Below are 115343 nucleotides of genomic sequence, written 5' to 3'. Positions count from 1 at the left end.
CAAGCATCGCACCGTCGGGAAGACTGGCAAGTTCCTCGAGGGCCAGCATCGGTGGCTTGCCACCGGACGCCAGCCGCTCCTTGTGCAGCCGCTTGTCGACCTGCGGCGCGCGTGGCTCGGCAATGCCGAAGGCATGGCCGAAGCGGCCGACGAAATCCTTGGCCCGTTCGCGCTGGCAAAAGAAGCAGGGCCGATGCCCGGCCGCCAGCGCGGTCACCTCGTCGAGGAAGAACAGCTCGGTCCAGCCCGCTTTGCCACCCAAATGGTCGTCGCTCTTCCGGTTGCGGCCCATCGGTTCGCGCCGGACGTCGCGGAATTGGCAGACGCAGATGATCCAGGCCGGAAGCGCCCAGCGCTTTTTCAGCAGTGTCTTTGTCTCGGGATCGTGGATGATGCCGCGATTGCCGGTGAACAGCCCGCGCTCGGGCACGGCGTGGATGGCGCCGAACGGATCGACCCGGTTCTGCAGTGGCATAGTTTTCTCCCGCAACACGCATCTTGGCTGCAATGCTGGCGGCATGATATCGCTCCTCGCATCATTTTAATGTCAGCAGGGTTTCGCGATGCGGGTGCTGGTGGTCCAGAACTACGACAATACCGGTCTTGGCCAGGTAGGCGCGGCTCTGGCGGAAGCGGGCGCCGACCTCGATCTGCGTTTGCCCTACAAGGGCGATCCCCTGCCGGATGATGCTGGCGGGCACGATGCCATGGTGGTGCTCGGCGGAGGCCAGAATGCGCTGGACGACGACGATTATCCCTATTTCCCGGCTCTGCTCGAATTGACCCGCGATTTCGCCGACAAGGACCGTGCCGTGCTCGGCATCTGCCTCGGCAGCCAGCTCGTTGCCCGTGCCTTCGGTGGCGAGAACTGCATCGGCGGCGCCAACGAGTTCGGCTGGCACGGCGTGTCGCTGACGCCGGACGCCAAGGGCGATCCGGTGCTTGGCACGTTGCCGGAGAAATTCCCGATCTTCCAGTGGCACGACGACACATTCGTGCTGCCTGAGAACGCCGTGCGGCTCGCCGGCAATGATGTCGCCGAGAACCAGGCGTTTCGTGTTGGCCGCGCCGTCTACGGCTTCCAGTTCCATTTCGAGGCCGACCGACCGATGGTGCAGGACTGGAGCACGTCCTTTGCGCCGACCATCGCCGCGCGCCATCCCGACTGGGCCGGCAAGCTCGATGGCGAAATGGCCCGTAACGGGCCTGATGCCGACGCTGCCGGCCTGGCCATTGCCCGCGCCTGGGTGGCGACGATCTAGGGTGCGTTGATATTCAGGTGATGCCGGCCTGCAAACGCCGGCTTCCTGCGCTTCCGGTGCTCACGTACCCAAAAGTACGCTCCGCTCCGGTTCTCGGAACCCATCGTTTTCGGCTCGGCCTGATCTGAATCTCAACACACCCTAATTTGAGCACCCCAGTGTCCTGCCGCGTGACATAATTGGCACGCGGCGGTGAAACCGCCTGGGGAAAACCCTTTCATCCTTGGCTTGTGTCCGCCCGTCATCCTAGAAGGCGCGCGCTCTGCATCGGCTGTGCAACCGCGATGAACCTTTGGTGTGACCCGCGCGACACACCGTCGATACAGAGTGCGCCTAGAAGCGCGAAATCGTCGAAACTTTGAAGCGAATTCTCCGTTTCAACGCATTGGTAACCGCCTGGTGCACAGATGCAGCAAGCTCAACAAGAGATGACGTCCGTGAAAGCAGCGCTTCTGTCCTTTGCCATGTTGTCCGCCATCGTGCTGTGCGGCCTCGGCATCTATTCCGCCGACGCAGCCAACAACCACAACGCCGTCGACGGCTACGGCGTCACCGCCTCGCTTCGCTAAAGCCGGAGCGTTTTTCGCGTCTTTGGACGCGCCGCGCTCAAGCTCCCTTCGTCGTCCCAGCCTCCTTGATCGCGATCGTCAGGATGCGTTTGTCCGGGCCGTCGACGACGAGCGCGCTGAGCATGCCTGATTGCCAGGCAAGCGTGTCGACATTGACGCGGTTGGCCATCACTTCCGCTTCCGGCACCGGCGTGTGCCCGTGCACCACGATCTTCGGGAACAGGCCCTGGTAATTGTGGAAGATGTCGCGGATCCACATCAGATCCTGCGGGTTTTGCCTTGCCAGCGCGATGCCCGGCCTGATGCCCGCATGGCAGAAGAAGAAATCCCCGAGCGTCAGCGAAAGCCGCAGCGATCGCAAGAAATCGATATGGGTTTGCGGCACCGCCTCGACCAGGGATTCATGTCCTTTGCGCACGGCCGCCTCGGCTTTGCCGAACCACATGCTGGTGCCTTCACTGATCGCCACGCCGTAGGACAGTGCCGTCTGGATGCCGCCGAAACGGATGAAAAGCCCTTCCGGGTCGGGCTTCTTGAGAAAGTCGAGAAAGCCGACGTCGTGGTTGCCGGCCAGCATCACATGGCGCGGGTCGCGCTCTCGCGCCTCGATCAGGAAGTCTATGACGCCCTTTGAGTCCGGTCCACGGTCGACATAGTCGCCAAGATGGATGACGCGCCAGTCGGCAGGCGCATCCCGCTCGATCTCATCCTCGATGCGCTGATGCATGGCGGCCAGTAGGTCGAGCCGGCCATGCACGTCGCCGATCGCGTAAAGACGCACACCTTTCGGCCCATGAGCGTCGAGAAAATGGATGCCGGGTTCTGCCAACTCTGCGCCGTCTCCGTGGTCAGGCTGTCACGGACTTAGCGCCGGAGCTGGTCCTTGCCCATGTCGGTGACCAGACGCTTTCCGCACAGAGCCAGCGTGATGTCCATCTCCTTGCGGATGATTTCCAATGCCTTGGTAACTCCTTCCTTGCCGAGCGCACCCAGGCCGTAAAGAAATGGCCGGCCGATATAGGTGCCCTTGGCGCCGAGGCAGAGCGCCTTCAGCACATCCTGGCCGGAGCGGATGCCGCCATCCATGTGCACTTCGATCGTGTCGCCGACCGCGTCGGCAATCTCCTCCAGCGCCATGATCGAAGACGACGCGCCGTCGAGCTGCCGCCCGCCATGGTTGGAGACGATGATGGCGTCGGCGCCGGTCTTGGCCGCCATCAGTGCGTCTTCCTTGTCGAGAATGCCTTTGAGGATCAGCTTGCCGCCCCAGCGTTCCTTGATCCAAGCGACATCCTTCCATGACAGATGCGGATCGAACTGCTCCGTCGTCCAGGAGGACAACGAGGCGACGTCGCCGACGCCCTTGGCGTGGCCGACGATATTGCGGAAGGTGCGGCGCTTGGTGCCGGCCATGCCCATCCACCAGCGCGGGCGAATGGCGATGTCGGCGATGTTGGCCAGTGTCATCCTGGGCGGCGCCGAAAGTCCGTTGCGGACATCCTTGTGGCGTTGTCCGAGGATCTGCAGGTCGAGCGTCAGCACCAGCGCCGAGCACTTCGCCGCCTTTGCCCGGTCGATCAGGTCGAGCACGAAATCCTTGTCGCGCAGCACATAGAGCTGGAACCAGAATGGCTTCCTGGTCACCGAGGCGACATCCTCGATCGAGCAGATGCTCATCGTCGACAGGGTAAATGGCACGCCGAATTCCTCGGCCGCCTGCGCGGCCAGCATCTCGCCATCGGCATGCTGCATGCCGGTCAGGCCGGTCGGCGCCAGCGCCACCGGCATTGCCACCTTTTCACCGATCATGGTCGATTCCAGCGAGCGGTTGCTCATGTCGACCAGCACGCGCTGGCGGAATTTGATCTTGGCGAAATCCTCCTCGTTGGCCCGATAGGTGCTTTCAGTCCAGGCGCCGGAATCGGCGTATTCGAAGAACATTTTTGGTACGCGCCGGCGCGCGAGGTCCTTGAGATCGGCGATTGTAAGGATTTGGCTCATGAGGGTCCCCGCTTATCAGTCCTGGGAGCGTCTGCGTGTGAATTCATCTGGCCCCATCAGAACGTTGCCTGAGCCTCAGCCGCGAGACGCGTTGCCAGTCGCCGCTGCGCTCGGCCTCGGCCATCGACCGCTCGACATAGATCATGTGGTCCATCGCCGCTTGCCGCGCGGCCGCAGGGTCACCGGCCTTCACCGCGGCATGGATCGCCCGGTGCTGGGCAAGCAGCGCCTCGCGCGCGCCGGGCACGGTGAACACCAGCAGCCGGTTCTGGAACACGCCTTCCGACAGCAGCCGGTAGCAGGAGCGCAGCGTGTGCAAGAGCAGGATGTTGTGCGCGCACTCGCAGATCGCGTGGTGGAATTCGACATCGATTTCGGCTTCGTCGTCGAAATCGCCGGTCCGGTGCGCTTCGTCCATGCGCGCCATGATGCGGTCGAGCAGCGCCAGATCCTCCGGCGTGGCGCGTCGCGCCGCATACTCAGCCGCGACGCCCTCGATCTCGCGGCGGTATTCCAGGTAGTCGGCCACCGCCTTGCGATGCATCGAGATCAGGTCGGCCACCGGCTTGGTGAACAGCTGGCCAATGATGTCGGCGACATGCGTGCCGCCGCCGGCCTTGGTCGTCAAAAGGCCGCGCCCTTCGAGCGCCTTGAGAGCATCGCGCAGGATCGGCCGCGACACGTCGAACTGGCGTGCGAGCTCGCGCTCGCCAGGCAACCGGTCGCCGGTGCGCAGCACGCCTTCCAGGATGAGGCTCTCGATCTGCTGCACCACCTCGTCGGCGGTGCGCGAATGCTCGATCCTGGAAAAAATGTCGCTCAACAGAATGCCTGGAAGGTGAACCGCTGACGTGCAGGATAAAGCCTGCGTCGCCAACTGGTCAAATTATTTATCCAATTGGTCGAAGCGGGTCGGTATTGACGCCTGACGCCATATCGTCTTCGGCTAAACTTTGCTGTTTGCGTCATCTGGCCATTGGCCCTAGAGGGACGCAATGTAAGAGGGTCTAGAGAACCCCGGGGGACAAGCCGTGTCAGACGACCCGTCCAATCTCGAGTTCCAGCCGCGCGCCAAGGGCAGCGTCATGGGTTTTCCCGCGCACGAGGGCCGGCCCGGTGCGCTTGGCGAGGTCCATGCCCGGCCGCATCCGCTGATCGACAAGCCGCGTGTCCTGGTGCAACTCGCCTTCATGACCGAGGGCGGATCCGGTGTCGACCATGCGGTGCTGTCCGAACTGTCGCGGCGTCTGGGCATTGCCGCGCCCGACCGCCAGGCCCGCCACCACGCCATGAAGTGGGGCAAGGGCTCGCTGCGCTGGGAGCGGCACACGGAATTCTCGACCTATCTGTGGGAAGGCCCGCTCTCCGAAAGCGGCAGGGCGCTGGAGGACTCGCCGTTCGGCAACGGGTTTTCCCCGCCGGGAACCGTCATCTCGGGGATCAGGCTCGAAATCCGTAAGTGGACGCAAGCGAGTGAGCGGCTGATCGCCGGCTTCGACCCGACCAGCCTGTGCTATTCGCTGGTCGAACGCGGCAACGCCGCCATCGTCACCGATTTCCGCCAGGATGGCGACGGCATGACCCGCATGTTGGTGCTCGACCGCGGCCTGACGCCGGCGCGAACCGGGGCGCTGTCGCAACGGCTGATCGACATCGAAACCTACCGAACGCTGGCCATGCTTGGCCTGCCATTGGCGCTGACCTTGTCCGGCCGCGCCCGCCGCATCGAGGACAGGCTGGCGCAGACCACGCTGGAAATGAAGGTCGCCGAAACCCGCGACAGCCAGACGCTGCTGGCCGACCTGACCGAGCTTGCCGCCGAGTTGGAAGCGGACGCAGCATCGAGCCTCTACCGTTTCGGCGCCAGCCGCGCCTATGACGGCATCGTCGTCGAGCGGCTGGAAGCGCTTGAGGAAGAAGCCGTGCCCGGCTACGACACCTGGGGTGGGTTCCTGCAGCGCCGCGTCGCACCGGCCATGCGCACCTGCCGCTCTGTCGAGGAGCGCCAGGCCAATCTGTCGCGCAAGCTGACCCGCGCCACGACGCTGCTGCGCACCTGGGTCGATGTCGAGGTCGAGAAGCAGAATCGCGACCTGCTGGCGTCGATGAACAACCGCGCCCGCTTGCAACTGCGCCTGCAGCAGACCGTCGAAGGCCTGTCGGTCGCCGCCGTCTCCTATTATGTGGTCGGCCTCGTCGGCTATGTCGCCAAGGGCGCCTCGATCTTCGGCCATGCCTTCGCGCCGGAGGTCGTCACCGCGGCCTCGGTACCCGTCGCCATTCTGCTGGTCTGGTGGGGCGTGCGCCGCGTGCGCCGGTTGCATTCCGAACCCGGCAAGCCGGCGGGCGAATAGGGCTGTACCCGCAGCGGCAGATTGCCGCTGCGGAAGCCTGTCCGGCGGTGACTTTGGACTTTCCGCCAAAGCTGGATTTGCAACCGCCAGGCTTCACTGGTAAAAGATTTTGACCAGTCAAGCAAAACGAGGCTGCAGATGTCCGGCCTGGCCATGCCGAAACCAGACGACGCCACGATGCGCCGGCGCGACGAGATCGTCGCCGACATGCGCATCATCGTCCCGGGCGAGGGCGTCGTCGACGCCGCCAATTCCATGCGGGCCTTCGAGAGCGATGGCCTGACAGCCTATCGGCAGCTGCCGCTGGTCGTCGTGCTGCCACAGACGGTGGCGCAGGTTTCCCGCGTGCTGAAATACTGCAACGACCGCAACATCCGCGTCGTGCCGCGCGGCTCCGGCACCTCGCTGTCTGGCGGGTCATTGCCGCTCGAGGACGCGGTGCTGCTGGTCATGAGCCGCTTCAACCGCATCCTGGCGATCGATTTCTCCAACCGCGTCGTCGTCGCCCAGCCGGGCGTCACCAATCTCGGCATAACCACCGCCGTCGAGCAGGAGGGCTTCTACTACGCCCCCGATCCATCCTCCCAGATCGCCTGCTCGATCGGCGGCAATGTCGCGGAAAATTCCGGCGGCGTGCACTGCCTGAAATACGGCCTCACCGCCAACAATGTGCTCGGCATCGAGATGGTGCTGATGAATGGCGAGGTGGTGCGGCTCGGCGGCAGTCACCTCGATGCGGAAGGTTACGACCTGCTCGGTGTGATGACCGGCTCGGAAGGGCTGCTCGGAGTCGTCACCGAGGTCACCGTGCGCATCCTGAAAAAGCCGGAGACCGCACGCGCCCTGCTGATCGGCTTTCCGACCAGCGAGCAGGGCGGCCAGTGCGTCGCCGACATCATCGGCGCCGGCATCATTCCGGGCGGCATGGAAATGATGGACCGGCCGGCGATCCATGCCGCGGAAGATTTCGTCCATGCCGGCTATCCCCTGGATGTCGAGGCGCTGCTGATCGTCGAGCTCGACGGGCCGAGTGTCGAGGTCGATCACCTCATCACCGCCGTCGAGGCGATCGCCATCCGGAACGGTTCGACCACCTGCCGCATCTCGCAGTCGGAGCAGGAGCGGTTGAGCTTCTGGGCCGGCCGCAAGGCGGCCTTTCCGGCGGTTGGCCGCATCTCGCCCGACTATTACTGCATGGATGGCACCATCCCGCGCAAGGAACTGCCTCGCGTTCTGGCCGGCATGCGCGAGCTGTCGGAGACATACGGTCTCGGCGTCGCCAATGTCTTTCACGCCGGCGACGGCAATCTGCATCCGCTGATCCTTTACGACGCCAATGTGCCCGGCGAACTCGACAAGGCCGAAAGCTTCGGCGCCGACATATTGCGGCTCTGCGTCAAGGTCGGTGGCGTGCTTACCGGCGAACACGGCGTTGGCGTCGAGAAGCGCGACCTGATGCCGGAGATGTTCAACCAGATCGACCTCGACCAGCAGATGCGGGTCAAATGCGCCTTCGACCCCAACCATCTTTTGAATCCCGGCAAAGTCTTCCCGCAGCTTCGCCGCTGCGCCGAACTCGGCCGCATGCACATTTCCGGCGGCAAGCTGCCGTATCCGGACATTCCAAGGTTTTGAGGGGAAATGTCGGCGCTTGAACACCCCCCTCTGTCCTGCCGGACATCTCCCCTGCAAGGGGGGAGATTGGCTGGCCGCAATGCTGGTGCTTATCCTTCAACCAAAGGAATTTGCGAAAGCCGTGGTGACGATCTGATCTCCCCCCTTGCGGGGGAGATGTCCGGCAGGACAGAGGGGGGTGGGAAGGATCGCGGCATCTCCACACCTCTGTTTGGCGCAGGCTTCGCCCAATACCCGAGTGAGGTCTGAATTGCTGTTCAAACAATCCTCGCTGGACAAGATCGCGCGCAAGGAAGTGACGCTCGCGTTCCGCCGCTGGAAGCGGCCGGCGGTCAAGGCCGGCGGGCGGGTAAGGACGGCGTCGGGCGTCGTGGTGATCGGCGATATTGCGATCGTGGACATGTCCGCACTGACGGAAAAGGACGCAACCGCGGCCGACTTTCCGGCACTCGGAGCTCTTCAGGAGATGCTGGGCTCCCATGACGGCACCCCGGTCTACCGCATCGAACTCAAAGGTATCGAACCCGACGAACGCGTTGCCTTGCGTGGCGAGGCCTCGCTTTCCGATGCGGATTGGCACGCCCTGACCGCACGATTTGCGCGCTGGGACAAGACGGCACCGGGTTGCTTCCCGTCGACCCTGCGGACGATCGGCGCCCACCCGGAAGTGCGGGCGGCTGAGCTGGCTGCGATAGCCGGCGTCGAAACGCTGAAATTCAAGCAGGATGTCCGCAAGCTCAAGGAACTCGGCCTCACCGAGAGCCTCGAGATCGGTTACCGGCTGTCGCCAAGGGGCGAAGCCGTGCTCGAAAAGCTCCGGGAGCACAGGCTTTGACGTCTTTTACCCCGACCACATCGGACGAAGTCCTGTCCACCGTCGCATGGGCGGCGGCGGAGGAATCGCCACTCGAAATCCTTGGCCATGGCTCCAAGCGCGGCATTGGTCGTCCGCAACAGTGCGAACACACACTCGACCTGTCCAAGCTCACAGGCGTTACGCTCTATGAACCGGCCGAACTGGTGCTGTCGGCCAAGGCCGGCACGCCGCTGGCCGACATCGAAACACTGCTGGCGGAAAACGCCCAGCAGCTTGCCTTCGAGCCGATGGACTACGGCCCGCTGCTTGGTGGCGAGCCTGGCAAAGGCACCATCGGCGGTGTGCTTGCGGCGAACCTTTCTGGCCCGCGCCGGCTGAAGGCGGGCGCGGCGCGCGATCATATCCTGGGCATCAATGCCGTTTCCGGCCGTGGCGAGGCGTTCAAATCCGGCGGCCGCGTGGTCAAGAACGTCACCGGCTACGATCTGTCAAAACTGATGGCCAACAGCTGGGGCACGCTGGCCGCGTTCACGGATGTCACCTTCAAGGTGCTGCCCGCCGCCGAGACCGAGGTCACGCTCGCTGTCCGCGGCCTGCTCGACGATGCCGCCGCCGCCGCCATGGCGCTGGCGCTCGGCTCAAGCGCCGAAGTGTCGAGCGCTGCCCATCTGCCGGAGCGCATCGCCGCGCGCGTCGCCGGCGGCACGCTTGGCAGCGAGGCCGCGACGTTGTTGCGCGTCGAAGGTTTTGGCCCTTCCGTCGCCTATCGCATCGCCGCTCTGAAAACGCTGCTCGGCAAGGCTGGACCGCTGGAGGAGATTTCCGGCGAGGCTTCACGGCTGATCTGGCGAGATGTGCGCGATTGCAGGCCCTTCGCCGACGGCACCGAGAAGCCGGTCTGGCGTGTGTCGAAGACGCCGGGAGAGGGCCACCAGATGGTTCTGACGCTGCGCATGCAGGCCGCTGTCAGCGCGTTCTATGATTGGCAGGGCGGGCTGGTGTGGTTGCGCATGGAAGAGGGCGACCCGGAAGCCGCTTTGCTGCGTGGGCTGTTGAGAAAACATGGCGGCGGCCATGCGACGCTGGTGCGCGCCGCCCCTTCCCATCGCGCCGCCCTGCCGGTTTTCGAGCCGCAGGCGCCGGCGCTGGCCGCACTTAGCGCGCGGCTGAAGCAGGAATTCGACCCAAGAAACATCCTCAATCCCGGCCGCATGGCCTAGGACTAGAACGCGATGCAGACCAATTTTTCGCTTGCCCAGCTTGCCGATCCGCATGTCGCGGAATCGGAGAAGATCCTGCGCAAATGCGTGCATTGTGGCTTCTGCACCGCCACCTGCCCGACCTATGTCACGCTCGGCAACGAGCTCGATTCGCCGCGCGGGCGCATCTACCTGATCAAGCACATGCTGGAGAACGGCCGTCCCGCCGACAAGGAGATCGTCACCCATATCGACCGCTGCCTGTCCTGCCTTGCCTGCATGACCACTTGCCCCTCGGGCGTCAACTACATGCATCTGGTCGACCATGCCCGTGCCCATATCCAGGAGACCTACAAGCGGCCGCTGCTTGACCGCCTGACCCGCGCCATGCTGGCCTTCGTGCTGCCCCATCCCGCGCGCTTCCGCGCAGCGCTCAGGCTGGCGAGGCTGGGCAAGCCGTTCATTGGCCTGTTCGGGAAGGTCCAAGCGCTGAAGCCGCTCAGCGCGATGCTCAAGCTCGCCCCGGCATCGATCCCCGCAGTCTCACCGATGGCCTCGCCGGGTATCCACGCCGGGCAAGGGGCCAAAAAAGGCCGCGTCGCCATCCTCACCGGCTGCGCGCAATCCGTGCTTGATCCTGCCATCAATGAGACGACGATTTCGCTGCTGACGCGGCTCGGCGTCGAGGTCGTGGTGCCGCAGGGCGAGGGCTGCTGCGGCGCGCTGGTCCATCATATGGGGCGGGAACAGGCTGCGCTTGCCTCGGCGAGGCAAAATGTCGACGCCTGGACGCGCGACATCGAACAAGGCGGGCTCGATGCCATCGTCATCACCGCATCCGGCTGCGGTACGACGATCAAGGATTATGGCTTCATGCTCCGTCTTGATCCGGCCTATGCCGACAAGGCCGCGCGGGTGTCGGCGCTGGCCAAGGACATCACCGAGTATCTCTCAGGCATCGAGTTGCCCGAGCCGGTGCGCAAGCCGGGCACGGTCGTTGCCTATCATTCGGCCTGTTCGATGCAGCACGGCCAGAAGATCACCCGCCAGCCGAAGGAATTGCTGACCAAGGCCGGATTCATCGTGCGCGAGCCGCGCGAGGGCCATCTGTGCTGCGGTTCGGCCGGCACCTACAACATCCTGCAATCTGAGATTTCGGCCAAGCTGCGCGACCGCAAGGTGAAAAACATCGAGGCCACGGGGGCCTCGATCGTCGCCACCGGCAACATCGGTTGCATCACACAGATCGCGACCGCGGCGAAGATGCCGGTGGTGCACACGATCAAGCTGCTCGACTGGGCTTATGGCGGGCCGAAGCCGGAAGGCGTTGCGGAAGACAGCCTGATCGCCGCCGAGTAGGCCTCGTAGCCCGTCTCGGTGCTTACTCGGCCGCCAGCCTGTCGGCCGTGCCGTATGTCGCTTCATAGAGCGCGCGCTGCCTGCTGAGCGCCACCATCGTGTTGCGCAACAGGATCGCGACTGTGATCGGGCCGACGCCGCCCGGCACCGGCGTGATCCAGGAGGCGACTTCGCGCACACTTTCGGTGTCGACGTCGCCGACGATACGGCTGGACCCGTCAGGCCCGATCTCGGAATTGATGCCGATGTCGATGACCGCCGCACCCGGCTTGACCATGTCGGCCTTGATCAGCCGCGGCTTGCCGACGGCGACGAACAGCGCATCGGCGCGACGCGCATGCGCGGCAACCGATCGCGTCATGTGATGGCAGACCGTCACCGTCGCGCCTTCGCTCATCAGCAGGAAGGCGATCGGCTTGCCGACAATTTCGGAATGGCCGACGATGACGACTTCCAGCCCCTTGAGGTCGAGGCCGGTCTCCTTCAGCAGTTCGACCGAGGCGGCCGCGGTGCAGGGCGCGAGGTCGAGCTGGTTGTAGACGATATTGCCGATCGAAGCCGGATGCATACCCTCGACATCCTTGAGCGGATGCACCGCCGCCTGCAGCGTCCGGACCGGGATATGTGCCGGCACCGGCCGCTGGATGATGATGCCGGTGACGCGAGGGTCGGCGTTCAGGCCGTGGATGGCCGCTTCCAGTTCGCCTGATGTGATGGTGGCGGGAAAGCGCCGTTCCTCGAAATCGATGCCGGCCAGTTGCGCCTTGGCGCGCTGGTTGCGCACATAGACATCCACCGCCGCGGTGTCGCCGACGGTGATCGAGATCAGCTTGGGCGGAAACCCCTCGGCTTTGGCGATCGCTGCATCCTCGCGCACGGCGGCAATGATGCGCTGGGCAACCGGGCCGCCCTTGAGATAGCGGCTGTCGTCGGACAGGGACATGGGTGAACTCTTTTGCTTGGTTGCTGCCGACATAGCAAAAGAACATCGCCAAGGGCAGCGCGAAAGCGAACCGTCATGCTTTTTGCGCGACGTGCCCCCCAAGGGAGTGTCTCGCTGACCCTCAGGCTCCGGTCGAAACGGAAAGGGCAGCGCGGTTTCCCGTGCTGCCCTTCCTGACGGCCGCATCCCCATACGGCCCGTCCCCCGTATCTTCAGACTGGTCGCCAAAAGCGAGGTGCTTTGCCGGCCAAGTGATTCGTCGCCGGAACTATATCACCTCGACCGTGGTTCCGACATTGACCCGTTCATAGAGGTCGACGACGTCCTCGTTGCGCATGCGGATGCAACCTGACGACACCGCGCCGCCGATTGTCCATGGCTGGTTGGTGCCGTGGATGCGATATTCGGTCGTGCCGATATAGAGCGCGCGTGCGCCGAGCGGGTTCTCCATGCCGCCGGCCAGGTAGGTCGGCAGGTAGCGGCCCTTGGCGGCCTCGCGCTTGATCATCTGCGCCGGGGGGCGCCAGTCCGGCCACTCGCGCTTGTTGGTAATCTTGTGCGTGCCCGACCATTCGAAGCCGGGTTTGCCGGTGCCGACGCCGTAGCGCCGTGCCTTACCGTTCTTCTCGACCAGAAAGAGGAAATTCTGGGTCGTATCGATGACGATCGTGCCCGGCTTCTGCGGGCCGTCATAGGCGACTTCCTGCGGTAGGTAGATCGGGTTGATCTGCGGACGCATGACCATCCGCTTGGAAGGCGGCTGCACGGCCGCCGTCTGCACCCGGTCAGGCTGCCCCGGTTGAGCGTAGCGCAGGCGCGGCTGCTGCACGACCTGGCGGTTCTGGCGAACGATGCCGGGCGCATGGCCAAGCTGCAGCACCCAGGGGGCGGAAAGGTCGGGGCTTACCATCACCGGCGGCCTGTCGGCGTAGCGATCGCCGGCGGTTGAAGGCGTGACGCCTGCGGCAAACACAGCCACGGCGCCGAGCACGGGAAACAGAACTGTCTTCATCGGAACGCACCTTGATCGTCTGACACAACGGGGTGGAAACGCTCCCCGGTTCGGCGATCATTGGCGCGCAAGCAGCAACCGAAACATGAATCGGAATGCGTAAAATGCGCTGTTGTCAGTAAACCTTTTGGTGTGGTTACCGCTGGGTTCAGGAATCTGGTAAAGCCGCAGTAAATGCAGCGCAAAGGCGCATTAACGGACGGATCTTTGGCTATGGAAAAAGAAAACACCGGCTTGCGCGCCGGCCCCGACGGTGTCGCGCGTTGCTTCTGGCACGGCAATCTGCCCGACTATCTTCACTACCACGATGATGAATGGGGCCGGCCGGTGGCGGACGACCGCAGGCTGTTCGAAAAGATCTGCCTCGAGGGTTTCCAGTCGGGCCTGTCGTGGCTCACCATCCTGCGCAAGCGGGAGAATTTTCGCGAGGCCTTCGCCAATTTCGAATTCGACAAGGTAGCCGCTTTCACCGACAAGGATGTCGAGCGCCTGCTTGGCAATGCCGGCATCATCCGTCATCGCGGCAAGATCGTCTCGACCATCAACAACGCCAAGCGCGCCCGCGAAATGGCCAATGAATTCGGCTCGCTGGCGGCCTGGTTCTGGAAGTTCGAACCCGGCAAGGACGAGCGTCCCGAAATCGTCGACCTCGCCCATCTGCGCGGCAACCCGACCACCGCTGTCTCTGTTCGGATATCGAAGGAGCTGAAGAAGCGCGGCTGGAGCTTTGTCGGCCCGACCACGGTCTACGCCTTCATGCAGGCCATGGGCCTGGTCAACGACCATCTCGAGGGCTGCGTCTGCCGCAAGCAAGTCGAGAAAGAGCGAAAGGCTTTCAAGCGGCCGAAGTAGTGGCGCTTGCATCCCCTTGTGGGGAGCCGCCCGAAGGCGCGGGTGGGTACCTTCAGGTGCCGTTGGCACTGGCCAGGAAAAGCCCGGCGACAATCGCCACCACCGTGGCCACGGTCGGGTAGATCACCAGCAGGCCGGTCATCAATGCGTCGCGCATGGATGGTCCCTTGCCGGTGTCGGCCGGTATCTCGAACGGACCGGCGGCCTGGCTGACGATTTTCTGGTCGTGGATGTCGGCTGGACGCAGGCGCGCGGGCAAGTCGCCTGCGCTGCCGCCGATGGCATGGAATCTCGCTGTGCTGGTCATGGCCCGAACCCCTTCGTGTCGGCGCGACTTATCGGCTGCGATTGTGTCGGCACGATGCCGCACCCATGGCGGGATTGTTTCATTTTTGGTGCGTTTTTGTTTCGAGGGCGGTTCGGCTGTGCCTTCTCCCGGCGGGGAGAGGCAAGGCGGCAAACCCTTGCCGCACAAAGCTGCATCGGTTAGGACACGCGCGCTGCGGAAATAGGAAATTTCCTGCCGCACATCGCCACGAAACACCGAGTACCCATTCCATGGCCGATAAATCGGAAAAGACGAAAGCGCGGCTGCCGCGCGGTTTTGCCGACCGCAGCGCCGAAGACATCCGCGCCGTCGAGAAGATGATGGCGACGATCCGCTCGGTCTATGAGCTCTATGGTTTCGAACCGGCCGACCAGCCGCTGATCGAATACACCGATGCGCTGGGAAAGTTCCTGCCCGACCAGGACCGGCCGAACGAAGGCGTGTTCTCCTTTCAGGACGATGACGATCAGTGGCTGTCGCTGCGCTATGACCTGACCGCGCCGACGGCGCGCTTCGTCGCCGAGAACTACGAGCGGCTGCCAAAACCCTACCGCAGCTATCGCTCCGGCTGGGTGTTCCGCAACGAGAAGCCAGGCCCCGGCCGCTTCCGCCAGTTCATGCAGTTCGACGCCGACACGATTGGCACGCCGGGCGTGGCCGCCGACGCCGAGATGGCCATGATGATGGCCGACGTGATGGAAGCGCTCGGCATCAAGCGCGGTGACTATGTCATCCGCGTCAACAACCGCAAGGTGCTGGACGGCGTGCTGGAGGCGATCGGCCTTGGCGGCGTCGACAATGTCGGCCGCCGGCTGACGGTGCTGCGGGCGATCGACAAGCTGGACAAGCTAGGGCCGGAAGGCGTGAGACTTCTGCTTGGGCCGGGGCGTTGGGATGGCGGCAAGGAAGGCGAGGGCGACTTCGCCAAGGGCGCCGGGTTGAATGACGGACAAGTCGAGGCAGTTCTTCGCGCGACAGCGAGGAATGCACAGGCCGGCCAGGATTCCAGCGTCAGCACGAATGCGGTCTACCAGGAAGGCGTTGGCGAGCTCTCGACGATCGAAGCCCTGGTCCGGGCAGCGGGATACGCCGAAGACCGCATCGCCATGGACCGTTCCGTCGTGCGTGGCCTAGAATACTACACCGGCCCAGTCTTCGAGGCCGAACTGCTGGCCGAGATCCCCAATGAGGACGGCCAGATCGTCCGCTTCGGCTCGGTCGGTGGCGGCGGCCGTTATGATGGCCTCGTCTCGCGCTTTCGCGGCGAGCCGGTACCGGCGACCGGTTTCTCCATTGGCGTCTCCCGGCTGATGACCGCGCTGAAGAACCTCGGCAAGCTCGACAGCGCTGATGTGATCGCGCCGGTCGTCGTGCTGGTCATGGACAAGGACACCGACAGCCTCGGCCGCTACCAGAAGATGGTGGCGGCGCTGCGGGCTGCCGGCATCCGTTCCGAAATGTATCTCGGTGGCGCCGGCATGAAGGCGCAGCTCAAATATGCCGACCGTCGCGGCTGTCCGGTCGCAATCATCCAGGGCGGCGACGAGCGCGCCAAGGGCGAGCTGCAGATCAAGGATCTGATCGAGGGCGCTCGCATGTCGGCTGAAATCACGGACAACGCCGAATGGCGCGCTGCGCGCCCGGCCCAGGTGACGGTTGCGGAAGGCGAACTGGTCGCCGAGGTGAAGAAGATCTTGGCGGCACAGGCCGCCGATCGCGCCAAAGGTGGCGCTTGAACACCCCCCTCTGGCCTGCCGGCCATCTCCCCCGCAAGGGGGGAGATTGGATGTCGCGAGCGCTTTCGCCAATCTTCAACGTTGGAAAAAAGGCGCGGGGCTTGCAACTGCCGATCTCCACCCTTGCGGGGGAGATGGCCGGCAGGCCAGAGGGGGGTGCCTCGCGCCCATCCGATCAATGACCTCCCGCTACCCTGCCATATCAGTCGACATCATCAATCTCTTCGCCAAGCGCAACACGCATGCGGTCGAGGTTGCGGTGCTGCAGCCGGCCGATCCGTTCCTCGACATGGCCGGTGAAGACCTGCGCCGGCGTATTTTCCTCACCGAAAGCGAAACCGGCCAGGCGCTGTGCCTGCGGCCGGAATTCACCATTCCGGTCTGTCTCGACCACATAAGATCGCAGGCCGGCACGCCGCGCCGCTATTCCTATCTGGGCGAGGTGTTCCGCCAGCGCCGCGAAGGCGGTAACGAGTTCTTTCAGGCCGGCATCGAGGATTTGGGCGATCGTGACACCGCCGAAGCCGATGCCCGCTCGCTGGCCGACGCGCATGCGCTGCTTGCCCTGGTGCTGCCCCGCCAGGCGCTGGCTATCACACTCGGCGACCAGACCATTTTCGAGGCGGTGCTGGCCGCCCTTGGGCTGCCGCGCGGCTGGCGCATGCGTCTTGCCCGCGCCTTCGGCTCGGCGCCGATGCTGCAGGCAGCACTCGCCGATCTCGCCAACCCGCCACGCAACGGCCAACTCTCCCGTCCGGTCGCTTCCCTTGTCCTCGACGGCGATCTCGAAGGTCTGTCCGCGCACATCGCCAGTGGCATGGAAGAGGCCGGCCTGTCGGCCTCCGCTGGGCGCTCGCCAGCCGACATAGCGCGTCGACTGATCGAGAAAGCTGAGTTGCGCAGCGTACGGCTATCCAACGAGGCCTTCGCGGCACTAAAGAGTTTTCTGGCGATCGACGTGCCGCTCGATGGCGCGGCCCAGGCGTTGGCGACCTTCGCCGCCGGTGCCGGGCTCTCGCTGGGTGCGGCGCTGGAGAATTTCGCCGCCCGCGCCAAGGCGATCGAAGCGCATGGCTTGCCGACGGGAAGAATCCGCTACGACGCTGCCTTCGGCCGACCGCTCGACTATTACACCGGCCTGGTCTTCGAAATCGCGGCGCAAGATGGCGAACGGCCGCTGGTCGGTGGCGGTCGCTACGACCGGCTGCTGACGCTGCTTGGCGCCAAGACGCCGATCCCCGGCGTCGGCTTTTCTGTCTGGCTCGATCGCATCGACGCATTGCGGGAGACGGCGCCATGATCACCCTGGCAATCCCGTCGAAAGGCCGGCTCAAGGAGCAGGCGCTGGAGGTACTGGCCAAGGCTGGGCTCGCCGTCAGCCTGCCCGGCGACGAGCGCTCCTATCGCGCCCGCATCGAAGGCTCGGAAGGCATCGAAGTCGCCTTCCTGTCGGCTTCCGAGATTGCTGGCGAGATCGGCCAGGGCGCGGTCGATCTCGGCATCACCGGTGAAGACCTGGTGCGCGAGAACCTTGCCGACTGGGAAACCCGCGCCGAAATCGTCGCCCGTCTCGGCTTCGGCAATGCCGATGTCGTGGTCGCCGTGCCCGACATCTGGCTCGACGTCGACACCATGGCCGATCTTGACGATGTCGCCGCCGATTTTCGTCAGCGCCATGGCCGGCGGCTCAGGATCGCCACCAAATACTGGCGGCTGACGCAGCAGTTCTTCTCGCTAAAACACGGCATCCAGGTCTATCGCATCGTCGAGAGCCTCGGTGCGACCGAAGGGGCGCCGGCGGCGGGCCTGGCCGATGTCATCGTTGACATCACCACCACCGGCTCCACGCTGCGCGCCAATCATCTCAAGGTGCTCGGCGACGGCCTGGTTTTGCGCTCGCAGGCCTGTCTGGTGGCGTCAAAAAAGACGCGCGCGGCGGCGGATGAGGCGCTGCTGCGCGATGTGGCCGCGAAGATGGCGGCCATCGTCAGCTGAGGATGCCCTCCAGTACCATCGACGGGATTTCCACCATCCCGGCGGGCTGATAGGCTCGACCCGTCCTGGGAGGAGACAGCGATGCCGATCAATCTCGACGAGCTGAAGAATGCCACCAATTTGCGCGGGCGTGGATCGCGCAATGGCGATGTCTTCGTGGCACCCGTCGACGGCAAGGCGCATGTTTCCGGCGAGCGCTCGACGCCGCTGCTCAACAAGACCATACCCGCGCTGTTTTCCGACACCGCCAGCAGATACGCCACGCTCGATGCCGCGGTCTTCGTCGACCAGGACAAGCGCTTCACCTGGAGCGAACTGTCGGACACGGTCGATGCGTTGGCCGCCGGCTTCCTGGCGCTGGGCCTTGAAAAGGGCGATCGCGTCGGCATCTGGTCGCCCAACCGATGGGAATGGCTGGTGACGCAATTCGCCACCGCCCGCATCGGCCTGATCCTGGTCAACATCAATCCGGCCTACCGGCTGACCGAGCTCGACTATGCCTTGAACAAGGTCGGCTGCAAGGCGCTTGTGACCGCGGTCAAGTTCAAGACCTCCGACTATCTCGGCATGATCGAGACGCTGGCGCCGGAGCTCGCGACCGCCACCCCCGGCAAGCTCAAGGCAAAGCAGCTGCCGGCGCTGAAGATCGTCATCCGCATGGGTGAGGACAACTCACCCGGCATGTTCAATTTCGGTGATGTGCTGGCCATGGCCGGGCGCGACGAGCATGACAGCCTCGACCGCATCTCGGAGGGGCTGAAGCCCGGCGACGCCATCAACATCCAGTTCACGTCAGGCACGACAGGGGCACCCAAGGGCGCGACGCTGACCCACAACAACATCGTCAACAACGGCAATTTCGTCACCTCGGCGATTAAGCTGACCGTCGACGACCGGCTGTGCATCCCGGTGCCGCTCTATCACTGCTTCGGCATGTCGATGGGCACCATGGGCTGCGTGTCGAAGGGCGCGACCATGGTTTTCCCGGGCGAGGGATTCGACGCCGGCGCCACGCTGAAAGCGGTGGCGAATGAGCGCTGCACCGGGCTTTATGGCGTGCCGACCATGTTCGTAGCACTGCTCGATCATCCGGACTTCCAGTCCTTCGATCTCTCCAGCCTGCGCACCGGCATCATGGCCGGCTCGCCATGCCCGATCGAGGTGATGAAGAAAGTGGTGTCGCTGATGCATATGTCAGAAGTGACGATCGCCTACGGCATGACCGAGACCAGTCCGGTGTCGTTCCAGAGCGGCGTCGACGACCCGCTGGAAAAGCGTGTCTCGACGGTCGGACGCATCCACCCCCATGTCGAGGTCAAGGCAGTCGATGCCGACGGCGCCACCGTCGCCGTCGGCGCGCCGGGCGAGCTGTGCACGCGCGGTTATTCGGTGATGAAGGGCTATTGGGACGACGGCGACAAGACCCGCGAGGCGATCGACACCGATGGCTGGATGCACACCGGCGATCTCGCCACCATCGATGCCGAGGGCTATTGCAACATTGTCGGCCGGGTCAAAGACATGGTCATCCGCGGTGGCGAGAATGTCTATCCGCGCGAGGTCGAGGAATTCCTCTACCGCCATCCCAAGGTCAGGGAAGTGCAGGTGTTCGGCATTCCAGACCCAAAATATGGCGAGGAGCTGTGCGCCTGGATCGTGCTCAAGCCAGGCCAGATCGCCACCGAACAGGAGATCAAGGCCTTCTGCGCCGGCCAGATCGCCCATTACAAGATCCCGCGCCACATTCGCTTCCGCACCGAATTGCCGATGACGGTGACCGGCAAACCGCAGAAGTTTTTGATGCGCGAGGCGATGGTCAAGGAACTGGGGCTGGTGACGCAGAAGACGGCGTAAGGGGAGCAACGCTTCGATTTTGAATGCAGCCAATGTCGCGATCCCGCGGCATCGTTTGGAGCCGCGGGCTGACGTTGTTTGTGAGGGACGAATGGGGGGTCTTCCGGACATTGGCGAAGGTGCTTCCCATGGGTTTTCCGCAAGTTTTGCAAACGCATAGGGGCCTGAATGCGTGGTTTCGGACGATCGGTGATCTCTTATGCGATGCCCTTGGCCGCCTTGATGATGGCTGTCGCAGTCAGGGCAAGCGGGCTGTCGGTGGATGAAGGTTCACTGGGCGTCAGGATCCTTGTCGGAGGGCTTTCGAGTGCGATTATGTTCACCACCATTTTCGTGGTGCTCGACCATGCAGAGGCGGTGGCTCGGCGTGTAGGAGAACCCTACGGCACATTGGTGCTGACTTTTGCCGTGACGGCAATCGAAGTGTCGATCATCGTTTCCATGATGCTGCATGGAGAGAACAACCCCACGCTTGCACGTGAGTCCGTCTTTTCAACGATGATGATTACATCTACCGGCGTTGTCGGCATGTGTCTCGCGCTTGGCGGCTGGCGTCATCGCAAGCAGGCAATTGTTCGACAAGGAACCAGCGCATATTTGGCGGTTCTGGCCGCGCTGACCGTCATGACGCTTATTCTGCCAACCTACACACAAACTACGGGCCCTGGCACATTTTCAGCTGCTCAACTGGGCTTCGTAGCCGTGCTTTCAGTGATGCTCTATGCAAGTTTTGTGTTCGCTCAGACTGTCCGGCACAGAGACGACTTCGTCCAAGGACAAGAACACGACGTTTCGATGCGGACCGCCCCTCACGAAAGCGTCGCTGTCAGTACTTTGCTCCTGTTGATCGGGCTGATTGGAATTGTCATGCTCGCCGAGCAAGTCGCCGCAGGTGTTGAAGATACGCTCGTTGCCTACCAGGTGACCCAGTCCGACAGCATTGTGGGAGCATTGATCGCCGGGTTGGTTTTGATGCCGGAGGCCATTTCGGCGGTTCGCGCTTCACTTCACAATGAGCTGCAACGCGGCTTGAATGTTGCGATGGGTTCCGCATGCGCTACAATTGGCTTGACAATACCGGCGGTCGCAGCCGCCAGCCTGCTGACGGGGAGAGGCTTAACTCTTGGGCTTCCATCGACTGACGCAGTACTTCTAGTTCTAGCACTCTTCATATGCAATGTAAGTTTTAGTACCGAAAGAACAACGTTCCTGACTGGCATGGTCCATATCGTGGTATTTTTTACGTATATATTTCTTATATTTATACCATGACCGGTTTGCGCCCAGATCCGCGGTTGGCTGTGATTTAGGAATTCGGAATCGGAGGCCGCGCGCTGATGTTGGACAATTACGAGGTGGACGAGTTTGGCGTGATCCACCAGATCGACTTCACCCCGATCAAATACGACAAGCAATACATTTCCTATTACGAGGACCTGAGTGACCGGACCATCAAGCTCGGATATCAGCGACTTGGCTGGGTGCTTGGAATCACCGGCGAGATTCCCCGGTCCGTGCTGGAGATTGGATATGGCACGGGCACATTCGTCGAGGCCGCGAAAATAACCGGAGTCGCCGACTGCGCCGGCTGCGACATCGCCAGGTTTCCGCTGCCCAAGGGCGTCCGCTTTGTCGATTGGGATGAGGCGCTGGCAAGTTCGTGGGATCTTGTCGCCATGTTCGACGTGCTGGAGCACATCCCGGATCTGGGTTTCCTCGCCCGCCTTCAGGCCCGCTATCTGGCCGTCGCTGTCCCTTATTGCCGCTGGCGCGAGCTCGGGGCCGACGGCGACGCGTGGTTCCAGACGTGGCGCATGCGTCTCCCCAACGAGCACCTGCACCACTTCGACTGTGACTCGCTGGTGGCACTCCTCGCACACTGCGGCTTCGAGTGCGTGACACTGAACTGCTTCGAAGACGGAATCAGACTGCGGCCCGGCGAAGCGGGTCCGAATATTCTGTCCGGCTTCTTTAGAAAGCTATAGGCGAGTTCCCCCCGCGCGCTCGACCAAGCGTGCGAAAGCGGGCGAGTGAGGTATGGCCCTGTCGTTGGGACGTGGCAGGGTCGGCAAAAAAAGGCACGGGCCACGGCCCGCGCCTTTTTTTCGTATTCAAGCGTCCAAAACTCAGTCTTTCTCGAAGACGCGTGCCTTGGCGACGACGCCGGCAATGGCGCCGCCGATCAACGGTGCAACGATGAACAGCCAGAGCTGGCCGATCGCAGCACTGCCGGAAAACAGCGCCGGGCCGATCGAGCGGGCCGGATTGAGCGACGTACCGGTCACCGGGATGATGGCGAAGTGCAACCCTGCCAGCGTCAGGCCGATGACCAGCCCGGCGAACGCCGTCGAGTGCTTTTCAGCGGTGACACCGAGGATCACGGTGACGAAGGTGAAAGTGCCGATCAGTTCCCACAGGAACGCCGAGCTGACGCCCCATTTCGCCACGTCCCAACCATTGGCGCCGAAGCCGCCGGTGTGTCCGCCGACCTGGCCGGAGACGATGATCCACAATGCCAGCGAGGCCAGAATGGCGCCGATGATCTGCGCAATCCAGTAGGGGATGACGTCCTTGGCTGGCAGCCGGCCGGCAAGGAAGACACCGAGCGTCACCGCCGGATTGAGATGTGCGCCTGAAATCGGGCCGATCGCATAGGCCGCTGCAATGAGACCGATGCCGAATGCCAGTCCGATGCCTTCCTGGCCGAGCGGCAGCGCACCGCCGAAGCCGCCCGTCACCACCGAAGCCGTACCGATGAACACCAACAGAAATGTGCCTAGAACTTCCGCCAGATAAGTCTTCATTGCCCTCTCCTCGTCGCAATCCGCCGGTCCACGTTTTCCGTGCCGCGAATCATGGCGGCAAGAGTATTCGCAACCGAAAAACTTGGGAAGCAGAGCGATTGCGCCACAAGCCGTGCTTGCATTTGCGAACATTAGAGACCTTTCATCTATTGATCGATCCGTGCCGCGAGCCAAGGACATCTACTGGTCTTGTAGGTTTGGCGGCCGGGTTAGGATTGCGTCGGCTCGCGGGACGGAAGCGGGGGTTCATTCCGGACGTGAAAGGCTCTATGAGCAGGCCCGAAGACAATGTACTCGATTGGTGGAATGACGAATGCGACTGGGCGGACGGCTGGCGGCAGCCATCGAAGTGCTGGAAGACATCGGCCGGCGCCATCGGCCGGTTGCCGACGCGCTGAAGGATTGGGGCCTGTCGCACCGCTTCGCCGGCGGCGGCGACCGTGCCGCGATCGGCAACATCGTCTATGACGCCTTGCGCCGCAGGCGTTCCGCCGGCTGGCTGCTCGGCGAAGACACGCCGCGCGCCATCGGCTTCGGCGCGCTGCTGCTCGAATGGGGCCAGACGGCGCAGTCGCTCAACGAGGCGCTCGAGGGTGACAAATTCGCGCCACCGCTGCTGACCGCCGCCGAGCTGCAGGCCATTTCCGAACGCCGGCTCGCCGATGCGCCGGCCGCGGTGCGGGCTGACATACCGGATTGGTGCGTGCCACTTTTCGAGAAAACCTTCGGCGCCACCTGGGCCGATGAGGGTGCGGCGCTGGCGACGCGCCCGCCGCTCGACCTCAGGGTCAACACGTTGCAGGCCAACCGTGACAAGGTGCTGGCCGAACTGACGGGAACCGGCGCGAAACCAGCCGCCATCGCGCCGCAAGGCATCCGCATCCCGCCGATCGATGGCGACGGCAGGCACCCGAACGTGCAGGCCGAGCCGGCTTTCCAGAAAGGCTGGTTCGAGGTCCAGGACGAGGGCTCGCAGATCGTGGCCGCCCTTGCCGGCGCCGAAGCCGGCATGCAGGTGCTCGACTTCTGCGCCGGCGCCGGCGGCAAGACACTGGCGCTGTCGGCAGCGATGGGGAATACAGGCCAGATCTTCGCCCACGATGCCGAAAAGGCGCGGCTGGCGCCGATCTTCGACCGCATCCGTCGCTCGGGAAACCGCAATGTGCAGGTCGTCACCAAGCCGGCGGAACTCGCCCCGCTCGAGGGCCATATGGACATCGTGCTGGTCGACGCGCCTTGTACCGGCAGCGGCACCTGGCGGCGCCGTCCCGATGCCAAATGGCGGCTGACGCAAAGACAGCTCGACGCCCGCAAGGGCGAGCAGTCGGCGATCCTCGAAGCGGCCAAAGCCTATGTCAAACCCGGCGGCCTGCTGGTCTACATCACCTGCTCGGTGTTCGACGAGGAGAATGGCGAGCAGGTTGCAGCGTTCCGCGACTGCAACAGCGGCTTCGTCCCGGTCGATCACCGGGCGCTCCGGGACAGTCGTTTTCCCGGCCATAAGACGGCCGCGCGGATCGGTCCGTCCGGCGACATCTCGCTGTCGCCGGCGCTGAGCGGCACCGACGGATTTTACTTCTGTGCGTTGCGCAGGCCGGCCTGACCTCGTTGGATATTGCCAATCCTTGACGGATGCTTGCCCCCAGCCGGCGGACGATGCCGATTGCTGCAGTGCAGCAAAAGCATTTGCCTGCCGCCCGTGCCTCTGCAATAAGCTTATCCGCATAAAGGAAGGCAGCGGCCATGGCAGCAAAGATCGTACCCGCCCCGGACTATGAGGATCGCGTCAGAACCTCCTTCGCGCGCCAGCAGGCCATGGCCACGATCGGCGCCGAACTGACGCTGGTGACGCCGGGCATCATCGAGATCGAGATGCCCTATTCGGCGGCACTGACCCAGCAGCACGGTTTCCTGCATGCCGGCGTCATTTCGACAGCGCTGGACTCGGCCTGTGGCTATGCCGCGTTCTCGCTGATGCCGGAAAACTCCGGCGTGCTGACCATCGAATTCAAGGTCAATTTGCTCGCGCCGGGCAGGGGCGAACGCTTCCTGTTCCGCGGTTCGGTGACAAAACCCGGCCGCACCATCATCGTCGCCGACGGCCAGGCCTATGCCTTTGCCGCCGACGGTGAGGCCAAGCTGATCGCCACCATGACCGGAACGATGATGACGGTGGTCGGGCGTGATGGCATCGAAGGCTGATCCGATGGGTAAGATTGTGCGGCTTGGCGGCAAGGGCGTCCTCTTCGTGATGGCTGCCGAGGCCGAGTATGGCCCGCACCTTAAGCGGCTGTTCACGCCGCTGATGACCGGCGTTGGACCGGTCGAGGCCGGCGTCAGGCTGGGCGCCGAACTCTCGTTGCTGAAGTCTAGGAAGACCCTGCCGGACCTCGTCGTATCGCTCGGCTCGGCCGGCAGCCGGACGCTGGAGCAGACGGAAATCTACCAGGCCGTGTCGGTCAGCTACCGCGACATCGACGCCTCGCCGCTCGGCTTCGAAAAGGGCGCGACGCCTTTCCTTGACCTGCCGGTGACCGTGCCGCTGCCGTTCAGGATTCCTGACCTGAGGGAGGCAACGCTGTCCACCGGTGGCGCGATCGTCACCGGCGCCGCCTATGACGCAATTGCCGCCGACATGGTCGACATGGAGACTTTCGCTTGCCTGCGCGCCTGCCAGCTGTTCGACATCCCGCTGATCGGGCTGCGCGGCATTTCCGACGGCGCGGCGGATCTGCGGCACGTCGGCGACTGGACCGAATATCTGCACGTCATCGACGAAAAGCTGGCCGGAGCGGTCGGGCGGCTGGAACAGGCGATCGGCGATGGCTTGCTGAGCGCCTGACCGGAAATAGCATCAAGCCGCCAGGCTCTCCGGATCGCCGAAATCGATGCGCGAAATGCGGCCGCGTACGGCGCCGGCTGCATCGACATAGTCGATTGCTCCCGGCGAATGATCAAGTTTCCAGGAGCCGGTGGGGCCGTCTTTCCATTCGACCTTATAGCCGTCGTCGAGCAGCATCCAGATCCCATGGAAAAGGGTACCGTCGGGCAGCAGCATATGCACCCGGTTCTCGTTTTCGTAGTGGATGAAGGCATCCTTGCCGCCCATGTCGATGACATGCGTGGTGCCAACCATGATAACGGCCAGCATGTTCCTGTCGAGAATTGTCATGGTCCCTGTCCGGGCTTGAGTTCGAAAGAGCCTCGACGCAGTGATTATCGTCAAGTATCTTGACTATACGGAGCCGGGATAAAATGGTCAAGGAGCTTGACGAAAAAATCGAAACCCTGCCGGATCACGTCGGCTGGCGCCTATGGCAGGCAAGCCGTGCCTGGCAGGCCGAATTCGCCGCCGCGATGCGCGCCGCCGGTCACGGCTGGTTCACCGAAGCACGCGCCGGACTGCTTGGGCACATCACCAGGAACGGCATGCGCCAGTCGGCGTTGATCGAACGCTCGGCAATCTCCAAGCAGGCGATCCAGCAACTGCTCGACGGCCTCGAGGCGGAGGGGATCGTCGAGCGTCTACCCGATCCGCAAGATGGTCGCGGCAAGCTGGTGCGTTACACCAGCAAGGGGCTGGATGCCTTGCGCGACGGCGATCGGGTCAAGATGGAGATCGAGCGGCGCTATGTCAGTCGCATTGGAGAGGAGCGGTTCACGGCGCTGATGGGCGCTTTGCGGGCGCTCGCGGCCGGACAGGCTGCGGCGATGGATGAAGACACTGGCGCTCAAGGTGAAGTCGTGGAATCGAAGTGACAGCAAGACCTCGCAACCCATTGCGTCGACTCATTTCTTTCTCTAAACGCTCGCCATGAAAACAGCCAATCATCCCGACACCGTCCTGATTGTCGATTTCGGCAGCCAGTTTACGCAGCTCATCGCCCGCCGCATCCGCGAGGCCGGCGTGTTTTCCGAGATCGTGCCGTTCCAGTCGGCCGAGGCGGCGTTCAAGCGTATCAATCCGAAAGCCGTGATCCTGTCCGGTGGCCCCGCCTCGACGTCGGACATTGGCAGCCCGCGCGCGCCGCAAATCGTCTTCGATGCCGGCGTGCCGGTGCTTGGCATCTGCTATGGCCAGATGGCGATGTGCGTGCAGATGGGCGGCGTCGCCGAAAGCTCCGATCATCGCGAATTCGGCCGCGCCTTTGTCGAGATCGAGAAGGACAGCCCGCTGTTCGAGGGCCTGTGGGCGCCCGGCCAGCGCCACCAGGTGTGGATGAGCCACGGTGACCGCGTCATCTCCTTGCCCAAGGGCTTCGAAGTGTTCGGCAAGTCCGAAGGCTCGCCCTTCGCCATCTTCGGCAATGTCGAGCGCAAGATGTACGGCATCATGTTCCACCCCGAGGTGGTGCACACCCCGGACGGCGCAAGGCTGCTGCGCAACTTCGTCCACAACATCGCCGGCATCGAGGGCGACTGGACCATGCGCGCCTATCGCGAACACGCGGTCGCGGCGATCCGGAAGCAGGTCGGCAAAGGCAAGGTCATCTGCGCGCTGTCGGGCGGCGTCGATTCGTCGGTCGCCGCACTTCTGATCCACGAAGCGGTCGGCGACCAGCTGACCTGCATCCTCGTCGACCACGGGCTGATGCGCAAGGACGAGGCGGCGGGCGTGGTGGCGATGTTCCGCCAGCACTACAATCTGCCGCTGATCCTGGTCGATGCCGCGGACAAGTTCATCTCGGCGCTGGAAGGCGAGGCCGACCCGGAGAAGAAGCGCAAGACCATCGGCCGGCTGTTCATCGAGGTGTTCGAGGAGGAGGCGAAGAAGCTCGGCGGCGCCGACTTCCTGGCGCAAGGTACGCTCTATCCCGACGTCATCGAGAGCGTCTCCTTCACCGGCGGCCCGTCGGTGACCATCAAGTCGCACCACAATGTCGGCGGCCTGCCCGCGCGCATGAACATGCAGTTGGTCGAGCCGCTGCGCGAACTGTTCAAGGACGAGGTGAGGGCGCTCGGCAAGGAGCTCGGCCTGCCCGAAAGCTTCATCGGCCGGCATCCGTTCCCAGGCCCTGGCCTTGCCATCCGCTGCCCCGGCGGCATCACACGCGAAAAGCTGGAGATCCTGCGCGAGGCCGACGCCATCTATCTCGACGAGATCCGCAAGGCCGGCCTCTACGACGCCATCTGGCAGGCCTTCGCCGTGCTGCTGCCGGTGCAGACTGTCGGCGTGATGGGCGATGGCCGCACCTACGAGTTCGTCTGCGCGCTGCGCGCCGTCACCTCTGTCGATGGCATGACGGCGGATTTCTACCACTACGACATGGCGTTCCTGGGTGCCGCCGCCACCCGCATCATCAACGAAGTCCGCGGCATCAACCGCGTCGTCTACGACGTCACCTCGAAGCCGCCCGGCACAATAGAGTGGGAGTGACGGGTATTCGGCGGCAATAGCGGAGCTTCGGCAGCGATTTGCGCTGCCGTTCTGCCCGTTCCATACTCGCCCCAAGTGGCGTTTATCCACTTCTCAACACTAGCAAATCCAATCTGCATCCAAGTCCCGGCCTGTGTAAAGCCGCCTCAGAGGGCAAGAGAGTTCTAGCGTAAAATAGCGTACAATTAGGCGGGTTTGCTTTGTACCCGGCTCGACATAGCAGTCGCTGCAAGCGCAGCTAAGCCACGCCATGATCCTCGCAAATTCCGATCATAGATCGCCAGATGCGCTACCGTGCCAGAGATGGAGCGACAGGGCGAAGGCGATCCTCGCCGAAGTCGAAGCAGCGGTCGCCACGTGGCGTGAGGAGGGGCGGGCGCTTGGGATGAGCCCAGGAACTGGAGAGCTTCCCGACGCGTTCGAACACAGCGAAAGACAGGCCGCCCAAAGGCGCTGCAATGACGCCGGAAAGCTTGTAGTCCTGGTTGAGATGAAGTCGCGACCACGTCAGGTCGAAGGCTCTGCCGCACGGCTAGAACAGGTGAACGCCTCCGCTCATATTCTCCTCAAGCGCCGTCCGGAATTCCCGTTCGAACGCCTGTTGCAGCATGGACGAAACCTGCGCTCTGTTTCTGGTCATGTAGATGTCGCACATAAGATTCGGGCTGAAGGGGCGTATCGTCAATTTGCCTGCCCATCTGGCTGCGGAGAACGGGTCGACGATCGACACGCCCAGGCCTTGCGCGGCCAGAGCGCAAGCCATATCGGCGAACGGTGTTTCGAAACGATAGTCGACGGCAACGCCGGCGTGATCAAGCACGCGTTCAATATCCTGTCGTGTTCGATCTTCGCGGCCAAGCGCAATGAAGTTTTGTCCCTCCATCTGGGGCGCAACAATCAAGCTGTCATCGGCGAACGCATGGTCGAGCGGCGCCACGCAGACGCATTCCGTCTGGAAGATCAGATCGCAGGCGATGGCGGGATCCACGACCGGCATCTGAATGAGGCCGAGGTCGATCTCCTTGTTGGCCGTCAATTCCGCGATCCGCAAGGAGGCTGCCGGAAACAGGCTCATGCGAGCCTTGGGGTGGCGCCCGGCAAATGACTTCAAAAACCGCGGCAGCACGATGCTTGCCAGAGCCGGATACACGCCGATCATCAGGCGCCCGGCTTCCAGTTGCTGAATATCGCCAGCCAGGCGTCTTATCCTCGCCATTCCCTTGACGATCCGGCCGACCTCTTCATTGAGAAGCAAGGCTTCCGCCGTCGGAACCAGGCGCCCAGCCCGACGAATGAAGAGCGGGATCTTCAGCGCATGTTCCAGATTCGAAATATGCGCGCTGACCGAGGGCTGGGCGATATGCAGGAGGTCGCTCGCGCCCGTCACCGTGCCTGCCTCCATGACGGCCCGGAAGGCCTCAAGCTGCTTGTAGTTCATCACCATCCCTGCGCGGCTTCGCGTTCGCAAGACCATAGGAAAAAGCTATAATCTGCGCAAGATTTTATATTGGAATGCTTCGCAAGATTACGCTCTAATCGATCGCAGTAAGCCGTTTTTGGTCTGAATTGGATCGATAATCGTCACTGAGGGGGAACTGATGACCCACTCTGGCCCGAGTGAGATTATTGTTTTTTTCTATCGTTGGCGGCAGGCCGTAGCGGTTCATAAGAAGAGAGGGACTTTACGATGATCAGAAACACCATTCTCGCCACAGCGCTATCGCTGGCTGGGCTTTGTGGCGAGGCGTTGGCCCAGGACACGACCCACATCCGCATCGCAACGGAAGGCGCCTATGCGCCCTGGAACTATACGCTCCCGGACGGCACGCTTGCCGGCTACGAGATCGATCTGGCCCAGGAATTGTGCAAGCGCATGAAGGCGCAATGCGAGATCGTCGCGCAGAATTGGGACGGCATGCTGCCGGCACTGAACGCCGGAAAATTCGATGCGATCATCGCGTCGATGGGCGTCACTCCGGAAAGGGCGGAGGTGGCCGCGTTTTCGGATCCGTACTCCACCGCGCCCAACGCTTTCCTGGCGCTGAAGGGCAGCGGTCTGGCCGAAGCCTTGCCCTGGCATGACAAATTCGACCTTCGCGACAAAGCCGCCGGCTCAAAGGAGATTGTCGGCAAGCTCGACGCCGCACTCAAGGGCAAGGTCCTCGGCATCCAGGGATCGACGACCGCTGGCAAGTTTGTCGACGCGTATCTGAAGGACGCGGTCACCGTCAGATCGTACAAGACGCAGGACGAGGCCAATCTCGATCTGGTGGCGGGTCGCATAGATCTCACAATGGCCAACATCACGGTTCTTGCCGAGACTCTGAAAAGGCCTGACATGGCTGTGGCGGAGCTGGTGGGACCGACCTTTGTCCTGGCCAGTGGAACAAGTGTGGCCTTGCGCAAAAGCGACACCGCATTGAAGGACAAGTTCAACGCCGCGATCCACGACGTCAACGCCGACGGCTTCAACAAGGCGCTGACGGAGAGATGGTTCGGCGTCGATATCTCCGTGAAGAATTGAACCGAACGAGCGCGGGCCGCTTTTCAGCAATTTACCGCCTCCTGTCGCTGAAGAGCGGCCCCGCGCCGGGTCGGCACGCTTGCACCTTCATTTCACAGACGTCCGCGTCAGCCCTGCGCGACGAGATTCCGCAATGACAGCTTCCGATTTCGTTCTGGGATTTGGCAAGGCCGGCTGGGGAGCGGCCCTGCTTCAGGCCACGCTGATGACGCTGGTCGTGGCCTTGACCGGCTACGCGTTCGGCCTCCTGGTTGGGAGCCTGGGCGCGTGGGCAAAGATCAAAGGCGGCCCTCTTCTGCGCTCGATCGCTGATGCCTACACCACCGTCCTTCGCGGAATACCGGACATTCTCGTCATCTATCTCTTCTACTTCGGTTCAAGTGCTGTTCTGACACCGCTGGCCCGACTGTTCGGCATTTCGGGCTTTGTCAGCCTGCCTGGTTTCATGGCCGGTGCGCTGGCAATCGGGCTGGTGTCGGGCGCCTATCAGACCGAAGTCATGCGCGGTGCCTATCGCGCGGTATCAGTCGGAGAAATCGAAGCGGCGATCGCAGCCAGCATGTCCGGGAGCACGATGTTCCGCCGCATCATCGCGCCGCTGGTGTTGCGGCACGCCCTGCCGGGTCTCGGCAATGTGTGGCAGCTCGTGCTCAAGGAATCTGCCCTGGTCTCGGTCACCGGGCTCGTGGAAATCCTGCGACAGGCGCAGATCGGAGCGGGATCGACCGGCCAGCCATTCACATTCTTCTTCGCCGCCGGCGTCCTGTATCTGGCCATTTCATCACTCTCGACATGGCTTCTGCGGCGGACCGAGGCGCGGCTCCGGCTCGGCATGGGGCGGGCCTGATGGACATTCCGTTCCTGTACGAGACACTGCTGAAGCTTCTGACAGGGGTGCCGCTAACATTGCAGCTCGCGTCATCCTCAGTGGGGCTGGGTGCCATTCTGGCCGTCATGCTCGCTTTGGCGCGGCTGTCCGGTTTGCGGCTGCTCATCTGGCCCGCGTCCTTCTACGTCTTTATCTTCCGCTCCACGCCGCTGCTGGTGCAAATTTTTCTCATCTATCATGGCCTTGGCCAGTTCCATGCGGTGCGAGCCAGTTTTCTGTGGCCTATTCTGCGCGAACCTTATTGGTGCGCGCTCATCGCCTTGACCTTGAACACCGCCGCCTATGCCTGCGAAATCGTTCGCGGTGCATTGCTCTCGGTCCCTCCAGGCCAGATCGAGGCCGCGCGCGCCTGCGGCATGTCACCCTTCACGCTTTACCGTCGCATCGTCTTCCCGCTTGCCCTGCGCCATGCTTTGCCGGGATACGGTAACGAGTTCATCCTGATGATCAAGTCGACGGCGCTGGCCTCCATCATCACCCTGATGGAGGTGACCGGTCTCGCTGCCGAGCTCATTTCCGAATCCTTCCGCGCCATCGAAATCCTCATCGTGGCGGCCGCGACCTACCTCTTCATCAACTTCACCATCACGCGCCTCGTTCTGTGGGCCGAATACACGCTCAGCGCCGATCTAAGGCCGCCGCCCGTGACACAGAGGCAAGGAGGATCTCTATGACCGACCCGACCAAGCCGGCCGTGCGCCTGACGGAACTGCGCAAAAGCTTCGGCGCATTCGAGGTGCTCAAGGGCATCTCGCTCGAGGCGATGGAAGGCGATGTCGTCTCCATCCTTGGCGCCTCCGGGTCCGGCAAGTCGACGATGCTGCGCTGCATCAACATGCTGGAGATGCCCGATAGCGGACAGATTGAAGTCGGCGTGGAGGCCATCCGGCTGACGAAGGCAGGCGGCACGGACAAGCGCCAGTTGCAGCGTTTGCGCGCGAGCATAGGGATGGTGTTTCAGAACTTTAATCTCTGGTCGCATATGACGATCCTCGAGAACCTGATTGAGGCCCCGATCCATGTTCAGAAGCGCCCTCGCGCCGATTGCGTTGCGGAAGCCGAGGCGTTGTTGGAAAAGGTCGGCATTGCCGAAAAGCGCAATCACTATCCGGCCCATCTCTCCGGCGGTCAGCAGCAGCGTGCGGCCATCGCCCGTGCGCTGGCCCAGCACCCGAAGGTCATGCTGTTCGACGAGCCGACCTCGGCGCTCGACCCCGAACTTGTCGGCGAAGTCCTGCGTGTCATGCGCGCGCTCGCCGAGGAAGGCAGGACGATGCTCGTCGTTACCCATGAAATGAGCTTCGCCAGGGACGTCTCCAGCAAGATCGTGTTCCTGCACAAGGGCGCGATTGAGGTGGAGGGCTCTCCTCAAGACATGTTTGCCGCCGGCGGATCTGACTGCTTCCGGCAATTCCTGTCGGGCGGCAATGGCTTGAACTGAGCTGGCTGCGCTTCCCGCACAAGCGAAGTCACAACAAAAAAATCTGAGAAGGAACTGACCCCATGACCAAACAGGCCGCCGCGTCTGAAATCGTAATCGTTGGAGGCGGTATCTATGGGGCGAGCCTGGCCTACGAACTGGCGCAGGCCGGCAAGACCGTTACGCTGCTGGAAACCGACGACATCGCGGCCGGTGCATCGGGTGGCTCCGGCGAACGGGGCGTGCGCGCAAACAGCCGCGACTTGCGCGAACTGCCGATCGCGACTGCAAGCTTTCCGCTTTGGGCGAAGTATCAGGCGCAATTCGAAGGCGGCGTTGGCTACCGCCGGATCGGTGGGCTGCATCTCTTCAACATCCCCCACGGCGCTCACGAGCATGAAGTGCGCGGCACTATGGAAGCCATGGCGATGGTGCAGAACGCGCTTGGCATTCCCTCCGAGCTTCTCAACCGCGAACAAACGCTCGAACGTGAGCCGGAATTGTCGGGCGATCTGATCGGCTCGGTCTATTGCCCGAATGACGGCGTGTGCGATCACAGCTTCGCCACGCGAGCATTCGCCTCACAGGCACGCAAGGCTGGGGCAAACCTGCGGACCGGCGCGCGCGTCACGGAAATCCTGCATAACAAAGGCAGAGCGACCGGCGTGAAGTTGACGAGTGGCCAAATCGTGCCCGTTGGCGAGAAACTCGTTCTCCTGGCCAACACCGGCGTGCTGCCATTGCTGAAACCGGTTCTCCAGCCGCAGGAAATCATGCCCGTCATCATGCAGATACCGCAGATGATGTTTGTCACCAATCCACGCGGCAAAAAGATCAATCATCTTCTGGGTCATGCCCACCGAAAGCTGTCGGTGAAGCAGGTCAAGGATGGAACGTTGATGCTCTCAGGCGGCCAAAGTGTCGCCTATACGCCTGAGGGGCATTGGAAGGGATCACTGAGCTCGACAGCCCTCGGCCTGACCGATGCCATCGCGACATTGCCGTTCATCGACGAGTGCTCGTTCCTGAAGGTCGACGCTTCCCGTGTCGAGAGTTGCGCCGTTGACGGCATCCCGATCGTGGACACATTAGCTGCCCTGTCCAACACCATCTATGGATTTGCCTGGACAGGTCATGGCTTCGCCATCGCCCTTGGCTTTACCAAGTACCTGACCGACTGGATCGTCGGCGGTGAAAAACCGCAGGCACTCGACGTGTTTTCAGCAAAACGATTCCGTCAGGCTTCCCACTAGGCCGACAGGGGAGTGGGGGTTCGGCAGTGGGTCCGCCGACTCACGCTCGCGGCTTTATTGCATCCAGACGGAACTCGCTGTCAGACCGTTTGGAGATGCCGGGCATGTGCTCACAGCGCGTGCCCGGTGACCAAGATGCCCTCCTCCCGAAATCGACGGTCTGCTTTCGGCCCGACGGATCATTCGAGAAATCGATAGTTGATCGGCTGTGGCATTCAACGCTGTTCTAGCGGTCCGCAACCATCACCGCGCCTTCAGTTGCGATCAGAGGCAACCGCGCTTCCAACGTCAAAGGAACCAAACAGGATTGCATCGCAGATACTCTTGTTGTACGAACGTTCAACAAGGCGAATTAGCGAATGCCTGCTGTGGTACGAACCGAGTTTCCCTTTGCCGTCGAAACCATCGATCCGCTCTGGATCGTGCTGGCTGACGGCACGCGCATCGCTGTCACTTTGTGGCGCCCGCGCACCCAAGGCAAGGTGCCTGTCGTCGTCGAAATGGTGCCTTATCGCCGGCGTGACGGCACTGTCGCCCGCGACACTGATATCCATCCCTGGCTCGCCGGCCATGGCATTGCCTGCGCCCGCATCGACATAAGGGGTTCCGGCGATTCCGATGGCGACCTCGCCGACGAATATCTGCCGCGCGAACAGGAAGACGCCTGCGAGATCATCGCCCATCTCGCCGCGCGAACCTGGTGCAACGGCAATGTCGGCATGACCGGCATCTCCTGGGGCGGCTTCAACGCGCTGCAGGTCGCTGCGCGCCGGCCGCCGGCGTTGAAGGCCATCATCACCAACTGCGCCACCGACGACCGCTATGCCGACGACATCCACTATATGGGCGGCGCGCTGCTGACCGAACAGGAGATGTGGTCGAACTTCATGCTGGTGAAGAAGGCGATGGCGCCCGACCCGCAGATCGTCGGCGACGCCTGGCGCGCCATGTGGCTGAGCCGTCTTGAGGCGACACGCTCGCTGTCGGAAATCTGGCTCGAGCACCAGCGCCGCAACGACTACTGGCGACAGGGTTCGGTCTGCGAGGATCATGCGGCCATCGAATGCGCTGTCATGGCGGTCTGCGGCTGGGAGGACAGCTACTCGAACTTCGTGCCGCGCCTGCTCGAGCATCTTCCAGGACCGAAGCTCGGCATCGTCGGGCCATGGTCGCATGCCTATCCCTGCCGTGGCGCGCCAGGACCGTTGATAGGCTATCTACAGGAGGCCCTGCGCTGGTGGCGCTATTGGCTCTGCGGCGAAGACACGGGCATCATGGATGAGCCGCTCTACCGCGTCTGGATCACCGGCGAGGAACGCCCGCAACCTTTTTACCTGCCCGATCATGCCGGCAGTTGGGCCGCCGAGGATCAGTGGCCGTCGCCACGCATCGAGCGCCGCGCACTGCATCTGAATGCCACCAGACTGAGCAGCGAGCCCGAGCCGGGGGCGACGCTTTCGGTCTGCTCGCCCGCGACTGCGGGTCGCGATTGCGGCCGCTGGGGCGGCTATGGCGGCTCGTGTCCTGATATGCCCATCGACCAGCGCCGCGAGGATGGTCTCGCACTCTGCTTCGACACCGCACCGTTCGACGATGACGTCACATTGCTCGGCGCGCCGGAACTCGATCTGCTCGTAAGCGTCGATCAGCCACACGTCAATTTCGCTGCCAGGCTCTGCGACGTCTATCCCGACGGCACCTCGGCGCTGATGACATACGGCGTGCTCAACCTCAGCCATCGGGACAGCCATGAGCATCCGACGCCGTGTCCGGTGGGAACACCGTTCCGCGTGCGGCTGAAGCTCAATGATTTTGCCCGCACCGTGCCCAAGGGCCACCGCATTCGGTTGGCGCTGGCCAACCAGCATTGGCCGATCCTGTGGCCGCAGCCGAAATTGTCGACGCTCTCTGTGGCGAGCGGCGACAGCACGGTGATGCTCCCGATACGCCCGCCATCGCCGCGCGACCGTGACGTCCGTTTCGAGCCCGCCGAGACCGCGCCGCCGGTGCCGACAACGACGTTGGATGACGGTTTCGACCGCCGCATTGTCACTGACGACGTCGGCTCGGCTGTGCAGACCATCGCGCTAAGTTCCGACCATGGACGCAGGCGTTATGACGATCGCGCCATCACAGTGTCGTCAGCCAACAGCGACACGATGAGCATCCGCGTCGACGATCCGCTGTCGGCCAAGCTCGTCACCGAATACCGCTGGGCGATTGCCAGCGACGATGCCGACACCGAAGCGACGGCGGTGACCGAACTGACGGCCGATGAAACGCATTTCAACCTGAGTTGGCGCCTCGAGGCGCGAGATCGAGGCAAGCTCGTCCACAACGCCTCGGCAACACGGCGCATCAGGCGCGATTTCGCCTGACAGGAGCGGAGAGGAGACCATGCTTGCATATGCAGTGAAGCGCATCGGTCTCGGCCTCCTGATCCTCGTGCTCGTCATGGTCGCCATGTATGCGGCCGTCTTCCTGGTGCCGGGCGATCCGGCAACCGTGGCACTTGGTCCGCGCGCCACGCCCGAACTGAAGCGGCTGCTGATCGAGCGCATGGGCCTCGACCAGCCGGTCTGGTGGCAGATCGTCGAATTCTTCCGCAACGCGCTGACCGGCAATCTTGGCTACGACGTCTGGTCGAACCGGCCGGTCTCCACTCTGGTCATGGAAGCGCTGCCGAACACGCTGATCCTCGGCCTGACCGCGCTCACCGTTGCCCTTGTCATCGGCGTCCCGCTCGGCTGCCTGTCGGTGATGCGGCGCGGCACGCTTGCCGACGCCGTCATCGGCGTGCTTTCGGTCGGCGTCATCGCCGTGCCGTCCTTCGTCGTCGCCATCTATTCGCTGCTGCTCTTTGCCGTCACGCTGCGCTGGTTGCCGGCCATCGGCGCCGGCGAGGCCGGCGATATTGCAAGCCAGGCCAAGGCTCTGATCATGCCGGCCGCGGCCATCGCGCTCGGCTGGATCGGCTACATCGCCCGCATGGTGCGTGCCTCGATGATGGGGGTGATGGGCGAACCGCACATCCGTACCGCGCGCTCCTTCGGCCTGCCGGAGTGGAAGATCGTCTCCAAATACGCACTGCGCATCGCCATCATCCCGACCATCTCTTTGGTCGCCGTCGGCCTCGGTAGCATCCTCTCCAGCGCCGTCTTCGTCGAGGCGGTGTTTGCCCGCCCCGGCATCGGCAAGCTGATCACCGACGCCGTCAACACCCGCAATTATCCGGTCGTCATGGGCACCGTGCTGATCATGACCGCAATCTACGTCTCCATCACCATCGCCGCCGACCTGTTGATCGCGCGGCTCGACCCTAGGGTGCGCGATGTCTTCCGTGGCTGACGCCTCGCTATCCCTTCCGGACCGACAACGGTTTGCGCTGCTGCGCGCGCTGCTTGCCGATCCGTTCACCTGCATCGCGCTGATCCTGGTGACCGGGTTCCTCATCACCGCCGTCTTCGCGCCGTGGCTGGCGCCCTATTCGCCGGTCAAGATCGATGTGCTGCACAAGCTGCAGCCGCCATCGGCCGGACACTGGTTCGGCACCGACCATCTCGGCCGCGATCTGCTGTCGCGCGTCATCTATGGCGCGCGCACGGCACTGACCATCGCCATGGTGTCGGTAGCGATCGCCGGCGCGATCGGGCTGTTGCTCGGGCTGATCGCCGGCTACGGGCCGCACTGGCTCGACGCCATTCTGGTGCTGACCTTCGACAGTCTGAACTCGCTGCCGATGATCATGTTCGCGCTCGCCATTATCACCGTGCTCGGTGCCGGCACCGGCACGCTGATCATCGTCATCGCCGCGACCTCGTTCCCGAGCTATGCCAGGCTGATCAGGGCGCAGACGCTGGCGCTGAAGAACAGCGATTACATCCTCGCCGAGCGCCTGCTCGATGCAAGCCCGGCGCGCATCATCTTTGTCCACCTACTGCCCAATGTCGTCGGCCCGCTGATCATCCTTCTATCGATGGACATTCCGGTCGTCATCATGGTCGAGGCGGGCCTGAGCTTCCTCGGTCTCGGCGTGCGGCCGCCGACGCCGTCCTGGGGCTCGATCCTCTATGACGGTTACACCAGCATCCGCTCGGCCCCGTTCATGGTCATCTTCGGCGGGTTGCCGCTAGTTTTGGCGACACTCGGCTTCACCTTCCTTGGCGAAGGCCTGCGCGATTATCTCGATCCGCGCCTGCAGCTACGGAGGCCGGCATGAGCGGCTCGCTCGCCGCCAGCGATCTCAGCGTCCGCTACGAGACGCCGCATGGCAGCGTGCACGCGCTGCGCCATGTCGACATCGAGGCGCATCCCGGAGAGGTGATCGGCATCGTCGGCGAGAGCGGCTGCGGCAAGTCCACCCTGGTCACCGCTTTGGCCAATCTGCTGCCGGCCAACGCCCGCGTGGACGGATCGATCCGCTACAACGGCATCGACCTGGCAAAGCTCGACGCGCGCCGCCAGCGCCTGTTGCGCGGCGACGAGATCGCGCTGGTCAGCCAGGATCCGATGACCGCCTTCAACCCGGTGCTGACCATCGGCGACCAGCTCGTCGACTTCCAGCATCATCGCAAGGATCTCGGCCGTGCGCAGAAGCGCGCCCGCATCGCCGCCATGCTTGGCCGCGTCGGCATCGCCGACGCCGAGCTGCGGATGGACTGCTATCCGCACGAACTCTCCGGCGGCATGCGCCAGCGCGTGGCGATTGCCGCAGCCCTGCTGACCGATCCCGGCCTGCTCATCGCCGACGAGCCGACGACGGCGCTCGATGTCACCATGGAGGCGCAGATCATCCATCTGCTGCGCGCACTCCGGAGCGAATACAACGGCATCATCATCGTCGTCTCGCACAATCTCGGCGTCATCGCCGAACTCTGCGACCGTGTCTATGTCATGTATGCCGGCGAGGTGGTTGAGGGCGGCGAGGTCGACGCGATCTTCCACGATGCAAGGCATCCCTACACGCAAGCATTGCTTGCCTGCGATCCGGCCCGCTTCCACGAAAGGCTGGACAGGCTGCCGACCATTCCGGGTTCATTGCCCAACCTGACCCAGCCGCCATCGGGATGCGTCTACGCCCCGCGCTGCGCCTGCGCCTTCGCGCCCTGCGGTTCTGTCGCGCCACCACTGGTGAAACTGTCCGCCTCGCATAGGGCGCGCTGCCATGCGGTGACGCCATGAGCCCGCTGCTCACCATCGACGACCTGTCGGTGACCTTCGCCCGCGCAGGCTTGCTCAGCCGCCTGGTCAACCCGTTCCCGCTGCCGAGCTTCAACGTCATCGACGGCGTGACGCTGTCGCTGATGCCGGGCGAGACGCTCGGGCTGGTCGGTGAGTCCGGTTCCGGCAAGACCACGCTTGCCCGCACCATTCTTGGCCTTGTGCGCGCGGCGGCCGGCCGCATCGTCTTCGAGGGCAGGGACGTGCGGACGCCGGCCGATTTCCGCGCCATGCGCCGGCGCTCGGCGATGATGTTCCAGGACCCGGTCGCCTCGCTCAGCCCGCGCCTGCGCATCGGCACGCTGCTCACCGAGCCGCAGATCATCCAGGGCCTGCCGATGCCGGACCGCCGCGCCGTGGCAAAAGCGCTGCTGGCACTGGTCGGGCTGCCGGCCTCCTTCGTCGACCGCTTCCCGCACGAGCTGTCAGGCGGGCAGGCGCGCCGCGTTGGCGTTGCCCGCGCGCTGGCGATGAAGCCGCATCTGCTGCTCGCCGACGAGCCGACCGCCGGCCTCGACGTGTCGGTGCAGGGCGACGTGCTCAACCTGATCGGCGATTTGAAGCGCGAACTCGGTTTCGCCGCGATGATCGTCACCCACAATCTGGCAATGATCCGCCATGTCAGCGATCGGCTCGCCATCATGTATCTCGGCCGGTTGGTCGAGGCCGGACCGACGCAGGACGTGTTTTGCGCGCCGATGCATCCCTACACCGCGACGCTGATCCAGTCAGAGCCGATACCCGACCCACGCCGGCGCAGCCAGAACCCGGCCGTCACGGGCGAGATCCCAAGTGTGTTCCGCCGGCCTTCGGGCTGCGAGTTCCACACACGCTGCCCGATCGCGCGCGATCGCTGCAAGACCGAGGCACCGACCTATCGGCCGATGGGCACTGATCGGATGGTGCGCTGCCATTTCCCGCTGCAGACAGGCGGGCAAGAACGGGAAGCCTTCTCACGCGCTTCCGCAAACCAAAAGGGGAAACTGACATGACGCATTGGAACATGGACAGACGTTCATTCCTGAAAGCGGCCGGCGCTCTGGGTGCCGGCCTGGCGATGAAGCCGGGTTTCGCCTGGTCGGCCGTCGGCGACACGCTGCGCATCCGCATGGAGGGCGACCTGCAGACGCTCGATCCCGCCTTTATGATCGGCGGCATCGAAGATGTGATGATGCGCGGCATCTATGTTTCGCTGAACCGGCTTGGTGATCTCAGGGAAGGTTCGCCATGGTCGCTCTGGGGTGCGGAGAAGCTTGAGCTGAAGGATCCGAAAACCATTGCCTTCACGCTGATCGACGGACTGAAATGGTCGAACGGTTTTGGCCCTGTCACCGCTGAAGACGTGAAATTCTCGTATGAGCGTATTGCCGATCCGAAGCTGTCGTCGCCCTGGGCCTACCAGTTCGAAAAGCTTGACCGCGTCGAGGTCGTCGATGCCAGATCCGGCACCATCCATCTCAAGGACCCGTACCAGCCGATCTTCGTCACCAGTCTGCCCTACTACGGCGGCCACATCATCAGCCGCGCCGGCACCGAAAAGGCAGGCGGCAAGTTCACCACCGAGCCGCCGGCGACCTGCGGCCCATACCTCTTCTCGGATTGGCAGCAGAAGCAGAAGGTAACGCTGACCGCCAACCCCGATTGGCCGGGGCCAAAGCCGGATTTCGCCAAGGTCGAAATCTATATCGTCGCTGACGATCAGGCAGCCCAGCTGGCCTATGAGGCTGATGCCTTCGATTACACCAAGATCGCCATTTCGGCGACCAAGGCGGTCAAGGCAAGCCCGCCCGCCAACACCAAGGTGATCGAAGCCCAGTCGACCCGCTACGTCTGGCTAACCGTCAACATGCTGAGCCCGCGCCTCAAGGACCCGAAGGTCCGCCAGGCCGTGCAATATGGCGTCGATGTCGGGCAGATCCTGACCGGCGTCTATGACGATCTCACCAAGCGTTCCACCGGCGTCGTGCAGCCCGGCACCAAATTCGCCCGGGCGAGCAATCTGATCGCCGCACCGGACTACGGGAAGTCCGCCGCGCTGCTCACGGAAGCCGGCGTCAGCGACCTGTCGCTGACCTTGACGGTGATGAACGATTCCATCCGTACCGCAACCGCGCAGATCATCCAGGCCAGCCTTGAACAGGCGGGCATCAAGGTCGAGATCCAGCCCTATGACGAAGCGGCGTTCTGGGGCGTCGGCGACAAGACGCAAGGCGAGGGCTACAAGAACATCGATCTGGCGCTGATGGATTTCGCCGGCGGCGTCGACCCTTCCGAAAACCTGGTCTGGTTCCGCCCCGACCAGATCGGCGTCTACAACTGGTCCGGCTTCGACAGCCCCGAGTTCGAAACCAGCTATCAGCAGTTGGTGGCGGAAAGCGACGAGCCCAAGCGCATCGCGCTGTCGAACCGCATGGAGGATCTGATGGAGCAGTCCGGCGGCTTCGTCTTCATCTGCCACCAGCCGCTGGTTGCCATCCATAAGACGGCATTCGAGCCAGTCATCTATCCCGATGGTCATCCCAATCCGGTACTGTTCAAGAAGAAGGCATAACGCTTTCATGGACAGGATGGGCGCAATCGATTAGCTGAGGTCTATGAGCGAAGCCCAACCAGAAGGTGCAAAAAAGAAGCGCGGCGCAAAGAAATCGCCGCCGCGCTTCAGCCGCGAACAGGCCGATGTGCGCCGCTCGATGCTGATCGAGGCGGCGACGCGATGCCTGTCGGTTGGCGGCATCGGCGCCTTCACCATCGATCGCATCTGCAAGGAGGCCGGCGTCTCGCGCGGGCTGATCAACCATCACTTCGAAGGCCTCGATGGCCTGCTGGTCGAGGTCTACAAATCCTCGCTCTACGCCAGCGTCAACAACCAGATCGCTGAAGCCAAGCGCCGCCGCGCCGAGACGTCCGACTGGTCGCCCGAGGCAGCGCTCGCGGCCCTTGTGCACTCCAATTTTTCGCCCGATTACTTCAGCCGTGACAATCTTCTGATCTGGCTGTCGCTGTGGGGCGAGATCGCCGTCAACCCCCGGCTCAAGGCGGCGCACCGCGAACTCTATGACGCCTATCGGGCGGAACTCGCCGAGGACATCGCCGCTGTCGCCGTGCCGCGCGGCAGGCAAGTCGACGCCCCGGCGCTGGCGCGCAATTTCATCGCCCTGGTCGACGGGCTCTGGCTCGAATGGTGCCTCGACGAAAGCGTGGTGACGCCACAGGCCGCCGAAGCCGCCGGCTTCGAGATGCTCGAGGCGCAGGTCGGGCCGTTGCGGGATTCCTAATTGAGCGGCGAGCCGCCCTCGCGCTTGCGGCGTTCCATATAGTCGCGCAACGCCTCGTCGATGCCGGGATCGATCGGCGGCTGCTCGTATTCGGCGACCATTCGCTTCCAGACGACATTGGCGCGTTCGCGTGCCGTGACCTGGCCGCGCTCCATCCAGGTGTCGTAATTGTCCCAGTTGGAGACCAGCGGCGAATAGAAGGCGCGCTCGTAGCGCTGCATCGTGTGCGCGGCGCCGAAGAAGTGCCCGGCCGGACCGACCTCGCGCACTGCTTCCAGGGCCAGCGTGTCGATGTCGACCACCGGTGGATCGAAATAGGCGCACATCATCTGCAGCATCTCGGCATCGATGACCAACTTCTCGAACGATGCGGTCAGCCCGCCGCCGAGCCAGCCAGCGGCATGCAGCACCAGGTTTGCGCCGCCCATCAGGCAACCCCACAGCGACATGGCGCTCTCATAGGCCGCCTGCGCATCGACTGAATTGGCGGCGGTGACATTGCTAGAGCGGAACGGCACGCCGATCAGCCGGCACAGCTGCCCGGTGATCTGCGCGGCCTGCGTATATTCTGGCGTGCCGAAAGCCGGCGCGCCGGTCTTCATGTCGACATTGGACGTGAAGCCGCCATACATCACCGGCACGCCGGGGCGCACGATCTGGGTCAGCACGATGCCGGCCAGCGCCTCGGCGTGCTGCTGCGACAGCGCGCCGGCGAGCGTCACCGGGCTCATCGCGCCGGCGAGCGTGAACGGCGTGATGACATTGACCTGGCCATGCTCGGCCAGCGCGATCAGCCCTTCGGCCATCGGCTCGTCGAGCTGCAGCGGCGAGTTGGTGTTGATGATGCCGGTGAACACCGGCATCTCCTGCGCCAGGTTTTCGCGTTTCGTGCCGAGTGAGATCGCCACCATTTCCAGCGCGTCGATGGCGCGGCCGCGGCCAAGTGCCTGCGGCTGCCAGTTCTTGTCGAGCAAAGTGATCTCGGCATAGTAGAGGTCGAGATGGCGGGTGTTCTGATGCAGGTCGAGCGGCTCGAACGGCCCGCCACCCTCCTGGTGCAGCACGTTGAACGACTGGATGAGTTTGAGGTAGTCGCACATCTCGGCATAGGTGCCGGGCCGGCGGCCGCGATCATTGTCCATGACATAGGCCGGCCCGCCGACCGACGATAGGATGCAATGCTTCCCGCCGACCTTGACGTTCTTCGCCGGATTGCGGGCCTGCAGTTCGAATGATGACGGCGTCATGGCGACGCGCTCCATGACCATGGCACGGTCGAAGCGTACCCGCATCTCGCCTTCGTCGACGTCACAGCCGGCGGCGCGATAGAACTGGCGTGCCTGCGGCTGCAGCACCCGCATGCCGATCTCCTCGAGGATGGTCAGGCCCATTTCGTGAATCGTCTGCACCTGGTCGGCCGAAAGGATCTCGATCGGCGCATAGGGCCGCGTCAGCTGCTTCCACGGCCGCTGTTCGATGCCGCCGATCTCGCGCTGCGGGCGGCCGGGTCTGCGACGTGCAGTGATGCGCTCCATGGCCTAGAACTCCCTGTTTGACGCAATTCCCTAGGGAAACCGCTTTCACACTTTTCCTGGAATTGCTCTATTCGGCTGCCGTCCGCATGTCGAAATCCGCCACTTGATCGACGATCGGCGTGTCGCGGCGGTAGGGCTGCCAGCGGATTTTTGCGCCGATCTCCTGGGCGAGCTTGTGGCCGCTGTGCACCGCATGGGCGATGGCCCCCGGAGCCAGCGCGTCGCCGATACGATCGACATTGCGGATGCCGGCGCCGGCAAGCTCGTCGGCCCGCTGTGTCAGCGCCTCGAACAGCTCGCCGCGCGGCAGCCTGAGCCCGACGATCAGCACCGAGCGGCAGGCCACGCGGACCTCCTCGCCGGTAAACAGATGCGCCAGCGTCGCGGTCTCGCCGTCGAAGGATTTCAAGAGATGCAGCGTCGTCACCGGTGCCTTGCGCCGTGCCAGCGCACGATGCACCAGCGGCAGCTCGTTGGTCATGATCGTCCAGGCGGACGCCTGGCCGGCCGGGGTCACGTAGCTGACCGGAATGCCTTGTGCCGCCAGATGCTCGGTGAGGACGCCGCCCATTGTGTAATTGTCGAAATCGAAGACCAGGGTCGGTCCTTGCGGGAGCCGGCCGCCGGCGATGTCGTCCGGTGTCAGCACATCGGGATGGTCTAGCCGGCCGACCGGGATCTCCAGCGAGGAATAGAGCATGTCGGTCCAGCGCGCGCCGGTCGCCAGCACCACGCGGTCCGGCGCTAGGTCGATGATCTCGTCGGCGCCCAAGACGCTCTCCGGATAGAGAGAGACATTGCTCATCTCGTTGAGGCGCCCGAGGCGGTAGTCGACGACGCGGTTCCAGGCCGACAGGCCGGGCAGCGTCTTCTCGAAGGTCAGCCGCCCGCCGAAGCTCCGGCTGCTGTCGGCAAGCATCACCTCATGGCCGCGGCGGCCGAGCGTCAGCGCGCATTCGAGCCCCGCCGGCCCGCCGCCGACAATCAAAATCCGCTCCGGGCTACCGGCGCGTTCGACACGCTCGGGGTGCCAGCCGCGCCGCCATTCCTCGCCGGCGGTCGGGTTCTGGGTGCAGCGCACCGGCACGCCGTCATGCCAGCTCGAAATGCAGATGTTGCAGCCGATGCATTCGCGGATTTCCGCCTCGCGGCCCTCGCGGATTTTGTTCGGCAGGAAAGGGTCGGCGATCGAAGGCCGCGCGCCGCCGATGAAGTCCAGCACGCCGCGCCGGATCTGCGAGACCATGGTGTCGGGCGAGGTGAAACGGCCGACACCAACCACCGGCTTCCTGGTCAGCGACTTGACGAAGTCGATCACCGGCTCATGGCTGCCTTCGCCGGTGAAGCGCGACGCCGAACAGTCTGTCGGGCTGGAATCCATCTTGACGTCGAACAGGTCCGGCAGGTCGGCCAGCAATTCGACCAGCTCGTGCGCCTCGGAGGGCTGGTTGCGGCCGGGCCGGCCGCGCAGTTCCTCGAGGCTTACCCGCAAGGCGACGCCGCAATCCTTGCCGACGGCCTCCTTGGTGACCTCGATCATCTCGCGCACGAAGCGCACCCGGTTCTCGATCGGCCCGCCATAACAGTCGGTGCGATGATTGTATTCCGGCAGCAGGAACTCGTAGCCGAGATAGCCCATACCGGCATAGACATAGACGATGTCGAAGCCGGCCGTGCGCGCCTTGCGCGCCGCCTCGGCCTGGCACCTCAAGACCTCGCGCATGTCGGCCTTGTCCATCGTCTTCGGCCGCAAATTGCCCATGAAGCCGACATGGGTGGCCATCCAGGGAATTCCCGACGGCGACAGCGGCGGCAGGCGGCTTGTCCGGTTCATCACCGATGCGCCGCCGTGCCACAGCTCCACGCCAGCAAGCGCGCCATGGCGATGAACCGCCTCCGTCATCAGCGCATGCGCGTGGATGTCGTTGTCGTCCCACATTGTGGCGAAAGGCAGCGGCGAGTCGTCCGAGCTCGGGTCGATCGAACAGGCCCCGGTGCAGATCACGCCCCATCCGCCCTCGGCCTTGGCCTCGCGAAAGGCCGCGCGCACCCGTGGCAGCGCGTTGGTCATGCCGCTAGCATGCGGCACTTGATAGAAGCGGTTCGGCGCGGTGACTGGCCCGATCCGCATCGGCTCGAACAGGATTTCGTAGCGAGGATTACAGGTCATTGGGGCTTTGCGAATGTGCTTGTTGAACGATCGTACAATAAGCATATTCGTACGATAGACAGAACGCAATGGCCGGCGTGACCTCCTTGTCGAGGACGGCTGCAAACCGTAGATGAGAAGTGCGAAGGCCGAGCGGATCGAAAAGCGTTCCACTAGGCCCAAGGGTCGACGGTTTCGACGTCACGGATTCCTTACCGATACCCAGACGGACGGGTGTGTTGGCCGCGATGCTGAACATCACATCGGGAGCATTGTCGGTAAAGTGAACGCCCGTTCCATCCGCCAAACCCGAATGTCGCCTGCTAGCCGACTTCGTAAGACAGGATGTTCGGGAAGAAGCGACGGGCGACCATTGTGCTATAGCCCTTCGGATCCTCTGAGGTTCCACTGGTCGCAACGACCTCTGCGACGGCGCTGGTGGTTCGCTCCCCATGGGTGGCGAAGTCGTCGGCGGGGCCGGCGTTGAGCCTGTTGCCATGGTCCTCGTCGAACTGTGTGAACAGGGGATGGATCATCGGCAATCCGACACGATTGATCGAGCGCCAACCGCCCGCGTCGGGGGCGAGTGTCGCAACGGCCCACACACCGATGCGGTTGCCGGCCGAGCCCTTTAGCAGTTCGTCGTCCGGCACTTCGAGAACGATCGAATAAATCGTGTGCTCAGCGAAGAGATTCCGAGCATTTGCAGAGTTCCATCCTTGCAGATTGATGACCGTGCCATCCTGGAACGCATGCCCCACCGCGTGTAGCACATCAGGCCCGATCCAAAACGGGTCGCTGGCGGTATGAAGAGCAAGCATTGCTGGCCATCTGTTCTTATTCTACGACCAGCCGAGGCGATCGCCGGGCCAAGGCCGACTACCTATTGACCGTTGAGGCACGGGGCGAACTCGACCTGGAAGAGCACATGCAGGCCATCCTGCACTCCATCATGCAGGGCTGATCGGCGCCGGTCGACGCTGAAGCGAACTTCCGCTTCTGGCCCCCAAACCGGATCTGCTTCTGCCGCGACGTGAACGGCAGCTGTGCGCCTCATCTCGGTCATTGAGGGCGCGCATGCCGTTTCCTGAAAGCCGACGTTCCGAGCGGCCAGGCAGACGGTCGCGGTTGCGCCAGAGAACGAACCGGACATCGGGCCCTTATCCTTTGCGGTGTAGTTGCTTCCGATCGGTCGCCTTGGCTGTGCCGCGAAATACCTCTACGCAGAAATCAGAACCGAATAGACCATTCGGAAGCTGGACGGACGCGAAATGGCGCGAATCAAGATTGTCCATACGACCGAGTACACCTACCGCAATCCGGTCGGCCTTTTGCGTCACCGGCTGATGGTGCGGCCCGACGACAGTCACGACTTGAGACTGCATCACGCCGATCTCAAGATGGAGCCGGAGCCAGCCTCCATCTACTGGAAGCACGACACATTCGACAATTCCATCTGTTTCGTCGAATGGCCCGAAACGCTCAGGACCAAGCGCCTAAGCATCATCTCGACGCTGGATCTGACGCATCATCCCGAAGGCCCGCTACTCCCGCAGTACAGCCTTGAGACCGCGGCTGAAAAGTTCCCGCTCTCTTACAACCAAAGCGAAATTGCTGATCTTGGGCGTCTGACCGGGCTGCAAATGCCGGACACGGACCGCAAGGTTGAGGCCTGGGCGCGTCGCACGGTCGCCGAGGCCGGCAGCACGAACACGTTGAAGGTATTGGAGGCGATGACTCGCGCCATCCAGCAGCAGTTCCGCTACGGCGCCCGCCACGAGGAAGGCACGCAGACAGCCGTGCAGACAATCGAGCTCGGCACCGGTACCTGCCGCGACTTCGCTGTCCTGATGATGGAAGCGCTGCGAAGCTTCGGCTTGGCCACCCGCTTCGTCACCGGGTACCTCTACGATGACACCTCCGGCACGACCCGCGGAGGCGGTGGTACGCACGCCTGGTGCGGTGTCTATCTTCCGGGCGCCGGCTGGGTCGAGTACGACCCGACCAACGGGCTGGTCGCAGGCGCCAACCTGATCCGCGTGGGGGTGACCCGCGAAGCTTCGCAGGCCCTTCCAATCTCGGGAGGCTTTGTCGGCAACGCGGGAGATCCGACTGGCCTGCATGTTGACGTATCAGTCTCCGCAGTTCCGATACGGTAAGGCATCTGTGATTGTAGGTAGTCTTCTCTTGGTGCGGTGTATACGCAGCGTAGCTCGGTGTCATATTTGACTTCAGCCAAAACAGATGAGGGAAGACTGGCCAGGCGAAGGGCCCGAAAGATCACAATTCTCATGATCGCAGGTCCCTGCAAGGGCGGGGCTGGGCACCTTCGCGCCACCGTTGGATGCGGCCGGCAACAGCGTCATGGGGCAGGTCATGGCTTCCAGTCCAAGCCCGAAGCGTGAGGAACGCCGCGAGCGCCTCAAATGGGCCAGCTTATGGAAGACTTCTGCGACCCTGCTGGTGGGGATCCTGACTCTCGGATAGCTTTCCACCGAAGGAATGCCTTCCATTCCGCGACCGTCCGCCAGAACGAATCAAGCTGCCTTCAATTGAGGTAGTCGCCTGCGCAGGTTGGTTGCCGTTGAACAGGGACGCAAAATGAATGCAGAACTCGCGCTTGTCCTCGCCCTACTGGTCTCCGCGATTGTCATGTTCGCGGTCAATAGGCCAAGGCTGGACGCCGTCGCGCTTATCATGCTGGTGGCACTCCCTTTTACCGGCGTGCTGTCGATCGGAGAGGCGCTGGCGGGCTTCAGCGATCCGAATATCGTCCTCATCGCGGCTCTCTTTATCATCGGCGACGGATTGGTGCGGACAGGTGTCGCCCAGCGGCTCGGCGACTGGCTCATTGCAAGAGCGGGATCAAGCGAAGTCCGGCTGACCGTGCTCCTCATGCTGGTCGTCTGCTCGCTGGGCGCCACAATGAGTTCGACGGCGGTAACCGCGATTTTCATTCCCGTCGTAGTGCGTATTTCGCAAAGCACCGGCATAGGCCCGGGACGGCTGATGATGCCACTCAGCTTCGCTGCCCTCATCAGCGGCATGATGACACTCGTGGCCACCGCGCCCAACCTTGTCGTCAACAGTGAGCTCGAGCGGCACGGTGTGCCAGGCTTTGGCTTCTTCAGCTTCACACCATTTGGCCTTCCGGTTCTTGGTCTTGCGATCGTATACATGATCTTTGCCCGACGCTGGCTGCCTGTCGAAAACGAGCAGAAGACGCCCCAACAGGCGACCTTCGGGACGTGGGTGGAGGAATACAAGCTTGCTCATCGAGAGCGACGAGTGAAAATTTCCGACCGTTCTCCCTTGGTCGGACAGAATTTGGAGCAGTTGGACTTGCGAAGCACGTCTGGTGCCAACATTCTGGCGATCGAGCGCAGTCATAAGTTCCGAAAGGAAATTCTCAGGCCTACCGTCAAGACAGAGTTGCAGGCTGGCGACATTCTCCTGATCGACCTAACGGCTCCCGGCAGTAAATTCAAGGAGCTCCAGGCGCGGATGGTCCTGGAGGATTTGCAATTGAGCGGCGGCTATTTTGCGGATCGATCGCAAGAGCTCGGCATGGCTGAGGCCATCGTGCCGCCGACGTCGGAACTCATCGGCAAGACGGTGGTGGAGTCCAAGCTGCGGACGCAGTTCGGGGTAACGGCTGTCGGCCTGAACCGCGGCGACGGCCCGCATACGGACAATCTCCTGGCCGAGAGACTCAATACCGGTGATACGTTGCTGGTGATCGGACCCTGGAAGGAAATCGAGCGGTATCGGACCGATACGAAAGATCTCCTCGTCATCAAACTGCCCGTCGAGATCGAGGAACGGCTTCCAGTCCCAGGAAAGTCATTGCACGCGGTGATTTGTCTCCTTTTCGTCATCGGCCTGATGGTCAGTGGCATCGTGCCGAATGTGCAAGCGGCCCTCATCGGCTGCCTTCTCATGGGTATGCTCGGCTGCGTCGACTTCGCGAGCGCCTATCGATCAATCGACTGGAAAACGATCATCCTGATCGTCGGCATGTTGCCGTTTTCTGTCGCTTTGGAGCGAACTGGCGGCGTCGACCTGGCGGCGGAAGGCCTGAAGAATCTCACCGCCGGGGCCGGAAACAGCATTGTCCTTGCAATGCTCTTCGCCATCACGGCTGCTCTGGGTATGTTCATCTCAAACACGGCAACCGCGGTGCTGATGGCTCCAGTCGCCCTTGCTGTGGCCCATGAATTGGGTGTGTCCCCCTATCCATTCGCCATGACCGTCGCGCTGGCGGCTTCGACAGCCTTCATGACGCCTGTTTCCTCGCCCGTGAACACGCTGGTGGTTGCGCCGGGGCGCTACTCGTTTGGGGACTTTGTCCGCATCGGCGTTCCCTTCTCCGTCATCGTCCTGATCGTGAGCGTGATCCTGGTTCCGTTGCTCTTGCCCTTTTGAGGTTCACGCCAGGCACGATCCGCGTGAACGCGGTCCGGAAGCTGGCGGTCATCATGCATGCCATGCTGAAATCGAGTGAACTGTTCAGTCGGACGACCTACAGCATAAGTTTTTACCGTCGATTGCGCCGAGACGTCCCTGCCGGGACGTGAGCTGGCCCATTCCGAGAACAGGCGTTGCACCGTCAAGCCATCTTGACGCGTGCGCTTCGTACAGTGGAAGGGCCGTTCCGTGGAGACCCATCATGCAGCGACATCATATCGACTGCGAAGACGACCATGCTCCCGGCATACGACACTTCGTGCGGCAAAAAGGGCTTGCATTATCGGCTGCGATTAGACGACGCCGGACGGCACCCGAAACCCTTCAGCATGTCGGTCGTAGAGATCAGCTTCGCCGCGTTCTGAAAGCAGACATCGCAAGCGAGGACTCCGGAGGTCGCGGTTTGGGCCCGGACGGCGACATTCGAAGCGCTGTTCCAAGTGGACATACCTGCGACGGTCGAAATGTAGTGCGAACCCCAGCCTCTTGTGACACACGACCGGAGCTCCAAGCCTTTGCGCGACCTCACCGAATACTACGCCCGTGGCTTCCGTCGGCTCAGATCGCTTCGCTGTCTCCTCCCAAGCTAGACGGTATCTATCGGAAACGGGACACAAATTCATGATTTCGGATCGCGCACCCGGCTTGTTATAGATTCGGTAATGCGCGTTCTCTCAGGCCATTGTCTCGAGAAAGGCCGGAGGGGACGATTTCGTCAATGCTTCCGCAGGCGGGAACTCTTTCATGTCGAGGAACGCTCTCTGCCTAGCCGTGTTGTTCAGCCTGCTGGCCGTAAGCAGTCCACTTGGGCAGGAAACGCCTCAAGCCAAACAGCCAGTCGGCGTCGGCCTCTATCTCAGCCCGCCATTTGTCATACAGGAGAAAGGTAGCTTCACCGGAATGGCGGTCGAACTCTGGGAGTCGATCGCGGCATCGCAGGGCTTGCAAAGCCGGTACCGCCCCTACCCGACGGTTAGTGCCCTGATCGACGCCGCGGCAAACGGCGAGATCGACGTTGCCGTCACCAATCTCACTATTACACAAGGCCGGGCGCAGCGGATCGATTTCACTCATCCGTGGTTCGATGCCGGACAGAGGATCATGGTCAACGAGCATCAAGGCACAGGATTCCTGGACGTTGTGGCGGGTTTGAGGGACGCAGGCTTCCTTCGCGCCTATGCGTGGCTCGCCTTTGTCATCGCGGCGGCGACCGTATCGCTGACCATCTTCGACCGGAAGTTTGATCCCGCCTTTCCGCGTCGATGGCGTGACGGAATAGCGGAGAGCTTTTTCTCGATCATGTCAGTTGCCTCAGGCAAAGCATCTGGCCGAAAGAATGTTTTCGGTTGGATTGGACGGGTATGGCAGGGCTTGTGGCTAATATTCGGGATTGCTGTGCTCGCCTATGTCACCTCATCCGTAACGAGCGTGATGACCACCCTTTCATTGACCAACCAGGTCAACAGCCTTGCCGATCTTCCCGGCAAGTCGGTCGGGGTATTCACCGGCAGTGTGTCGGAGGATTTTGCCCGCAACTCCGGTTTCGACCGGCAATCGTTCCCGAACATCGAGGAAGCGGTAGCGGCTTTGCGTGACGGCAGAATCGACGCGATCGTCGGCGATGCGCCCGTGCTCGAATATTATGCGCATACGCACCCCGAAGAACGGGTCAGTGTCATCGGAGGCCTCTTCGAGCCGGATAAGTACGGCTTCGGTCTTGCACGCAACAGTCCCTTGACCAGGCGGCTGACGGTCGAAATTCTGGGCGCACATGAGCGCGGGCTCGTCGAGCAGTTGCATGCCAAGTATTTCGGCGAGTCACCATGAGCGCTGAGCGATGCGGGACGCAAACAAAACGAAGCTCATTTTGGGCGCGGGAGGAAAGGCGCTCACGACCGTCGCGTTGTTCGACCAGGGCCTCACGCAGATCTTGCAAGCGGGAGTGACGGGGCTTCTGCCGAAGCATCCCTACCAGCTGGTGCTGTCGGCAAACCCCGACGGGAGCGGCACTGTGGAGCCGCTTGCCAGCTTCATGACCAATCCGACGGGTTCGGCCGTGGTCAACACGACCGGTCCGATCCGCCAGATCGTACAGGGCGATGTGCCGGTTGCCCGCCGTTACCTGGGCATCCGCGAGGGCGCACCCAACACCCCCGGCGCAATCGTGCAGGTTCAGCAGCCTTGAGGAAGCTCGATATGGCACAGATTTGGTTGATTACAGGGGCGGGGCACGGACTGGAGGCGTTTCTCGAACGCGCCTCGATGGTCACCGTTGTGACCGTGACTGACGAAAAACCGCTTCCGGGACAGGACATCGGCGAACGCCTTGAGTCCAGGGATAGGGACGTTGATTCCGGCAGTAGTCATGATGCTCTCCCAAATTCGAAGGCTCTGATGGGAGGCATTAGACAGGAAGACAGGGCTGGCAGCTTTGATACGGGTCAATAGCCGTTGGCTGAGCAGCAAAGGGAGCCTTAGGGTACCAAGCCGGTTTTCCCGATCGCCGTGCCCTGGGTAGATTTCGGTCCGACATTGCCAATTCAACCTGACAACCGCCGACATTTGCATCGGCGGCGCCGATCATGCTTGCGCCGGTCAGTTTGATCTGGCGCAAGGACGGCGGGTGATGCCAAGAGCAGGATGACGGTCGGGATGTAGAGCGCTTCCGCTGCCGTCCTGAAAGAGGATCACCATGAGAACAATATCGAGGAGAGCAGCGCTCGGGCTTGCTGCCGCAATGCTCGTGGCCGGCAGTGCGGGCGCCGTCCAGGCTGCGGCGCTTGTCCAGATTTCGCTGTGGGACAAAGGCGCGAGCATGGAGATGCCTATGGGTCTCGCCTATGCGGTGCCGGGACTCGATCTCGCAAAGGCGACTATGGGCATCACGGCTTCGCCGGGTACTGTGAAGGCCGGGCAGGTCACATTCAATGTGAAAAATGACTCCAAGGACACCATCCACGAAATGATCGTGATGTACCTTGCCGATCCCGGCAAGCCGCTTCCCTACCTTGAGGCCGAGAACCGGGTCGACGAAGACAGAGCTGGCGACAAGGGTGAGGTTTCGGAGCTCGATCCCGGCAAATCAGGCGCATTGACCGTCGAACTGAAGGCTGGAAAATACCTGCTTATCTGCAACGTACCAGGTCACTATGGAGCCGGCATGTGGGTCGAATTCACTGTCCATCCATAGGCCTCGAACCTGGCAACCCTTTGGCCTGCGACTGTCGCAAAGCTCGCCGGGATCGCTGATCCTATCGGTTTGGCCGCCGCACGACGGCAAGGTTACGACCGAAGGCAAAGTCAACGGCTGGGCCGAACGCTGGCTCGACGAAACAGGCTGACTGGGCGGCCTCGGCGTTTGTTTTCCGCGGCGTATGGAGCGCGTCATGAGAGCAATGATGCTCGAAAGCGTCGGCACCCCTTTGAAACTGGTCGATAGGCCCGATCCGATGCCTGGGGTGGGCGAGATCAGGCTAAAGGTCGAGGCATGCGCGGTCTGTCGGACCGATCTGCATGTGGCTGATGGGGACCTGCTTCATCCAAAACTGCCACTCATCCCGGGTCATGAAATCGTCGGCATCATCGATTCTGTTGGCAAGGGCGTCGCGCGTTCCAGGATCGGGCGCAGAGTGGGCGTGCCCTGGCTGGGGCGCACTTGCGGACATTGCCCTTACTGTCTCGCCGAGAATGAAAATCTTTGCGATCAGCCAGATTTCACGGGCTATACGCGCGACGGCGGCTTCGCCAGCCATGTCATTGCCGACACGCAATTCGCCTTCGATCTGGACCCGGACGTGGACCCCGTATCGCTGGCGCCATTGCTTTGCGCTGGCCTGATCGGCTGGCGATGCCTGAAGAAAGTCGGTGACAGCAAGCGGCTCGGGATTTACGGCTTCGGTGCCGCCGCGCATATCGTCGCCCAGATCGCGATCTGGCAAGGTCGTGAGATATTTGCCTTCACCCGACCCGGTGACAAGCCAGCACAGGAATTTGCGCGCTCGCTCGGTGCGGCCTGGGCCGGCAGTTCGAATGAATCACCGCCCGTGCAACTCGATGCCGCGATCATCTTTGCACCTGTGGGTGACCTGGTCCCGATCGCGCTCGGTGCCGTCCGCAAGGGTGGCCGGGTGGTTTGCGGCGGCATTCACATGAGTGACATTCCAGCGATGGCCTACACATTACTATGGGAAGAGCGTGAACTTGTATCGGTGGCAAACCTGACGCGCCGCGATGCGGAAGAGTTCTTTCCCATTGCAAAGCGCGCGCAAGTTCGCACGCATACCAAGGTCTATCCGCTGGAACAGGCCAATCAGGCGCTGGACGATCTGAGGGAAGGGAGGTTGACCGGCGCCGCCGTGCTGGTGCCGTGATTAACATCAACGAGCGTTATCTTGCCCGTTCCCCCAGTCCGCGCATTTGCCGGATCCACCTCGCGCGGGTCGCATCGCTGGTGCCCGCGACCATGCCGAACAAGGTCTCGCGCACCGGAGTGATGCCTACAAAATGCAGGATGCTTCGCCGTATGCCGGCGATACCGTGACCGAGGAACCATAGTCGGTAAAGAACGGATGGCATGCCCATCGTCACCACGACGCGCGCGGAGCGTCCGCGAAGCAGTGCCTTGGTGAAGCCGCCACCTTTGTCCGGGTAGGCAAAGGCCGTTCCTGGCCGCATGACCTGTTCGAGAAATGCCTTGAGCAGAGCCGGCATGGTTCCGAGCCACAGCGGAAAGACACAGACGATGTGCTCAGCCCAGACGATCGCTTCGGCTGCGTCCTTCAGTTCGTCGGGAATCGCACCGTGTTCGAACTCCTGCATCGTCCGCAGCATTGGGAAATCAAGCGTTGCCAGATCGACCCGGCAAACGGCATGCCCCGCCTTTTCCGCGCCCTCGCCATAGGCGTTGGCGAGACCGCGGCAGAGTCGGTCCGGGGACGGGTCGGGATGACCGACCACAATCAGGATGCGTCGCGACATGGTCTACTCCCAGGGAGCTTGGCCCCGAGGCGTCAAGGCTGTTCCACCCGTGCCACCTGGTAAGTGTGCATGTCGCCGTTGCGTTCGATCGACACATATTCACCGGTCACGAAGCGTTCGTCGCCAAGATGGAAGCCGATCTCGTCGTCGCGATCGCCTTCGGCATAGTCGAAATACCACTGTCCTCCGGGCTTGCGCCTTAGCCGGCCGATCACATCTTCCTCGCCGGTTCGAAACCTGCGAACACGGCAGGAGGCTCTGTGCAACTTCCATTCCTCGGCATCGATTCGGCCTTCGCCGGTCAACGGAGCCAGCACGTCATAGCCCTCTTGGCTGTCACCTTCCGGATGGCCCTTTTCACGGGCAAGCAACAGCCGGATATGCCGGAATTTCTCAGTAAGGCCATTCAGCTTGGTCATGGCAAACTCCTTTGACCGAGTTTCATAAAGCGGCGACAGCACTTGACCTTGATCCGCGTCAAAGAAGGGTGAGAGGCTCGTTTCTCGTAGACGCTCGGCAGCGCTGTAGCCAGCGATCACAGCGACCAGGGTTGCGGCGGCCAGCGGCAACCTTGCGGCGGCGGAGCGGCGCGCGACAGAGCATCCGATCCAGAATGTCAGCTTTCGTTAAGGCGATCCCGCGGCACTCTCGTTCGACCGACCGTTCGACGCGGTGATCGGCCGCTACGTTCTTCATCGACGGCGGCCGGCGGGCTCTCAACTACGTCGTCCCGGTCGCGTGAAGTGTCGATCAATGCTTAGACCTGAGTGACGTCGCACCTTCTATTTGCGCGACGACGACCGTATCGTTGCCAAACGGCACCGTGGCACCCGCATATGTCTAGCGTTCGTTCTACCTCGCGGACTGCTCCTGATTTTGTAAGCCAGCCTATGCCGACCTTACCATGCATCTTTTCGCGACTGTCGCCGAGTGTGAGAGATCTATGAACTCTGAACACACGCCTGCCGCACCTGCCGCCTTGCTCGACCTCGTAGGCCAGCCATTGCCCGGGCCTGACCGGCGGAGCTTGGTGAAGATATGCGCTCGTGCTAATGTCTGCGAAGCATCAGAATGAAGGATGGCAAGGCCGGCCGACCACCACTTACGGTCTGGATGTCTGAAATCCGCCGATACTGTCAGTGCAGTCTGAGGTTCGGGCATGCGTGCGTTCGTCGTTTTCCAGGAAAATCTACACGATCAGGCAAAGTTCGAAGCCTACCGCAAGGTGGTCATGCCCACGTTGGCTGCGTTCGAAGGCAAAATTATTGTCCGCGGCGGACAGTTCACAATCATCGAAGGTGCGTGGCCCTTCGGGCGAACTGTAATCATAGAATTTCCTTCTCGGGCGGCTGCCGAAGCCTGGTATCGGTCGCCGGCCTATCAGGAAATCCTACCGCTTCGCCTGCAGAGCATGACTTGCAATGCCATCATTGTTGACGGGGCAGATTAGCGCTCATTGGCTCTTGCAGGCGCGTTCGAGATCAGATTGCGGCGACCCCTTCAACGGGAGATCGCCATGCCTCAGAAGACCCTTGCCGACACCCTGGCAGCCCGTGAAACCATGTATGCCAATTGCGGGCATCCTATGTGCTGCAAATCGACAAAGCTCGACATCCAGACGCTGATCGACCGGCTCGGCCCCAACCATGGCTCGATGCATTGGGATTATGGTCGGGCTCTTCGGCTGTTCGGATTGTCAGGCCGTGGGCCGGGATAGCCGTCCATTGTTCTTCACTGTAATTCCTGACTACGAGGGCCAGCAGAGGGAGCGGAACCGTGATTGGAAACCGACTTTCCGCTAGCTCGTCAAGACGTCCACCAGCCATGCGCAGACCCCGTTGCCGTCCAGTTTTCTGTTTACGAATCCGTAAGTCGCCGATGCTGGTAAACCCAGCTAACTATCAGCGTCGGCAGCGAACGGCACTTTGCTGCCCGGTGGGCCTCCACCTGCCGAAACCAATGGCTCGCTGCCCGCTCAACCGCAGGCGGCGGGCTGTCAAGTTGCACAAAGCTTAGCACCGCAAAGGAAGCGCGTTTGACGATTCCAGGAGACAGACGGTGGCGATCATTGACCTGCCAAACACGGATGATCTTTGTCGGACTCTAACCGGAAGCAACCAACAAATGTTAGATGAAACAGCTCATGAGTCGCCCGTAATGCCATTGGTTCCGAGGATCGACAGATGCAGCGGGGACTCCGGCCTCGCGCTTGCAGGCACCCCTAGTCCGCACATCCCTCTGGCCCCGCCGCGTGGGTCATTCGTGAAGACCCTTGAAGGCACAGGCCTGCACAACTTTATCGCGCAGCAGTTTTCCATGCCGGAGGGCGCATGCGGGCGTTTGACCGGGGCAGTCATGGGCCTAATAAACCACCTCCCCAATGAGCGGGCCATCGAACTATTGGAAATTGCCGAACAGGATGACGTGCTCGAAATAGGATTTGGGCCGGGTTTGGCGCTTAAGAAAATGTCCCAACTTGTGCGGGGCGGTACGATTACGGGGGTAGATCGGTCGCCTACGATGTTTAGGCAGGCCCAAGCGCGAAACCGAGCCGCAATTCAACATGGAAAGCTGAAACTGATCCACGGCACCTTCGAGAGGCTGTCACTGGAAAGCGCCTCCGTTGACAAGGTTCTAGCCGTCAACGTGATCTATTTCTGTTCGCCGATTGGAACCGCCCTCGCGGAAGCCCGAAGGGTTCTACGTCCGGGCGGAGCAATGTCGATCTATGCGACGGATTGCTCTTCCATGAGGTGGTTGCAATTCATTGGTCCTGAAACCCGGCAAACATTTGATCGGAAAGGACTGGAGCATTTCTTGAGACACAGCGCATTCGCGTCAGATCGGATCGATATTCAAACGGTTTGGTTGCCGTTAGGTTTTCGCGGCCTAGTGGCGCGACTGTGCAAGCGGTGAATGCGGCCATCAACGATCGATGTGCCGCCCCTGGGCGCGTCGGCCATTAGGCGGACGGTCGTGGCCACGACGCGTCGGCAACCCACGAAATAACCGGCCCGATCTGAGGTGAGGGACGACCTGTTCGACTTATAGGGGTGCAAGCAGCCTGGCCCCAGGCCGCCGCTGCGACGTTCCTTACTCGGCCGACCCATTGTCGGCAAAGGGTGAGGCGCTCGGGACGCACTGCAGCGACCAACCGGCCGGCGTTGGCTGCTTCTGATATTCGGCGATGGCGGCAGCGCATTGTTCACGCTTGTCGAAGGTGCTGGGCAGCAGGACCATGCCGCCCTGCGGGCCGGCTATTACTAGATACCAGATCAACGCTGCGGTCGAAGCCACGGGAATTTCCTTCGTCAGATAGGATTCTGGAGCGGCACACCTAGTCGTCAAGAGGAGACACGTCCGACAATCCCCTGGTCCGCTGCCGAAATGTGGCGGGTTTTTTATTTTAGATGCAACTAATTTTTCCGCAGAAAGTTCCCTCTTCGTCAGCTAATGTCCCTCTGCTGGCGTCTTCGGAGCCCGCCACCTTTTACCCAAGGTGGCGGGCTATTTTGTGCATGCTGGAACGGTTTGTTATTCGGCTCATTTTGGCTTCGCATCGCCAAGCGAGCGATCCGCTCAAGTTTCGAAAGATTCCGTGACCGCTAACCTATCGAAATAGTGAGCCTCAAAACCTTTGCACCAAACGTGCAGGGTTCACGGCCTTGGAGAGTTCGGGCTAGAGAACGCCCATTCAGCCGCAGTGGCGGGCGGCGTGGTTGCTGGGCACGCGTCACGTAGCCACGCTCGCTAGAACAACTCACGCGCCGCGTGCGCATCCGGGCTATCGTCGAGCTTGCCGACCAGCTCGCCGTGAGGCGCGATAAGTTCACGCGCTTCGTCGACTTCTCCGCGCCTTCGAAGACTGCGAGCAAGTTCCACCGCGATACGGAGCTGACCAATCGCGGAACGCTGCAAGGTGGCGACATTCGCGGCCTTGTGGAGCATCTGCTCGATCTCGTCAGGTCCGCCACCGCTCTTTTCGCGGATACAGGCTTCGATCCTAAGCACTTCGGCGAGCTGGAAATAGGTCCCGTTGGTGCGGCCCAGCTCAAGGGCAGCTTCAACCGACTCCCGAGCATCGTCCAGCCTCCCACTGTCACCGAGCGCTTCGCCGTATAGACCGATGAGATAGGGTAGACCCATTTCAGCACCAGTCCGGCGAATTGCAGATATGGCTTCCTCCATACCGCGCAGGCCCGCCTCCCGTTCTCCAAGCCGGAATTGCCCCCATCCGACCTGAAACGCGGCTTGGCCGACAATGAGCGGCAATTGGAACTTCTCTGCGATCTGTAGTTCGCTTTCCGCCGCCCGAAGCGCGGCCTCAGGGTCGCCTGCAAACATGTGGAGGTAACTCGTCCCCCAATACGCAACGGCCAAGCTCAGCGGATGCTCAAGACGTTCGGCGAGCCCCATTGCATCCTGGCACCGCAGCCGGGCCTTATCCGGCTCGCCGGCGAGCCAGGCTGACAATCCCGCGAAGCAGCGGCAGCAGACACCCGGGTCATGACCGGAGTACTTGTATGTCAGGTAATGATCGCGGTCGGGGTCGTAGAGGCCGATGGCACGTTCCGCATGGCTGTAGGCGGCCGCCGTCTCCCCGAGAAAGAAATTGTTGGTCCAGAACATGTGCTCGGTCTCGATCACAAGACCGGGATCGCTGTCGTCCTTAACCACGCCAGCCCATCGGCAAGCCAGCTCTTGCGCCGCTGCTGGCTTACCGCTGAGCATGTAATATTGTGCTCTCCCGCGCAGGGCCGTGAATAGACGCGCTTGGTCGCCGATTCTGTCGCAAAGTTCCTCGGCACGCTCGAACGCGGCGAGCACCTCGGTCGCGCCCCAACCGCGAGCGGCCATGAGAGCCACGCCCCTCGCGAGCTGGAACTCGATCTCTTGCTCATCGGCGTGGGCGACGTCGTTGCTCCGCAACAGCCAAACCCCAAGGTCCAACTGCTCGAGCGCGGTGGCGTGTGCCGACCTCCTGATCGCCTTACGTGCCGAGATCAGCAGGTAGCCGACGGCTTCGTCCCAAAGATGGGCCTGTTGCGCGTGTCTGGCCAGGCGCTCGCTGTGCTCCTCAAGTCTGTCTGCGTAGTAAGCCTTCAGTTCGGCGAGCGCATTACTGTGAAGCTCGATGAGCGCAGACGATACGATACGACCTGACACAGCAGTTCGGATGAGGACGTGCTTGAAGCGAATGGAAGCCTCAGGAAAAACTTGGAGCTCGACCAGGAGATCAGACTTCTTCAAATTCTGGAGAGCGGCATCGAAGCGCTGGCTCGACAGCGCCGCCATCTTTCGTAGCAAAAGCACCGGAACCTCTCCGCCGAAGATCGAGGCGACCTCGGCCACCAGCTTCGCATCCTTGTCGAGACGTTCGAAGCGCGCATCGATGATCGTCTGAATACTTGCCGAAACGACGATCTCGTCGACCTCGCCCGAAGGCCGGTAGCGGCCCGGCTCCCCTTCCAGCTTGCCGGTCTCGGCGAGTGCGTGGACGGTCTCTTCCAGGAACAGTGCATTGCCCTTGCACGCATCCGAGACTGCGCCGCGCAGCCTCTTGAGCTCCGGGTCCCTGCCGACCAAATGGTCAAGAAGTGCTGCTGCTTCGGCCGTGCTGAACGCCGGCAGGCGTATTTCGGAGGGTCCCGCAGCGGCGAAGGCACTGCGATCGTAGTCCGGCCGGCAGGTCAGGATAATCAGGCAGCGGACGGTGGGCACTACCTGCGCCAGCCGCACCAGGACTCCCTCGCTCTCGGCATCTATCCAATGGAGGTCCTCGACCAGGAGAACGACGGGCTTCGTACGACCAAGGAACAACAGAAATTCGACCGCCGCCTCCTGCATGCGCCGGGATCGCTCCTGGCCGGAAATGTTGGCCCAACTCGAGCCCCGAACGGGCAGCTCCATGATTGCCATGATCGGATCGAGGAGACGCTCATCGAAGCCCTGCGCGCTCTGCGTGGCCAGCACCTTGTCGATAGCGATAGCCGGGGCTTCGGTGTCGCCCACGCCGAACAGAGCCTGCAGCAATTTCCGAACAACTACGAAGCCGCCGCCCAGGTCAGTTTCCAACGCGCCTACTTCCAGATTCTCGGCATCATCATGAGGGATGGCGCCAACGAATTCATGGGTGACGCGCGACTTGCCGACGCCGGGATCGCCAACCACGAAAACTGTCTGGCCTTCGCCACTGGACGCGTCATGCCAAGCCTTATTCAGAATCTGCAGCTGCATCTCGCGGCCGATGAAAGGCGATAGCTGCGTTTCAGCGCGCAACTGCCAGCGCGAGCGACCCCACCTGATCTCTGTCACTTCAAAAAGCCGCTGGTCCTTTGGGTATTCCGACAGAAGTGCTGCCGCCAGAGCTTGCATGCTGACGAAGCCGCCAGCCGATGCCCGGGTCCTGGCAGTTGCCACGACGAGATCGCGTCCCAGCGCCTGACTCAGCGTGTGGGCCACGGACACCGGTCCACCACGCACCTCCGATGCTTGGTCGCGCGCCGGGCCAACGATCACGATGCCGGTGTCCAGGGCAGCACGGATCCCAGTCATCCAATCGCTGTAGCCGAGTGCAAGCTCGCGCAGCGCGAGTGCTGTCCGGCAGGCAAGTGCTGCATGTGCTTCGAGCGGCTCGGGCGCGCCGAATGACGCGACCAGCTCGTTTTCAGAAATCGTCAGAACCGTTCCACCATTGTTGCGCACAAGTACGGTGGCCTGCATGAGGAACGGATCGATCCGTTCCAGCGCGAGGTCGGCTGGCAGGCTCTCCATCACCTGTTCCGAGTATCGGAAATCAGCGCACAAGATCGTTGCCTGTCGCCGAGACCTCGAGTCGGCCGCAACTACCGATCGCGCCTGAAGCACTTCGTTTGCAAATGCGGATGCCTCAACGACAAAGGTGCGGAACGCGGGTTCCTCGGCAAGCAGGATATGATTGGCGCTGTCCAGTTCGACGAACCGGGCACCGGGGATCGTTCTGGCGAGTTCCAGGCCTTCTGAGAGGGGCGCGACCCGGTCGCCGTTGGCATGCATGACAAGCGCTGGCACATGCAGCCGTTCAAGCGATTGCGATATGTCAACGTCGGCAAAGGCAAAGCTCAACCGCAACGCATTTTCGGGAGTGAGCGTCCGGCGCTGCAACTCGTTGAACCAATCCATCTGTACGCGATTGGCGCCCGGTACGAACAGGTTGGTGAACATTTGGCGGAACAGTGGGTCGTCCTGACCCCAACCCTTGCGCATCAACTCGCCGATCGCTTCGCGCCTGACTATCTCCGCCGCATTCCCACGCGCTCGCCATCCACGAACATATCCCCCCCAAATCAAGAGACCCGCGACCTTCTCCGGATGGCGAATGGCGTATTCGACCGAGAAAGCACAGCCTTGCGATATTCCTAGGAGGACGAAACGGTCGAGGCCCACAGCCTCTATGACGCATTCGAGATCGTCGACGAAGGTATCGAAAGAAGCATCTTCGCAATCTGTGTCGGAAAGGCCGTTCAGGCGCCCGTCGTAGCGCACGAGCGTGAAGCCGCTGGACAGGGCATCGATCCAATGTCCCCAAACCGGGCTCTCCCAATCAAAATTTAGATGGGACATCCAGTGGGAAGCGCGCACGATTGGCGGCCCGGACCCACTGACGGCATAGGCGATCCGGGTGCCATCGCGGGAGTTGACGTAGCGTATCTGCTGCTTGTCTGACGAAACCTTCGTCGAAGGCGGCAGGATGAGACCGCGCGCAGGCACCGGCTCCACAGGTTCAGCTGAAGGTCGACCACCAGATCCAACCGTCGTGCCGGCTGTGAACGGGCGAGCAGCGGCGGTCAGACGTGCCCGCTCGTTAGTGCGGGCGATCTCGTCAGCGAGATCATCTTCTGGAAGAAGCGACTGCAGCTTGTGCAGGTGGGCAAGCGACCGCTCAGGGTCATCGCCAAGGCGATCGATCAGGGCGCGCAGCGCTTTTAGACGCAGGATCTCGGTCTCGTTCGAGCAGTAGACGCGCCAAGTTTCGAACGCCTGGCAGCGCGGCAGATAGAGGTCGGACAAGAACGGGCCGGCGAAAGCCGCGACGATTGCTTCTAGACGCTCGGTAGGCAGCGAACCAACCGCATCGGCCGACAGGCCCCTGATCAAGTCATAGTCGAGCCAGATCGATCCCGGCTTCAGTTGAACCGCGTTGCGGTCGGCCACAAGCCGTGTCTCGCCGTCGGCGTTTAGAATCCGGCGCAGCCTCGAGAGGCTCCAACGCAACGCACCCCGAGGATCATCGGGTACGTCCCAGAACATCTCGCAAAGCCGCTCGCGGCGCTGCTGCTTTTGGTGCACGGCCAAATAGGCGAGTAGCGCCCGCGTTTTGCGAGATTGCGTTAGCGTCACAGGCTCGCCATCAAAGCGTACCGTGAAGTCGCCGAGGACCCTTACTTCGAAGACCGAGCTCAATCCGGTTGTCCTAACCGTATGGTCGGCCTCACACTAGCACCCTATGGTCAGCCTTACATTAGCCATGAAGCATTTGGGACTGCATCACGCCCACCGACGGCCGGCGTGTCTTCACGCGCGCCGCTGTATTCGACCTGGACTCCGTTTCCTCCGATCGATCTCGCAAATGCGCCTGAAGTTCACCACCCGGTCCAGGTGCTCCCGGACTGCGTCGAGAGGCGGACCCTTGCGGATGTCCTCCCACAAAGTGGATGATGGGGATGCGTAAATACCGAACGAAATGCTCATGAGCTGGCTCCTGGTGTTGGCAGCGGACCATTCCGCTATGTGTCTTCGAATATGCTGTCCGCCCGTTGGAGACAGCGTGTGGGACAGCATGGAAACGCGAAGCCGCGCAGCGGCTACTTCGAGGTTAATCGAGCGGCACGGTGTAAGTCGTTGCCGTGCCGGACAGGCAAATGTCGCCTGACGCGTTTGCGACGGTGGTTGATAATGTGCAGATGGGCTTGTCGTCGCGCACGGAGAGCACCTCTGCGCGCGCGACGATCTCCTCGCCGATGCCAACGGCCCTGAGAAATCTCCACTCGACGCCAAGAAAGACGCTGCCGGGTCCCGGCAGGTCTTCGGCCACCAGCGCGTTGAGGAGGCCCGAAGTGACACCGCCCTGGACTATGAGACGGCCGAACACGGTGCCGGCGGACAGGATACCATCGTAGTGGAGTGGATTTCGGTCGCCGGTCATATCGCTAAACGCGATGATGTCGCTGGCCCGAGTGACGCGCCTTCGCTCGGCGCTGGCCCCTACTTCCGGTTTTCCAAATCGGATTCCAGACCATCCGGATTGTATGATCGTTTGCATAACTTGCTCCATGGGTTGGGTTTCAGATTGCCTCTACCCGCGAGGTGCGCGGCCCTTGCAGGGTGGGCGGAACCTCTTGATCGAATTCCGCCCGGGCCGAGAGCACCGCGACTTCGGATTTCATCGCCTCGCTGAAGCGCTTGTGGCGCTCAGGTAGTTCTTCAAGGGACCAGTCGAAGGCGCTGATGGCGTCCGTGGTCTCAAGGAGGGGCAGTGCGAGGCTGTCGCGTACTTCCTGAAACTCCTGCAATGCGGACCGGCGAAAGGAAAGAATTGCCGTCGCGGCACCTTCGGCATCTCGCAGAGCGTCGGAAATACCGTGCGAGGTAAGCGGATCGCGGAAGAAGCCGGCATCGCCAACCAGTATCCAGCCCGGGCCGTATGCCTGCCGTAATCGGCCGGGCGCGCCTCGGAAGGCCTTCAGACGTTCGCCACCGTCACCGAAAACCAGGGACCCCAATCCGGGCGCCAGCGATGCCAGCGCAAGCTGCGCGGCCGAAAGATCGAAACGGAACTCCATATCGAACCGCTCGGTCGGCATGGAGGCAACGATACAGGCGAGCCCGTCATTCGTCGGGATCATGCCGCCGGATAGGTTCCGGCCGAAATACCAGTGGTATCCTGAGAGCGCCGGCGCGGAGGCGTAGCCGAACACATGTGCCACGGAGCACCGTCCCTGCACCAGCGTCCGTGCCTCAACCTTGCGAGCGACGAACGAGCCGAGGCCGTCTGCTCCAATCACGAGGTCGGCGCTTACTTCTCGAGTTTGGCCCGAGGCATCCCTCAACACGATGCCGCGTACACTGCCATGTCGGTCGAATATGAGATCACGGACCGGAGTGTCATGCAGAACCGTGGCGCCTGCGGCTCGTGCCGCGTCAACCAGCATCCGATCAAGCACCGCGCGGTGGGGAGCGATCAGCCCAGGGATATTTGGTTCCAGCCGGATGGGCACAGTGACCTCCTGCTCGCCGTAGTGAAAAGTGGTAGATCTGATCACCGGCGCACCGCTTTGAATCAACGGTTGGAGAAGACCCCAACGTGAGAGCTGCATGACGGCTGGTCGCATCAGCGCGTGTGTAGACAGAGTGTCGGATCCATAGGACTGGCGGTCGACCGCAAGCACCCGCAATCCCGCCCGAGAGAGCAGCATTGCCGTGGAGGCTCCAGCGCACCGCGCGCCGACGATGATGGTGTCGTAGTGAGAATAAAGGGGGATGATGTCGGAACGCATCGGAAATATCCTTATGCAGCCTTGAGGCCGCTCTGACCGAGATATCGTGAGACATGGTCGGCGATCGCTTGCGCGTCCTCTCCAACGCCTCCGATGAAATTCGAATCGCGTTTGCGCAGAAAGCGGAAGCCAAGCGCGTAGAGTCCGGCGACGGTTGTTACTCCGTCCTTGTGGGCCAGTTCGCCATCTGCGGTGAAGGCCGGTAGTTTCAGCCATGAAAACGAGCGGCTGTAGCCGGTCGCCCAGATTATGGTACCGATGACGCCGCTAGCGAATGACAGTCGCTTGAGGTAGGTCGCCGGGACCCTAGTCGGGGCGGGGCCGAGGCCTATTGATTTGTGACCTGCGAACCGGTCGATCTGGCGAAGGAGGCGGTCCTGCTTGGCGTCCGACCCCGTGATGCTGTCTTCGAGATCATCGACAAAACCGATTGCTTGGTTCGAGATGCCCTTCAACCGCCCGGTGAGTTCGACGCCGATGCCTTGGAGGGTAGCAAGATCGACATCGGAACGATCGGCTCGACCGGCAAGTTGAAGCGAAGGCTGTCGTCTGGCGCTTTCCGGATTTGTCAGATCGTCAAGCCGCTGCGACATGAACCCCATCTGGTGGAGCCAGTAAAAGATATCCTTGTCTCGCCAGATGCGCGGCAAACGCGTGTGCTTGCCGACGGACAGGATTACGCGCCTGCCGCTGCGTTGCAGTTCGTCGGCAATCTGGACGCCAGATGACGATGCCCCAACAACCAGCACGCCGCCCGACACAAGCTCTTCGGGACTTCGATATTGCGAGGCGTGGATGTTGACCGGTTGATCCTCGCCGGGATGCGGCGAGAAGGGAATACTTGGCACGTCGCAGTGGCCAGTCGCCACAACGACAACCTTTGCAGACCAGTCACCAGCGGTTGTCCGCAGCCTGAAGCCTTTTCCACTTCGTTCGCAGGACAAGACATCGACGTGCGACCGCACCGGCACCTGCGATTGATGAGCATAGCCAACCAGGGTTTCCACAAACGCATCGCGCGACATGAAGCCATCGGGGTCGGAGCCACGATAGGGAGAACCTGGCAGCGCGTTCAGCCAATTGGGGGTCAAAAGGCGAAGCGAGCGCCATGTCGAGGACCGCCACCGTTCGCCGATGCGCCCGCGCTCCAGAACGACGTGCGAGACCCCGCGTTTTTGAAGGCAATGGCTCAAGGCGATGCCCGCCTGACCCGCGCCGACAATGACAACGTCAGCCTGTTCCATTATTTTTCCAAAAGCATTGGAGGAAGCGGTTCAGACATCTGTCCGAACCGCCTATCCGGTGGATCACTGGATGGTTTTGATTCCGACCGAGACCGGGACGCCGTTGGTCAGCACGTCGAACACGGCTGAGCGCGCCCGGGCCTGGTCGACAAGCTGCTCAAGCTTCTCCGCGGGGGCGTCGCCCTCGATGTCGAATGCCACAGCGATGTTCTGGAATCCGTTGCGAACTTCGTCAGAGATGCCGAGGATGCCGCGCAGATCGATGTCGCCGTCCACCGAGCACTGCACCTTGGTCAGCTTGATGCCTCTCGCGGCGGCGATGTTGGCAACGCCCGCCATCAGGCAGCCGGCCAGTCCGTGCAGCAGCCATTCGACCGGAGTAGGGGCGGTGTCGTCCCCGCAAAGGATGCCTGGGTGATCGCTATCAGCGACATAGGCCTTTACATGCTTCAGTTCCTGGCCGGCGCCATGGAAGCCGAGCATGGTGCTCTGGCTATGCGTGCCTCCAATCCACTCGTTGCGGGCGCGAAACTGGAACTTGGCCATTTCGGGTTGACCGGCGACGAAGTCGATCGTTGCAAACAGGTTCGGCGTGTCGATGCCATTCAGGGGTAGTCTCGCAGGTTTGGTGTTCGGTTGCATTTTTCGTCTCCAAAGGAATGATGCGGCAGATTTCGCCGGACCGATGCCTTTGTGACGGCGCTGCGTTTGAACGAGTGTGGTTGTGTTCGTGGAAATTGCCATGGAATTGCTTCGATCCACATGCTTCCACGCGACGAGACGGGCCTTCCGCCTTTCTGCGAGAGACGTGGGCCTTGCTCGAAGCGCCAAACCCCCGGCAACGGGGGTCGCCAGGGATTAGTGGTCGAATAGTTCTTGTGTTGAAGGCCTGGCGCTCGGCTCCAGGGTAACCTCTCGCGCCCATCGCGCCCGGCTGTTCACCAGGCCCGCGGTCAACCCGGATCGGCGTTATCTCGCGTTCAACGATCGCTTTGAGTGCCTTCGGCAATCGTAAACCACATTGGACGTGACGTGATTGATCTCCGAGCGGCCGATGCCGATGTCCTTGAGCAGGTGGTCTGGCATTCCGTGGAGCGCGGCTCGTTCGCTGCGTATCTTCAATGCATGAAAGACCAGGCGGATTGCCGATTTGACAAAGCCGAAAGCGTCGACCCTGTCTCTCGATGCGGGTTGGTTTGCGTGATCGATGGTAGTCATTTTTGTCTCCATCCTGGCGACGCGACCATTCGCGCCGTCGATTGGAGGAGCTTGTTGTAGGATCAGGGAAGTGAGCGTTTGAGCCTCCGTCGAGTTAGGGTGGAATTCGAGGGAATGGACCCGTCAACCGCGTACGCTACCAGGGGAATTGACAGCCACCGTCGACCCCGGCCGCCGGGCTGTGCCACCGGCGCGTCAGATTTCAAAGCGCGAATATATGTCCCGGCATCGGATGCCTCACGCTGCGAGCTGATCCTCTCGGGCAGCGGCGATCATCACACTTGCCAGCAACACATAGGCTGCCTCCCAGGCCTCGCGGACCGCCGGCGTGAAGGCTGCGCCGCGGCCGGCCGCCAACGTGTCGATGAGCGCCTGCCCGAGAATCGGGTAATGATGTTCCTTGACGCCGTAGGTCACGTGACGCTTAGCGAGCTCGCGCACGGTTGGAAGGATGGTGTCAGCACAATTCAGTCCATGCACGACCAAGCTGAGGCTCGCGATCAGCTTTGCACCTTGCCCAGGCATGTCGCTCGCCAGAAACAGTGCGCGAAGGCCCGAGTCGATCCCGAACAGGCGTTCATAGAACAGGGCGGCGGCGGCCACGCGTATCGGGAGAACCTCGTGGAAACTATCCTGGACAAGTCGAATCTGGTCGGGTGTCATCGGCCCCGCTCCGGGGTTTCTGGTGTGGCTCGACCATTCCCCCAAGACGTTTCGCGTGCATGTCGCCCAGCGCGTCGATGTGTTTCAGTTGTGTCTCAATTGCGGTTCAGTTTGCGCTCAGTTGTTTTCGGCCCTTCTGTATCCTGACGGCGCTTGGAAACTCTCGATGTGACCAAGCAGCTAGGAGACATTCCCGAATGGCCCTCTGATCGCAGATCACTCGCATTCTCATCGCCTGGTGGTTCATGGCCGAAGCTCATTGTGCCGCTGAATTTCCCGCAATCGGACCAAAGTCCGCACCGATCAGATCACGTCGATACACGCAGGGCGCCTCAACGTCCGCTTCTGACCTCCCCTACTTGAAACCGTCAGTCAGCTTCCGGCGCAAAACACGACGTCCCAGTAGTTGCTTGGCGACGTCCGTGTTGCGCAAGCCGGACCTAGCGAGCGATGGCTTACTTGTAGTCTGTTTGACAGGCGAGCGAACCGCAAAACTACCCGCAGCAAGGCCGGCGCTAAGGCATTGATATTGCTATCGTAAAGACCTGGGGATTTTTAGGGTTACTCCCCAGCTTTGGAGAATGATGGACGTTCAGAGAGCGTTTTGGGGAAGAACGTCGTTTCCGCATTCCCCGGCTTTCGGCCGCACATCCCGCAAACGCTGGGCTTCAGGGAAGCCATGAAGGGACCGGAGAATGGTTTGGACTTTGAAGGGTGGTAGAGGGAAAGACACTGGGAACCAACCTTCTCCACTTCGACCGTGTTCGTATAATCCCTGTCCTGCCGGCGAGACCCCGCTTTATTGGCGCTGGTGGCCCCGGCCCCCTCCCGGCTTGGTCGGCGGCGGGAGTAGGGGTGGGCGTGTGGGGCTCCGTCAAGCAGCACGTCCGGGGAATTGTCTTTCGAGTCGCCGGGTCCGACTGACCGCCAGATCGCCAGGCTGGATTGTACCCGACAAATCTTGATAGGCTGCCGGTCTGGAGATCGCACGATGAACGAGGTTGAAAAGCTGGCGGTCGAGGTTGTCGCGACCGGCCTCGGCTGGCCCGAGGGCCCGACGGTGCTCCCTGACGGACGCGTTGTCATCGTCGAAAGCTATCGCAGCCAGCTGACGGCCATAGATCATGACGGAACCGCTCGCCAGTTCGCATATGTTGCGGGAGCGCCCAATGCCTGCGTTCTCGGATCGGATGGCTTGCTCTATGTCTGCCAGAACGGCGGCACTACCGGACCTTGGCGGGCCGCAGAGATGACAAAGCCATCGATCCAGCGAGTTGCCGAAGGCGGAAAGCCGGAAATCCTGCTGACCGAAGTTGCGGGCATTCGGCTCAATGGTCCAAACGATCTCGTATTTGCTGCTGATGGTCGGCTTATCTTCAGCGATCCTGGCACGTACAACCCCAGCAACCCGGACCCCAGCTACATCTTTGCCGTCAACCCCGATGGCAGTGCGTACCTTGCTCTCGGCTTCGACGAGCCGACCTTCCCGAATGGAGTGGCGGTCGAGGCCGACGGCTCGATCGTCTGGGGCGAGTCCTATACAGGGCGCGTCAAGCGGCAGCGTCCGGATGGTTGCGTCGAAGACCTGGGCCGCTTGCCCGGGACGAACCCGATCCCCGACGGGCTTAAGATCGGTGCCGATGGCCGCCTTTATGTTACGGATATAGCCGCCAACGGCATTCATGTGCTCAGACCGGACGGCACCGCGGAAGGGTTCTTCGTCTGCGGCAAGGCAACGACCAACTGCGTCTTCTCGGGCGAGATGCTCTGGGTGACAAATGCCGGCGTGCTGGCGACCGGCAGCGCCCCCTCCTTCGAGGGCACCCTCTGCTGCATGCGTGTTCCGGGAGGCGGTGGACCGACGCACCACGGTCGCATCGGCGGTAAGAAGCCGTGAGTAACTCCTCGACTCTCTCGAACCTAGCCCCTTTGGTCAACGGCGGTGCCCCCGTTGCGGCATCGCATGCTTCGCCGGCAGCGCTGAAGCGCCTGTACAGCGTGGCCGCGGTCCGCGCCGCCGCGCGGCGGACTTTGCCCCGCCCGGTGTTCGACTTCGCCGACGGCGGCGCCGAGGATGAGCGAACGCTGCGCCGGAACGAGCAGGCTTTCAACGAGGTTGCCCTTCTGCCGCGACCACTCAATGGAGCGGCAACAAGGGATCTTTCCCTTGACCTCTTCGGAGTGAAGCTTGCCATCCCGCTCGGCATTGCGCCAACCGGCCTGGCCGGTCTGTTCTGGCCCGACGGCGAATGCGCAGCAGCCCGAGCCGCGGCAGCCGCCGGAACCTTCTACTGCGCCAGCCACGGCTCGACCTGCACGCTGGAGGACATAGCGGCCACTGGGACCGGCCTGCGGTGGATGCAGGTATTCGTCTATACCGATCGCGGCTTCACCCGAGAAATGGTGGATCGTGCAAGTGCGTCAGGATACGACGCGCTGGTGCTCACCATCGACAATCAGATGCTCGGCAACCGGGAACGCGACATCCGCAACGGTTTTGCTATCCCGCCGCGCTTCGGCGTGGCCGGGACGCTTGCCGCCGCCACCAAGGCGGCGTGGCTGCTGCGTATGCGCACTCGGCTCCCGAAAATGACCTTCGGCAATTACACGCGCCCCGGCGAGACGGCGACGGTCGGCGCGCTGGCGGGCCGCATGGCCTCACTGCTCGACCCCGGGCTCTCCTGGGCGGACGTTGACTGGCTGCGCACCGTTTGGCCCGGAGCGTTGTTGTTGAAGGGCATCCTGCATCCCGTCGAAGCCACCGAGGCCGTGGCGCACGGTATCGACGGCGTCATCGTGTCCAATCACGGCGGACGCCAGCTCGACGGCGCCGCCGCGTCGCTGGACGCGCTGCCGGCAGTTGTCGCCGCTGTCGACGGGCGCATTCCGGTGCTGATTGACGGCGGCATCCGGCGAGGATCCGACGCTGTGAAGGCGCTAGCGCTTGGCGCCTCCTGCTGTCTGATCGGTCGGCCGCAGTTATGGGGGCTAGCGGTCGCCGGCGAGGATGGTGTGCGACACGTGCTCGAACTCTATCGCAAGGAGATCGACCGGGTCATGGCACTGATGGGGGCACGGACCCTGCGCGACCTCGGGCCGGACTGTCTTTCGTTCGTCCATGCTAGGAGGCTGCCACGTGATTGAAGACCCGCCTTTGCTCACCATCAAGCGCCATTTCGAACGGCCAGTAGCAGAAATCATCAGTGCCTTCTCGGGCGTGCCCGTCAGCCACGTCGTCGACGCAATGGGTGGGCGCGGGGCCTTGCACCATGCAATCAAGCCCCTATCGCCAAGTACTGCTACGCTGATCGGCGTCGCTGTGACATGTCACTGCGGCCCCGCCGACAATCTCGCTTTGTTTGGGGCGTTGGATGCCGCCGTGATTGGCGATGTCATTGTTGCGGCCACCGACAGCTTTGCCGGTGCGGCAGTCACTGGGGATCTCGTGCTCGGCATGGCACGGAACAAAGGGATCGCCGGCTTCATCACGGATGGCCTCGTTCGCGATATTGTCGGAATCGAGGCGGTCGGGTTGCCGGTCTACTGTGCTGGGGTCATCGCGAACTCGCCGGCGCGCAATGGTCCAGGCACTGTCGGATTTCCGGTGGTGCTGGGAGGAGTGACTATCTCGCCGGGAGACATACTCGTCGGCGACCGCGATGGCGTCGCCGTAGTGCCCCGCCTGGAAGCTAAGACAGTGCTGGCGCGGCTCGCCGCCGTCAGGGCGGCCGAGCAGGTTCTTGAGGCCCAGGTCCGCCAGGGTCTGGAAGTGCCCGACTTCGCTGAGGTCGTCCTCAGGTCCGACAGGACGCGCTTCGTTGACTGAAATGGGGGCGCCGAATTGCAAAAGAGATTTGAGGGGACGACATGATAGCCGACGAAGTGGCGCCTAACCGCGAGCGCGCGAAGCCCCAGTCATGTCAGTGTCGGTACCGCGGCTTGATGACCACGGTGCCAAGCGAAGCCGAGGCAAGGTCTCTGGGCGGGGCTACATAGGGGCTCCTGCAAGACATACGCTTTACGTGATGGACATACTTCCCGCAAGGGTGGCATCGAGATCGAAACAAGCTGGAAACAGACCTGGCGGCCAGCGGAATTGGTCGGTTACGAGATCGAGCTATGCCTAGGCCATCGGGGCTTCGCGTCCCGTCAAAGGCGGCTGATGCGTTGGAAGCCACTACCGTCCTAACAGTTTCTACGAGAGGAATTAGCTATGCGATCCGCAACGGTTCTCTCGTCGTTGCTCGCGCCGGCTCTATGGGCGGTTCATCTTTTGCTCGTCGTCTGGGGACTTAACGCCGCGGCACGGTCCGAGCCGGTGTTTTGTTCCAGCGGTTCATCGATCCTGGCGACATCGAACCAGACAACGGGGACCGCGACCGCATGTCCGTTTGTGCTTGCGGGATCATCAAGCAATGGTTCGGGGTGATTGGAATTTGGCTTTTCGAACTCAAATGCCGAGCATCGGCCGATGGTCTTGGCGAGCGTGGCGCAGGCTGTCACGCTGCAAATCCGAATTGCAGAAGAAATTTAGCAACGCTCACCGAGAATGCGCGAAGGTCAGCCCACGAAAGGGCGGCGATGAAAACGGCCGAGGTCGACTGCCACGCAGCGCGTCGTTGAGCGAAGTGGACACCCGAACGGGCTCGACGTGGGTCGACGGCGGTGACGATGCTGTTGTGGTGATCACAGTAGACGCAATCCGGCGAAGTAGGCCCAGCACAAAAACGGTAACCGCCCGGTACCGAGTCACAAAACCGTTGTCAGTTGACTTGGACGACTACGTACCTGGAGCCCGTTTGCTGGCGGTATCTGGCGCCGCAATGCCAGACCGACGCTCCGTAGATCGAAGTTCTGACGCAATCGGCAGGTAGCCTGGCTACGTAGACGCTCGTTCTACGGATGGTTCGCCGGGTCGCGCGACAGCTTCAGTGGTCTCATCGGCAATCCAGGCGGCGTTAGCCGCTTAGCAGGATACAAAAGGAGGGGGGCATGAACACATGCATCTCGGCTTGCCGGAAAATGGCGGTTGTCTTGCTCTCTGTCATTGCGCCCTGCTGCTTCAGCCTTCCCTCGATCCCCCAGGATCAGGCCACGGATGCTTCGGCCGCCGCGAGGGTCTCGGCGGCAATGCAATGATGGTGGTGCCGCTGCCGCAGAAGGCTCCTAGACCGACGAGCCGGTGGTGCCGTTGTTCAGTAGCGGCCGCCGCATGCATTCGACCGGCTTCTGCGTGCCGCGGACCGTGGCGTCGTCCTCATCCTGGTCGCCGTTGCCGATCATCCAGATGCTGGCCTGGTCGCGCTAGCTGCCAGTGCCCGGTCGCGTTAATGAGCTAACCTCCAAGCTATTCCATTCGAGCAAGTCGCCGTTGACAAGTGTGCGCCTGGTCGTGTTCTATTTCGCAAGCGCACATTTTTCCGCGTAACACATCGCGTCCGGCAAGGCCGGACAAGGGCAGCATGGCCCCGCCGCGTCTCATCGAGCATGGGGTGCGTGTGGGGCCTTTGTTTTTTGAGGTCCGGGTGAAGACGTTTAGGGTCGGTATTCTTTATTCGACCACCGGTCCCTACGGGGCGATCGGGCGCGACTGCCGCGCCGGCGCCGAATTCGCCATCGAGGAACTGGAGGAGGCCGGCAGCCCCGTGCGCATTGAGCCGGTGTTCGGCGATCCGGCCGGGCAGCCGGAGCGCTACCTCGATCTGATCCGTTCGATGCTGCGTGACGAGGGCTGCCGCAATGTGATCGGCACCATCACCTCGCTGTCGCGCAAGGATGTCATCCCGCTGGTCGAGAAATATGACGGGCTGCTCTGGTACATCTGCCCCTATGAAGGTTTCGAGGCCAACGAGAACGTCATCTACACCGGCGCCTGTCCCAACCAGCATTTGATCCCGCTGTTCGACTATATGCTGCCGCGCCACGGCAAGCGCGTCTATCTCGCCGGCGCCAACTATGTCTGGGGCTGGGAGATGAACCGGCTGGCGCGCGAGCTTCTCATGCGCGCCGGTGGCGAGGTGGTGGGCGAGCGCTGCCTGCCGATCGAGGAGACCGATGTCGGCCTGCTGATCGCCGACCTGGAGCGCCATAGGCCTGACTTCATCCTGAACAACATGATCGGCCCCTCGAGCTATGCCTTCCTTGCCGCCGTCAAGCAGCTCGCCGCGCGCGATCCCGCCTTCGCGCCGGAGCACTGCCCGGTGCTGAGCTGCGACCTGACCGAATGCGAGCTCGGCGAGATCGAGCCGGGCGTGGCTATCGGCCAGCTCTCGACGGCTTCCTATTTCGAAAGCCTGGCGTCGTTCGAGAACCGCGGCTTCAAGCAACGCGTCGCCGCCCGCTTCGGCGCCGAGCGTCGCGTCTCCAGCTTCTTTGCCGGCGCCTACGCCGCCGTGAAACTTTGCGCCGAGGCGGTGTCGGAGGCCGACCGCGACGACCCTGCCAGCGTGCGCGGCTTCCTGCATGCCCGGCCGCGGCAAACTGTGCTCGGCTCGCTGGCCATCGATCCGCGCACCAACCACGCCGCCTTGCCCTTCCATCTGGGCCGCATCAACGAGCGCTCCGGCTTCGACATCATCGCCTCGCATGGCGCCATCGCCGCCGACCCTTATCTCGTCGGCGCGCTGCCCATCCAGCACGCCCCGCATCTGAGGGTGGTGCAATGACGCGCACGCCCAATTTCGTTTCCTGGCGCGCCGCGATCCTGCATCGCGCCGACGACAACATCGAACGCCTGAAGCGGCAGCTTGAACGTCTCGGCGTCACCGTTCTGGTGCAGTGGAAGCCGCTCGATCTTGCCGAGACGCCGGCCGATATCGTCCTGGTCGATGCCGATCAGGGGTGGGACGATCTGTTGCCATGGAATGGCGACGATGCACCGGTTCCGGTGGTGGCACTCCTCGGCTCCGAAGCGCCGGGCCGCATCGCCTGGGCGCTGGCCAAGGGCGCCGGCGCGATCATGGCAAAGCCGGTCGTCGCCTCCTCGGTCTATCCGGCGGTGGTACTTGCCACACATGCCCACCACGAGCGTACCGCTGTGCGGGCGCGCATTGCCGGCCTGGAGGAGCGCTTGCGGCTCAGGCCGATCGTCCATGACGCTATGCGCTCGATCATGGCCGCGCAGGGTACGGATGAGGACGGCGCCTATCGCATCCTGTGTCGCCTCGCCATGCAGCGCCGGCTCACCGTCGAGCATGTCGCCGCGGCCATCGTCGCCGGGCATGAGCCCGTGCCGCGGGCGATGTAGGCGCCGCATGCGGGTTTTGCGCGAACTTGTCAGACGGCCTTCCGCCCTGTTCGGGCTGATCGTGGTCGTCATCGTTTTGCTGGCGGCGATCTTCGCGCCCTGGATCGTGCACTTCTCGCCGGACAACCAGCTCACCGACGGCCTGTCGCTCGAAGGCGCACCACTGCCACCCAGCGGCGAGCATTTGTTCGGTACCGACACGCTTGGACGCGACCTCTTCTCGCGCGTTCTGTTCGGCGCCCGCACGTCGCTGATCATCGGTCTCGTCGCCAATGGCGTCGCCGTCGCGATCGGCCTTCTCGTCGGGCTGCTCGCCGGCTATCTGCGCGGCACCGTCGGCAATTTGCTGATGCGCTTCACCGACCTGATGATGGCATTCCCGGCGTTGCTGCTCGCCATCGCGCTCGCGGCGTTGCTCAAGCCCAGCCTGTGGATCGTCGCCATGGTCATCGCGCTGGTCAACTGGGTGCAGGTCGCCCGCATCGTCTACACAGAAACGCGCGGCCTGGTGGAGCGCGACTTCATCCTCGCCGAACGTTCGCTCGGCGCCGGCAATGGCCGCATCATCTTCCTGCACATCCTGCCGCATCTGATGCCGACAGCGATCGTCTGGGGCACGCTCGGCATCGCCACCACGGTGCTGCTCGAGGCGACCTTGTCCTTTCTCGGCATCGGCGTGCAGCCGCCACAACCCTCCTGGGGCAACATCATCTTCGAGAGCCAGAGCTATTTCCAGGATGCGCCCTGGCTGGTGTTCATCCCCGGCGCGATCATCCTCGCTACCGCCTTGTCGTTCAATTTGATCGGCGACGCCTTGCGCGACATCCTCGACCCGACGCAGCGCGGGAGGCTGTAACGATGGCCGTCTTCCTCGCCCGCCGTCTTGTCCAGGCCGTGCTGATCCTGCTCGGCGTCGCCGCCATCACCTTCCTTCTGCTCTACTACCTGCCGGCCGACCCCGCCGTGCTGATCGCCGGCCGCTCCGCTACGCCGCAGATGGTGGCCGCGATTCGTCATGAGCTCGGCCTCGACCAGCCTTTGATCATGCAGTTCCTGCACTATGTCGGCTCTTTGCTGCATGGCGACCTCGGCCGCTCCTACACGCAGAAGACCGAAGTGCTGCCGCTGATCCTGGCGCGCTTGCCGGCGACGCTGGTGCTCATGGCCGCCGGCATCGTCGTCGAGGTGGCGCTTGGTTTGACCTTCGGCATCATCGCGGCGGTCTGGCGCGGTGGCTTCGTCGACCGTTCGATCATGATGCTGTCCTTCGTCGGCGTCTCGTCGCCGCAATTCGTCGTGGCGCTGCTGCTTTTATACGTCTTTGCCGCCACGCTCGGCTGGTTCCCGATGTCCGGCTTCGGCACCGCGCGGCATGTGGTGCTGCCGGCCCTCACGCTCGGCGTGCTCGGCGCCGGATGGTACGCGCGCATGGTGCGCTCGGCCATGATCGAGGTGCTGCGCCAGGATTATGTGCGCACCGCCCATGCCAAGGGTCTCAGCGGCCGCCGTGTCGTGCTCAGCCATGCGCTGCCCAACGCGCTGTTGCCGATCATCGCCATGGTCGGCATCGACATCGGCCAGTTCATGAGCGGCGTGGTGGTGGTCGAGGCCGTCTATGGCTGGCCCGGTATCGGCCAGCTCGCCTGGCAGGCCATCCAGCAGGTCGACGTGCCCATCATCATGGGCGTCACCCTGGTTTCGGCGCTGGCCATAGTGCTCGGCAATCTGCTCGCCGACTTCATCGCGCCCTTCGTCGACCCGCGCATCCGCAGCCAATAACCAACAAAACCAACAGAGGAGTGAACTCAATGAACAAATTCGCCAAAAGGATGGGCCTGGCGGCCTTGCTCGCCACCTCCGCCCTGGTGCCGGCCAAGCTTGCCTTCGCCGACACGCCGACCAATGGCGGCGACATCATCGTCACCTATAAGGACGACATCGCCACGCTCGACCCGGCCGTCGGTTACGACTGGCAGAACTGGTCGATGATCAACGCGCTGTTCTCGCGCCTCGTCGACTACAAGCCCGGCACGACGGAGCTCGGGCCGGCGCTTGCCGACAGCTACGACGTCTCCGACGACGGCAAGATCTACACTTTCAAACTGCATCCGGGCGTCAAGTTCACCAACGGCCGCGAGGTGACGGCGGCGGACGTGAAGTGGTCGATCGAGCGCGCCGTCAACCCGAAGACGCAAGGCCCCGGCGCCGGCTTCTTCCACTCGATCGTCGGCGCCGACAAGATGACCGCCGGCACCGCCGACACGATGGAAGGCATTACCGCGGTCGACGACCACACGGTCAAGTTCACCCTGTCGCAGCCCGACGCCACCTTCCTCAACGTCCTGGCGCTGAACTTCGCTTCCGTCGTGCCGAAGGAGGCCGTTGAAGCCGCCAATGGCGATTTCGGCAAACACCCGGTCGGCTCCGGCGCCTTCACGCTGAAGGAATGGACGATAGGCCAGCGCCTCGTCTTCCAGAAGAACGCCGACTATTTCGTCAAGGACCGGCCGCATGTCGACAGCTTCACCGTCGAAGTCGGCCAGGAGCCGCTGGTGGCGCTGCTGCGCCTGCAGAAGGGCGAGGTCGATATCGCCGGCGACGGCATCCCGCCGGCGAAATATCTGGAGATGAAGAAGTCGGCCGAGTTCGAGGGCATGATCGTCGACCGCCAGCAGCTCGAGACCAGCTATGTCACCTTGAACACGCAGGTGAAGCCGTTCGACAACGCCAAGGTCCGGCAGGCCGTCAACATGGCCATCAACAAGGACCGCATCGTGCGCATCATCAACGGCCGCGCCACGCCGGCCAGCCAGGTGCTGCCGCCGCTGATGCCGGGCTATGACCAGAACTACAAGGGCTATGCCTACGACCCCGAAAAGGCGAAGGCGCTGCTTGCCGAAGCCGGGTTGAAGGACGGCTTCTCGACGCAGATCTACACCTCCAACACCGATCCGCAGCCACGCATCACCCAGGCGATCCAGCAGGATTTGGCGGCGATCGGCGTCAAGGCCGAGATCAAGGCGGTGGCGAACCCGAACGTGATCGCCGCCGGCGGCACGCAGGGGCAGGCGCCGATGGTCTGGTCCGGCGGCCTCGGCTGGATCGCCGACTTCCCGGATCCGTCCGACTTCTACGGGCCAATCCTGGGCTGCGGCAGCGCTGTTGCCGGCGGCTGGAACTGGTCGTGGTACTGCAACAAGGACATCGACGCCCGCGGCCAGGCCGCTGACGCCATGCCGGTACCGGCCAAGGCCGAGGAGCGCAACAAGGCCTGGGCGCAGATATTCACCGACATCCAGACCAATGAAGCACCCTGGATCCCGGTCTTCAACGAACGCCGCGTGGTGGCCAAGTCCAAGCGCATGGGCGGCCCGGACGAGATCTACATCGATCCCACCCGCGTCATCGATTACGAAGCGATCTACGTGAACAAATAGGCTCTTCTCATCTCCCGGCGGCAGGCATCCAGCTCGCCGCCGGGACCGTCCCATGATGCCGCCTGCACGGCAGGGCGGGTTGCCCAAGACAACGAGAAAAAACCATGTGCGTGAAGTGCGACTACACCATCCATCGCGCCAGCCATCATTTCGGCTGGAACCGCGACTTCGAGCCGGCGCTGACGGCAAGGCCCGGCTCGACAATCCATTTCGAATGTCTCGATTCCTCAGGCGGGCAGTTCAACGCCAGCTCCACGGTCGCGGACGTCAAGACGATGGATTTCGGCAAGGTCAATCCGGTGACCGGACCGGTCTATGTCGAGGGTGCCAAGCCCGGCGATGCGCTGAAGATCACGCTGCGCCATTTCGAACCGTCGGGCCTCGGCTGGACCGCCAACATTCCAGGCTTCGGCCTGCTCGCCGACCAGTTCGAGGAGCCGGCGCTGCACATCTGGAAATATGACGCCGCCGCGATGACGCCGGCACTCTTTGGCCCTGGTGGCCGCGTACCGCTAAAACCCTTCGCCGGCACGATCGGCGTGGCGCCTGCCGAACCCGGCCTGCACTCGGTCGTGCCGCCGCGCCGTGTCGGCGGCAATCTCGACATCCGCGACCTTTCGGCTGGCACCACGCTCTATCTGCCGGTCGAGGTCGAGGGCGCGCTGTTTTCGATCGGCGACACCCATGCCGCTCAAGGCGACGGCGAGGTCTGCGGCACCGCCATCGAGAGCCGTATGGATGTCGAGGCGACGATCGAGCTGGTCAAGGACGCGCGGCTGCAAAGCCCGCGCTTCACCACGCCGGGACCGGTGACCCGCCATCTCGACGCGGCCGGCTACGAGGCCACCACCGGCATCGGGCCGGACCTGATGACCGCGGCACGCGAAAGCGTCATGCGCATGGTCGACCTGCTTGCCGCGGAGCATGGGCTGAAGCCGGTCGACGCCTACATGCTCTGCTCGGTTTGCGGCGACCTGCGCATCAGCGAGATCGTTGACATGCCGAACTGGGTCGTCTCGTTCTACTTCCCAAGAATCGTCTTCAATTGATGGCGGATGCTTCCGGGCCAGAGCAGGATGCCGTCCTGACCGTCGACAAATTGTCGGTGGACGCGCTGACGCCTGAAGGGGCGAGGCGCGTCATCGACGGCATCAGCTTTGCCTTGGCGCCGGGCGAGACATTGTGCATCGCCGGTGAGTCCGGTTCGGGCAAGTCGGTGACGGCGCTTTCGATCATGCGGCTGTTGCCGCGCACCTCGCTGCGCATCGCCGGCGGCGACATCAGGCTCGATCGCCAGAGCCTGCCGCTCCTGTCCGAGCGCGCCATGCGCGATGTGCGTGGCGGGGAGATCGCCATGATCTTCCAGGAGCCGATGACCTCGCTCAATCCGGTACACTCGATCGGCGCGCAGCTGACCGAGGCGATCCGCACCCATCAGGGCGCGGAAGGCGCCAGCATCGAAAGCCGCGCCCGTTCCATGCTCGACGTCGTCCATATCAACGACCCGGCGCGGCGCATGAAGCAATATCCGCACGAGCTCTCCGGCGGCATGCGCCAGCGCGTCATGATCGCCATGGCGCTGTCCTGCCGGCCGAAAGTGCTGCTCGCCGACGAGCCGACGACGGCGCTCGACGTGACCGTGCAGGCGCAGATCCTGAAACTGATGCGCGAGTTGAAGCGGGAATTCGGCACCGCCATCATCCTGATTACCCACGACATGGGCGTCGTCGCCGAGATGGCCGACCGGGTGGCCGTGATGCGTGACGGCCGCATCGTCGAGGCAGGCCCGGTGCTCGACATCTTCGAGCGGCCGCAAGCCGAGTACACGCGCGAGCTGCTCGCCGCCGTGCCGCGTCTCGGCGCGTACGCCGCGACCGACGCGCCGCCGAGGGTCACCGCCACCGTCCGACCAGCCGCGCCAGAGGGCGCCGCGCCGGTGCTGTCGGTCAAGAACCTCGTTGTCGATTACGGCGCTTCCGCCAGCCTTTTCCGTCGCCGCGCCGCCGAGGCGCCGGCGGTGCAGGACGTCTCTTTCGACATCATGCCGGGACAGACGCTCGGCCTCGTCGGTGAAAGCGGTTCCGGCAAATCCACCACTGGCAAGGCCGTGCTCGGCCTGGTGCCTTTCACGGGTGCAGTGACCATCGGCGGCACGGCCATCCAGGGCCTTTCCGCCGCCGCGATGCGGCCGGTGCGCCGCGCCGCGCAGATGATCTTTCAGGATCCCTACGCCTCGCTCGACCCGCGCATGACGGTCGGTGCGGCAATTGCCGAGCCGCTCGCCATTCACAGCATCGGCACCAAGAGCGAGCGTCGCGAGCGAGTGGCCTTGCTTCTCGGACGCGTGGGGCTCGCCGCCGATCATGCCTCGCGCTATCCGCACGAATTTTCCGGCGGCCAGCGCCAGCGCATCTGTATCGCCAGGGCGCTGGCGCTCGAACCAAAGCTGATCGTCGCAGACGAGAGCGTTGCCGCGCTTGACGTGTCGGTGCGCGCGCGCGTGCTCGACCTGATGCTGGAGCTGCAGGAGACGCTCGGGCTTGCCTATCTCTTCATCTCGCACGACATGGCGGTGATCGAGCGCATGAGCCATGATGTCGCCGTGCTGCGTGCCGGTCGGATCGTCGAAGCTGGCCCGCGCCGCTCAGTGTTGTCCTCGCCACGCGAGGCCTACACACGCGAGTTGATCGCCGCCATGCCCATTCCGGCCCCACGCGTCGCAAACCCACAGAAGTAGCGTTGCAGAGACCGGCGCACCAATCATCTCGGCCGGGCTTCTCGGTGGCCGGAGGGTGGCTAGTATGCCATACCGACCCTGGCTATCTTCAGGGACTGAACCGCCAGCCATCGGTAGGAGGAGTGGCCGCGGGAGCTATCTCGACACGGTCTTCGCGGCTCTCATCACCATCTTCCGAGGCGTCGGGGGCTGGCAACAGTTCACCAGCAAGGCGTCAGCGCCGGCTACATAGGCGCGCACGAACGCAGTGATTGGAAGAACCCGATACTCTCGCTTCCGGCGGCCGAGCAGAACGCGCTCGTCATTCGGCTGGGGGTTGGTCGGGAAGCCGTCATTGAGAATTGCCTGATTTTCTGTTGGCGGGCTAGGCAAATGCGACCGTCTTCCAGCGGTCCAGCGGTCCAGCGGTCCAGCGGTCCAGCGGTCCAGCGGTCCAGCGGTCCTGCGGTCATAGCGGTGGCTCGGGGTTTGACCGCCGGGCCTTAGCGGCAAAGAGGGTGGGTTTGCCAGCCGGCAAATTATCCCTCCGCCGCTCGTTTACCCCATGCTGGCTTGATCCCAGCGCACGTCAGACCTTGGCCCGCTGCCGACGGTGGCGGGTTTTTTTGCGCGTAGGGTGGAACCTGTCGAAGAGGATGAAGTTCTGATCCTGCTCGGCTCCCCCTCGCCGAGCAGCCACCACAGATCTCCCGCCATCGTTTCCCGGTGGCGGGCTTTTTTCATATTAGGTGCAACTAATTTTTAGATGCCACGTTTTCCGCACTGGCCAGCTAAAGTCCCTACTGGCCATTTATCGAAGCCCGTCACCTTTGCCCAAGGTGGCGGGCTTCTTACGAAGAGGATTCATCATTCGACCTTACGGATTTGTAAGGGGGTTCGACTTGCGGTGAGTGACCGCTCCGCAGCAGGATCGCACGCCGGCAATTACGGTCAGCAAATGGCCAGACCTGCAAAATCCTGTGTCACCCTCGATTGGCAGGTCTGGCTATCCAGAATCTGGTTCCGCACTTGCGGCAGGGACTTCGCTCTTAATTGAGTGAAAGCTAATATCGATAATATGCTTATAGTTTAGGCAGCGCGGGGGACACCTTGACTTTGGCAAGCCGAACGGCGCGCGCTTCCCGCATCCACAAACTCGCAGACATAATTTTCGATCCGCGCCCGCTCTCGCGGGACCGCCGTCATGCCTTCGGCAAGTCTGGATGGTTCATCACTCGTGGCGAAAAGGTTCCACAAGCCGTCTTGACGATCAAGTAAAACAATCCTGTTTTGTTCTAATGGCGCTGAAACGATCGACACGCTGCAAATGCGACGTGCATCCCGAAGATCTGCCCAGGCGTCTTATGAAGGTTGACGGCAAGATCACCTTTACCGAGCGCTTAGGTGCCGAACACATTATCGCTAATCGGAGAGGCGAGGCTGCGATAGCCTCGCCTCGACAGCGCAGTTTATTCATAGTCCCTGCAGGCGGGCAAAATCGGCAGGGGTTGCCGCGCGCTCGGCTATGGTGCGGCCTGTTGCATCTTTCGTGTCAAGCCTACCGTTCTCTATCTCTTCCTTGACGCCGTCAGGATGAGTGACCTCGATCTTATTGCCTTCCACCTCGACTTTGTCGCCGGCGGAGTTCACATGCTCTTGTCCGTGATGGCCGTTGTCGTCGGCACCATTATCGTCGGCACCGCGATCGTCGGCACCGTGATCGTCGGCACCGTGGTCATCTCCGCCGTGGTCGTCGGCACCGCCATCTTCTCCGCCTCCAGACCCGGAATTGCCACCATCATCGCCACCACCGGACCCGGAATTGCCACCGGAACCGGAGTCGCCGCCATGGCCGTCTCCGCCACCACCATGGCCGCCTTCGCTCTTGGCGTAAGCCACCGCAGGCCCGATCTTGGCAACGGCGTGAAGACTGAGTTGATAGGGAGCTGTTGTTAAGGCTAATGCGGTCGAGGCACGCAACGCGAACCAGATGAGCTGGCTTGAAGTCAATTTCAGCATGATGGTCCTCCTTTGCTAACTTGGAGGCAACGCCGACAGTTGTTCGATTCTTCCTGAATTTTTCGGGAAGAAATGGAATAAGACTGTTGCGGGGGAAAGATAAGACCTAATCCGACAAAATTTCAGACCAAAGTCCGACATGCACGCTAGCGGGGAGAGATTTTGGTTTGTCTGGAACGATTTCGGGCCTTGCTAGCAGTCGTCGATGCGGCGACCCTTAACGGAGTTCGCCATGCCTCATAAGAAGACCTCTCGCTGATACTTTGGCAGCCCGCGAAACTGTCTATGTCAATTGCGGGCGCAGCAATTCGTTGGGCATGCTGTTGGTGTAAGTTCATTCTTTCCTCGACATCCGCATTAGGTTTCAGGTTGTAGGCGGACGATAAAAAGTCGGCTCTCGAGCCGGAAATGAGACGTCGATATCAGAGGATAAGTGTTTCCTAATCACATGCCGTCGAGACAAAAGCCTGGCGATCCCATAATTTCTGGAAATGAAGCTATCAGGTGAATAAATTTTCCTGATACGCCTCGTGGTCGTAGCTTCCTGCATCAACCTCGCAGGGAAAAAGCACGATGACTGCAGACATGTTACACGTGACGGCATGGCTCAACGGCGAAAAGGAGTATTCGCCGTTCTCTGACGCCGAGATGGAACGCCGCCAGAATGACGTTCGCGGCTGGATGGCTGAGAACAAGGTGGATGCCACGTTGTTCACCTCCTACCACTGCATCAATTATTACTCCGGCTGGCTCTACTGCTACTTCGGCCGCAAATACGGCATGGTAATCGATCACAACAAGGCCACCACGATTTCGGCCGGTATCGACGGCGGCCAACCCTATCGCCGCAGCTTCGGCGACAACATGACCTACACCGACTGGCGCCGTGACAATTTCTATCGTGCCGTGCGCCAACTCACTGCGGGCGCAAAGCGCATCGGAATCGAGTTTGACCACGTCAACCTCGACTTCCGACGCCAGCTTGAGGAGGCGCTACCTGGCGTCGAATTTGTGGATGTTGCTCAGCCGTCAATGTGGATGCGCTCCATCAAGTCGATGGAGGAGCAAAAGCTGATCCGCGAGGAGGGCACGGGTTTGCGATGTCGGCGGTGCTGCCTGCGTGGCTGCCGTTAAGGCCGGGGTGCCTGAGCACGAGGTAGCAATCGCGACAACCAGCTCCATGATCCGTGAGATCGCAAAATCGCACCCTTATGTTGAGTTAATGGACACCTGGACTTGGTTTCAGTCGGGGATCAACACCGACGGCGCCCACAATCCGGTGACCAATCGTCTCGTCCAGTCCGGCGACATCCTGTCGCTCAACACGTTCCCAATGATATTCGGCTACTATACGGCACTCGAACGGACGCTGTTTTGCGATCATGTCGACGACGCCAGTCTCGACATCTGGCAGAAGAACGTCGCCGTCCACCGCCGCGGGCTCGAGCTGATCAGGCCGGGCGCGCGTTGCAAGGACATCGCGATCGAGCTCAACGACATGTACCGGGAATGGGATCTGCTGAAGTATCGCTCCTTCGGCTACGGTCATTCCTTCGGTGTGCTCTGCCACTATTATGGCCGCGAAGCCGGCGTGGAGTTGCGCGAGGACATCGACACCGTGCTGCAACCAGGCATGGTCGTCTCGATGGAACCAATGGTGATGCTGCCGCAAGGCATGCCGGGTGCCGGTGGCTATCGCGAACATGACATCCTGATCGTTAAGGATGACGGAGCGGAAAACATCACCGGCTTTCCTTTCGGCCCGGAATATAACATCGTCGGGAACTGACGGAGTGCTTTACATTCCACACGATTGGCATCGGTGGAGGTCGGGCCGCTCAAAGCGGCCTGACCCGTACTCAGCGTCGCCCGTTTACGGCCTGGCCCACGAAGCGATCATCTCCCTGACAAACGTGTTCACTGCTGATACCCTCGTAGAGCGTCGCAAGGATGCTTCTTTGGGGCTACCTGACAATAATGCCAGCGACGGCGCAGTTCAGGCGCCACCGAACTGGCCGTTTCCATACTGATGGAGCTGAAGGACTGCAGAGTCGGTATCGATGATGCAGTGGCTATGGCTCGACCCATAGCGTGTAGCCAAATGCGAACATGGCCCACCTTGCTGCTGGGTCGACCCGGTCGCGATAACCCAACTCGGGATTTGATTGTCTTTCCTGATCACACGGCCAGCAGTGATGAGGCGATGCCTGAATCTTCAATCCGACCGAGGTCGTGAGGTGGCATGCTGTTCGCGTCGCGACGGCAGATCCGGGCACAGCACGAGCTTGCCCTCGAGACCGCCGTGTTCGAGACGTCGGTGCGCCTCGACAACTTCATCCAGCGAGATCCGCTCGGTGACGCGCGGGTGGATGGCGGCACTGGCCAGCAGAGCGAAAAGGCGCTTCAAGTCTTCCTTGAACCACTCAGGATGTTGCCACCGCATCGCGTTGATGGAGTAAAAGAAGGCTCGTCTTCCGCCAGGCGACCACCTCCAGAGATACAGCCGCGCAATCCACATCAACATGGTGAGCATGCCTCGCTGAGCCTGCGCGCCCGCCGAGTACCCATAGGCGCATAGCAGACCGCCAGGCTTGAGCGCCGCGAACGAGCCACGATAGCCGTCCTCCCCGATGCCGTCGAAGACGATGTCGAACCCGCCTGGCAGGACACGCGCGAAGTCTTCACGCTGGTAGTCGATCGGCGTGGCTCCAAACTTGCGGATCAGCGCTGCGTGCTTCCCGTGGGCACCGCCCCATAGCTCGAGCCCGGCCATGCTGCCTAACACGAGCAGCGCCTGACCGACTGCGCCCGCGGCTCCGTGCACCAGTACCCGCTGCCCTCGCTGCGCCTGCGCGGCGCGGTGCAGGAGTTGGTATGCGGTCATCCAACTCAGGACCAGCGTTGCGGCCTCCGCCACGTCGACGCCAGCCGGCACCGGGGTCAAGTGGCTCGCTTGGAGCGTGCGATAAACAACATTCGATCCGAGCACCGTCATGTCGGCCACACGGTCGCCAAGCTGAAATCCGCTCACGCCATCGCCGAGCTGATCGATTTCCCCGATAACATCGTACCCCACCACAAACGGTGGGCGGCGGGACGCGGTTTGCGGGTAGAGGTGCCGCCGTATCAGCGTGTCGGTGTACTCAAGGCCCGAGGCGAGCACGCGGACCCGCACTTCGCCCGGACCAGCGGTCGGCATGGGAGCGTCGACCACCTCCAGCTCCTCGGGACCGCCGAAGCGAGTGACTTGAACAACGCGGTTGCGCGGTTCGATCACACGCTGGTCCTCCTATTTCTCAGGAGCGCACATCACGGCTACCGCTGGTCGCCGTCACAGGCAACCATGCGCTCATAGCAATTCTCGCTGGAAACTTCGGCCCTGTAATTGATGTGGATCAATTCCGCTCGCGGTAGATCGCGTCATTTCGCTGCGCCGTGGAATTTGGTCGCAGTCGGCGTATGACACTCCGGCGAGTTCTTCGCCCGGGCGATTTATGGGCTGACGGTCTAGTCGTATACGTATCCTTCCGATGGCCGAGACAGCCCTAGAGGCCGCTGGAATATTAATGCATCGGGGCTTCCAGCCTGCGGATGCAGAACCAAGGATCAGGTTCGTATGCAAGCCCTAGCGCGGAAACTCGACCTCCAGCGCTTTGACGATGCCGCTAACGCAAACATCCAGCAAGATGTCGCCCTTAGCCTTCGACGCCTCCTTGGGCGACGACAGTGTGCCGCTCGGCGGTGTCCATTCGGGCTTTGGCGGATAGACATCATAAGGCGGAAAACTCGCCGGTTTATGATCGACGGCGCGCTCGAGATGAACAAGATTCGGATACAGTGCCAACATCAGCGACGTCTCGAGCACGCCGCCATGCTCCAAGTCCCAGCCGGCGAAACCGTCGGGATATAGGCGCGCGATCGTCGCCCTGTCGACGAAATCCCAATACGACAGTACGACGATCTTCATGTCGTGAATGCCTCCCCAACGCAGCTCGCGCAGCGCCAGATCGATGCCTTCGACGATGAACCACGAGTTCTCAAAGTGGCCGTTCATCAAACAGATATTGCGCACGCCGTGGCGGGCGAACTCCTTGATGACGTCGCGCAGTGCCGCAACCAGCGTCGCGCCATCCAGGCTGGTCGTGCCCGGCAGGTGATTGCCGCCGCCCGACTTCTGATGCGACTTGTAGCCATAGGTGAAAGGTGGCGCGACCAGCGCTCCGATTTTCCCAGCGACGCGGCGGGAGAATTCGACCGGCAACAGCACGTCGACATGCATGGGCATGTGGTGGCCGTGCTGTTCCATCGATCCCACCGGAAGGAGGATGGGCACCGAGCCGCCACGAACCATTTTATCATAGTCAGGCCAAGGCAGCTCGGCGGCAAAAACGGTAGCATCCGGCATGATGTTCTCCCAATTTTGGCTCTCGGGCTGATGATTAGGGGCAACAACCGTGATATGGAAAATTTATAATCATGATCCACGTATGAGAAATCTAAATCCATGCGCAATATAATCAACTTCCAGACCGACCTCCTGCGGACCTTCGTCTCGGTTATCGATCTTGGTGCCTATACGAAGGCGGGTGATGCGCTTGGGCGCACCCAGCCGGCAATCTCCCTGCAAATCCGCCGCCTGGAAGAACTGGTCGGCGCGCCACTCATCAAACAAGTCGGACGCACGCTGCTCCTGACAAGTGAGGGGGAGATGCTGCTGAGCTATGCTCGTGAGATGCTGCGGCTCAACGACGAGGCCGCTTCCTATTTCAATCGGTCGGAGATTGCCGGCGTGTTGCGCATTGGCCTGCCGAACGACTATGCGGTCGCCTTCCTGCAGGGGGTCATCACCGAATACACCAACGAGCATCCTGACATTTCGCTCGAAATCCATTGCGGTTGGAGCGCCGACATCCTTGATCGTCTACGCGCCGACGAACTCGATTTGGCCGTGGCGATGGTCAACAACGAGCGCTCTCAATATCTGTCCCGTTCATGGATCGAGCGGCCGATCTGGGCTGCCGCCGAAACCGCGCGCTTTGATTTGGAAACGGGGGTGCCTTTGGCGGCGCACCCGGAAGGATGTGCCTATCGCGCGCGCATGATCCAGTCTCTGGATGCCGCACAAATCCGCTGGCGAGTTGCTTATACCGGATCCGGCATCGCGGGACTGCAGAATGCTGTTGTGAACGGCTTTGGCGTCAGCGCCCTAACCCGCTACACGATGCTGCCGGGCATGCGCGCTCTTGACGATAAGGACGGGTTTCCAGCACTCGCTGAAATCCGTGTCGGCTTGTTCTACAAACATCCCCGCCTGTCCGATGCAGGAATCAGGTTGGTCAACCATATTGTCGCGCGTCTGGACGAAGCCGGCGTCTCCGGCGACCCTGTGCGCCGGCCCATCGAACTAGATCGCCAATAAGGAGCGCAAATGCATTTATTATGAGAATTAATTTTCCAAATAGGTGGTCCCTTCGTACGGTTGCGGAAACCACAAGCCAAGGGGAACACCATGACGATCAAAAGAAGCTTGTCCGGCGTAAGCTCGCGCCGCGACTTTCTGAAGGGTGCAAGTGTTCTGGGTGGCGGCGTTCTGGCTATGCCATTCCTTAGTCGGCTAGCGTTTGCCGAGCCGGTCGAACTCAATATGCTCGCCTGGTATGGACACGCCGAGCCTGACGTGGTTGCCGAGTTCGAGGCCGCGAACAACGTGAAATTCAAGCCTAAATACTACACCGGTGGCGACAATATGCTGGGCCTCATTGCCCAGTCACCCCCTGGAACCTTCGACGTGATCCTGTCCGACGCCGAATACGTCCAGCAACTGAACGCCGCCGGATACATCGAGGAACTGGATCCCCACGACTATCCTCTCGATGACTATTTTCCAGAGTTCCAGAAATTCGCCGGCCATTGGCAGGACGGCAAGCTGTACTCAGTCTTCACGCGATTCGGCTTCCTCGGCGTTGCATACAATACCGAGGCCATCACCGAGAAGGAAGCGTCGACCTACAACGTCTACTGGGCAAACAAACTCAAGGGTAAAGTCGGCCATTTCGATTGGCATTTGCCCAATCTTGGCCAGATTAGCTTGCTGAACGGCAATGCTTCTCCCTATGACATCAACCCGTCGGCTTGGAGCGCACTACAGGAAAAAACGAAATCCCTGCGTCCGCAGATCGGCGGCTTCTTCGACTACGGTGGCACCTTCTCGTCACTGCAAAATGGCCAGATGCTGGCTATGGCGGGTATCGGTGACTGGATCACGGGTGTGCTTGAAAAGAGCGGTGCCAAAGTGCGAAGTGTCATCCCGGAAGAAGGTGGCTTGCAGTGGACTGAATCCTTCTCCATCGGCAAAGGGTCGTCCAAGGCCGACCTGGCCAAGAAGTGGATCCAGTACGTCACTTCGGCAAAGGGCCAGGTCAAGTCGGCCAGCATGGCGGCCTATCCGGCCTTGATCCCGAACCGCAAGGGCTGGGAGCTTCTGGCCAAGGAAACCCCTGAAGAGGCTAAACGCCAGGGCATGCTGCTCAATGAGAGCAATGTCATGGACATGATCCGCGCCGGCCGGATCAAATACCGACAATTGCCGGTCCAGCAAAGCCTCGAGGACTGGAACGATTTTTGGTCCGATTATAAAGGATCGTAGAATTCCGGATCGCGAGGTTCGGACTTTAGGGCGGGACATTGCCCGCCCTTTCACTACGGCGAGCCCGCGAGGCGGCCGATGAACCAAGGCGTGGTTGCACGGGCGGGCATGCTTCAATGCGAAAGTCGATCACACTTTACGGACTTACCTTCTCGCTGCCGATGCTGGTCTGGCAGGTGATGTTCTTTCTTGCCCCGTTGGTCTTCCTAACCGCCCTGAGCTTCTGGACGGTCAGGAATTTTCGTGTGGAACCAGATTTCAATCCAGGCAATTGGACAAAGATGCTTAGCCGCGGCGTGTTCTGGGACGCCTATGTCCGCACGCTGCTGCTGTCCACCGCCGCTGCCGTCGTCACCAGCGCACTGGCATTCCCGTGCGCCTACGGCATTGCGTTCAAGCTGTCGGAAACGCCCCGGCGCTGGGCAGTGTTCCTGATGGTCATTCCGTTCTTCACCAGCTACCTGGTGCGCGTCTATTCATGGCAGATTTTCCTATCCGACAACGGCATCATCAATGCGCTGCTGGCAAAAATCGGGATAGGGCCGTTCGGCATGCTGAATTCAGTGTTCGGCATTATGGTAGGCTATCTGACACTCAGCTTCCCGCTGGTCGTTCTGCTGCAACTATTCAGCCTCATGTTCATCGACCGCACGCTTATAGAGGCGGCGCACAATTTGCGCTGCAGCCGGCTGCGCACCGTGTTCGAGGTAGTGGTGCCGGCGGCCAAGGTCGGCCTGGTGATCGCGGCACTGTTCTGCTTCATCCTGACGTTTGGCGATTTCGTCAGTCCGCTCTATCTCGGCGGCGGTGACCCGCCGACGCTGTCTATCCTCATCACCGACACCACCAAGTCGGGCCAGCAATGGCCGCGCGCGGCGGTGATCGCGCTGACGATGATCGCGACCCTGCTGGCGGTTGCGTTCGCGGCTGTGACCTACGCCTACAGGGAGCGCGGGCGATGAACGACTTCAACCGCAATCCGCTGATCGACTTGGCGCTCAGGCTCTACATTGTGCTGGCCTTCGCCTTCATCTTCGCGCCGATCGCGGCAAGCTTCGTCTTCTCCCTGAACGTCGACCGTTTTCCCTCGCTGCCGCTAGGCGGTTTTTCGACCGTCTGGTACGAGGCCGTGTATGCCGATCCGCTTGTCTGGGAGGGCTTGCGCAACACCCTGGTTGTCGGCGCCGTCGTCTCGGTCCTCGCCACGGCGCTCGGCTTTGGCGCCGCCTACACCGACTTCCGCTACAAATTCTTCGGCAAGCCATTTTACCTGGCGCTGGCGCTATTGCCTCCGACTATTCCGGTCGTCATTCTCGGCCTAGCGATGCTCGCATTCTTGTCCAATGTCAGCCTGTCGGGCGAGGTCCATTCAGTCATCATCGCGCATGTGGTGATGTGTGCTCCCTTCGCCATGGCGATCTGCCGGCTGCGCCTGTCGCAGATGGATCCATCGCTGGAGGCCGCGGCCTGGAATCTCGGGGCGTCGGAATGGATGGCGATGCGGCATGTCATCGTCCCGTTCTGTCGGCCCGCAATCTTCGCGGCTCTGTTCATCACAATGGCGGTGTCTTTCGACGAATTCGCGGTGTCCTGGTTCGTGTCGGGACTGCACGAGACGCTGCCAGTCAAAGTGCTCGGCTTCCTGCAGGGGCAGGTCAGGCCGCGCATCAACGTCATCGGCACCTTCGTCTTTCTTGCATCGATAACGCTAGTGATCTTCGCCCAGATTCTTCTGATGAAGCGCAGCTCCTTGCCGAAGGCAGGTAGTAACGCGCCGGAGTTGGTGCCATGACCGATCAAGCTCTCGTCGTCTTCGACGGCGTCGTCAAACGCTTCGGCAATTTCAACGCCGTCGAACGCATGGACCTCGAAATCCGCAAGGGCGAGTTTCTCGCCATCATGGGATCGAGCGGCTGCGGCAAGACGACAACGCTGCGCATGCTGGCCGGCCTCGAAGCGCCGACCGAAGGCGAAATCCGCCTTGCCGGAAAGCGCATCAACGACTTGCCGACCTGGCGCCGCGATACGCCAATGGTGTGGCAGAGCCTGGCGCTGTTCCCGTTCCTGACGGTGCGCGAGAATGTTGAGTTCAGCTTGCGCATGCGCGGCGTCGAAAAGGCCGAGCGCAAGAAACGCGTCGACAAGTGGCTCGAGCGCATGCAGATCACCGAATTCGCCGAACGCAACGTGGCCCATCTTTCCGGCGGTCAGCGCCAGCGCGTGGCGCTGGCCCGTTCGCTGGTCACCGAGCCCAAAATCCTCTTGCTCGACGAGCCACTGTCGGCGCTCGACGCGCATCTCAAGGTGCGCATGCAGACCGTGTTGTCCAATCTCCAGAAAGAGCTCGGCATCACCTTCGTCTATGTCACGCACAGCCAGTCGGAAGCCTTTTCGATGGCCGACCGCGTCGTCATCATGAGCCGTGGACGCATCGAGCAGATCGGCAACCCGCAGGAGATCTATCGTGCGCCGCGAACACGGTTCGTCGCGGAATTTCTAGGCTCCTCCAATGTCTTCGCCGGCATGGTTTCGGCGGCGAATGGTGACGCCCTCAGGATCGTCACGCCTTCAGGCGAGTTCGATGTTGCCCGCAACCCGGCCAAGGCGCTGATCAAAGGGGACAAGGCGACCTTCGTCGTCTCCGGCGACCGCGTGCAGTTGACCAACGAGAAGCCAGCCGGTGGTGTCAATGGCATGGAGGCCTCGGTGGTCGGAGAGGAGTTCGTCGGCGCCACAGCCGTTATCCACCTTGAAGGTGCTGACGGATTGGAGCTCAAGGCGCAGAAGAGCCACGACGAACTGGAGCGGCTGAATTTGATGCCCGGCGCCACGATCTGGGTGTCGTGGCGCGCCGACGCGAGCCACATTCTGCCTGGGGAATAGGAGGATTGGTATTGCGTTTTGGCTTCCTGCTCGCCCGAAACTTTACACTTTCTCCACTGTCGCTGTTTCTCGACACACTGCGACTTGCGGGCGATGACGACGACCGCAGCCGGCGTGGGAAGTTCGACTGGCAAATTATTGGAGAGAGGGGTCTTCCAATCCGCTCGAGTTGCGGTGCTGAGGTACTGCCTACGAGGCAAATCACGGATCCGCAGGATTACGAAAATATCGTTGTTGTCGGGGGATTGCTCAACGGCACGCAGTACCTCAGCGGCGAAAAGGAGGCCTTTCTCCGACGGGCCGCACAGCGGGATGTGCCTCTGACGGCTTTATGCACCGGCAGTTTCGTACTGGCGCACTATGGTCTGCTCGACAACTATCGAGCCTGCGTGAGCTGGTTTCACGTCAAGGAATTTCGGAATGCATTCCCACACGTCCGCGCGCACGCCGACACATTATTTTCAATCGATGGAAGTCGCGCCACCTGTGCGGGAGGTGCCGGGGCAGCCGACTTGGCCAGTTACTTCGCGTCTAAGCATGCCGGCGGCAAAGCGGCAGAGAAAGCCGCAAAGATTTTGGTCCTCGACAGAATCAGAACAGGCCGTGACGCGCAGCCTAACGGAGAGCTGTTTCCGAAGGCCAAAAGCCGCCACATCAGGCGGGCTTTGCTCCTGATGGAAAGCAATCTGCAGGAAAAGATCACCGTGACGGAAATCGCCAGCAAACTTGGGATCTCACGCCGCCAGCTTGAGCGATTGTTTGCTGCAGAAATACAAATCAGCCCTATGGCCGCATATCTTGCGCTGCGTTTGCAGTATGCGAAAACGCTACTCGGGACGAGCGACCTGCAAATCGGTGAAATTGCTTACAGGTGTGGCTTTCCAAATGCCGGCCATTTTAGCCGGGTATATCGTCAACATGCAGGTGGCACGCCGACAGCATTTCGACGGACTTGATTGTAACTTAGGAGCGGCTCGGGCGACCAGCGTCGTGTACTGATAGCTGCTATGTCCGTACTCCGTCGGAGGTCGAAGTTGATGGGTAGCATGACGGCATCCCGAATTGTCATGCCTCGCGGCCGTGTCAGCAAAAGGGAGTGCCCGCCTTTGCTTAAACCCGGTCATCATGCCGCCCAAGCCGAACGACTGCTTTCGGGAGACGATCAAGGAAACCTCAAGGACCGACATGAGGCGCAAATCGGACAAAAGCCCCATAAAGGCGATCGTAGGCGAGCGAGGTCATATTCACCAATATCCTGTCTGATAATTCGCCAGGCGAGCTAAATCCTGTGTAAGCTGGAAGTCTGGTATTTCAGCAGGTTGGACTATGCACGTTTCGCCGAGGCTAGAGCTTTGATGAGGGGCGGCCACACGTTGCCGTACCCTCGGAAGCGGGACGTGGCGCGGAAATTGCGACGGCATCATCATATCAGGGAGAGGAGTAAGAAATGATGCGTCAAGATGGAACAACAGCGCGAAAGGCAGCACCACGGCGCGTGCCAGAATGGCGCCTCAACAAGAGAACGTTTGAGGTTCCGTACCTCATGAAGCTCGGCAACATTGGTCGCCAGGAAGCGCTGGCTTTGATCGCCAGGCATGGTGGGGACAGAGACGAAATCACTGCCGAGCTGTTTTCGCGGAGAGGTCGATCTCAATAGCTTTCACAACTAGGTTGGACCCATGACCCACCGAGCGTTCGCCGAGAAACTCGAGGTTGCTGCTGCATATTTCGGATGTCTCGCGCGCGGACCTGCAAGTCATGTTGATCAATGCAGCCCTGCGGCTGAGGAACACCTCGGGCCTTGCCTTGGAAGCCGAGGTTGACGAGGCGGTCGACTTGTTGGCAGCGCAGTTGAAGCTTTCGCGGCATGAAGTGTTGCAAACCATCGTGCGAGACTGGCTGGTTATTGCCGGCCGGCTGGGTGCCGCCGATACCGCTAATGAGGAGCGCGATACTGTCCGCCAAGGTATCGCCGCCCGTAGGCCAACAGACGGGCGCCATGACACAGGAGAGGCTTTGCCGGAGTAGGGGCCCCGGCCCTGTCGCCCCTTTGGAACCTAATCGGGGTTTGCAGCTTCTTAGCATTCAACGAAACATGCGTAAGGCGCGCCTAATGTTCAGTGATAAAGAGACACGATTCTTAGAAGCGGGGCTGATCGCTGCCGTGCCGCTCTCGATCCTGATCGCGGTGGCGATGGTTAGCCTTACGTTTGGTTGGTTTGGATGAGCACACGAGAACCGATTTTTTATACAAATGGATTACGTCCAACGTTCCTGAGACGACTGGCGCAGATATCATCTCAGTTGCCGAGCTCACGCAAAAGCTTTTCGCCGACGCCAAGTCGATAGGCATCTCATGCACAGAGATCGAGGAAGACACCAGGGAGCGTCTACGAGGCGATTCTGGATGCAATTGTGCACCACGAAGCCGGCGTGGCGGACTAAGGAGCGATCGCATGACTTAGATGCCGAAGACAACCTACACCGTGAGCGTGTTTGAGTCGCCGAACTGGCGGGCCGTCCTAACCACGAAGGACATAAACAAGGCTCTGGCCAAGGCAAAGGAAATCGGTGAGCAGGTGCGGATCGAGCGGCAACGCCGAAGGCGAAATAAGCGGAGGGCGGGCCCGACACCTTTGGGTTTGTGAACTCCGAGACGCCGGGCCCTTGGACTGGAGAGATGGGTGGATCCCTCAAGCCCCGTATATAATGTGCCCCTAACACAATCCGGTGGCAAACGCGCGAATCTGTTGAGCAGGAGTGGAGAGATCGGGGCCTAGATTGGCCCATGGCGGTAATCTCTATTCTTCCGCCTTCACGCTGGTTGCACGCTTTTCGAGAACCGCTTCAGTGATTGAGTGCGGCATGCGCCGTGGCGTCTCGATCAGCCCAAGCAGCGGCATGACCAGAATGAAAAATGCGAAATAGTAGAGTGTCGCCAACTGGGACATCGTGACATAGACGCCTTCTGCCGGCTGTGAGCCGAGCCAGCCGAGAAAGAGGACATCGGCTACGAACAGCCAGAAGAACACCTTGTACCAAGGCCGGTAAACCGCCGAGCGCACCTTTGAGGTGTCAAGCCAGGGCACCAAGAATAGCACTGCGATCGAGCTGAACATCGCGAACACGCCGCCGAGTTTGGAATCGATCGGTCCGACATTGAAGGTGATGGCGCGCAGGATCGCGTAGAATGGTAGGAAATACCATTCCGGCACGATGTGCGCAGGCGTCTTCAGCGGATTTGCGATCGTGTAGTTGTCCGGATGGCCGAGAAAGTTTGGCAGATAGAAGACGAAATAGGCAAAGAAGAACAGGAACACGATGATGCCGAACGCGTCCTTGACGGTGGCGTAGGGTGTGAAGTCCACAACATCGGTCGTTGATTTCACCTCAATGCCGGTTGGATTGTTCTGGCCGACTACGTGAAGCGCCCAGATGTGCAAGGTCACCACGCCGGCCAGCAAAAACGGCAGCAGGTAATGCAGTGCAAAGAAGCGGTTCAGCGTCGGATTGTCGACGGCGAAACCGCCGAGCAGCAGCTGCTGGATCCATTCGCCGACCAGTGGAATGGCGCTGAAGAAGCTGGTGATGACAGTGGCGCCCCAGAAACTCATCTGGCCCCACGGCAGCACATAGCCAATGAAGGCCGTCGCCATCATCAACAGCAGGTTGGTGCAACCGAGCACCCACAGAAGCTCACGCGGCGACTTATACGAACCATAGTAGAGCCCGCGGCAGATGTGGATGTAAACGGCGATGAAGAAGAACGAGGCGCCATTCGAATGCAGGGAGCGCAGCAGCCAGCCCGAATTCACGTCGCGCATGATCTTTTCGACCGAATTGAAGGCCAGCCCGGTGTCAGGAGTATAGTGCATCGCCAGCACGACGCCGGTTACGATCTGCGATGCGAGCATGACTGTGAGAATGCCGCCGAACGTATAAGCGTAGTTCAGGTTTCGAGGGACGGGATAGACGATGAAGGAATCATGCACCAACCGTGGCAGCGGTAGGCGGGCGTCGAACCAGCGTTCGATACCGGTCCTGGGCGTGTAGGTCGAGTGTCCCTCGCTCATCGCAATGTCCCTGCCTCAGCCGAGACGGATCTTGGTGTCGGAAGTGAACTGGAACACCGGCACCGCCATGTTCTCCGGCGCAGGGCCTTTGCGGATGCGTCCTGCAGTATCGTATTGCGACCCGTGGCAAGGGCAGAGCCAGCCGCCGAAATCGCCTTCCTGGCCGAGCGGAATGCAGCCCAGATGCGTGCAGACCTGGACCATCACAAGCAAGGCCTCCTTGCCCGGTGTGGTGCGGTTGGCGTCGGTCGCCGGCGCGTCGGCCGGAAGGTTCGCGTTGCGGGCGATCGGATCCTTGAGGTCTGCCAGCTTGACCGCCTCGCCGTCCTTCATCTCCTGCTCGGTGCGGTTGCGCACCACGACAGGCTTGCCACGCCATTGCACGACTAGCGACATTCCCGGCGTCAGCGAGGCGACGTCGACCTCGACGGAGGCCGGCGCCTCGGCGAGCAAAGTGTGCTCGTCGGTGCCGGTTTCGGGTTCGGAAAGGTCGGCCATGATGGCGTCTCCTGTTGTTGGAAAAGCTGCCTTGTCGCCTTGGCTGCAATGGGCAAAGCAAGCCATGGCCTTCGCGTTTCGAGCTTCCTCATAGTCGGATTGAAATATGCCGGCCGTGGCGGGATGTGGGCCATCGTGCCAAGGGCAAAGGTGTCCAATACTTTCGTCTATGATCTTCGGATCGAAGAACGCAGGACAGTCCAGGACGCCATGCGCGATCGTATGAGTTCTAGATTTTGCTAACTACCATTCCTCAATTGAGCAGTGATTGCATGTCTGACCTTGCGCGTCGCGGTCGCTGAACAGCTGTTTCAACTTGATCATACTTCGGCATAGTCACGCCTACCTGCCGGGACCGTAGCCGTCCTCCCTGCCAAGTGCGAGTTTTCTGAAGCGGTTGTCTCAATGAACGCCGCTGGTACGACGGCCGGTATCGTGAGGGCCTGGTCTACGAAGTTGGCCTTCGCGTTCCGCATCACACGAAACATATGACGAACGAGCTGAAACATAACGAAGGAGAGTAATCATGCTGCCGCTGCTGCAGAGTCTCCACCTGATCGCTGCCAAACGCGGCGATGGGCTACGCCCAGAATTTCTGAGGATGGAAGCCGAGGAAGTGCTGAGCCTGACCTTCCCGCCTATTCAACTTGCCTCATTGTCCGGTGATGGCTTCATTCCAATTCAAGACAATTCGGTATTTGAATCGCCGAAGTCACCGACGCCCCGGCCGCCCAAGACGAGTGCGAAGGCACGTGGGTTGCTGATGCCGAACCGCTGAAGGTCGCACACAGGTTCGCTATAGACTGCCTCCGTACGTCTAATACCAACGGTCAATTTGATTGACCGACGTGAGCCCATTCGCGCATTCCGATTGATGTGATGGTGTTTGGTCGTTCGATGAGCTCGCGCCAGGCCCCGCACGCGGCGTCGATGATGGCGTCGTAGCCTTCGAAGACGCGATTTGAGAGCCAGTTCTGGCGCAGATACTGCCAGACATTCTCGACGGGGTTCAGCTCCGGCGCGCGGGGCGGCAGGAAGATTAGCGTGATGTTCTTGGGCACTTTCAGTTTGGCGGTGGTGTGCCAGCCGGCGCGGTCGAGCAGCAGAACGGCATGAGCGCGCCTGGCAACATGGCGGCTGATCTCGTCGAGATGAAGTTGCATGGCCTCCGTGTCGGCGAAGGGCAGCGCCAGCCCGGCTGCTATGCCACGCGCCGGGCAGATGGCGCCGAACAGATAGGCGCTCTTGTAGCGCTGGTCGGCCGGCTGACGGGGCCGCGTGCCGCGCCTGGCCCATTGCCGCACGATGCCATTCTTCTGGCCGATGCGGGCTTCGTCCTGGAACCAGATCTCGACCGGCTTGCCTTTGGGCAGGTCGGCCAGATGGGCGCTCAGCGTGCGCGGGAAGTTTTTTTATACGCCTCGACGATCTCGCCGTCCTGGCCCGGATGAAGTGGCCGGGCGCTGATATGGGAGAAGCCGAGCTGCTTCAAAAGCGTTCCGACGTAGCGCTCGTGATAGTCGACGCCGAAGCGTTCCTTGATGAGCCTCTGGAGATCAATGCGCCGCCAGCGCACGACGCCGTCGACGGCCCGGTCCGGCCCGGTCTCGACGATCCGTGCCAGTTCCGCCTTCTGCGACACCGACAGGCGCGGCTCCGGCCCGCCGTTCCAGGCGTCCTCGAGGCCGTCTGGACCAGCGTCGTTGAAACGGTGAACCCAATCCCGCAGGGTCTGCCGGTCCATGCCGCCGACCCGGGCCGCATCCTCACGGCTCATCCCGTCGAGAACCGCTGCCAACGACAGCAGCCGACGGCTCTGCTTGCTATCCTTCGAACTCTTGGCCAGCCGCCGCAACTCGGCTGCCGAATAGTCCGTCCGCATCTTGATCGCTGATCCCATGGCGCGAATCCTCCTCGCCCCAATGGAATCACGGTTCCGCTCACTCCGGTATCCCAAGAGAGTCAGCCGTCAGATCCTTTAGTATAACCGGCCTCCGGCACCTGCCGGCCGGATCTTTCAAAGTACTGTCAGGGTCGGTGAGGTTCGTGACGGTGCTTTTTTCGTCTGATGATGGAGTATCCCTGCCTCGGGCGATGCGCGGAAAGCCGCGCTGTGACCGGCAGGTGTCACAGCTTTCCTATTCCGTTGTGCCTTTTCTTCTGCGCCGATTACTATGCGACTGCGCGATGGCCATTGTTAACTCGGGTGTGATCTCCAACAGCGCATTCTCTGCCCCATGTGGCTTCTGTAGCCCCTGAACCTGGACGGTCGGAAATGGGAGTTCGATGCCTTGCTCCTTGAAGGCTTGGCGGAGGCGTACATAGAATTTGCGTTTCATACCGAAGGCGCCTCCGGGTCTGGTTGTCGCCTTGACCCTCAATATGATGCCGTACTCGCCGAATTCCTGTACACCCTGCATCTTGATCGGCTCGAGCACCCACGGCTTGAACTCCGGATCTTCCGCCAGTTCGAGGCCGATTCGCTTGATCAACTTGCGTGCGAACTCAATATCAGTGTCATAGCCAACGGTGATGTTGAATTTGTCGGTAACCCAGTCACGGCTCTGGTTCTGGACTGCCCCGAGTTCGCCGAAGGGTATGGTAAAGAGCGGTCCACGATGGTGGCGCAGCTTCACCGAGCGCAATGAAAAGCCCTCGACCGTACCCCTGTAGCTGCCCGATGAAATGTATTCGCCGACGCGAAAAGCATCGTCAAGCAGATAAAACACGCCTGAGATCACGTCCTTGACGATGGTTTGTGCGCCAAAACCCACGACGACGCCGACGACGCCAGCGCCGGCGATCAGCGGGCCGATCTGGATACCCATTGAGGCGAGCATCATTAACACCGCCATCACGATGATCAATGCGAGCAGAATGTTTTGGATGATCGGCAAGAGCGTATGCAGTCGCGCCTGATGCGGATCGAGGGCCTGGACGTCCTCTTCGCCGATCACCGCGTGCGGTATTTCGATGCCCAGCTTTCGTTCGATCATAGCTTTGATGATCGACCAGCCGAAATCGGCTGCGAGGGCAATGACCACGACATTGATCAGGCCGCGTAATATGAGCGTGGTCGTCGTATCGCTGTCTTGCATGGACTGCATGTTCAGACCCCAGACACGTGCGAGAAGGTAAGCCGCCGCCAGGATCAAAATCATCCGGATTCCGCGATCGATGACAGCGATCGTCACCGCAGGGATCGTAGGCCTGCCAGCATCCTCCGAACCCGGCCGCAGGACGAAATTAACGCCGCGCTGCGTCAGCACGATTGCCAAAGGCAGGAAGAATGCGGCGAACGTAAACCAGAAGAATATATAAAGGCCGGCTATGCGCTGCAGGAACAGAACGACGAAATAAGCAGTCAATAACCATGTCGCTCCGATGTGACCGTGCGCACCGTCTCGCTGTTTTCGTGGCCGACGCCAAACGGCAAGTAGCAAGAGCAACAGCAGGACGAAATCGGCGCCCAGTGGCAGGACCACCATTCCGTCCTGATCGATGCCGAGACCCGGCAAGAGAATAAACGCGGCGGCGAAGAAGGCGAAGACGCCGACGATCCGGGATAGCCAATAGGACCAATGGTCAGCCGCTTCGTTGGTAATCGGCAAAGCACGAACCTCGACGGCGTTCTCGACGTTCATGAAGGAAGGGACGAGCATGGCGGCGACGTACATGCGCACACCCCATGTAGCGACTGCAGCCATCAGAAATGTCAATACGATCTCGCGGATAAGCATTGGCCAGTCGAACAGCATGAACGCGCCGGCGCTGCCCAGTGCGAACGAGATGATCAGCATGCTGGAATAAAGCGTGCGACCGCCAATCTTCTTGGCTCGCCCATTGGGCGTATCCTTCGGTTGCGCCCTAATCCAAAGACGAAATGGACGGGTCAACTTGTACGTTGCCCAGGTGAGCGCCAGGCCGGCAGCGATGAACATCGCAATCAGCATGAATACGCCGGCAGATCCCTTGCTGGACATATCCTCCATGGTCTCTGCCCGAACGCGCGCGAACTGGCCGGGCAGCAAGGGCAAAGTGCGCACGATTCCTTCGATATGGTGTCTGATCCGATCGAGCGTCGAGGATGCCATCGTATTCATCTGGCCTGGTGCGGCGACGGCGCCGGACGATGCGTCGGTCGGCGAAGCTCCTGACTCGGCAGACGCTCCCGTTGACCCGGTGTCCTGATTTCGCTGTTCGGTCACCCAGGCCTTCACTGACGGGTCGTCGAGAAGCTCGAATAGCTGTTTGACCCTTTGAGGCGGGACGGTCGCCGGTGCCTGCGCCTGTGCCGGACAAGCCAACAAGAGGGTGATCCCAAAGACGAGCGGTCTGGCAATCAGGACAAACATCGCTCTCAGATCTCCCAGACGCCGTGCCGGGCGCGCCAGTTTCCTGGCTCCCAATCGTCGAATCATGAGTGGCATCGTGCTGGTAACCTCCCGGTCAAATCGGCGAGCAACGGCATCAATGTCCGTTGTTGTCGTGTCCCCGCGTTTCGCAGCAACCGCAATTTTCTTGTCTTCTGGTTTCGCCGACCCGAAGGCGAGCAAAGCCTGGCCGCCTGAGAGGAGGGCGGTCAGCGGCAGCAGAGTCAGGTCTCCGAGGACCGCGCGCAGTCTTTGCAGGAGGCCGCACGGGCAGTGCCGAGCGCCTCGTCCATGAGGCGGCGGATGGTGAGCGCGCAGCGGCCGCATTTGGGGCTGCAGCCGAGACGGCCATAGACCTGGCCGGTAGAGCGCGGCCGCCCCGCCTTGACGGCGGAGCGGACATCTTGATCGGTCAACACATTGCACGAACACACAATCATGGCGCTATGTTTCTTGACGGCGACGTCGTCGAGGCTGGTTCGCTCCTAGCCCAGCGAGCGTTCAGTAGTCCCAGACTGCCGGCACGCAACGAAAGGCCTCGCCGTCCACCGCCACATGGCAGAGAGACGGGAACGGCAGGTGAGTGGCCACCAGCGGCTCTCGGTTCGCCGCGAGCTCCCGCATGAGACTGACGCGGACGCGGGTCGCCTCCTCGGGGTCGTGTTCGAAGCCATTGTGCCAGTCGGGATGGTCGAACCCGACCTGGAATACGAGGTCCCCGGCGAAAGTCAGCCGGTCGCCGCCCGACGCCAGGCGGACCACGCTGTGCCCGGGGGTGTGGCCGCCGGTGCGACGAACGACTACGCCCGGCGCCACCTCGTGCTCGTCCTCGAACGTGCGTAGCTGGCTGCGGTAGTCCTTCACGAATCGCTTGGCAGCACGCCGAAGCGCGTCCGGGAACCCCTGTGGCATGGAGACGCGAGAGAAGTCGGGGGACTCCCAAAACTTGAGCTCAGCGGCTGCCACGTGTATCCGCAGGTCCGGACGCAGTTGCTCCTTCACTCCGTCGATGAGCAGCCCGCCAATGTGGTCCATGTGCATGTGAGTCAGCACCACATCAGTCACCGATGCGAGATCGATGCCGGCGGCCTCCAGTCGATGAAGCAACTGCCCGGCCCGCGGCAAGTGCAAGTCCGGGTCAGCTCCTAGCCCAGCATCGACCAGAATAGTCTGGCCGCCGCTGCGCACCACGACCACGTTCAGCGGCCACTCAAGCATCTCCGGCGACAGGAACTCGTCCTCCAGCCAGGCTGACCGGACGGCCGGGTCGACATTGTATGCGATAGTCGGGGATGGAATTGGTAGTATCCCATCGCTGACAATCAACACGTCGATCTCGCCGACCTTGAGTGCGTAGCGCGACGGAACCAGCTCGTCAGGCCCGGGCCGACCGGCGTGTGAAATGTCGTCCATGCTCATCTTTGTGTCCATGTTCGTCTCCTTCTGATCGCCTTACCCCGGCCGTATCGGCCACCTCCACCGTTGGCCCGTGGATTGGCACATGCCTCCATGGACGGCCATCCGGCGTCTGCTAAGGAGATTGCGCCGCAGCAGCCTACCCGACCATCGAACGGAAGCGTCGGTCATGCCATGCGAAGGTCTATGGCAGCCCCTTCGCGAGCTTGGGTGACCCCGCGCAAACATCAGGCGTCCAGCCAACGGCGGCAGTGCCTCTCGCCTGTCGGTGGCACACTAGCGGGTGGGGCATCCTGTTCCGAGGTATTAGCCACCAACGGCCTTGATGCAGTCGACTGCGCGCGCCCCCCCTCAACATAGTTATCCGCATCGCTCTGATCGGCGCGTTTTCGATCGAGCAATGAGGAACACGGCATATCGTGCCAAGCAGAACGACGGAGAGACCAATGTCCAAAACCATCATGCTGATCCACGGCGCCTGGCTGAACGCCCATTGTTGGGAAGGCTTCAAGGCTCGTTACGAAGCCAGGGGCTACACTGTCGTCGCCCCAGCTTGGCCGCTCGACGACCGATCTCCGACCGAGCTGCGTGCGTCTCCGAACCCCGCTCTCGCCCAGGTCGGCATCAACGAGCTCATCAATCACTACGATCGCCTCATCCGCGCGCTGCCCGAGCCGCCAATCCTGATCGGTCACTCGTTCGGCGGGACCGTCACGCAGCACCTGCTTGACCGCGGGCTCGGCGTGGTCGGCGTCGCCATCGACCCCGCGCCGACTTCCGGCGTGCTGGTCGGGTGGCAGACCATCAAGTCGACATTCCCCGTGTTCTTTTCCTGGGGAAGTTGGCGCCGCGTCATGACGATGTCGCGCAGCTTCTTCAGCACGCGCTTCGCACAGACCGTGCCGGTAACCCAGGTCAATACCATGTACGACCGCTACATCGTGCCCACACCCGGGAAAATCTACTGGGACGGTCTGGTCTCAGCCGCAGGGAAGATCCGCTGGGACAACCCTAATCGCGCGCCTCTGCTGCTCATCGGCGGCGGCATCGACCTCATTGCCCAGGCCAAGATGACCAAAGCCATGTTCGAGAAGCAGAAGCAGGCACCGTCGAACACCGAACTCAAGATCTATCCCGACCGCTCGCACTGGACGTGTATTCAGCTGGGCTGGGAGGAGGTCGCGGACTTCGCGCTCGACTGGGCTGTGAACAACGCCCGCGCGCCCAAAACTCTGCCGCAGCCGGCAGCCTAGCCGCGCTGAAAATCGGCAGATCTTGATCGGTGATGGGCTGTTAAAGGGCGCGGAAGGTTATCGATCAAGCAAGGTAAGCTCGACGTGCGTGCTGGTAACACCCTCTCGCCAAGGTCCGGAACCCAGGAGAAGGGGGACATGGAGCGGTTTGATGCCACAGAACAACAAGACTGTTTGGCCTGGGCTACGCCGACTGGACTGAGACCTGTACCGCACTGCACCTGTGGACAAAGATCGTCGCGCACGCGCCGTGGATGACCACTACTGGCACGCCACGTCGGCGCGCGTTGTGCAGACCTATACCGAAGTATAGGTTGGGCATCGAAAACCTCTCGACGCGATCGCACTTTGGCGTAGTAGCGCTGCCGATCCTAATTCCGCTATGTAAGTCCCGACGGTGACGTCACACGTTGGTGGGGCATGTACGGGACTATCTGTCGCTCAATCGGTTCCCAGTGGTAGGCGTCAAGCGCAGCTCGTGGTTGACGTGTGGCGGACACGCTGTTGATAATATACTGTGTAAGCGCAGCCAATTTCGTGTCCAGCAGATCTCCCTAAGGCGAGGATCATGGGCGTGCTAGATTCAGCATCCGGAGCATATTCAGGAAGCTTAGGCAGCCCCATAGCGATTCTTGTCGATGACGACACAGAGGTCCGCGACTCCCTGGAGGAGTTGCTGACTTCCGTCGGCATCGAGTCGATATCGTTCTCTTCGACCCAGGAAGTGCTGGATGCAGAGCTTCCGGATCGCCCGGCTTGCCTTGTTCTCGATGTGCGCATGCCGGGACTGAGCGGCCTGGATCTCCAGCATCTGCTACTGACCAAGGGCATACAGACGCCGATTGTGTTCCTGACGGGCCACGGCGACATCGCCATGAGTGTGCAGGCGATGAAAGCGGGGGCGGTTGATTTCCTGACCAAACCTGTGCGCGACCAGACCTTCCTCGATGCAATATCGGCAGCCGTCGCTGCCGATATTGCTCGGAGGGCGGCGGCGACAGTATCGCGCAAGACCATGGCGCTTTACCAGACGCTCACTCCCCGCGAGCGTGAGGTGCTTGGGTTTGTGGTCTCCGGGGCGATGAACAAGCAGATCGCATTCGATCTTGGCATCAGCGAAATCACCGTGAAGCTCCATCGGAGCAACATGATGAAGAAGATGAATGCAAGGTCCCTCACGCATCTCTTGAGTACCTGGCAGTCGATGCCCGCCGATATGCGCTGAAAACGCCATTCGAGGTGCGGCCCTCGCTGCTGGGAGGATATGTGCGCAGCGAGGCGCAGTGGTCCTCGGGGACTGTGATTGATACCGAAACCGCGCATAGGCGGTTTCGGGAGGGTTTGAAATGAAACTGACGTCAATGACACAACGCCGCGTCGTGGCTGGGGCGATCGGCGCAGGGACAGTGTTATTTGCTCTGTTTGCCGGGGAGCCTTCCGGCCTGCTGGTCGCCATTGCAGCTATATGCTTCTGCGTGGGATGGAAGGCGGGATTGGCGGCTATTGCCGCAGGCAGTCTGCTTTCAGCTGTGATCGTGCCGGCATACGGGGCCGAGGATGGCGCCGTCCGGTTGGTCGCGTTTGTTGTCGCAGCGTTTGGCCTGTGGTTGGTGGTGAACATATTCAGAAGAACCAGCTTTTTTGACCGGGTCTACCAGGGAGCCGGACCTGGTATCGCCGATATTCCAGGCCTTGGCTGGTCCGCCAATCCGGACGGGCGCCTTCGGTTCCTCAATCCTGCAGCCCTCGAGTACGTTGGTGTCACCGCCGAGGAAATGCGCGAGATCATGGATGCCGACGACTTTTCCTGGTGGCTGCGATTTGTCCATCCCGCCGATGTCGAGACGAGCATGGCGCAATGGCGCCACAGCCTGGAGACGGGCGAGCCGATGATCGAAGAGCAGCGTTTGCGCCGGTTCGACGGCACATATCGATGGTTTCGCGATACGGGTGTTGCCTCGCGCGATGAGCAGGGGCGAATTGTCGGCTGGTTTGGCCATACCGAAGACATCGATGACCGGCGCAAGGCGGAAGCTGCGCTGCGCCAGAGCGAGAGGGAGCTCAGGCTGCTGGTCGATACGGTTCCTACTATGATCTGGCTGATGACGCCGGCGGGGTTGCCGTACTATTTCAACAAACGGTTCGTCGACTGGGCGGGCATCGACTCGGCCATGGTGGAACCGCGTGGCACGCGGCAATTCGCCTCGCATGTGGAGTTGTTCCATCCCGATGACCGGGCGGCCGTCAAGGCCGTGTTCCAGAAGTCCTTTGCTCGTGGAGAGCCACTCCAGCACAAAGGTCGGTTGTGTCGGAAGGATGGCCAATATCGCTGGATCGATTCGCGCTTCGAACCGCTACGTGACGAAGACGGCACCATCGTTCGCTGGTACGGCGTCAACTTCGACATCGACGATGAGGTCCGCGCTCAGGAATCCCTGCGTCTGGCGGACGAACGGCTCGCGCGCGCCTTGCGCGCCGCCAGCCTGTCCGAACTGTCGGTATCCATTGCCCACGAGCTCAACCAGCCGCTGCAGGCGGTCGTGGCCAACGCCGGTGCGTTCCAGAGATGGCTGAACGCCGATCCGCCAAACTTCGATCACGCCAGCCGGGTCGCCCAAAAGATCATCAGAAACGCCGACGCGGCGGCGCAGGTGATCAGCCGCATCCGGGCGCTGTTCAGCAAGACCGAAGGCGATCCGCACGCGATCGATCTGAACGCCGTGATCCGCGAAGTGTGTGATCTCCTGGGTGACAGGATCGCATCTAGCAGCGTCAAGCTGGACCTTCACCTCGATCCCCGCCTTCCTGCGACGGCTGCCGATCGCGTTCAGATGGAGCAGGTCGTCCTCAACCTCGTCCGCAACGGCATCGAAGCGATGCAGGACGTCGCCATTAGCGTGCGAAGCCTGCGGATCGCGTCGCGGCGTCAGAATGACGGAACAGTCGAGGTCGAAGTGCGAGATCGCGGCCGCGGACTTAGCAATCCGGAACGGATTTTCGAGGCGTTTTACACAACCAAGCCGGATGGAATGGGAATGGGCCTGGCAATCTGCCGCTCGATTGTCGAGGCACATTGCGGACGGCTTTGGGCAGAAAATGTCGAGACAGGGGGGGCATCGATAACCTTCAGCCTCCCCATCAACGCTGCCGACGCGGCCAAGACACCTACCGCTGCGATAGTAAGCGCCGGAGTGAGCGCATTCAGAGGTTGATCCGGGGATCGGCCATCGACTGCCCGATTTCGATCAGCGTGTTGACCAAGATGTACAGGATTCCGAAGACGATGGCGACGCCCAGCACTGCCGGGAGATCAGCGCTGGCAAAAGCCTGGACCGTGTAAAGACCCAGACCAGGCCACCCGAAAACGCGCTCGACAACAAGCAAGTTGCCGAAGAGAAGGCGGACCTGCAGCCCGAGCATGGACAGTGGGGCCGTGGCAGCATTGCGCAAACCGTGGCTCAACAGCACCTTTGTCTCGCTGAGACCCTTGCCGCGTGCTGTCCGAACATACGCCTGACTCATCACGTCGTGTAGCGCACCATTCAGGCTTCGCCCAACCGCGATGCCGATGGGCAACGCCAGTGCAAGCGCCGGCAAGATCATGTGCAACAGCGCGTCGACGCTGACTTCGGGCCGGCCGACCAGTATTCCATCGACGACGTTGAATCCCGTGGGGCCTGCGAAGTCGCGGTAGGCAAGCCGCCCAGCTCCGGGAAGCCAATCGAGTCGGAACCAGAAAAAGTAGGTGAGTAGTAATGCCGACAGAAAGATCGGCGTGGAACCCACCCCCACCATAGCGAGCCTTATGCCCCCCAATCCCGGAATCAAGAACTGAAGCGCTGCCATGACGCCGGCGAGCGCCACTCCCAAAGCGATCGACGCCAGTCCGAGTTCAAGTGTGGCGGGAAGATATTGCTGTATGTCGTCAGCCACCGGCCGCCTGGTTCTTACCGACGTCCCCAGATCCGCATGCGCGAGGCGCAATAGAAAGCGCCCGTACTGAACGACAGCCGGGTCGTCCAGTCCAAGCTGCTCGCGCATCGCTTCGACCTTTTCCGGCGGAGCGCTCGGCCCGGCAATGGCCCGCGCTGGATCGGCGGGGATAATGCTTTGGAGACAGAAAACGATGAAGCTCATCACCAGGAGAACGACGACAGCGCCGACGAAGCTTTTGATGAGATATGCCAGCATCTAGGCCCCCCTGAGAGCGGCGCGAATGCCGTCGCCCGCAAGGTTGGCGAGGAGACAGAGGAAAAAGATGATCGCGGCGGGCAGGATCGGCAGCCACCAATGGACGGTGAGACTGTCGAGGGTGCGTGACGTCATCGCTCCGAGTTCAGGCGCCGGTGCAGGCAGTCCAAGGCCAAGGAACGACATTAGCGACATCGTCATGATGATGTTGGCGACATCCAGTGACGCCCCGATGAGCAAGGCGGGGACCACTCCCGGCAACAGGTAACGCAACAGCAGGCGCGGACCGCGCACCCCAGCGATGCGCGCTGCCTCGACATGAGGACGGGCCTTGAGGCGACGAATTTCATCGCGGGATATGCGCGCGTACCAGGGCCACCAGAAAATGGCGAGCGCGATCATCGTGTTGACGAGCCCGGGGCCAAGCGAAGCCACGACGGCGAGCGCGATGAGCGTTCCGGGAAGGACTAAGAACAAGTCGACGATCCTCTCAATGACCAGATCGACCTTGTCGCCCATCAGGCCCGAAATCAGTCCGACAAGAGAGCCCACAGTGAGACTGAAACCGATGACGGCAAGCCCTGGCAGCCACGTATATCGAACACCGAGGATCACCCGCGAGAGCAGATCGCGGCCGATCTCGTCGGTGCCGAACCAATGTTCGGCCGAAGGCGGCAGGTAGGCCCCGGCGACGCGCAGTTGTGGATCGAACGGCGTGATCCACGGCGCCAGCACGGCCACAACGGTGACGACAGGCACGCCGAAAATACCGATGCTTTCAAGCCAACCGGCACGCCGGAAGAAATCGCGCCAGTTGAACCGAGGCCGCGCAGGCAGCGTGTCCGGAGTTCGCCTGCTGGTCATCGTCCGCCTCCCGCCTGCAGGCTCGGCATCGCGGCGATGAGGGAGCGCGTGTAGGCGGACTGTGGCGCGGCAATGATGGCATCTGGGTCGGCAACCTCGACCAACTCGCCATCCTTCAGCACCGCGACACGGTCGGCGATGATCCTGGCGGCCGCCAGGTCGTGGGTCACGAACAGCATCGCCATGTCGAGCCGCCGCCGAAGGTCGCTAAGAAGGTTCAAGGTGGTGGCTGCCAGCGACACGTCCATGGCGCTGATCGGCTCATCGCAGAGCAGAAGCCTTGGGGGGACGATTACCGCGCGTGCCAGAACGGCGCGCTGGCACTGCCCGACCGACATCTCGGCCGGCAGCGCGTCCATCAGGACCGGATCGAGGCCGACCAGCTTTATTGCCTCTCCGACGAGACGGCGGCCGTAACCACTGTCCAGCGAAACGGCTCGCAGACGCTCGCCGATCTGCTCGCCGATCGTGAGCCATGGCGTCAGCGCCGCCACTGGGTCTTGAAACACGACTTGCGGAGGAAGCTTGTCGAAGCGTGTAACAGTGCCGCTCTCCGGTACCACGAGCCCGGCAGCAATCCTCAGAAGGGTAGACTTGCCGGCGCCACTCTCGCCCACCAGCGCCACGCACTCGCCAAGCTTGATCGAGAGGCTGACCGACCTAAGAACGGGCTGCGGCTGACGCCGTCCCCAAAACGATCGGGGGCCTGTCCGATATGTCTTTCCGACGTTGGACAGCCTCAAGGCGGCGGTTTCCTGGATCGCCTGGGCCGGCCATGGTTTCGTACCAGCGCGCTGCGCTAAGAGAAATGAGGTTTGATCGTGGTGAAGGCAGGCGACCGCGCCATCGTGGACGGAAGCAGGCTCCAGCGGTGGGCGGATCGCCGTGCAGTCTGGCTGGGCGATCGGGCAACGTGTCGCGTAGGCGCAGGCGTTCTCAACATTTATGGAGGGTGTGCGCTCGGGCGGGAGCGTGGGAAGCGGGCGCCGTCGATCAGTGTCCAGATCGAATCGAGCGGCGAGCAGGCCGGCGGAATAGGGATGCGCGGCATTGCGGGCCACGTCCCTTGTCCGGCCCATTTCAACGATGCGTCCGGCATAGAGAACCAGGACGCGGTCGGCCAGTGAGGCCGCCACACCCAGATCGTGCGTGACGAACAGAATTGCCGTCTGCTGCTCGCGGGCGAGATCGCGCAACAGATCGAGGATCTGCGCCTGCATGGTGACATCGAGGGCGGTTGTCGGTTCATCGGCGATGAGCAGCTTCGGTCTTGCCATCATTGCCATGGCGATTAGCACGCGCTGACGCTGCCCCCCCGACAGGCGATGCGGAAGCGCATCGGCGATGCGGTCCGGGTCAGGCAGGCCAGTTCGGCTGAGCCAGTCTTCGATCGATCCCCCGGCCCCCCCACTGGTTTCTCGCATCTGGCGGCGGATCGTCATCGTGGGGTTGAGCGCGCCCATTGGATCTTGCGAGATGGCACGGACGAGTTGACGGCGGGCCGACTGCCAGGTGCGCCTTCCCGCGCCGACAAGCTCGATCCCTGCAAGCCGGATCGAGCCTGCAACCTGCGGCAGGTATTCGCGCGGCAGGAGCCCCTGAAGCGTCAGCCCGATGCTTGTCTTGCCAGAACCGCTTTCCCCGACCAGCGCGACGATCTCGCCTGGAAACATGTCGAAACTGATGTCATCGAGCACGCGGGAAGGACGGCCTTCGCGGCTGAGGAAGACCGAGAGGTCCTTGACGGCGAGAACGGACTCGGTCACGGGTTCGGACATTCGGTGCGCTTGATCATCTGCGGTGCGAGCCTGACCTGCTTGCGGAATGAACCGGACGGCCGGAGTTCAGTGTCCCCAGCGAACGGTGCTGAAGTCGATGTTGCCGGGTGGGTACACGGGACGCAGTCCAAGGTCCTTCAGACCCTTGGCGTGGACAACCACATCGTTGACGTCGACAAGCGGGATGACGATGCCGGCATCGAAATACATCTGCCCCGCTCTCTCGTAGAGAGCGTCGCGTTCTTTGATGTCGGTCAACCGTCCGGCCTGATCCACGATGGCATCGGCTTCCGGCACGACCCGGCCAAAGAAGTTAAGGGGACCGCCTTTTGTGAAGAACACCTTGGCCTGGCTCTCCGGATGAGCGGCGTCCGGGCCCGCGATCGTGAGCAGCAAATCGGGAGGGTTTGGGTCGTCCTTCAAGGTGTAAGCAGCTCCGGAGGGCAGCACGTAGGCCGTTGCCTTTACGCCAATCGAAGCCAGTTGCGCTATCATCAGGTCGGCGATGCGGCCGTAGCTCGGGGCCGCGCTATGAAGGCCGATGACCAAATTGACCGCGCCATGTTTGGCGATCGCGGCTTTCGCTGCCTCGAAGTCGGTCGGGAATCGGATCGGGCTCACTGGGTCGAGCATCACGTTGGGATATACCGACCTCGACAAGCTTGCGAACTCTCCAAAGGCGTCCTTGACCCACAGCGCCGGGTTGATCGCTGTCAAAACGGCCTTGCGGACCTCCGCGTCGTTGAGCGGCGAGTTCGGCTTAACGAAGAGATAGTACGGTATCATGCTCGGGGCGGCGGTGATCTCCAGACCCCCCGGCAGGCTGGTAAGTTGCGCGAACGGATAATTGATCGGCACGGCATCGATCGCACCCGCCTGCAATTGAAGTATCTGCTGGCTGATATCGGGCACGACCGAAATCTGGATCTGCCGGAAGAACGGTTTGTCACCCCAGTAGTCGTCGTTGCGTTCGAGCACATAGCGCTGACCGCGTTTGAATTCAGCTAGTTTGAATGGACCGGTGCCGACCGCATGCTCATTGAGCCAGGTCTTCGCGAAGTCGCCGTTATCATGCTCGGCGAGCGCTTCGGGACTGATGATCTTTGGCCCCCACGGACTGGAAAGGGCATCGAGGAGCGAAGGCTGAGGATGGCCCAGCGTCAGCACGACCGTCGAATCGTCGGGCGCCCTCATGTCCTTCACGTTAGCCAGGGAGTAGCTCAGGCTCAGCCCACGATCGCGGCGCCTTTCGAACGACTTTATGACCGCCGCCGCATTGAATGGCGTGCCATCATGGAATTTGATGCCTTCGACCAGGTGGAATGTGTAAGTCAGCCCGTCGTCTGAGATATCCCAACTCCTGGCGAGCCGACCGACGATCCTGATCGAACCCGGCTCGTATTCGACGAGGCCTTCGTAGACGTTGTCGATTGCGCTCATCGCGCCGGTCTCAAACCCGTTGTCGGGATCGAATGTGCCGATATCGGCCACATACGGTATGCGCAATACATCCTGAGCGAACGCCGGCGCCACCCAAAGCAGCAAACCGATCGCGAGTCCCAGCATACGCAGGCGAAAGCTGCGTCTGGAGGATTGTTTGGCCGGACGAGAGTAGGACGTCTGCATCAATTGTCCCTGTTGGCCTGGTCTTTCGGCGAGGGGACTGCGGCAAGCCATACGCACTCAAATCCTTAGCCGAAGAGGGCATCTCAGGCCCTTGTTCAACTCCGCATCCGCCGATGCCGTCGAGACTTTCGTTTGTCGCTCGACATCGGCGCTGGCAGCCAGACAATACACGGCCTGGCTGCACGATACGTCAGCAGTCTATGAGTCCCGGGCAGCGGATACCACCTATCCTTGGGCATAGATTGTTGAAACGCGAACACCGGCTCAGCAAAGATCGATCGAATCGAATGAGACCGCTGAAATCACTGCGGCCGACATCAATTCTCATCCGACCAGGCGGCATGGTGTTGAGAATATCCACCCTGTCGACCAGGGCAGCCTTCACACACTGACGCATCGGGCCAAGGTTTGCTTTGATCGGGATTGCTGTCCACTGGGCGCATCCTGCCAAGACCTTGGCATCGCATCGCAGATACTCTTGCAGAATAGGTTCGCAGGAGGAGTCGGCGCATTCTGTTTCCCACAGCCGCAATCCTCATGGAGGAGTCAATGTACGATCTCGTGGGAATGCCCTCGCACCGCACGACCCTTGCCGTGCTAGCTTTCGTAGCTCGCACCGCTATGGGGATGTCACTAGCCAGACATTTGGCATCTGCGGTTCGCGAATTCATCGCACCCCGCTACAGGCCCGAGCTCCACTATATGCGCGGTCCGGGACCCGCCTGCGCGCGTCGCGCGATCAAGATTGAATCGAGGCAAGTCCAGCTGGCAGGCCGCCAACAACCGCACGATACAGCCTGGCACGGATACCTTGGAAGCAGCCAATGAACTGTATCCACTGCGGCTCGACTTTTCACC

Annotated in this window: 100 protein-coding genes and 1 pseudogene (1 of these 101 running past the window's edge); 63 read left to right on the top strand and 38 right to left on the bottom strand. The window is 61.9% G+C overall.

Annotation, left to right across the window (positions count from 1 at the left end; translation table 11 throughout):
- On the bottom strand, positions 1-475 hold the 5' portion of the coding sequence (locus tag CGZ66_RS23355) for a hypothetical protein (protein ID WP_095088440.1). It extends 188 nt beyond the left edge of the window; 475 of the gene's 663 nt are visible here — the first part of the coding sequence; the start codon lies at positions 473-475; the stop codon falls past the left edge of the window.
- A gap of 88 nt (positions 476-563) precedes the next feature.
- Here CGZ66_RS23355 and CGZ66_RS23350 point away from each other — a divergent pair, with 88 nt between their 5' ends.
- On the top strand, positions 564-1262 hold the full coding sequence (locus tag CGZ66_RS23350) for a type 1 glutamine amidotransferase (protein ID WP_095088438.1): 699 nt from the start codon (positions 564-566) through the stop codon (positions 1260-1262).
- Between the two features lie 437 nt (positions 1263-1699).
- Positions 1700-1831, top strand: a complete 132-nt coding sequence (locus tag CGZ66_RS41375) for a hypothetical protein (protein WP_257784452.1) — start codon at positions 1700-1702, stop codon at positions 1829-1831.
- 37 nt (positions 1832-1868) lie between these two features.
- Here CGZ66_RS41375 and CGZ66_RS23340 read toward each other — a convergent pair whose 3' ends face one another.
- The 3 genes from CGZ66_RS23340 to CGZ66_RS23330 are packed head-to-tail and all read right to left on the bottom strand — an operon-like array spanning position 1869 to position 4655.
- Entirely contained in the window at positions 1869-2660 is a 792-nt protein-coding gene (locus CGZ66_RS23340) for a metallophosphoesterase (RefSeq protein WP_095088434.1), read from the bottom strand.
- A gap of 35 nt (positions 2661-2695) precedes the next feature.
- Complete coding sequence (locus CGZ66_RS23335) at positions 2696-3832, bottom strand: alpha-hydroxy acid oxidase (protein WP_095088432.1); 1137 nt, start codon at positions 3830-3832, stop codon at positions 2696-2698.
- A 43-nt stretch (positions 3833-3875) separates the two neighbouring features.
- The gene (locus CGZ66_RS23330) at positions 3876-4655 is read right to left on the bottom strand and encodes an FCD domain-containing protein (RefSeq protein WP_095088430.1); all 780 of its coding nucleotides are present in this window, start codon (positions 4653-4655) and stop codon (positions 3876-3878) included.
- Positions 4656-4863: 208 nt separating this feature from the next.
- Here CGZ66_RS23330 and CGZ66_RS23325 point away from each other — a divergent pair, with 208 nt between their 5' ends.
- The 5 genes from CGZ66_RS23325 (at position 4864) to glcF (ending at position 11196) form a co-directional block, all read left to right on the top strand.
- Positions 4864-6186 (top strand): DUF3422 family protein, encoded by a 1323-nt coding sequence (locus CGZ66_RS23325; RefSeq protein ID WP_095088428.1) that lies wholly within the window; start codon positions 4864-4866, stop codon positions 6184-6186.
- Between the two features lie 138 nt (positions 6187-6324).
- Positions 6325-7821, top strand: a complete 1497-nt coding sequence (locus tag CGZ66_RS23320) for an FAD-linked oxidase C-terminal domain-containing protein (RefSeq protein ID WP_095088426.1) — start codon at positions 6325-6327, stop codon at positions 7819-7821.
- A 250-nt stretch (positions 7822-8071) separates the two neighbouring features.
- Entirely contained in the window at positions 8072-8656 is a 585-nt protein-coding gene (locus tag CGZ66_RS23310; protein WP_095088424.1) for an ASCH domain-containing protein, read from the top strand.
- Entirely contained in the window at positions 8653-9858 is a 1206-nt protein-coding gene (locus CGZ66_RS23305) for an FAD-binding protein (protein ID WP_095088422.1), read from the top strand. The genes CGZ66_RS23310 and CGZ66_RS23305 overlap by 4 nt, the downstream gene beginning before the upstream one ends.
- 12 nt (positions 9859-9870) lie before the next feature.
- Entirely contained in the window at positions 9871-11196 is a 1326-nt protein-coding gene (gene glcF / locus CGZ66_RS23300) for a glycolate oxidase subunit GlcF (RefSeq protein ID WP_095088419.1), read from the top strand.
- 22 nt (positions 11197-11218) lie between these two features.
- Here glcF and CGZ66_RS23295 read toward each other — a convergent pair whose 3' ends face one another.
- Entirely contained in the window at positions 11219-12139 is a 921-nt protein-coding gene (locus CGZ66_RS23295) for a bifunctional 5,10-methylenetetrahydrofolate dehydrogenase/5,10-methenyltetrahydrofolate cyclohydrolase (protein ID WP_095088843.1), read from the bottom strand.
- Between the two features lie 268 nt (positions 12140-12407).
- Positions 12408-13151, bottom strand: coding sequence for a L,D-transpeptidase (locus CGZ66_RS23290; protein ID WP_095088417.1), 744 nt, complete (start codon positions 13149-13151; stop codon positions 12408-12410).
- Between the two features lie 213 nt (positions 13152-13364).
- On the opposite strand from CGZ66_RS23290, the gene CGZ66_RS23285 reads away from it, so the two are divergent.
- On the top strand, positions 13365-14003 hold the full coding sequence (locus tag CGZ66_RS23285; protein WP_095088415.1) for a DNA-3-methyladenine glycosylase I: 639 nt from the start codon (positions 13365-13367) through the stop codon (positions 14001-14003).
- Positions 14004-14055: 52 nt separating this feature from the next.
- Here CGZ66_RS23285 and CGZ66_RS23280 read toward each other — a convergent pair whose 3' ends face one another.
- Positions 14056-14310: a hypothetical protein gene (locus tag CGZ66_RS23280; RefSeq protein ID WP_095088841.1), complete on the bottom strand. Its 255-nt coding sequence runs from the start codon at positions 14308-14310 to the stop codon at positions 14056-14058.
- A gap of 251 nt (positions 14311-14561) precedes the next feature.
- On the opposite strand from CGZ66_RS23280, the gene hisS reads away from it, so the two are divergent.
- The 6 genes from hisS (at position 14562) to CGZ66_RS23245 (ending at position 21901) form a co-directional block, all read left to right on the top strand.
- Positions 14562-16067 carry a histidine--tRNA ligase gene (hisS, locus tag CGZ66_RS23275; RefSeq protein WP_095088413.1) on the top strand — a complete coding sequence of 502 codons (1506 nt, stop codon included), beginning with the start codon at positions 14562-14564 and terminating at the stop codon, positions 16065-16067.
- 178 nt (positions 16068-16245) lie between these two features.
- Positions 16246-17367 (top strand): ATP phosphoribosyltransferase regulatory subunit, encoded by a 1122-nt coding sequence (locus CGZ66_RS23265; RefSeq protein ID WP_095088411.1) that lies wholly within the window; start codon positions 16246-16248, stop codon positions 17365-17367.
- Complete coding sequence (gene hisG, locus CGZ66_RS23260) at positions 17364-18062, top strand: ATP phosphoribosyltransferase (RefSeq protein WP_095088409.1); 699 nt, start codon at positions 17364-17366, stop codon at positions 18060-18062. The genes CGZ66_RS23265 and hisG overlap by 4 nt, the downstream gene beginning before the upstream one ends.
- Before the next feature lie 81 nt (positions 18063-18143).
- Complete coding sequence (locus CGZ66_RS23255) at positions 18144-19916, top strand: AMP-binding protein (RefSeq protein WP_095088407.1); 1773 nt, start codon at positions 18144-18146, stop codon at positions 19914-19916.
- Positions 19917-20084: 168 nt separating this feature from the next.
- Positions 20085-21188 (top strand): calcium:cation antiporter, encoded by a 1104-nt coding sequence (locus CGZ66_RS23250; RefSeq protein WP_095088405.1) that lies wholly within the window; start codon positions 20085-20087, stop codon positions 21186-21188.
- A gap of 65 nt (positions 21189-21253) precedes the next feature.
- A complete protein-coding gene (locus tag CGZ66_RS23245) occupies positions 21254-21901 on the top strand; it encodes a class I SAM-dependent methyltransferase (protein WP_095088403.1) in 648 nt (215 codons plus the stop codon).
- 141 nt (positions 21902-22042) lie between these two features.
- On the opposite strand, the gene CGZ66_RS23240 is transcribed toward CGZ66_RS23245, so the two are convergent.
- On the bottom strand, positions 22043-22720 hold the full coding sequence (locus CGZ66_RS23240; RefSeq protein ID WP_095088401.1) for an MIP/aquaporin family protein: 678 nt from the start codon (positions 22718-22720) through the stop codon (positions 22043-22045).
- 313 nt (positions 22721-23033) lie between these two features.
- Between CGZ66_RS23240 and CGZ66_RS23235 the strand changes: the two genes are divergently transcribed.
- The 3 genes from CGZ66_RS23235 (at position 23034) to CGZ66_RS23225 (ending at position 25562) form a co-directional block, all read left to right on the top strand.
- Positions 23034-24323, top strand: coding sequence for an RsmB/NOP family class I SAM-dependent RNA methyltransferase (locus tag CGZ66_RS23235; protein ID WP_095088399.1), 1290 nt, complete (start codon positions 23034-23036; stop codon positions 24321-24323).
- Positions 24324-24463: 140 nt separating this feature from the next.
- The gene (locus tag CGZ66_RS23230; protein ID WP_095088397.1) at positions 24464-24922 is read left to right on the top strand and encodes a PaaI family thioesterase; all 459 of its coding nucleotides are present in this window, start codon (positions 24464-24466) and stop codon (positions 24920-24922) included.
- 4 nt (positions 24923-24926) lie between these two features.
- Positions 24927-25562 carry a 5'-methylthioadenosine/S-adenosylhomocysteine nucleosidase gene (locus tag CGZ66_RS23225; protein ID WP_095088395.1) on the top strand — a complete coding sequence of 212 codons (636 nt, stop codon included), beginning with the start codon at positions 24927-24929 and terminating at the stop codon, positions 25560-25562.
- A 12-nt stretch (positions 25563-25574) separates the two neighbouring features.
- Here the strand turns inward: CGZ66_RS23225 and CGZ66_RS23220 are convergent, their stop codons facing one another.
- Positions 25575-25892 (bottom strand): ligand-gated ion channel, encoded by a 318-nt coding sequence (locus CGZ66_RS23220; RefSeq protein WP_095088393.1) that lies wholly within the window; start codon positions 25890-25892, stop codon positions 25575-25577.
- Positions 25893-25975: 83 nt separating this feature from the next.
- Between CGZ66_RS23220 and CGZ66_RS23215 the strand changes: the two genes are divergently transcribed.
- Positions 25976-26479: a MarR family winged helix-turn-helix transcriptional regulator gene (locus tag CGZ66_RS23215; protein WP_095088391.1), complete on the top strand. Its 504-nt coding sequence runs from the start codon at positions 25976-25978 to the stop codon at positions 26477-26479.
- 55 nt (positions 26480-26534) lie between these two features.
- A complete protein-coding gene (gene guaA, locus CGZ66_RS23210; protein WP_095088389.1) occupies positions 26535-28097 on the top strand; it encodes a glutamine-hydrolyzing GMP synthase in 1563 nt (520 codons plus the stop codon).
- A 532-nt stretch (positions 28098-28629) separates the two neighbouring features.
- Here guaA and CGZ66_RS23200 read toward each other — a convergent pair.
- Complete coding sequence (locus tag CGZ66_RS23200; RefSeq protein WP_280952823.1) at positions 28630-29535, bottom strand: LysR substrate-binding domain-containing protein; 906 nt, start codon at positions 29533-29535, stop codon at positions 28630-28632.
- A gap of 249 nt (positions 29536-29784) precedes the next feature.
- On the opposite strand from CGZ66_RS23200, the gene CGZ66_RS23195 reads away from it, so the two are divergent.
- From CGZ66_RS23195 to CGZ66_RS23140, 12 genes are all read left to right on the top strand, one after another.
- Positions 29785-30621 carry a transporter substrate-binding domain-containing protein gene (locus tag CGZ66_RS23195; protein ID WP_095088385.1) on the top strand — a complete coding sequence of 279 codons (837 nt, stop codon included), beginning with the start codon at positions 29785-29787 and terminating at the stop codon, positions 30619-30621.
- A 133-nt stretch (positions 30622-30754) separates the two neighbouring features.
- Positions 30755-31468 (top strand): ABC transporter permease, encoded by a 714-nt coding sequence (locus CGZ66_RS23190; RefSeq protein WP_095088383.1) that lies wholly within the window; start codon positions 30755-30757, stop codon positions 31466-31468.
- Positions 31468-32184 (top strand): ABC transporter permease, encoded by a 717-nt coding sequence (locus tag CGZ66_RS23185; protein ID WP_095088381.1) that lies wholly within the window; start codon positions 31468-31470, stop codon positions 32182-32184. The genes CGZ66_RS23190 and CGZ66_RS23185 overlap by 1 nt, the downstream gene beginning before the upstream one ends.
- Positions 32181-32951, top strand: a complete 771-nt coding sequence (locus CGZ66_RS23180) for an ABC transporter ATP-binding protein (protein WP_095088379.1) — start codon at positions 32181-32183, stop codon at positions 32949-32951. Before CGZ66_RS23185 ends, CGZ66_RS23180 begins: the two co-directional genes overlap by 4 nt.
- 62 nt (positions 32952-33013) lie before the next feature.
- Positions 33014-34183 carry an NAD(P)/FAD-dependent oxidoreductase gene (locus CGZ66_RS23175; protein ID WP_095088377.1) on the top strand — a complete coding sequence of 390 codons (1170 nt, stop codon included), beginning with the start codon at positions 33014-33016 and terminating at the stop codon, positions 34181-34183.
- 359 nt (positions 34184-34542) lie between these two features.
- Positions 34543-36561, top strand: coding sequence for a CocE/NonD family hydrolase (locus CGZ66_RS23170; RefSeq protein WP_245331182.1), 2019 nt, complete (start codon positions 34543-34545; stop codon positions 36559-36561).
- Between the two features lie 19 nt (positions 36562-36580).
- Positions 36581-37531, top strand: a complete 951-nt coding sequence (locus CGZ66_RS23165; protein ID WP_095088375.1) for an ABC transporter permease — start codon at positions 36581-36583, stop codon at positions 37529-37531.
- Positions 37515-38402: an ABC transporter permease gene (locus CGZ66_RS23160; protein ID WP_095088373.1), complete on the top strand. Its 888-nt coding sequence runs from the start codon at positions 37515-37517 to the stop codon at positions 38400-38402. The genes CGZ66_RS23165 and CGZ66_RS23160 overlap by 17 nt, the downstream gene beginning before the upstream one ends.
- Entirely contained in the window at positions 38399-39364 is a 966-nt protein-coding gene (locus CGZ66_RS23155; RefSeq protein ID WP_095088371.1) for an ABC transporter ATP-binding protein, read from the top strand. Before CGZ66_RS23160 ends, CGZ66_RS23155 begins: the two co-directional genes overlap by 4 nt.
- Positions 39361-40395 carry an oligopeptide/dipeptide ABC transporter ATP-binding protein gene (locus CGZ66_RS23150; protein ID WP_095088369.1) on the top strand — a complete coding sequence of 345 codons (1035 nt, stop codon included), beginning with the start codon at positions 39361-39363 and terminating at the stop codon, positions 40393-40395. The genes CGZ66_RS23155 and CGZ66_RS23150 overlap by 4 nt, the downstream gene beginning before the upstream one ends.
- Entirely contained in the window at positions 40392-41954 is a 1563-nt protein-coding gene (locus tag CGZ66_RS23145; protein WP_095088368.1) for an ABC transporter substrate-binding protein, read from the top strand. Before CGZ66_RS23150 ends, CGZ66_RS23145 begins: the two co-directional genes overlap by 4 nt.
- 43 nt (positions 41955-41997) lie before the next feature.
- The gene (locus CGZ66_RS23140; protein ID WP_095088366.1) at positions 41998-42678 is read left to right on the top strand and encodes a TetR/AcrR family transcriptional regulator; all 681 of its coding nucleotides are present in this window, start codon (positions 41998-42000) and stop codon (positions 42676-42678) included.
- Here CGZ66_RS23140 and CGZ66_RS23135 read toward each other — a convergent pair.
- From CGZ66_RS23135 to CGZ66_RS39290, 4 genes are all read right to left on the bottom strand, one after another.
- A complete protein-coding gene (locus tag CGZ66_RS23135) occupies positions 42675-44213 on the bottom strand; it encodes a trimethylamine methyltransferase family protein (protein WP_095088364.1) in 1539 nt (512 codons plus the stop codon). The genes CGZ66_RS23140 and CGZ66_RS23135 overlap by 4 nt on opposite strands.
- A gap of 67 nt (positions 44214-44280) precedes the next feature.
- Positions 44281-46383 carry an oxidoreductase gene (locus tag CGZ66_RS23130; RefSeq protein ID WP_095088363.1) on the bottom strand — a complete coding sequence of 701 codons (2103 nt, stop codon included), beginning with the start codon at positions 46381-46383 and terminating at the stop codon, positions 44281-44283.
- Between the two features lie 302 nt (positions 46384-46685).
- Complete coding sequence (locus CGZ66_RS40390) at positions 46686-47183, bottom strand: DUF4331 family protein (RefSeq protein ID WP_206073753.1); 498 nt, start codon at positions 47181-47183, stop codon at positions 46686-46688.
- Positions 47184-47245: 62 nt separating this feature from the next.
- On the bottom strand, positions 47246-47515 hold the full coding sequence (locus CGZ66_RS39290; RefSeq protein WP_143748822.1) for a hypothetical protein: 270 nt from the start codon (positions 47513-47515) through the stop codon (positions 47246-47248).
- A 118-nt stretch (positions 47516-47633) separates the two neighbouring features.
- Between CGZ66_RS39290 and CGZ66_RS23115 the strand changes: the two genes are divergently transcribed.
- The 7 genes from CGZ66_RS23115 to CGZ66_RS23085 all read left to right on the top strand — a co-directional run bounded on the left by CGZ66_RS23115 (position 47634) and on the right by CGZ66_RS23085 (position 55199).
- Entirely contained in the window at positions 47634-48521 is an 888-nt protein-coding gene (locus tag CGZ66_RS23115) for a transglutaminase family protein (protein ID WP_095088361.1), read from the top strand.
- Between the two features lie 442 nt (positions 48522-48963).
- The gene (locus CGZ66_RS23110; RefSeq protein WP_095088359.1) at positions 48964-50787 is read left to right on the top strand and encodes an SLC13 family permease; all 1824 of its coding nucleotides are present in this window, start codon (positions 48964-48966) and stop codon (positions 50785-50787) included.
- 786 nt (positions 50788-51573) lie between these two features.
- Complete coding sequence (locus CGZ66_RS23105) at positions 51574-52656, top strand: transporter substrate-binding domain-containing protein (RefSeq protein ID WP_095088357.1); 1083 nt, start codon at positions 51574-51576, stop codon at positions 52654-52656.
- 10 nt (positions 52657-52666) lie between these two features.
- On the top strand, positions 52667-53014 hold the full coding sequence (locus CGZ66_RS23100) for a hypothetical protein (protein WP_095088354.1): 348 nt from the start codon (positions 52667-52669) through the stop codon (positions 53012-53014).
- Between the two features lie 11 nt (positions 53015-53025).
- On the top strand, positions 53026-53277 hold the full coding sequence (locus tag CGZ66_RS23095) for a hypothetical protein (protein WP_143748821.1): 252 nt from the start codon (positions 53026-53028) through the stop codon (positions 53275-53277).
- 244 nt (positions 53278-53521) lie between these two features.
- Positions 53522-54019 (top strand): cupredoxin domain-containing protein, encoded by a 498-nt coding sequence (locus tag CGZ66_RS23090; RefSeq protein WP_095088350.1) that lies wholly within the window; start codon positions 53522-53524, stop codon positions 54017-54019.
- 196 nt (positions 54020-54215) lie between these two features.
- The gene (locus tag CGZ66_RS23085) at positions 54216-55199 is read left to right on the top strand and encodes a zinc-dependent alcohol dehydrogenase family protein (RefSeq protein ID WP_095088837.1); all 984 of its coding nucleotides are present in this window, start codon (positions 54216-54218) and stop codon (positions 55197-55199) included.
- Between the two features lie 16 nt (positions 55200-55215).
- Here the strand turns inward: CGZ66_RS23085 and CGZ66_RS23080 are convergent, their stop codons facing one another.
- Together CGZ66_RS23080 and CGZ66_RS23075 are read right to left on the bottom strand one after the other, a co-directional pair.
- Positions 55216-55806 carry an NAD(P)H-dependent oxidoreductase gene (locus tag CGZ66_RS23080; protein WP_095088348.1) on the bottom strand — a complete coding sequence of 197 codons (591 nt, stop codon included), beginning with the start codon at positions 55804-55806 and terminating at the stop codon, positions 55216-55218.
- Positions 55807-55838: 32 nt separating this feature from the next.
- Positions 55839-56225 carry a hypothetical protein gene (locus CGZ66_RS23075; protein ID WP_095088346.1) on the bottom strand — a complete coding sequence of 129 codons (387 nt, stop codon included), beginning with the start codon at positions 56223-56225 and terminating at the stop codon, positions 55839-55841.
- Between the two features lie 740 nt (positions 56226-56965).
- On the opposite strand from CGZ66_RS23075, the gene CGZ66_RS23070 reads away from it, so the two are divergent.
- The 3 genes from CGZ66_RS23070 (at position 56966) to CGZ66_RS23060 (ending at position 58722) form a co-directional block, all read left to right on the top strand.
- Positions 56966-57256 (top strand): DUF1330 domain-containing protein, encoded by a 291-nt coding sequence (locus CGZ66_RS23070; RefSeq protein ID WP_095088344.1) that lies wholly within the window; start codon positions 56966-56968, stop codon positions 57254-57256.
- A gap of 66 nt (positions 57257-57322) precedes the next feature.
- Positions 57323-57523, top strand: coding sequence for a hypothetical protein (locus CGZ66_RS23065; protein ID WP_095088342.1), 201 nt, complete (start codon positions 57323-57325; stop codon positions 57521-57523).
- A gap of 545 nt (positions 57524-58068) precedes the next feature.
- A complete protein-coding gene (locus CGZ66_RS23060) occupies positions 58069-58722 on the top strand; it encodes a class I SAM-dependent methyltransferase (RefSeq protein ID WP_167392221.1) in 654 nt (217 codons plus the stop codon).
- 177 nt (positions 58723-58899) lie between these two features.
- Here the strand turns inward: CGZ66_RS23060 and CGZ66_RS23055 are convergent, their stop codons facing one another.
- The 8 genes from CGZ66_RS23055 to CGZ66_RS23020 all read right to left on the bottom strand — a co-directional run bounded on the left by CGZ66_RS23055 (position 58900) and on the right by CGZ66_RS23020 (position 69466).
- Positions 58900-59103, bottom strand: a complete 204-nt coding sequence (locus CGZ66_RS23055) for a hypothetical protein (protein ID WP_095088338.1) — start codon at positions 59101-59103, stop codon at positions 58900-58902.
- 453 nt (positions 59104-59556) lie between these two features.
- The gene (locus tag CGZ66_RS23050; RefSeq protein ID WP_143748819.1) at positions 59557-64248 is read right to left on the bottom strand and encodes an alpha/beta fold hydrolase; all 4692 of its coding nucleotides are present in this window, start codon (positions 64246-64248) and stop codon (positions 59557-59559) included.
- Between the two features lie 412 nt (positions 64249-64660).
- The gene (locus tag CGZ66_RS23045; RefSeq protein WP_095088835.1) at positions 64661-65107 is read right to left on the bottom strand and encodes a MaoC family dehydratase; all 447 of its coding nucleotides are present in this window, start codon (positions 65105-65107) and stop codon (positions 64661-64663) included.
- A gap of 22 nt (positions 65108-65129) precedes the next feature.
- Positions 65130-66341 (bottom strand): NAD(P)/FAD-dependent oxidoreductase, encoded by a 1212-nt coding sequence (locus CGZ66_RS23040; protein WP_095088335.1) that lies wholly within the window; start codon positions 66339-66341, stop codon positions 65130-65132.
- Between the two features lie 11 nt (positions 66342-66352).
- Entirely contained in the window at positions 66353-67585 is a 1233-nt protein-coding gene (locus CGZ66_RS23035) for a flavin-containing monooxygenase (RefSeq protein ID WP_095088333.1), read from the bottom strand.
- A 63-nt stretch (positions 67586-67648) separates the two neighbouring features.
- The gene (locus CGZ66_RS23030; RefSeq protein WP_095088331.1) at positions 67649-68227 is read right to left on the bottom strand and encodes an OsmC family protein; all 579 of its coding nucleotides are present in this window, start codon (positions 68225-68227) and stop codon (positions 67649-67651) included.
- A gap of 327 nt (positions 68228-68554) precedes the next feature.
- A complete protein-coding gene (locus CGZ66_RS23025; RefSeq protein WP_167392220.1) occupies positions 68555-68803 on the bottom strand; it encodes a DUF1127 domain-containing protein in 249 nt (82 codons plus the stop codon).
- A 237-nt stretch (positions 68804-69040) separates the two neighbouring features.
- On the bottom strand, positions 69041-69466 hold the full coding sequence (locus CGZ66_RS23020; RefSeq protein WP_095088328.1) for a globin family protein: 426 nt from the start codon (positions 69464-69466) through the stop codon (positions 69041-69043).
- A 991-nt stretch (positions 69467-70457) separates the two neighbouring features.
- On the opposite strand from CGZ66_RS23020, the gene CGZ66_RS23015 reads away from it, so the two are divergent.
- Genes CGZ66_RS23015 through CGZ66_RS23005 form a run of 3 tightly spaced genes read left to right on the top strand, consistent with a single transcriptional unit; the run spans position 70458 to position 73292 of the window.
- Positions 70458-71363 (top strand): SMP-30/gluconolactonase/LRE family protein, encoded by a 906-nt coding sequence (locus tag CGZ66_RS23015; RefSeq protein WP_095088327.1) that lies wholly within the window; start codon positions 70458-70460, stop codon positions 71361-71363.
- Positions 71360-72610: an alpha-hydroxy acid oxidase gene (locus CGZ66_RS23010; RefSeq protein WP_095088325.1), complete on the top strand. Its 1251-nt coding sequence runs from the start codon at positions 71360-71362 to the stop codon at positions 72608-72610. Before CGZ66_RS23015 ends, CGZ66_RS23010 begins: the two co-directional genes overlap by 4 nt.
- Complete coding sequence (locus tag CGZ66_RS23005; protein ID WP_095088323.1) at positions 72603-73292, top strand: RraA family protein; 690 nt, start codon at positions 72603-72605, stop codon at positions 73290-73292. Before CGZ66_RS23010 ends, CGZ66_RS23005 begins: the two co-directional genes overlap by 8 nt.
- Positions 73293-73732: 440 nt before the next feature.
- On the opposite strand, the gene CGZ66_RS23000 is transcribed toward CGZ66_RS23005, so the two are convergent.
- Entirely contained in the window at positions 73733-73969 is a 237-nt protein-coding gene (locus CGZ66_RS23000) for a hypothetical protein (RefSeq protein ID WP_095088321.1), read from the bottom strand.
- Positions 73970-74991: 1022 nt separating this feature from the next.
- Here CGZ66_RS23000 and CGZ66_RS22990 point away from each other — a divergent pair.
- The 7 genes from CGZ66_RS22990 (at position 74992) to CGZ66_RS22960 (ending at position 82886) form a co-directional block, all read left to right on the top strand.
- Positions 74992-76131 carry a transporter substrate-binding protein gene (locus tag CGZ66_RS22990; RefSeq protein WP_245331181.1) on the top strand — a complete coding sequence of 380 codons (1140 nt, stop codon included), beginning with the start codon at positions 74992-74994 and terminating at the stop codon, positions 76129-76131.
- Positions 76128-76712, top strand: a complete 585-nt coding sequence (locus CGZ66_RS22985) for an ANTAR domain-containing response regulator (protein WP_095088315.1) — start codon at positions 76128-76130, stop codon at positions 76710-76712. The genes CGZ66_RS22990 and CGZ66_RS22985 overlap by 4 nt, the downstream gene beginning before the upstream one ends.
- Before the next feature lie 7 nt (positions 76713-76719).
- Positions 76720-77568 (top strand): ABC transporter permease, encoded by an 849-nt coding sequence (locus CGZ66_RS22980; RefSeq protein WP_095088313.1) that lies wholly within the window; start codon positions 76720-76722, stop codon positions 77566-77568.
- A gap of 2 nt (positions 77569-77570) precedes the next feature.
- Positions 77571-78491 carry an ABC transporter permease gene (locus CGZ66_RS22975; protein ID WP_095088311.1) on the top strand — a complete coding sequence of 307 codons (921 nt, stop codon included), beginning with the start codon at positions 77571-77573 and terminating at the stop codon, positions 78489-78491.
- A 29-nt stretch (positions 78492-78520) separates the two neighbouring features.
- Positions 78521-80149, top strand: a complete 1629-nt coding sequence (locus CGZ66_RS22970) for an ABC transporter substrate-binding protein (RefSeq protein WP_425352303.1) — start codon at positions 78521-78523, stop codon at positions 80147-80149.
- A 104-nt stretch (positions 80150-80253) separates the two neighbouring features.
- The gene (locus CGZ66_RS22965; RefSeq protein WP_095088310.1) at positions 80254-81198 is read left to right on the top strand and encodes an acetamidase/formamidase family protein; all 945 of its coding nucleotides are present in this window, start codon (positions 80254-80256) and stop codon (positions 81196-81198) included.
- A complete protein-coding gene (locus CGZ66_RS22960) occupies positions 81198-82886 on the top strand; it encodes an ABC transporter ATP-binding protein (RefSeq protein ID WP_095088308.1) in 1689 nt (562 codons plus the stop codon). Before CGZ66_RS22965 ends, CGZ66_RS22960 begins: the two co-directional genes overlap by 1 nt.
- A gap of 1452 nt (positions 82887-84338) precedes the next feature.
- On the opposite strand, the gene CGZ66_RS39280 is transcribed toward CGZ66_RS22960, so the two are convergent.
- Positions 84339-84884 carry a hypothetical protein gene (locus CGZ66_RS39280; RefSeq protein WP_143748818.1) on the bottom strand — a complete coding sequence of 182 codons (546 nt, stop codon included), beginning with the start codon at positions 84882-84884 and terminating at the stop codon, positions 84339-84341.
- Between the two features lie 573 nt (positions 84885-85457).
- Between CGZ66_RS39280 and CGZ66_RS22950 the strand changes: the two are divergent.
- Positions 85458-86673, top strand: a pseudogene (locus tag CGZ66_RS22950) (M24 family metallopeptidase).
- Between the two features lie 426 nt (positions 86674-87099).
- Here CGZ66_RS22950 and CGZ66_RS22945 read toward each other — a convergent pair.
- Both CGZ66_RS22945 and CGZ66_RS22940 read right to left on the bottom strand, forming a co-directional pair.
- Positions 87100-88161, bottom strand: a complete 1062-nt coding sequence (locus CGZ66_RS22945; RefSeq protein WP_095088304.1) for a medium chain dehydrogenase/reductase family protein — start codon at positions 88159-88161, stop codon at positions 87100-87102.
- 348 nt (positions 88162-88509) lie between these two features.
- Positions 88510-89289, bottom strand: coding sequence for a creatininase (locus CGZ66_RS22940; RefSeq protein ID WP_095088301.1), 780 nt, complete (start codon positions 89287-89289; stop codon positions 88510-88512).
- Positions 89290-89388: 99 nt separating this feature from the next.
- Here CGZ66_RS22940 and CGZ66_RS22935 point away from each other — a divergent pair, with 99 nt between their 5' ends.
- The 7 genes from CGZ66_RS22935 (at position 89389) to CGZ66_RS22905 (ending at position 96441) form a co-directional block, all read left to right on the top strand.
- A complete protein-coding gene (locus CGZ66_RS22935) occupies positions 89389-90303 on the top strand; it encodes a LysR substrate-binding domain-containing protein (RefSeq protein ID WP_095088300.1) in 915 nt (304 codons plus the stop codon).
- Between the two features lie 90 nt (positions 90304-90393).
- Positions 90394-91530: an extracellular solute-binding protein gene (locus CGZ66_RS22930; RefSeq protein ID WP_095088298.1), complete on the top strand. Its 1137-nt coding sequence runs from the start codon at positions 90394-90396 to the stop codon at positions 91528-91530.
- Positions 91531-91646: 116 nt separating this feature from the next.
- Positions 91647-92492, top strand: coding sequence for an ABC transporter permease (locus tag CGZ66_RS22925; RefSeq protein WP_095088297.1), 846 nt, complete (start codon positions 91647-91649; stop codon positions 92490-92492).
- Positions 92489-93322: an ABC transporter permease gene (locus CGZ66_RS22920; protein ID WP_095088296.1), complete on the top strand. Its 834-nt coding sequence runs from the start codon at positions 92489-92491 to the stop codon at positions 93320-93322. The genes CGZ66_RS22925 and CGZ66_RS22920 overlap by 4 nt, the downstream gene beginning before the upstream one ends.
- Complete coding sequence (locus CGZ66_RS22915; RefSeq protein ID WP_095088294.1) at positions 93319-94413, top strand: ABC transporter ATP-binding protein; 1095 nt, start codon at positions 93319-93321, stop codon at positions 94411-94413. Before CGZ66_RS22920 ends, CGZ66_RS22915 begins: the two co-directional genes overlap by 4 nt.
- A gap of 11 nt (positions 94414-94424) precedes the next feature.
- Complete coding sequence (locus CGZ66_RS22910; RefSeq protein WP_245331180.1) at positions 94425-95369, top strand: GlxA family transcriptional regulator; 945 nt, start codon at positions 94425-94427, stop codon at positions 95367-95369.
- Between the two features lie 757 nt (positions 95370-96126).
- Complete coding sequence (locus CGZ66_RS22905) at positions 96127-96441, top strand: hypothetical protein (protein ID WP_143748817.1); 315 nt, start codon at positions 96127-96129, stop codon at positions 96439-96441.
- A gap of 773 nt (positions 96442-97214) precedes the next feature.
- On the opposite strand, the gene CGZ66_RS22890 is transcribed toward CGZ66_RS22905, so the two are convergent.
- Both CGZ66_RS22890 and petA read right to left on the bottom strand, forming a co-directional pair.
- Positions 97215-98486, bottom strand: a complete 1272-nt coding sequence (locus tag CGZ66_RS22890) for a cytochrome b (protein ID WP_095088291.1) — start codon at positions 98484-98486, stop codon at positions 97215-97217.
- Positions 98487-98501: 15 nt separating this feature from the next.
- Positions 98502-98984 carry a ubiquinol-cytochrome c reductase iron-sulfur subunit gene (gene petA / locus CGZ66_RS22885; RefSeq protein WP_095088289.1) on the bottom strand — a complete coding sequence of 161 codons (483 nt, stop codon included), beginning with the start codon at positions 98982-98984 and terminating at the stop codon, positions 98502-98504.
- A gap of 526 nt (positions 98985-99510) precedes the next feature.
- Between petA and CGZ66_RS22875 the strand changes: the two genes are divergently transcribed.
- Entirely contained in the window at positions 99511-99762 is a 252-nt protein-coding gene (locus CGZ66_RS22875; RefSeq protein ID WP_095088286.1) for a hypothetical protein, read from the top strand.
- Between the two features lie 52 nt (positions 99763-99814).
- Here CGZ66_RS22875 and CGZ66_RS22870 read toward each other — a convergent pair.
- The 4 genes from CGZ66_RS22870 to CGZ66_RS22855 all read right to left on the bottom strand — a co-directional run bounded on the left by CGZ66_RS22870 (position 99815) and on the right by CGZ66_RS22855 (position 104788).
- Positions 99815-100884 (bottom strand): IS630 family transposase gene (locus CGZ66_RS22870; protein ID WP_095088284.1). Its coding sequence is split into 2 segments (ribosomal slippage): positions 99815-100398 and positions 100398-100884, totalling 1071 coding nucleotides; the frame shifts between segments, so codons are not numbered across the junction.
- A 238-nt stretch (positions 100885-101122) separates the two neighbouring features.
- Complete coding sequence (locus tag CGZ66_RS22865; RefSeq protein WP_245331179.1) at positions 101123-103684, bottom strand: mechanosensitive ion channel family protein; 2562 nt, start codon at positions 103682-103684, stop codon at positions 101123-101125.
- Positions 103582-103797, bottom strand: coding sequence for a (2Fe-2S)-binding protein (locus CGZ66_RS22860; RefSeq protein WP_095088280.1), 216 nt, complete (start codon positions 103795-103797; stop codon positions 103582-103584). Before CGZ66_RS22860 ends, CGZ66_RS22865 begins: the two co-directional genes overlap by 103 nt.
- Before the next feature lie 61 nt (positions 103798-103858).
- Positions 103859-104788 (bottom strand): MBL fold metallo-hydrolase, encoded by a 930-nt coding sequence (locus tag CGZ66_RS22855; RefSeq protein ID WP_245331178.1) that lies wholly within the window; start codon positions 104786-104788, stop codon positions 103859-103861.
- A gap of 431 nt (positions 104789-105219) precedes the next feature.
- On the opposite strand from CGZ66_RS22855, the gene CGZ66_RS22850 reads away from it, so the two are divergent.
- The 3 genes from CGZ66_RS22850 to CGZ66_RS22840 all read left to right on the top strand — a co-directional run bounded on the left by CGZ66_RS22850 (position 105220) and on the right by CGZ66_RS22840 (position 109238).
- The gene (locus tag CGZ66_RS22850) at positions 105220-106026 is read left to right on the top strand and encodes an alpha/beta hydrolase (RefSeq protein WP_095088278.1); all 807 of its coding nucleotides are present in this window, start codon (positions 105220-105222) and stop codon (positions 106024-106026) included.
- 568 nt (positions 106027-106594) lie between these two features.
- On the top strand, positions 106595-107251 hold the full coding sequence (locus CGZ66_RS22845; RefSeq protein WP_095088276.1) for a response regulator transcription factor: 657 nt from the start codon (positions 106595-106597) through the stop codon (positions 107249-107251).
- Positions 107252-107372: 121 nt separating this feature from the next.
- Positions 107373-109238 (top strand): PAS domain-containing sensor histidine kinase, encoded by a 1866-nt coding sequence (locus CGZ66_RS22840; protein WP_095088274.1) that lies wholly within the window; start codon positions 107373-107375, stop codon positions 109236-109238.
- On the opposite strand, the gene CGZ66_RS22835 is transcribed toward CGZ66_RS22840, so the two are convergent.
- The 4 genes from CGZ66_RS22835 to CGZ66_RS22820 form a co-directional block, all read right to left on the bottom strand.
- Positions 109228-110217: an ABC transporter permease gene (locus CGZ66_RS22835; protein ID WP_095088273.1), complete on the bottom strand. Its 990-nt coding sequence runs from the start codon at positions 110215-110217 to the stop codon at positions 109228-109230. The genes CGZ66_RS22840 and CGZ66_RS22835 overlap by 11 nt on opposite strands.
- Entirely contained in the window at positions 110218-111081 is an 864-nt protein-coding gene (locus CGZ66_RS22830) for an ABC transporter permease (RefSeq protein ID WP_095088271.1), read from the bottom strand. It abuts the gene before it with no gap.
- The gene (locus tag CGZ66_RS22825; protein WP_095088269.1) at positions 111078-112859 is read right to left on the bottom strand and encodes an oligopeptide/dipeptide ABC transporter ATP-binding protein; all 1782 of its coding nucleotides are present in this window, start codon (positions 112857-112859) and stop codon (positions 111078-111080) included. The genes CGZ66_RS22830 and CGZ66_RS22825 overlap by 4 nt, the downstream gene beginning before the upstream one ends.
- 66 nt (positions 112860-112925) lie before the next feature.
- A complete protein-coding gene (locus CGZ66_RS22820) occupies positions 112926-114485 on the bottom strand; it encodes an ABC transporter substrate-binding protein (RefSeq protein ID WP_095088267.1) in 1560 nt (519 codons plus the stop codon).
- Between the last annotated feature and the right edge of the window lie 858 nt (positions 114486-115343).

Origin of the sequence: Mesorhizobium sophorae (assembly GCF_002270415.1) — a bacterium.
GTDB lineage: Bacteria > Pseudomonadota > Alphaproteobacteria > Rhizobiales > Rhizobiaceae > Mesorhizobium > Mesorhizobium sophorae.
The sequence above is the reverse complement of the archived record's forward strand: the minus strand, read 5'-3'. Positions and strand labels throughout refer to the sequence as shown.

Coding starts and splice junctions, on each gene's coding strand:
- CGZ66_RS23065 (WP_095088342.1), top strand. CDS start 57,323: ATGCCTCAGAAGACCCTTGCCGACACCCTGGCAGCCCGTGAAACCATG.
- CGZ66_RS23195 (WP_095088385.1), top strand. CDS start 29,785: ATGATCAGAAACACCATTCTCGCCACAGCGCTATCGCTGGCTGGGCTT.
- CGZ66_RS23155 (WP_095088371.1), top strand. CDS start 38,399: ATGAGCGGCTCGCTCGCCGCCAGCGATCTCAGCGTCCGCTACGAGACG.
- CGZ66_RS23200 (WP_280952823.1), bottom strand. CDS start 29,535: ATGAACTACAAGCAGCTTGAGGCCTTCCGGGCCGTCATGGAGGCAGGC.
- CGZ66_RS23295 (WP_095088843.1), bottom strand. CDS start 12,139: ATGTCCCTGTCCGACGACAGCCGCTATCTCAAGGGCGGCCCGGTTGCC.
- CGZ66_RS22845 (WP_095088276.1), top strand. CDS start 106,595: ATGGGCGTGCTAGATTCAGCATCCGGAGCATATTCAGGAAGCTTAGGC.
- CGZ66_RS23335 (WP_095088432.1), bottom strand. CDS start 3,832: ATGAGCCAAATCCTTACAATCGCCGATCTCAAGGACCTCGCGCGCCGG.
- CGZ66_RS22920 (WP_095088296.1), top strand. CDS start 92,489: ATGAACGACTTCAACCGCAATCCGCTGATCGACTTGGCGCTCAGGCTC.
- CGZ66_RS23020 (WP_095088328.1), bottom strand. CDS start 69,466: ATGACACCCGACCAGATTCGACTTGTCCAGGATAGTTTCCACGAGGTT.
- CGZ66_RS23100 (WP_095088354.1), top strand. CDS start 52,667: ATGCGGGACGCAAACAAAACGAAGCTCATTTTGGGCGCGGGAGGAAAG.
- hisG (WP_095088409.1), top strand. CDS start 17,364: ATGATCACCCTGGCAATCCCGTCGAAAGGCCGGCTCAAGGAGCAGGCG.
- CGZ66_RS23045 (WP_095088835.1), bottom strand. CDS start 65,107: ATGCAAACGATCATACAATCCGGATGGTCTGGAATCCGATTTGGAAAA.
- CGZ66_RS23080 (WP_095088348.1), bottom strand. CDS start 55,806: ATGTCGCGACGCATCCTGATTGTGGTCGGTCATCCCGACCCGTCCCCG.
- CGZ66_RS23190 (WP_095088383.1), top strand. CDS start 30,755: ATGACAGCTTCCGATTTCGTTCTGGGATTTGGCAAGGCCGGCTGGGGA.
- CGZ66_RS23130 (WP_095088363.1), bottom strand. CDS start 46,383: ATGACCTGTAATCCTCGCTACGAAATCCTGTTCGAGCCGATGCGGATC.
- CGZ66_RS23290 (WP_095088417.1), bottom strand. CDS start 13,151: ATGAAGACAGTTCTGTTTCCCGTGCTCGGCGCCGTGGCTGTGTTTGCC.
- CGZ66_RS22915 (WP_095088294.1), top strand. CDS start 93,319: ATGACCGATCAAGCTCTCGTCGTCTTCGACGGCGTCGTCAAACGCTTC.
- glcF (WP_095088419.1), top strand. CDS start 9,871: ATGCAGACCAATTTTTCGCTTGCCCAGCTTGCCGATCCGCATGTCGCG.
- CGZ66_RS22890 (WP_095088291.1), bottom strand. CDS start 98,486: ATGAGCGAGGGACACTCGACCTACACGCCCAGGACCGGTATCGAACGC.
- CGZ66_RS23090 (WP_095088350.1), top strand. CDS start 53,522: ATGAGAACAATATCGAGGAGAGCAGCGCTCGGGCTTGCTGCCGCAATG.
- CGZ66_RS23110 (WP_095088359.1), top strand. CDS start 48,964: ATGAATGCAGAACTCGCGCTTGTCCTCGCCCTACTGGTCTCCGCGATT.
- CGZ66_RS23285 (WP_095088415.1), top strand. CDS start 13,365: ATGGAAAAAGAAAACACCGGCTTGCGCGCCGGCCCCGACGGTGTCGCG.
- CGZ66_RS22980 (WP_095088313.1), top strand. CDS start 76,720: ATGCGGGTTTTGCGCGAACTTGTCAGACGGCCTTCCGCCCTGTTCGGG.
- CGZ66_RS22840 (WP_095088274.1), top strand. CDS start 107,373: ATGAAACTGACGTCAATGACACAACGCCGCGTCGTGGCTGGGGCGATC.
- CGZ66_RS22835 (WP_095088273.1), bottom strand. CDS start 110,217: ATGCTGGCATATCTCATCAAAAGCTTCGTCGGCGCTGTCGTCGTTCTC.
- CGZ66_RS23180 (WP_095088379.1), top strand. CDS start 32,181: ATGACCGACCCGACCAAGCCGGCCGTGCGCCTGACGGAACTGCGCAAA.
- CGZ66_RS23150 (WP_095088369.1), top strand. CDS start 39,361: ATGAGCCCGCTGCTCACCATCGACGACCTGTCGGTGACCTTCGCCCGC.
- CGZ66_RS22865 (WP_245331179.1), bottom strand. CDS start 103,684: ATGCGGCCGCTGCGCGCTCACCATCCGCCGCCTCATGGACGAGGCGCT.
- CGZ66_RS23035 (WP_095088333.1), bottom strand. CDS start 67,585: ATGGAACAGGCTGACGTTGTCATTGTCGGCGCGGGTCAGGCGGGCATC.
- CGZ66_RS23145 (WP_095088368.1), top strand. CDS start 40,392: ATGACGCATTGGAACATGGACAGACGTTCATTCCTGAAAGCGGCCGGC.
- CGZ66_RS23105 (WP_095088357.1), top strand. CDS start 51,574: ATGTCGAGGAACGCTCTCTGCCTAGCCGTGTTGTTCAGCCTGCTGGCC.
- CGZ66_RS23240 (WP_095088401.1), bottom strand. CDS start 22,720: ATGAAGACTTATCTGGCGGAAGTTCTAGGCACATTTCTGTTGGTGTTC.
- CGZ66_RS23220 (WP_095088393.1), bottom strand. CDS start 25,892: ATGACAATTCTCGACAGGAACATGCTGGCCGTTATCATGGTTGGCACC.
- guaA (WP_095088389.1), top strand. CDS start 26,535: ATGAAAACAGCCAATCATCCCGACACCGTCCTGATTGTCGATTTCGGC.
- CGZ66_RS22875 (WP_095088286.1), top strand. CDS start 99,511: ATGCTGCCGCTGCTGCAGAGTCTCCACCTGATCGCTGCCAAACGCGGC.
- CGZ66_RS23160 (WP_095088373.1), top strand. CDS start 37,515: ATGTCTTCCGTGGCTGACGCCTCGCTATCCCTTCCGGACCGACAACGG.
- CGZ66_RS23245 (WP_095088403.1), top strand. CDS start 21,254: ATGTTGGACAATTACGAGGTGGACGAGTTTGGCGTGATCCACCAGATC.
- CGZ66_RS23025 (WP_167392220.1), bottom strand. CDS start 68,803: ATGACTACCATCGATCACGCAAACCAACCCGCATCGAGAGACAGGGTC.
- CGZ66_RS23225 (WP_095088395.1), top strand. CDS start 24,927: ATGGGTAAGATTGTGCGGCTTGGCGGCAAGGGCGTCCTCTTCGTGATG.
- CGZ66_RS40390 (WP_206073753.1), bottom strand. CDS start 47,183: ATGCTTGCTCTTCATACCGCCAGCGACCCGTTTTGGATCGGGCCTGAT.
- CGZ66_RS22855 (WP_245331178.1), bottom strand. CDS start 104,788: ATGGACACAAAGATGAGCATGGACGACATTTCACACGCCGGTCGGCCC.
- CGZ66_RS23185 (WP_095088381.1), top strand. CDS start 31,468: ATGGACATTCCGTTCCTGTACGAGACACTGCTGAAGCTTCTGACAGGG.
- CGZ66_RS23350 (WP_095088438.1), top strand. CDS start 564: ATGCGGGTGCTGGTGGTCCAGAACTACGACAATACCGGTCTTGGCCAG.
- CGZ66_RS23250 (WP_095088405.1), top strand. CDS start 20,085: ATGCGTGGTTTCGGACGATCGGTGATCTCTTATGCGATGCCCTTGGCC.
- CGZ66_RS22860 (WP_095088280.1), bottom strand. CDS start 103,797: ATGATTGTGTGTTCGTGCAATGTGTTGACCGATCAAGATGTCCGCTCC.
- CGZ66_RS23075 (WP_095088346.1), bottom strand. CDS start 56,225: ATGACCAAGCTGAATGGCCTTACTGAGAAATTCCGGCATATCCGGCTG.
- CGZ66_RS22830 (WP_095088271.1), bottom strand. CDS start 111,081: ATGACCAGCAGGCGAACTCCGGACACGCTGCCTGCGCGGCCTCGGTTC.
- CGZ66_RS23165 (WP_095088375.1), top strand. CDS start 36,581: ATGCTTGCATATGCAGTGAAGCGCATCGGTCTCGGCCTCCTGATCCTC.
- CGZ66_RS23320 (WP_095088426.1), top strand. CDS start 6,325: ATGTCCGGCCTGGCCATGCCGAAACCAGACGACGCCACGATGCGCCGG.
- CGZ66_RS23015 (WP_095088327.1), top strand. CDS start 70,458: ATGAACGAGGTTGAAAAGCTGGCGGTCGAGGTTGTCGCGACCGGCCTC.
- CGZ66_RS23140 (WP_095088366.1), top strand. CDS start 41,998: ATGAGCGAAGCCCAACCAGAAGGTGCAAAAAAGAAGCGCGGCGCAAAG.
- CGZ66_RS23085 (WP_095088837.1), top strand. CDS start 54,216: ATGAGAGCAATGATGCTCGAAAGCGTCGGCACCCCTTTGAAACTGGTC.
- CGZ66_RS23070 (WP_095088344.1), top strand. CDS start 56,966: ATGCGTGCGTTCGTCGTTTTCCAGGAAAATCTACACGATCAGGCAAAG.
- CGZ66_RS39290 (WP_143748822.1), bottom strand. CDS start 47,515: ATGTCCGGTTCGTTCTCTGGCGCAACCGCGACCGTCTGCCTGGCCGCT.
- CGZ66_RS23040 (WP_095088335.1), bottom strand. CDS start 66,341: ATGCGTTCCGACATCATCCCCCTTTATTCTCACTACGACACCATCATC.
- hisS (WP_095088413.1), top strand. CDS start 14,562: ATGGCCGATAAATCGGAAAAGACGAAAGCGCGGCTGCCGCGCGGTTTT.
- CGZ66_RS39280 (WP_143748818.1), bottom strand. CDS start 84,884: ATGCTGAAATTGACTTCAAGCCAGCTCATCTGGTTCGCGTTGCGTGCC.
- CGZ66_RS23095 (WP_143748821.1), top strand. CDS start 53,026: ATGGCACAGATTTGGTTGATTACAGGGGCGGGGCACGGACTGGAGGCG.
- CGZ66_RS22985 (WP_095088315.1), top strand. CDS start 76,128: ATGACGCGCACGCCCAATTTCGTTTCCTGGCGCGCCGCGATCCTGCAT.
- CGZ66_RS23230 (WP_095088397.1), top strand. CDS start 24,464: ATGGCAGCAAAGATCGTACCCGCCCCGGACTATGAGGATCGCGTCAGA.
- CGZ66_RS23030 (WP_095088331.1), bottom strand. CDS start 68,227: ATGCAACCGAACACCAAACCTGCGAGACTACCCCTGAATGGCATCGAC.
- CGZ66_RS22820 (WP_095088267.1), bottom strand. CDS start 114,485: ATGCAGACGTCCTACTCTCGTCCGGCCAAACAATCCTCCAGACGCAGC.
- CGZ66_RS22965 (WP_095088310.1), top strand. CDS start 80,254: ATGTGCGTGAAGTGCGACTACACCATCCATCGCGCCAGCCATCATTTC.
- CGZ66_RS22925 (WP_095088297.1), top strand. CDS start 91,647: ATGCGAAAGTCGATCACACTTTACGGACTTACCTTCTCGCTGCCGATG.
- CGZ66_RS23170 (WP_245331182.1), top strand. CDS start 34,543: ATGCCTGCTGTGGTACGAACCGAGTTTCCCTTTGCCGTCGAAACCATC.
- CGZ66_RS23115 (WP_095088361.1), top strand. CDS start 47,634: ATGGCGCGAATCAAGATTGTCCATACGACCGAGTACACCTACCGCAAT.
- CGZ66_RS22850 (WP_095088278.1), top strand. CDS start 105,220: ATGTCCAAAACCATCATGCTGATCCACGGCGCCTGGCTGAACGCCCAT.
- CGZ66_RS22975 (WP_095088311.1), top strand. CDS start 77,571: ATGGCCGTCTTCCTCGCCCGCCGTCTTGTCCAGGCCGTGCTGATCCTG.
- CGZ66_RS23280 (WP_095088841.1), bottom strand. CDS start 14,310: ATGACCAGCACAGCGAGATTCCATGCCATCGGCGGCAGCGCAGGCGAC.
- CGZ66_RS22935 (WP_095088300.1), top strand. CDS start 89,389: ATGCGCAATATAATCAACTTCCAGACCGACCTCCTGCGGACCTTCGTC.
- CGZ66_RS22960 (WP_095088308.1), top strand. CDS start 81,198: ATGGCGGATGCTTCCGGGCCAGAGCAGGATGCCGTCCTGACCGTCGAC.
- CGZ66_RS22970 (WP_425352303.1), top strand. CDS start 78,521: ATGAACAAATTCGCCAAAAGGATGGGCCTGGCGGCCTTGCTCGCCACC.
- CGZ66_RS23175 (WP_095088377.1), top strand. CDS start 33,014: ATGACCAAACAGGCCGCCGCGTCTGAAATCGTAATCGTTGGAGGCGGT.
- CGZ66_RS22930 (WP_095088298.1), top strand. CDS start 90,394: ATGACGATCAAAAGAAGCTTGTCCGGCGTAAGCTCGCGCCGCGACTTT.
- petA (WP_095088289.1), bottom strand. CDS start 98,984: ATGGCCGACCTTTCCGAACCCGAAACCGGCACCGACGAGCACACTTTG.
- CGZ66_RS23135 (WP_095088364.1), bottom strand. CDS start 44,213: ATGGAGCGCATCACTGCACGTCGCAGACCCGGCCGCCCGCAGCGCGAG.
- CGZ66_RS22940 (WP_095088301.1), bottom strand. CDS start 89,289: ATGCCGGATGCTACCGTTTTTGCCGCCGAGCTGCCTTGGCCTGACTAT.
- CGZ66_RS23215 (WP_095088391.1), top strand. CDS start 25,976: ATGGTCAAGGAGCTTGACGAAAAAATCGAAACCCTGCCGGATCACGTC.
- CGZ66_RS22825 (WP_095088269.1), bottom strand. CDS start 112,859: ATGTCCGAACCCGTGACCGAGTCCGTTCTCGCCGTCAAGGACCTCTCG.
- CGZ66_RS23255 (WP_095088407.1), top strand. CDS start 18,144: ATGCCGATCAATCTCGACGAGCTGAAGAATGCCACCAATTTGCGCGGG.
- CGZ66_RS23235 (WP_095088399.1), top strand. CDS start 23,034: ATGCGACTGGGCGGACGGCTGGCGGCAGCCATCGAAGTGCTGGAAGAC.
- CGZ66_RS23265 (WP_095088411.1), top strand. CDS start 16,246: ATGACCTCCCGCTACCCTGCCATATCAGTCGACATCATCAATCTCTTC.